Raw genomic sequence first — 115,343 nt, 5'->3', positions numbered from 1 at the left:
ATAGCCCAGGTCCAGACGCTGCACATGAGTGAACACCCGCTCGCGCAGAGTGAAGAGGATCTTCTGTGCAGTGATCCCGACGAGCCTGGTCGAGGTGAACGCCAGAATCGCCGAGGCGACCGCGGAGACCACGAAGAACGTGACCGCCCGGATGAGCGGACCCATGTCTCCGTCGATGGCGGCGGGCACGCCCTGATCGAGGGCATCGGCGATGAACACCGGCCCGATGACCATGAGGGCCGCGGTGAGGACGACGATGACGGCGAGGAAGATGATCATCGCCGAATGCGGCCTGACCAGCGACATCAGCAGGGCGCGGGCCTTCTTGGCAATGTCCGGCGGAAGCGACTCGATCTCGTCGTCGCGATCGAGACGGGGCATGCTCATGGTGTCCCTCCTTCCGTCGCCGAGGCGGCCGCCCCCGGATGCGTGTGCGCCGCGGTGTTCGCGCTCGCCCCCATGAGTTCGCGGTAGAGCTTCGAGGACTCGAGCAGCTGTTCGTGGGTGCCCAGCGCCGCGATCCGGCCCTCGTCGAGCACGGCCACCACATCGGCCAGCGCCGCAGTGGAGGGGCGGTGGGCGATGATGAGAGTCGTCGAATCCGGCAGGATCTCCCGCAGGGCCCGCTGCACCCGATCCTCGGTGTCGACGTCGACGGCCGAGAGCGGGTCGTCGAGGACGAGGATGCGCGGACGGCCGATGACAGCGCGAGCCAGGGCGAGGCGCTGACGCTGACCGCCGGACAGCGACAGACCCTGTTCGCCGACCTGCGTATCCAGTCCCTCGGGCAGGCGGGAGACGAAATCCTTCGCCGCCGCGATCTCGAGGGCCTCCCAGATCTCCGCCTCGCTCGCCCCCGGGGCGCCCATCTCGACGTTCTCGGCAACCGAGGTCGAGAACAGGATCGGATCCTCGAAGGACACGGACACGAGGTGGCGCAGCTCGTTGACCGGCATGTCCCGGATGTCGACCTCGTCGATGCTCACCGTGCCGGCGGAGACATCCTGGAGCCGGGGCACCAGCGATGCCAGCGTCGTCTTGCCCGAGCCCGTCGCCCCGACGAGGGCGAGGGTCTGACCGGGTTCGATGGTGAGATCGAGGCCCCGCAGGGTCAGCCGCTCCGTATCGGCGAAATGGAAATCGACATCGTCGAAGCGCAGCCTCCCGCGGTAGCGGCCGACTTCGGGGGCATCGTCGACCCCGCCGTCGGTGTCTGTGATGTCGTGGCGGATGTCGATGACCTCCCAATACCGACCGGCGGCGGTCAGCGCCATGAGCGCATCGGCGAGCAGGAAGCCGAGCATCTCGATGGGCATCCGCAGCACCATCGAGATCGTCACCGCCGCCACGACCGTGCCGATCGTCGTCCAGCCTTCGATGACGCCCCACGTGCCGATGGCGACGATCGCGGCCTGAGCCAGGGTCGGCAGCAGCAGTAGCACGCTCCACAGCCAGGAGTCGAGCTTCGCTTTGCGGACCTCCAGGGACTTCAGCCGGGTCGAGATCTCGGAGAAGCGTTCGGCGGCCCAGGGGGAGCGGCCGAAGGACTTGAGGATGCGGATGCCCTGGATGGACTCCTCGACGTCGGTGGTCAGTTCGCCCATGGTGTCCTGCGACCGACGGGAGGTCTCCCGATAGTGCTTCTCGAAGACGGCGACCGCGATGATCGCCGGCACCGCCATGAGGATCATGATCAGGCCGAACACCGGCTGCATGATCACGAGCATCACCGTGCCGACGGCGAGCACGATCGGTGTGGACAGGAGGAAGGGCAGCCCGAATGCGAAGAAGCGTCGCAGCTGGGACAGATCATTGACCGCGCGTGAGAGCAGCTGGCCGGACTCCCAGGAATCATGGATCGCCACCGAGGTGTACTGCAGACGGTCGAACAGACGCGAACGCCACGTCACCTCCCAGGCCGAGACGACGGGAGCGACGACCATGCGCCGGGCCCACATGCCGACCGCCTCGGCGATGCCGATGAGCAGCACCCCGAGGACCGGCAGCCACAGGGCGGACAGATCTCGGTGGGCGATGGGTCCGTCGACGATGTGGCCGGTGATCACCGGGACGATGAGCTGGATTCCGTTGGCCAGGAGAGTGAGCACGAGCACGAGGACGTACACGCCGATGCGGGAGCGGAGATCAGGCCAGAAACGGAGGAGGGGGCGCACGAGAATCCAGCCTAGTCGCAGACTGTGACCGATTCCACGATTCCGGCAAACGGACTTCCCGTTTCTCTGTGCGCTGAATGTCACCGCGTGCGCTGAATATCGCCGGCCGGCAGACGACCGGTGGGGAGGTGTCGACGCGGCGCCGCCTCGGTGAGTCTCGCATGACAACCATTTTAGGTCTCGGATGTTGGGACGAACGATGACGAGGTTTGACACCCTCGAGTGCTGCGGGGAACTATTGAGGTATGACTCACCTTCTTGTCGTCGTTATTCACCAGCGCGCGGATCTTCCGTAGCCTGTCCAGACGACACGTTCCGCGCGCCCCTACCGAATCCGGAGGGGCTTTTTTCATGCGGAGATGAGAAGGAAACCCAGGAAGGATAGGAATCGATGGCAGCCAAGCCCTCGACCGCGAAGGACACGGGCACTCAAGCCGCGTCCACGCCGGTCACAGCCACACCGTCCAGCATTCGCCGCAACACCGGCCCGGAGGTCCTGACCGGCGCGCAGGCGATCGTCCGCAGCCTCGAGAAGCTCGAGGTCGACACGGTATTCGGGCTTCCCGGCGGCACCATCCTTCCCACCTATGACCCGCTGTTCGAGACGGAGAAGATACGGCACATCCTCGTCCGCCATGAGCAGGGCGCCGGCCATGCGGCCGAAGGCTATGCGGCGGCATCGGGCAAGCTCGGCGTGTGCATCGCCACCTCGGGTCCCGGCGCGACGAACCTCATCACGGCGCTGGCCGATGCGAATATGGACTCCGTTCCGATGCTCGCGATCACCGGACAGCAGGCCTCGTCGCTGCTCGGCACCGACGCCTTCCAAGAGGCCGATATCGTCGGCATGACGATGCCGGTGACCAAGCACAGCTTCCTCGTCACCCGCGCCGAGGACATCCCCGGAGTGCTCGTCAACGCCTACCACATCGCGACCACCGGCCGTCCCGGACCCGTGCTCGTCGACATCACCAAGGATGCGCAGACCGGCACGGCTCCGTTCGTCTGGTCCGAGGAGCCGGTGCTGCCGGGATACCGCCCGATCCTCAAGCCGCACGCCAAGCAGATCCGCGAGGCCGCGCGCCTGATGTCCGAGGCCCAGCGCCCCGTGTTCTACATCGGCGGCGGCGTCATCCGCTCGGAGGCCGAGAAGGAGCTGTTGCGCCTGGCCGAGGCCACGAACATCCCCGTGGTCACCACGCTCATGGCGCGGGGAGCCTTCCCCGACTCGCATCAGCTGCACCTGGGCATGCCCGGAATGCACGGCAGCGTACCGGCGGTCACTGCCTTCCAGAAGGCCGATCTGCTCATCGCGATCGGTGCCCGCTTCGACGACCGCGTGACCGGCAAGCTCGACTCGTTCGCCCCGAACGCCCAGGTCATCCACGCCGATATCGACCCGGCCGAGATCGGCAAGAACCGCGAGGTCGATGTGGCCATCGTCGGCGATGCCCGCGAGGTGCTCTCCGAGATGCTCGCAGAGATGCGCAGCAAGTTCCCCAAGGCCCTGGAGCGTCAGCGCGAACCGTGGTGGCGCTTCCTCAACCGTCTCAAGCAGACCTATCCGCTCGGTTACGAGACACACGGCGAACTGTGCGATCCGCAGTACGTCATCTCCCGCATCTCCGCGCTCACCGGCCCCGAGGCGGTCTATGCGGCGGGAGTGGGACAGCACCAGATGTGGGCTGCTCAGTTCATCGAATTCGAGCGCCCCAAGTCCTGGCTCAACTCCGGCGGACTCGGCACCATGGGCTACTCCGTGCCCGCGGCCATGGGTGCGAAGGTCGGCCAGCCCGACCGTGTGGTGTGGGCGATCGACGGAGACGGCTGCTTCCAGATGACGAATCAGGAACTGGCCACCTGCGCGCTCAACAACATCCCGATCAAGGTCGCGATCATCAACAACTCGTCGCTGGGCATGGTCCGCCAGTGGCAGACCCTGTTCTACGACGGCCGCTACTCGAACACCGACCTCAACACCGGCCACGAGACGATCCGGATCCCCGACTTCGCCAAACTGGCCGAAGCCTACGGCTGTGAGGCGATTCGCGTGGATCGCAACGAGGACGTCGACGCCGCGATCGAGAAGGCGCTGTCGATCAACGACCGACCGGTCGTCCTCGACTTCACGGTCCCACCGGATGCGATGGTGTGGCCGATGGTCGCGGCAGGCGTGTCGAACGACGAGATCGAATACGCCCGCGGCATCCGTCCCGAATTCGATGGAGAGGGCGAAGAGGAAGCCGAGGCCGCCATCGCCGAGGCCGCAGCGAACGAAGACGGCACGGTGCGTTCCGTGGCTCAGATCGAAGGAGGCCTGGAATGAACAACAGCCGACACACACTCTCTGTCCTCGTCGAGAACAAGCCCGGCGTGCTCACCCGGTTCACCGGGCTCATCGCCCGCCGCGGCTTCAACATCCACAGCCTCGCCGTCGGCGTCACCGAGCACGAAGAGCTCTCGCGGATCACCGTGGTCGTCGACGTCAACGATGTTCCCCTGGAGCAGGTGACGAAGCAGCTGAACAAGCTCGTCAACGTCATCAAGATCGTCGAGCTCGAACCCGAGTCCTCGGTGCGTCGCGCGCACATCATCTACAAGGTCAAGGCAAATGCTGCGACACGGCCGCAGGTCGCCTCGGCGGTGGAGATGTTCCGAGCGAAGATCGTCGACGTCGGACCTGATTCCGTGAGCATCGAAGCCACCGGTGAGCTCGGCAAGGTCGAAGCGCTGCGCGAGGTCCTCGAACCCTTCGGGATCAAGGAGATCGTGCAGTCGGGAACCGTGGCCATCGGCCGCGGAGCGAAGTCGATCACCGACCGTGCCCTGCGCAGCTGACGAACACTGCGCAGCTGACGAAGAATACGGAACCGCGCGGTCACGACCGACCGCGCGGCCGCCTCGGCGAAGATTTTCGCGTTCCAACTTGTGGAACCCCCCGACATCTCAAAACGTGAGCAGTAATACCGAACTGTGAAACAATGGGGACATCACCCCGTAAGCATAAGGAGCTAGAACTATGGCAGCAGAACGCTATTACGACGACAATGCAGACCTGTCGATCATCCAGGGCAAGAAGGTCGCCGTCATCGGCTACGGCAGCCAGGGCCACGCCCACTCGCTGAGCCTGCGCGACTCCGGCGCTGAAGTCCGCATCGGCCTCAAGGAAGGCTCGCCCAGCCGCGACAAGGCCGCGGCCGAAGGCCTCGAGGTCGGAACCCCCGCCGAGGTGGCCGCATGGGCCGATGTCATCACCATCGCCGCACCCGACCAGGTTCAGGCCGAGATCTTCAACAACGAGATCAAGGATCAGCTGGCTCCCGGCAAGACCCTCGTGTTCATCCACGGCTTCAACATCCGCTACGACTACATCAAGGCTCCCGAGGGCGTCGACGTCATCATGGTCGCCCCGAAGGGACCGGGCCACGTGGTCCGTCGTGAGTTCGTCGACGGCCGCGGCGTGCCCGTGCTCGTCGCCGTCGAGGTCGACGCCTCCGGCAAGGCCTGGGACACCGTCCTGTCCTACGCCAAGGGCATCGGCGGCCTGCGCGCCGGCGGCATCAAGACCACCTTCACCGAGGAGACCGAGACCGACCTGTTCGGTGAGCAGACCGTGCTCTGCGGCGGTGTCTCGCACCTCGTCCAGTACGGTTTCGAGACCCTGACCGAGGCCGGCTACCAGCCCGAGATCGCCTACTTCGAGGTCCTCCACGAGCTCAAGCTCATCGTCGACCTCATGGTCGAAGGCGGCATCGCCAAGCAGCGTTGGTCCTGCTCCGACACCGCTGAGTACGGCGACTACGTCTCCGGCCCGCGGGTCATCACGTCCGAGGTGAAGGAGAACATGAAGGGCGTCCTCGACGACATCCAGAACGGAAAGTTCGCCGAGCGCTTCATGAACGACCAGAAGAACGGCGCACCGGAGTTCAAGGAGCTGCGCGCCAAGGAAGAGCAGCACCCGATCGAGTCCACCGGCCGCGAGCTGCGCAAGATGTTCGCATGGCTCAAGGACTCCGACGACGACTACACCGAGGGCACTGCCGCTCGCTGAGTCTGATCACTCGGTCCTGTACACAGGAGCCCCGGATGCCGCTCGGTGTCCGGGGCTCTTTCGCATTCACCTCGGCGATCCCATGGTGCCGTGCCGGCCGATTCCATCAGCGGTTGCGGAACTCGGGGGTCGCCCGACATCGATAGGGAAAATCCCCCGACGGCGGACCATGTGGACTACTGTGGATGTGTGACGAATTACAGATTCGAAGACTTCAAGCCGACCATCGACGCGTCCACCGGCGAACCGGATGAGCGCACGAAGGGCTATTTCGCCTCGACGAGCGTGGGCTTCCATGACCCTCGGTCGACCGATGCGGCCCTGCTCAACCGGGTCGAGCGGGCGATCGCCGATGGGCGCAATCTCACCGCCGTCTATGCCGATCAGGAGTTCGGGCACGGCCTCGACGCCTCGATCCCGGTGGCGACCTTCGCGTGGTTCGAGAAGCTCGTCAACGTCGGCGGGGGACGGCTGGTGCCCGGTCACCTCATCACCTGGATCACGGTGCGCCCGACCCATCGCCGGCGCGGTCTGCTGCGGTCGCTGATGACCACGGACCTCGCCGAGGCGAAGGCGAACGGCTACCCGTTCGCCGCACTGACCGCGACCGAAGGCGGAATCTACTCGCGCTTCGGCTTCGGTGTGGCCACCTGGCTGCGTTCGATCGAGGTCGACACCTCGCCCGGCTTCAAGATGGTGCGCGAACCCGATCGCCGCGTCGAGATGTGCCTGCCGAGCGAGCTGCGTGAACTGGCTCCGAAGATCTACGGCGAGTTCATGCGGACCTCACCCGGCGCCATGGAGCGTCAGCAGACCTACATCGAACGCGCCACGGGTGCACTCAACACCGAAACCGGCGAAGAGGATCGAGGCGTCCGCGCGGCCCTGCACTTCGACGAGCAGGGCGAGCCCGACGGCTATGTCTCCTACAAGTTCGCCGGCTGGTCGAAGACCCCGCCGACCGTCGACATCATCGACTTCGTGGCCGCCACCGATGCGGCCTACGCCTCGCTGTGGTCGTTCCTCGCCGCCATCGACCTGTCGACCCGAGTGACCTTCGGCGAGTCCGCCGAATACTCCCCGCTGCCGTGGCTGCTCACCGATTCCAGGCGTGTGAAGACCGTTGCGAGCGAGGACAACATCTGGATCCGCATCCTCGACGTCAAGGCCGCGCTCGAGGCCCGGCCCTGGTACGTGCCCGGGACACTGACGATCGACATCGACGATTCGCTCGACCTCGCCGGTGGACGCTTCACGATCACCTCGGACGGTGAGAACGCCGAGGTGACCCCCGCCTCCGATTCGACACCGGCTGACCTCGGGCTCGGCATCGCCGAGCTCGGGTCCCTCTACCTCGGCGGCGCCGATCCCGTCATCCTCGCCCGGGCGGGACGCATCGACGAGCAGACGCCGGGATCCGCTGTGCTGGCCAGCGCCATGTTCAGCCTGGGCCGGGCGCCGTATTCGCCGAACGGGTTCTGAGCGCGCCACGGATTCTGAGCGTGCAGCACTGTCTGTTGAGCGATTGTTCCCAGAATCTGAGACCTTGTGAAGGATTCCTGAAAGTCTCATAAGGTGGACGCGTCCCGGACGCAACAGGAGGAAATCAGTGCCCAAGCCCGTCGTGCTCATCGCCGAAGAACTGTCACCGGCCACCATCGAAGCTCTCGGAGGAGACTTCGAGATCCGTCACACCGAGGGCGCCGACCGATCCCAGCTCCTGCCCGCCATCGCGGACGCCGATGCGATCCTCGTCCGGTCGGCCACGCAGGTCGACGCCGAAGCCATCAACGCTGCGAACAACCTCAAGGTCATCGCCCGTGCCGGAGTCGGACTCGACAATGTCGATGTGCCCGCAGCCACCTCGGCGGGTGTCATGGTCGTCAACGCTCCCACGTCGAACATCATCTCCGCAGCCGAGCTGACGATGGCCCACATTCTGGGATCCGCGCGGTACTTCGGCGCCGGCAACACCTCGCTGAAGGCGGGGGAGTGGAACCGGAAGAAGTACACCGGCGTCGAACTCTACGAGAAGACTCTGGGTATCGTCGGCCTCGGCCGCATCGGCGGACTCGTCGCCGAGCGCGCGAAGGCCTTCGGCATGCGTCTGGTCGGCTACGACCCCTACATCACTCAGGCTCGTGCGGCTCAGATGGGCGTCGAGGTCCTCGACCTGCCCGGTCTGCTCGCCGTGTCCGACTTCGTCACCGTGCACATGCCCAAGACGCCGGAGACGGTCGGCATGATCAGCACCGAGGAGCTCAAAGCCGCCAAGCCCGGCGCCCGGTTCATCAACGTCGCCCGCGGCGGCATCATCGACGAGGCGGTCCTGGCCGAGGCCGTGGCCAAGGGTGAGGTCGGCGGCGCCGGAATCGACGTCTGGAACGTCGAGCCGCCGGAGCACTCGGCGCTCATGGATCTCGATGCCGTCAACGTCACCCCGCATCTGGGCGCCTCGACTCATGAGGCACAGGAGAAGGCCGGCGTCGCCGTGGCGAAGTCCGTGCGCAAGGCTCTGGCAGGGGAACTCGTCCCCGACGCGGTCAATGTCGCAGGCGGTGCCATCCACGAGGATGTGCGTCCGGGCATTCCCCTGGCCGAGCGTCTGGGCCGGGTCGTCAACGCGCTGGCCGACTCCTCGGTCACGCACTTCAAGGTCGAGGTCAACGGCGAGATCGCCGACAAGGACGTCTCCGTCCTCAAGCTCTCCGCGCTCAAGGGCCTGTTCAAGGACGTCGTGTCCGACCAGGTCTCCTATGTCAACGCTCCGCTGCTGGCCGAAGAGCGCGGAATCGGCGTCGAACTCGTCACGGATCCGTACTGCGAATCGTTCCGCAACATCACCCGCCTGACCGCGACGACGAGCACCGGGCAGCGCATCTCGGTGTCGGGCACCGTGACCGGTCCGAAGCTCGTGCAGAAGCTCACCGAGGTCGACGGCTACTCGCTGGAGATCGAGCTGACGGACAACCTGCTCATCTTCCGCTACGAGGATCGTCCGGGAATCATCGGTCAGCTGGGTCTGGCACTCGGCGCGAACAACGTCAACATTGCCGGAATGCAGGTCTCGCCCGCGTCGACGAGCAACGAGGCGCTGTCCGTCCTGGCCGTGGACTCGGTCGTCTCGGACGAGGTCGTCAAGGCTGTGGCCGGTGCCGTGAACGCCTCGGCCTTCACCGGCGTCTCACTCCAGGAGGACTGAGACCCTCACGCCGGACGACCCGTTCACCCCGCAAGCCAGAGAGCGAAGCGGGGTGAGCGGGTCCTCTGTGCTGTCAGGGTCCAGAACTCGTCGACGAGAACGGCGACGGCGATGCCGATGAAGGCGCCGGCGATCGTGTCGGTGAGCCAGTGGACCTGGAGCGCGGTCCGCGACCACATCATGGCGAGGATCCAGACGGCGGCGAGGAGGAATGACCAGCAGAAGCCCATCCTCGGTGCCTGAGCTTCTGCTGCCTGGGCGACTGATCCGCGCAGCTGATGGCGGCGGCAGGCGATGATCGCCAGGCTCATGGCCAGTGCGGCAGCGCCCATCGAATGTCCCGAAGGGTAGGAGAAGCCCAAGGAATCGTAGAGCTGATCGCCGGGGCGCAGGCGGGTGACGACGGCCTTGAGGATCTCCGAGGCGGCGATGCCGGCGAGCATCGTCGTGACGAGGACGATCGCCGAGCGCAGGCGTCTGCGCAGGATGAAGAAGCCCGTGAGCAGCGTGGTGCAGATGACCACACCGGTCCCGCCGCCGACCTCGGCGAGGACGACGGCGATCCAGTACGGCACCGAGCCCTCAGTGAGGCCGACGAGCTCCAGCCAGGCCTGATCGATCGGGGTGGGTCCGATGCGTTCGAGGTGCAGCCACAGTCCGAAGGCGATGATGAACAGGACGGCGGGCAGTGTTGCCCACAGCAGCCAGGACGGCTGTCGGCTCAAGCGTTCCAGAGGCCGTAGGTGTCAGCCAGGGACGCGATCTTCTTCGCACGGGCCAGGCGGGGCAGGTAGGAGCCGTCGGTGATCTCGGATCCGCCTTCGGCGGCTTCGAGCATCTGGCGGGCCCAATCGCGTTCGTCCTCGCTCGGGCTCATTGCCTCGTTGAGGGTGTTGACCTGGTCGACGGTGAGCACGAGCTTTCCGGTCATGCCCATCATGTGAGTGACCTCGGCATCGGCCCAGACCTTCTCATCATCGGCATCGGCGGCCGACGGTCCGTCGATGGGACCGGGCAGTCCGCCCATGCGGGAGGCGATCGTCAGGCGCGAACGGGCGTAGGCCAGGGCCATCGGATCGCCGGAGAAGCCCGTGTCCTTGCGGAAGTCGTTCGTGCCGAAGGCCAGGCGGAAGGTGCCGGGCGCCTCGGCGATCTTCGTGGCGTTCTCCACTCCACGCGCCGATTCGAGGAGTGCGATGACCGGCAGGCCCGCCTTCGCACGCATCGCGGTGTAGGAGACCTGCTCGGGCCGTTCGGTCTCCGGGAGCATGACTCCGCGCAGACCGGGCAACATGGCGATCGCGGCGAGGTCATCGTCCCAGAATTCGGATTCCATCTTGTTGATGCGCACCCAGGCCGACATTCCGTTCTTCAGTGCGCGCACGACATTGTCACGTGCCTCGAGCTTCTTGTCGTCGGCGACGGACGCTTCGAGGTCGAAGATGACGGAGTCCGCTTCCGACGTCTGCGCGGGAGTGAAGATCTCTTCCTTCGCAGCGTTGACGAGCAGCCAGGACCGGGAGAGTTTGGCGGGCAGAGCTGCGGCACGGGCGTTGCGGATGGTCTCGGTCAATGATCGACTTTCTCTCGGGGCAGTTTCGGCGTGGCCCCCACGGGGTTTGGGGTGCTGTATCCATCTTCGTCCCTGCGGCGCCGGATGTGTAGCCGGAATCAGGGTTTGAGACGTGAAATTGTTCATGACCGCACACGGATCGCGGGATCTGTCCCGGGAAGGGCAGGCGCGGCCCGTTGGGGCAGGGGGCCGCTTTCGGGTGGCTGACGTCGCTCAGCCTCCGTGCCGATGAGCGCCGGTGACGATGGTTCACATTGTAAGACGCCGCAGTTGCATCGTGAGATGGGCTCGTATTCTGTGGGCATGAAGTTCTCAATCGCAGTCATGCCCGGAGATGGAATCGGCAACGAGGTCGTCCCCGAAGGCCTCAAAGTCCTCCGCCGCGCCATCGAGGTGTCAGGCGAGCCCGTCGAGCTCGAGCTCACAGACTACAAGGTCGGCGCCCAGCGCTACCACGAGACCGGTGAGACGCTCACCGACGACGAGCTCGAGTCGCTGCGTGGACATGATGCCATCTTCTTCGGCGCCTGCGGGGATCCGTCCGTGCCCTCCGGAGTGCTCGAGCGCGGAGTGATCCTCAAGATGCGCTTCGGGCTGGGGCATGCAGTGAACCTGCGTCCCTCGAAGCTGTTCTCCGGAGTGACCAGCCCGCTGGCCGATCCCGGAAAGATCGACTTCGTCGTCGTCCGCGAGGGCACCGAGGGCTCGTACACCGGATCCGGCGGATCGGTGCGCACGGACACCCCGCAGGAGGTCGCGACCGAGGTCTCGGTCAACACCTGGTACGGCGTCGAGCGTGCGGTCCGCGACGCCTTCGCCCGGGCTCAGGCGCGGAACAAGAAGCTCACCTACGTGCACAAGCACAATGTCATGGTCCATGCTGGTCACCTGTGGCGTCGCGTGGTCGAGAAGGTCGGGCAGGAATTCCCCGAGGTGGCCGTCAACTACGAGCACACGGATGCGTGCACGATCTACATGGTCACGAATCCCGAGCGCTACGACGTCATCGTCACCGACAACCTCTTCGGGGACATCCTCACCGACCTCGCAGCCGCGGTCACCGGCGGAATCGGTCTGGCCGCCTCGGGGAACCTCAATGTCGAAGGGACGGCGCCGAGCCTGTTCGAACCGATCCACGGTTCGGCTCCGGACATCGCCGGCCAGCAGATCGCGGACCCGACCGCGTCGATCCTCTCGGGGGCGCTCATGGCCTCCCACCTGGGACTCGAGACCGTGGCCAAGGCGATCGAGACGGCCGTCGAAGCCGACCTCGCCGAGCGCGACGGAACGAAGCGGTCCACCTCCGAGGTGGGCGACGCGATTGCGGCACGCCTCGGCTGACCGGAAGCCGCGGTCGGCGTGGTCGACCGCCTCGGCGAGGGGCGGATGGGTGACGATGGGGTCACCTCTGCGAGGATGAACCCAACCGAGCGACACCCGATTTCAGGATTGACGACATCACCCCGGTGCGACGAGCGCCGGGGTGATGGACTACCCTGAAAGTGTCACTCATCACAAGTGAGAAAAGAGTTTTCATGACAGATTTCACCGTTCTTAAGAACCTCCAGCCGCAACCCGAGCTGGTGCGCGAGAACATCAAGAAGGATCCCGGCTTCGGCCAGTACTTCACCGACCATATGGCGCACATCCGTTACACGGTCGACGACGGTTGGCAGGGGCACGAGGTCCGGCCGTACGGGCCGCTGCTGCTCGACCCGGCAGCCGCTGTTCTCCACTACGCCCAGGAGATCTTCGAGGGGCTCAAGGCCTACCGTCATGCCGACGGTTCGGTATGGACGTTCCGACCCGAGCGCAACGCCGCGCGCATCAACCGCTCCGCCGAGCGTCTCGCGCTGCCGCAGCTGCCCGAAGAGGACTTCATCAACTCGCTCAAGCAGCTGGTCAGCCTCGACCAGGCCTGGGTTCCGACGCCGGAGTCGGACGCCGATGAGTCGAGCCTGTACCTGCGGCCGTTCATGATCGCCACGGAGCGGTTCCTCGGCGTGCGGGCCAGCCATGAAGTCGACTACTACGCCATCGCATCGCCGGCCGGTCCCTACTTCTCCGGCGGCATCAAGCCGGTGTCGATCTGGCTCTCGCCGAAGCTCAAGCGCGCCGGCGCGGGCGGCACCGGCTTCGCCAAGTGCGGCGGCAACTATGCATCGTCGCTGGTGGCGACCAACGAGGCGGCCGCAAAGGGCTGCCAGCAGGTGCTGTTCACCGACTCGGTCGAGAACAAGTACATCGACGAGCTCGGCGGCATGAACCTCATGCTCGTGACGAAGAGCGGCAAGCTGCTCACTCCGGCGCTGAGCGATTCGATCCTCGACGGCGTCACCCGTCGTTCGCTGCTCGAACTGGCACCGCAGCTCGGACTCGAGGCCGAAGAGCGTCAGATCTCCATCGAGGAGTGGCGTGAGGGTGCGGCCAGCGGCGAGATCGTCGAAGCATTCGCCTGCGGCACCGCTGCCGTCATCACGCCGATCAGCAAGCTCGTCAGCGAGGACTTCACCATCGACCATGGTGAAGAGGCCGGTGAGAAGACCATGGAGCTGCGCAGGACGCTGCTCGACATCCAGTACGGACGGGTCGAGGACACGAACAACTGGCTGGTGCGCCTGGCCTGATTCGATGGGCGTCGTTGGCCTGGCGGGCGTTGTCTGAACTGGACGTCAGTGTCTGATCTGGACGTCAGCCGGGCACGCTCTTGAGGCGGGCCGCTGCGAAGTGATTCGCGGCGGCCCGCCTTCTGCTTTCCGCGCGTCGTTCACCCGTTGTCCCTTGTTGCCCACCCGCTATCCATTGCGCCGGCGGACGTTTTACTCAGTTGTGCGTAAATTGCGGTACTGTGGCCTCGTGCACACGACCACCTCGGCGTCGATTCCGACAGCCTCCGAAGTCATCGCTCACCTGCCATGGAAGTGGCGCACCCAGGGTGCCATCTTCATCATCGGCGGGCTCGGTTTCATGTTCGACGCCTGGGACGTCGCTCTCAACGGATTCCTCATTCCGCTGCTCAGCGACTATTGGAGTCTCAGCCTCGGCCAGGCCGCATGGATTGCGACCGCCAATCTCATCGGCATGGCACTGGGTGCCTTCATCTGGGGCGGCATCGCCGATGTCATCGGGCGGAAGAAGGCGTTCACTCTCACTCTGCTCGTCTTCTCGATCTTCACGGTCGCCGGAGCATTCGCCCCCGCATATGGTTGGTTCATCCTCTTCCGCTTCCTCGCGGGATTCGGTCTGGGCGGATGCATCCCAGTCGACTACGCCTTGGTCGGGGAGTTCACGCCCAGCCGACATCGCGGACGCGTGCTCACCGCCATGGACGGTTGGTGGCCGATCGGCGCCTCTCTCTGTGCGTTCGTCTCCGCCTATCTGCTCGGTTTCGGGGACTGGCGGCTGATTATGCTCGTCATGATCGTTCCCGCCCTGCTCACCGTCGCCGTGCGTTTCGGGATTCCTGAATCACCTCTCTATCTCGCCTCGGTCGGCCGGTACGCCGAAGCCGACGCGATCATCAGACGACTGGTCGAGCGCACCGGCGCCGACGTCACCGAGTGGACCCATGAACCGGTCGGCGAGGCTGCCGCAACGCCGGCGGCCGGTGACGATGCAGCCCCGACAACGGCTGAGCCCGACGCGGATCGGAGCACGGCGAGCCCCGCCGCGTCGCAGACGACGCCGACCTCGGACGCGGGGCCCAGAGTCAGCGGGCAGCTGCGAGCGGCCAGCGGTCAGCTCGTGCAGCTGTGGCAGCACTCAGCCAAGACGACCCTCGTCGCCTGGTCGCTCTTCGTCTCCGTCCTCCTTGTCTACTACGCGGCACTGACATGGCTGCCCGGAATCCTGAAGAAGCAGGGGCTGGCCGATCAGGCGGCGTTCCTCGTCACCGGGTCGATGACCGCGGTCGGCATCCTCGGCGTGATCGTCTGCGCGCTCATCGTCGAACGATTCGGTCGCAAATGGGTGCTCGGAGTCTCGGCGATCGTGGCCGCGATCCTCCTGATCGGATCTGCCGTATTCATCGAAGCTTCCGGTGCCGAACTCACCTGGACGGCGAAAGCGGCCATCATCGGCTTCGGCTTCGTCATCCAGATCGCGATCCCGACCCTGTACACCTATGTCTCCGAGCTCTACCCGACCCGACTGCGCGGTTCTGGTTTCGGTTGGGCTTCTGCGGCGTCGCGTCTGGCCACGGGAATCGCCCCGATCGTGTTCGGCGCGTTCATGTGGCCGGTGCTCGGCCTGACCCTGACGTTCGTCCTCACCGGAGCTCTAGTCGTCGTCGCCGTGGTTCTGATGAGCTTCATGGCACGAGAGACGACCGGTGAAGAATTGAGCTGACTAGTGGTCTGACCAGGGCAGATACGTTCGGGAAATGTCGTGTCAGTGCCGACAGGTAGTGTCCTGGACATGGAGGCAAAGCAGGTTCCAGACGCACTCACCGAGATCCTTCGGTGGCGCGACAGCCTGTCCGAAATGCCTCCTGCCGCGACCGAGGAAGAAGCGATCGATCGCATCACGGCTCTTGAGGAACTGACCTCCGCATGCGCCGCCGCACAGGCCCGCGAAACCCTGACGTTCGATATGCACCGAAAGAATCGGGAGGCCGAAGACGGTGTCCCGAGCAAGAAGCAGGGACTCGGGGTCGGCGCGGAGATCGGCCTGGCCAGAAAGGTCTCCCGACACCGCGGCAACGCGCTGCTCAAATTCTCACGGACCCTGCTCCTGGACCTGCCCAATGTCTACTCGGCGATGAAGGGCGGAGACATCTCGGAGGAGAAGGCACGCACTGTCGCCAAGGAATCCGACTGGCTGCCGCGGGAGAAGAAGCACGAGCTCGACGAGCGGATGGCCGAACGCCTGGCCGAGGTGGGAGTCAGACGACTGGGCAACGAGGTGAGGGCCCTGGCACAGAAGCTCGACCAGCAGGCAGCGGTCGACCACCTCGAACGCTGTGTCGAAGAGCGCTCGGTCAGCGTGCGTCCGGCACCGGGAAACATGGCCTATCTGACTGCTCTGCTGCCGATGTCGCAGGCCGTTGCCGCATTCGCCAATCTCAAGAAGTCGGCCCAGACCGTGACCGCCACCGGCAAGGCCGACGGCCGTGGTCAGAATCAGATCGCTGCGGATCTTTTGGTCGAGCGACTGACCGGGCAGGCTGCCGCTGCGGCCGTGCCCACCGAAGTCCACCTCATCATGCAGGACAGCAGCCTGTTCGGGTCCGGAGAAGAATCGGCATGGTTCCCCGGGGTCGGCCCGATCCCGGCACAAGCCGCCAGGAACGTCGTTGCCGAGAACGAGGCCGCCACCTTCATCCGCAGGCTGTACACGCGGCCGGAAGACGGTCAGCTCGTGCGGATGGACTCCCGCCGCAGGGAATTCTCCGGGCTGCTTCGACGCATGGTCGTCTTCCGCGACGACGTCTGCCGTTCGCCCTGGTGCGAGGCACCCATCCAGCACGCCGATCATGCCGACGCGGCCGCTGCCGGTGGGGAAACGGACTGGGACAACTCTTCTGGACTGTGCGCCGCCTGCAACTATCTCAAGGAACTCAGCGGGTGGCGCCATCAGGCGACAGCCGAGGCCCTCGAGGTCATCACACCGACCGGTCACCACTACAGGACCCGAACCAAACCCCTCAGCGGTCCCGATCCCGGGTGCGCCTCTGGTCAGGACGACAGTCGTGGTGCGAGGCATGGCCCCGGCGAACAGGATCCTCCTGATCAGCAGCATGATCGGCAACGGCAGCAACGTCCCGGCCGACAGCATGGTCCCGAGCCGGGACGAGACACCGGGGAAGCAGCGGCAGAGAGGACGGCGACTCCGGTCGACGGGGCTCGCGCCGCGACTCCGGGTGACAGCGACTGTGCCGGAGCGCTGGGCGGCAGCGACCGTGCCGAAAAGCTGGATGACGAAGCCCGCGTTGTACCGCCGCGTGCCGATTCCGAATTTTCGGTGATGATCCCATGGCGATACGTTCGCCGGACCTCGCAGCCGGCAACCATCGATATCGGTGGGTCGAGTGTCGGAATCGACATCGTCGATGCCGACGAACGGCCGATGAGCCCCACCGAAGAACTTCTCCGCGCCGCAATCCTCGAACACAGACGCAGGTTGTGAGCCGAGTCTGCCGCGCTGTGAACCGAGTCTGCCGCGCTGTGAACCGAGTCTGCCGCGGCGACGGCAAGTGGTCACCGAAAGTTCAACTGCCCGCTCCATGACGAGACTATGGTGATAGTCATGAACGACCTCACCGGGCAGCCGTCGCCCGCCGGCCATTGCGCGCGGTCCGGCCACGCGGACGACCCCACGGTCGAAATCGTGTGGGGGATGCCGGCGGGGATGGGTCCACTGTGGCAGGGCGTGCCCTCGGGGCCGGGAATCCGCGGTGTCCTGCCACCCCGCAGCGAGGTCGAAGCGCTCTATGGGGCCGCTGCCGCCGAGCCGCCGCTGAACGAGGACCCGAGGTTTGCGGCACTGTTCGCCGATGTCTACGACGTCTCCGTCCGCAAGGGACAGGTCCTCATGACATTGACCCGGACCCAGCCCGACGGGCGGCTGAGCTCATTCGCCTACGGCCACCATTGGAGGTGGGAGGAGCAGAAGTATCCGTGGGCATTCGAACTGCAGAGCCGCCTCGGCGAGGCTTCGACCGAACTCGAGTCGACCTTCGCACTCAACCTGCTCGCCCGTGATCCGAAGCAGCGCGAACAAGGCCTGGGACGGCTCACCCTTCAAACGTGGATCGGAGAGGTCGGACACTGCGGCTGCTGGCTGCAGACCGACGATATCGACAGTCCGGCACGCCGCCTCTACGAAGAACTCGGCTTCGCAGAACTCGGACACGGCCCCGACGCCCCCAACGGGCAGCCCGGCCTGGTCATGTTCCGCAGCCCGCGGTGAGAACTGCACGTCAGACGAATTCCTCGTCCGCGGCACCACGTGGCTGTTTCAGCGGCGGTCACTAGGATGGGAGAATGCGCGAAGAAGACTCACCGACAGCGGCCCCGACGACGAGTGCCGAACTGCCCGACGACGAAAACCTCTGGCTCGAAGACATCTCCGGCGAGCAGCAGATCGCCTGGGTGAAGAACCAGAACGCGAAGACCCTCGCCCGATTCCACGACGACCTCTTCGATACCATCTCCGGCGAACTGCGCACCGCGCTGGACTCCGACGACCGCATTCCGATGGTCACCAAACGCGGCGACCACTTCTTCAACTTCTGGCGCGATAGGACCAACCCGAAAGGTCTGTGGCGACGCACCACATGGGAGAGCTACCGCACGGATGCACCCGACTGGGATGTGCTGCTCGACCTCGACGAACTGGCGGCACAGGAAGACACCGCCTGGGTCTGGTCAGGAGCGATGGTCCGGCGCAGCGACAATCGGCGCGCCCTCGTCCTCCTGTCCCCGGACGGAGGCGACTCCCACCGAGTCCGCGAATTCGACCTCGACGACCGCACCTTCGTCGACGGCGGCTTCGACATCCCCGCAGCCAAGACACGATTGGCCTGGCTCGATGATGACACCGTCCTCGTCGCCACCGAGACCGACGCCGACTCACTGACGACCTCGTCGTATCCTCGCCAAGCCAGAGCGCTCCGCCGCGGTCAGAGCCTCGACGAGGCCCCGATCGTCGCCGAAGTCCCACGCGACCATGTGGCGATCTTCGTCGGCAGCGACATCCGCCCCGACACCGCGGCCACCGACCGTGCCGTCATCGTCGACGCCATCGACTTCTTTAACTCGACGATGAGCTTCGTCGACCTCGCCGACATCACCGGCGCAGGCGGTTCGCTGTCGGTCGAACCGACGACTTGGGCCGACGCGCTCAACCGAGTCGACGTTCCCACCGACGTCGAGGTCGGCTTCGACCGCGACCTCGTGCTCTTCCGTCCGCAGTCGACATGGCAGTCCACCACCACCGAAGTGGCCGCCGGCGGCCTTGCCATCGCCGAAATCGATGCGGTCAAGGCAGGCGAGATCACTCCGCGCGTGATCTTCACCCCGGACGCCCGCACCTCGCTGCAGTCCTTCACCTTCACCCGCGACTACCTCGTCCTCGAACTGCTCGCCGACGTGCAGTCGACACTGACGGTCCTCGACCTGAACAACGATTTCGCCGAATCCACCCTGCCCGGGGTGCCGGCCAACCACATGGTCGGCCTCGGCGCGGTCGACAAATACGACCCGGCCACCGCCAACGACTTCTGGATGGTCAGCACCGGCTTCCTCACGCCCTCGACGCTGTCGTACGGAACTCTGGGCCCCTCGGACGAAGCTGCGGGAACGGACTCCGAAAAGTCCACCGCCGAGGTGATCAAATCGGCGCCGGCGATGTTCGATGCCGACGGGCTCAGCGTCGAGCAGCACTTCGCCACCAGCGCTGACGGAACGGCGATCCCGTACTTCCAGATCGGATCCGACGACCTCGTGCTCGACGGCGACAATCCCACACTGCTCGACGGCTACGGCGGATTCGAAGTCAGCCGCACACCCGGATATTCACCCGTGGTCGGCATCGGCTGGCTCAGCCGCAGCACCACCGGAGACACCATCCCGACAGGCCGCCGAGGCGTCTATGTCCTCGCCAACATCCGCGGCGGAGGCGAATACGGGCCTGAATGGCACACTGCCGCGATGCGAGAGAACCGCATGCGCTGCTATGAAGACCATTCGGCCGTGGCCCGCGATCTCATCGCCCGCGGAGTGACGAGCCCGAAGAGGCTCGCCTGTGCCGGCGGTTCGAACGGCGGATTGTTGGTCGGCAATATGCTCACCCAGTATCCCGAGCTGTTCGGCGCAGTCTCCTGTGGAGTTCCGCTGCTGGACATGGCCCGGTACACGAAGCTCAGCGCCGGCTATTCATGGAAGGCCGAGTACGGCGACCCGGACGTGGCCGAGGACTGGGCGTTCATCAGACACTTCTCGCCCTACCACCTCCTCGAAGACGGACGGGACTATCCGCCGGTGCTGTTCTGGACGGCGACGTCGGATGACCGGGTGGGACCGGTGCAGGCGCGGAAGATGGCCGCCCGGATGCAGGCGCAGGGTATCGAGAACGTGTGGTTCTTCGAAGACACTGAAGGCGGTCATTCCGCGGCTTCGGACAATGAGCAGACCGCGTTCACCCGGGCGCTGAGCTACCGGTTCATGTGGAACGCGCTGACAGGGGAGTAGGTTGGCAGATATGACGAACGAGACACAGCACTTCCACGGCGAATACAAGGTCATCGGCGGCAAACTCGTCGTCGCCGATGTCACCACCGACGGTAAGACGATTACCGAGGTGAAGATCTCCGGTGACTTCTTCCTCGAACCCGAGGAAGCCTACTTCGACCTTGCCCCGGCCCTCGTCGGCGCCAGCGTCACCGCCGACAATGCGGCCCTGCGCGGCCGCCTCGACGAGGCCCTGGCCGGATATGGTTCGGACCTGGCGATGCACGGCTTCTCCACCGCCGATATCGCCACGGTCGTGCGCCGCGCCCTCGGCTCGGCCGCGAACTTCACCGACTTCGACTGGCAGGTCATCCGCGGAGAGGTGCTGCCCACTCAGCTCAATGTGGCGCTCGACCAGGTGCTGCTCGAAGAAGTCGCGGCAGGTCGTCGGCAGCCGACCCTGCGGTTCTGGGAATGGGAGGACACCGCCACCGTCATCGGCGCCTTCCAGTCCTACGTCAACGAACTGCGCCCCGAAGGCGTGGACAAGTACGACGTGCAGGTCGTCCGTCGCATCTCCGGAGGCGGAGCAATGTTCATGGAAGGCGGCAACTGCATCACCTACTCGATGTTCGTCCCGCCTGCCCTCGTCGCCGGTCTCGACTACGAAGAGTCGTATGTGTTCCTCGACCAGTGGGTGCTCGCGGCGCTGAAGACTCTCGGTGTGGAGGCGTTCTACAAGCCGATCAACGACATCTCCTCGACCGGCGGCAAGATCGGCGGAGCCGCACAGAAGCGCAATCGCGACGGCACCCTGCTCCACCACGCGACGATGAGCTATGACATCGACGCCGACAAGATGGTCGAGGTGCTGCGCATCGGCGAAGCGAAGATCTCCGACAAAGGAGTGGCGAGTGCGAAGAAGCGCGTCGATCCGCTGCGGAGCCAGACCGGTGAGGCACGCAAGGACATCATCGATGTCATGGCCGACACCTTCGCCACACGCTATGGAGCCACCTACGGCACCTACACCGAGGATGAGCTGAAGCGGGCACAGGAACTCGTCGATGAGAAGTTCGGAACCGAGAAGTGGACGCACCGAGTGCCGTGACCGCGGGCTCCGGCCCGATCGCCGAGGCGGTCGAGCAGTTCCGCGGCACGATCGTCGCTCTCGGCGGCGGTGGGTTCTCGATGTCCGAGACGGGGGAATCGGGCATTGATGACGAGCTTCTGCTGATGGCGAGTCGGCGACGCACCGCATCTGACCTCCCGCATGTCTGCTTCGTCCCGACGGCATCCGGCGACAGCCGCGACTACATCGAACGGTTCGAAGCGGCATTCGAGGCGCGGGCACGAACCCATGTCCTCTCCCTGTTCGGGCAGGCTCCGTGGGACTACCAAGATCCGGAGATGCTGCTCGGCATGGATCTCATCTACGTCGGCGGCGGGTCGACGGCGAACCTGCTCAGCCTGTGGCGTCGGCACGGAGTCGACGGGGTCATGCGCCGGGCGGCTGACGGCGGCACGATCCTCGCCGGCATCAGCGCCGGAGCGAACTGCTGGTTCGAGGCATCGTCGACGGACTCGTTCGGTCCGCTGGCGCCGTTGGACGATGGGCTTGGATTTCTGCGGGGGAGCGCCTGCCCGCATCTCCACGGCGAACCCGGCCGGGAAGCCTCCTTTCGGAAATGGATCGCCGACGGCAGCCTGCCGGGCCCGGGAACCGCCATCGACGACCATGCTGCGGTCGTCTACGTCGATGGTGCGGCCACCTCGGTGATGGTGGAATCCGACGGCGCAGCCGCGTATTCAGTCGACGAATACGGCCGACTCCGGACCCTGAACGACCACGCACGGCCGCGGGCCGCCGAGGAATGAACGGCGAGCTCGCCGGCTGCCATCGCTGACTGACGAATCGAGAAGAGTTTCGAGACGGACGGGTGGCCATCCGGGCGGCGGCGGTCTGTAGGATTGGGAACCAATCACGTCCCCTGCACAAGGAGAGCCATGCGCCAGGTCGAACCGTCCGTTGAACTGCTCGCCAAGCCCAATATCGATTGGGAGGCGATGAGGACTTACCTCGATGAGGTGGGCGGAACCTCCTGGGCGGACCGGGTCGAAGATGCGGAATCTCCCGACGCCGAGGATCTCCTCGAGTTCTCCGGACGCATGTGCTACCGCTCGTGGGAGCCGGGCCTCAACCCGAACGTCTCCCGCGTGCGCACCGATTCCGCGCAGTACCTCGGCAATGTCGTGAAGTCTCAGCACGGATCCGTGCTCGAACACGCGAACTTCACCTTCGTCCTCCACAACGTCTCGCGCGTGCTCACCCACGAGCTCATCCGCCACCGCGCGGGGTCGGCGTTCTCGCAGGAATCGCTGCGATACGTCCGCCTCACCGACATCCCGTTCTGGTTCCCCGAGTGGGCACGCGAAGATCCCGAACTCATGGAACGCAGCCTTCAGGTCCTCGACACCCTCGAGGAGCACCAGAAGTGGATGGCCGAGCACTTCGAGCTCGACGAGGAGGGCACGAAGTTCTCGCACAAGAAGCACATGACCTCGTTCATGCGTCGTTTCGCCCCCGAGGGGCTGGCCACCGGCATCGTCTACACCGCGAACCTGCGCTCTCTGCGCCATGTCGTCGAGATGCGCACTGCGAAGGGCGCCGAAGAGGAGATCCGCCTGATCTTCAACAAGATCGGTGAGGTCATGCGCGAGGAGGCTCCGGCGGTCTTCGCCGACTACGAGGTCGTCGACGGAGAATGGATCCCCGGCACCCGCAAGGCCTGAGGCTCGCCACCACCAGCCACACCTGACGCCGACGTCAGACAGATTCCAGGAGGACATGCCATGGCAGATATCTACGCAGCTCAACTCAACCCCGGCAAGCTCTACGTCGTCAGCGACTGGGTGGCCGAGCAGGATTGGGCCGCCGAGCTCGATCTCGAGGCGAACCCGCTCGAGGCCGTCACCGCGTACCGCTTCGACGATCCCACCGGAGAGGTCGGCATCGAGGTGCACATCGTGCGCAGCGGCGATCAGCTGCTGCAGGTGCCGCTGACCTACCGCGGGGCACCGCTCGACGGCGCCGACGAAGCATTCGTGGCGAACATGGAGCATTCGGTGCTCGGCAAGCGGTGGGTCTACGCCGGCATGGGCGACCCGCTGTTCCGGCAGCGCCTCGACCACACCATCGCCACCGCATCGACCGCGGCGGCGCAGTACCGCGTCGACGCTGAGGGCAATCGGGGAGAGGAGATCACCGACGTGGCCCACGCCTTCGGGACGGGACCGCTGCCGGGCGCCGGCGACGTCGAGATCCTCTACCGCCTGTCGCCCGATTCGCCGGCGGAGAAGTCCGACGCCGGTCTGCTGCTCGGTCGCTGGGAGGGCCAGGACACGAACGTCGTCCTCGCCATCATGGTCTGAGGGCTCGCCTCTATGATCTGAGGGGCCCGGGCCGAGCGCCGTAGGGCCCAGCCAACTCACCGCGGGGGAGGAACGGAATTCATGAGCAGCGATTGCATCTTCTGCCAGATCGTCGCGGGTGACGCACCGAGTGCGCCGATCGCCGAGACCGAAGCGACGTTGGCGTTCATGGACATCCAGCCCGGGTCGGACGGGCATCTGCTCGTCGTGCCGAAACGGCACAGCACTGATCTGCGGGACATCCCGGGAGACGACCTGGCGGCGGTGGCGCTCGAGTCTCAGCGCATCGCCAAGCACGCCTATGCGGCGTGGGATGCGGACGGAGTCAATCTCATCAACTGCTGCGGTGCCGATGCCTGGCAGTCGGTCTTCCACTTCCACATGCATGTGATTCCGCGCTACCGGGACAAGAGCAAGGACCGCCTGCGGCTGCCGTTCGAACCCGGCGTCCGCGGGGATCAAGAGCTCATCGGCTCCCTGGCTGTGAGCATGCGGGAGTCGCTCGACGCGGAGTGAGCATTGCCGTGATCGCCGCCGGTGCGCTCGACCTCGTCGAGGAGACGCACAGTGCCCGGACCCCGGCCGTTCTCACCGCGCCAGGTCGATGATCGTCATTCCCGTCGAGGCGGCGGGGGAGCTCATCGCCTCCATCGCCGCCGGTGCCTCGTCGAGTCCGATGACAGTGGTGACGAGGTCCTGAGGGCGCAGCCGTCCCTGCACGACGAGGTCGACGAGCTCCGGGTACTCGGCCGCGGCCATTCCGTGCGAGCCGAGCACGCTGAGTTCGAGCGCGATCACGCGCGGCAGGTCGACGACCGGTTGGTCGGGCAGCAGACCGATCTGCACGTGCCGGCCCAAGGGTGGCAGAGCTCCGATCGCCGCCCGGATCGTGTCCTCCCGGCCCAGTGCGTCGACGGTCACGGCCGCCCCGTCGGGATCGGTCGACGCGAACTGCGCGACCACCTCGGCGCTCAGTTCCTCCGGACTGAGATCGCGAGCGTTGACGGTCCGTGCGGCACCGAACTCACGGGCGGACTCCAAGGCCGCATCGCTGACGTCGACGGCCACGACCCTCGCCCCGAGGGCACGGGCGATCATGATCGCAGACAGTCCCACTCCGCCGCAGCCGAACACGGCGACCGTCTCGTCCGCGGCAAGGCGAGCCCGCACGCGCAGACCATGGAAGGCCGTGGCGAATCGGCACCCGAGACCGACCACCGCCGCGGCCGGCAGATCCTCGGGTACGGCCACGAGGTTCGCATCGGCATTGTGGATGACGACTCGATCCGCCCACGACCCGAAATGCGTGAATCCCGGCTGCGTCTGATCGGGGCACACCTGTGCATTGCCCGAAATGCACCACCGGCAGCTTCCGCACCCGCACACAAAAGGAACGGTGACACGTTGGCCGGCGCGGAAATGCTCCATACCGACCCCCGCCGAGGCGACCCGACCCACCAGCTCATGCCCGGGTACGTGGGGGAGAGTGATCGTCGAATCGTGGCCGGCCCACGCGTGATGATCGCTGCGGCACACCCCGGTGGCTTCGACGTCGATGACGACGCCCGCATTGGGGGCCGTGGGCGCGGGAATGTCCGTGAGATTGGGACGGACAGAGAACTGATCGAAGACGATGGCACGCATACCGCCGATCATAGGCTCGCCGGTGCCGCGACCGCGAAGACGTCCACGAAACGGCGCGGCCGCAGCGACTGGTCAGCGCAGCAGGCTCGGCGCAGCCGCAGCGTCTAGCCAGCGCAGCCCCCAGGCGACTCAGCGCGGATGAACTCCGGCGACCGCCAGAGCATCGAGCAGCCGAGCCCGCAGCTGCTGAGCCCTGGCTGAAAACGCGCGTTGCCGCTCCATGTACTCGGCCTTGCCCGCGGCGGTCTCGATCGCGACGACCCCGTAGCCCCATCCGCGCAGGTCATAGGGGGAGGCCTCCATGTCCAGAGTGCGGATATCGAGAGCCAGATCGAAGCAGTCGACGACGAGGTCCGAATCAGCGACCGGTGAGATCTTCATCGCCCACTTGTACAGATCCATCCCCGCGTGCAGACACCCGGGCTGCTCGTTGCTGACCATGCCCTCACGGCTCGGCTGCAGGGTATTGAGCGGCCGGGCCGGTGCGGTGAAGAAGCGGAACGCATCATGATGCGAACACTGGATGCGATGGCCTTCGACCACGGCATCGGTCTCAGGTGGGCTGAGCCGCAGCGGCACCTGCTGATGACGACGCTGCTCCTCGCTGAGACAGTAGACCATCGCCCATTCGTGGATGCCGAAACACCCGAAATTCGCCTCCCGATTCAGCGTCGACGACAGCAGGGAGGCGATGAACTTCGCCCCATCCCCACGATCGGCCCGCCAGGACTCGAGGTCCACCTCGGCGAGATTCCGATCCTCGTCGATGAGGTACCAACGCCGGTCGAAATACCGGCGATCGGCCGCCTCGGCGAGTTCGACGCGCACCCCCGGTCCGGGATGCCACTTCTTCAGCTGCCCGACCTTGAACGGGTAATAGGTGAAGAGGAAATCCTCGACCGGATGGGACTCCTGCCGCATCCGCCTCTCGATATGGGCATCCGTGCGCTCGGCGATCCGATGTTCGTGCTCATCACGCAGCCCGCGCCAGATCTCGGCAGGAACGACACCGTCACCGAGGCGGCCCGCCGGTTCGTCGGTGCGCTCGGTCACCGCCGCGATCGGGGCCACCGCCGACGAGGCGGTCGCCGCCGCGATCGGGCTGGCAGTCATGGTCGTTGGCGCGGAAGTCACCGCACCATTGTCCCAGACGACGGTCGGGCTTGCATGCGCGTCGGGCCCGGCGATGAGTCGGTCAGCGGCCCGAGCGCTTCGTGCCCTTCGCCGCCGGAGCGTTCAGCGGGTCCTCCGGCCACGGGTGCTTCGGGTAGCGACCCCGGTTCTCGGCTCTGACATGGGCATACGCGTTCGCCCAGAACGATGCGAGATCGGTCGTCACGGCCAAGGGCCTGCGCGCCGGGGAGAGCAGATGCATGGTGACCGGCACCCTTCCGTCGCAGATGCGCGGCACTTCGGTCCAGCCGAAGCATTCCTGGAGCTTGACCGCGAGGATCGGGCTCGGGATCTCGGTGCGCTGGGATGCGGCCGCAGACTCGCCGTCCGCTCGGGATCCGTCGTCCGCACCGGAGACGGCCTCCGGCTCGATGAGATCGGGGTCCGGATACTCGAGGTGGATCGCAGACCCGCTGGGCACTGTGATGTGGGTCGGGGCCAACTCATCGAGCCGGGCCGCCTCGGGCCACGGCAGCAGACCGCGCAGCGCGGAGACAAGATCGACCCGTGCAGGGTCGGAGCCCTTCGCGATCCGGTCGAGCACATCCGGACACCACTGATCGAGCGTGGCAGACAGGTGCCCCCACCTCACCTCCGGCCAGGGATCCCCGACGACCGCGCGGAGCAGACCGAGCCTGGCCCGCAGGTTCTCGAACGCCTCGGACGGCCGCGCGACCTCGCGGGCTCCTCGTTCGCGCACCGATGCGGCGATGGCACGGCGGGCCAGTTCCGGGCCGGCCTGGATCGGGGTGGACGTCAGTTCGATCCCGCCGAGGCGGCTGCGCCGAACCGCGCGGACCCTCCCGGACTCGAATGTCGCGGTTTCCTCCGTGTGCAGCAATCCGGCGCCGGCGAGTTCCGCGGTGTCGACGTCGATGGGCACGGCAGATCGGATGATCGCCCGCGATCCGGCCAGACCCACCTCGGCGATGGCCAGCCACTGACTGCCCTGCAGTGAGGAGTCACGCGGCAGGCTCGCCGCCGTGCCCGAAGCCAGCAGATAGTCGGAATCCGAAGCGCTGCGCAGCCGTGCGATCTGCAGCGGATACGACAGCGCCGTGACGAGTCCGAGGTCCTCGGGTGTCAAGGATGTGCCGGAATTGCCGCCGCCGTCTCCCGTGTCGCCGCCATCGCAGTCCGAGGCGAATCCGCGGGCGATCGACGCGAACCGTCTGCGGTCCTGAGCGAATCGGGCATCTCGGCTGCGCCGCAGTTGACGCATCAGAGCGGAGAGATCGGCGCCGGCAGCCCGCTGAGCGGATTCGATGACGGCGACCGCTTCTGCCGCACGAACGGGATCGAGCAGCGCTGCCCCGTCGAGCAGACCGCGTGCCGCCCATACCGAGGCGGGAACCGCCGCGATCGTCCGCCCTACTTCAGTGACGCGGAGAGCCGAGACTTCAATTTCCGAAGCATCCGTGGCCACCTCCACTGCTCCCAACGCGACCAAGTTGTCGACCGCCTGCCGCTTGGGGCCGGCCGGCAGCGGATCAGGCAATAGGGCCTCGTCGCCGCCCCACGTGGCTAGGGCCAACACCGCGGAGGTGAGATCGGAGGTCGCGATTTCGGGTGGAGTGTGCTCGGGCAGGCTCGCCCAATCGGACTCTGACATGCAGCGATACGCAGCACCCGGTCCCTGCCGAGCGGCACGGCCGGAACGCTGCGTGCCCGAGGCCTTCGACTCGCGCATCGTCACCAGCCCGGACATGCGCCGCCGCGTATCCAAGCGCGGCCCCCGGGAGAGCCCGGAGTCGACGACGATGCGCACTCCGTCGATCGTCAGTGCCGATTCCGCCACTGATGTCGAGACGATGACCCGCCGGTTCCGACCCGTGCCGGACGAGCCCGGATCGACCGGACGCAGGATCGCATCCTGCTCCTTCGCCGGAGTTCGGCCCGTGAGAGTGTGCACCGCGACCACAGCGGAATCCGAACCACCACCTGCGCTCGCCTCCAGATCTGTGCCCGCCTCGGCCCCTGCGCTCGATCCCATACGACGCCGCACCCGGGAGGCCACCTCGTCGACCTCACGTGCCCCGGGAGCGAAGACGAGCACATCCCCGGCGGCGTTCTCCTCGAGCGCGCTCACCGTCACCGCCGCCAGATGATCAAGGAAATCCCAGGTCACACCCCTCGCATCGAGCGGCCGCTCCTTCGCCGGTGCCCACCGGACCTCCAAGGGATGAGTCTCGGCGGCCACCGACACCAGCGTCGCCGGTGCCTGCGGCCCGTCCCCGAGGCGCGCTGCCCACAGCCGCGCATCCAAGGTCGCAGACATGATGACCACAGCAAGGTCCTCACGCAGATCTGCCAACTCCCGGCACATCGCGAACGCGAGATCCGTATCCAACTGCCGCTCGTGCACCTCATCGAGGATCACTGCCGCGACGCCGGTCAGCTCCGGATCGCGCAGCAGCCGTGACAGGAGCACGCCCGTGGTGACGAATTCGATGCGCGTCGCAGTCGTTGTCCGCGACTCACCGCGGACGGTGAAACCCACCACCTCGCCGAGGCGGGTCCCCGTCAACGATGCGAGCCGCCTGGCCGCGGCGCGGGCAGCCATCCGCCGCGGTTGGGTGACGATGATGCGGCCCGGGAGTTCGGCACCAGCCGAACCTCCGGAGAACCGGGCCACGTGCTCGGCGATCATCGGCGGCACCACGGTCGTCTTACCGGTGCCGGGAGGAGCCTCCACGACCACTCGCGGGAAGGGGGCCGCCTCGGCGATGGCCAGGTCATCGATGAGCGCGGCGGCGGGCAATCCGGCCCCGATGCGGGCGAGATCGAAGGTGTGCGGGAGGTGCGGATCGGGCATGACACCAGTCTCTCAGCAGGGCGGTCGGGCCCGCACATGGGACGCCGCCTGAGGATCTGCGGGGACCCGATCACGGTTCGAGGTGCACCGACGCGCGGAAGGCACCAGGCACTGACTAGACTGGGGCACATGCGTATCGCCAGATTTGTCCATCAGGACGAGCCCAAATACGGAGTCGTCGAAGGTGAAGTCCCGCCGATCACCGACGGCAGCTGGGACACGTCGGGTCTCGAACTCGCCGTTCTCGACTCCGACCCGTTCTTCTCTCCGGCCCAATCGACAGGCGAGAGGCTGAAGATCGACGATGTGCGTCTGGTCAGCCCCATCCTGCCGCGTTCGAAGGTCATCGGCGTCGGCCGCAACTTCGCCGACCATGCCGCCGAACTCGGCAACGAGGTGCCGGTGTCCCCCCTGACCTTCTTCAAACCCAACACCGCCGTCATCGGCCCCGGCGACCCCATCCGCCTGCCCGCCATCAGCGAATACGTGAGCTACGAGGCCGAACTCGCCGTCATCATCGGCCGGGTGGCCAAAGGTGTGAAGGCCGAGAACGCCAACGACTGCGTCCTCGGCTATACCGCCGGAAACGATGTCACCCTGCGCGACATCCAGAAGGCCGACAAACAGTGGTCACGGGCGAAGGGCTTCGACACCTCGTGCCCGCTGGGTCCGTGGATCGAAACCGAACTCGACGTCGACGACCTGAACATCCGCTCCTGGGTCGACGGAGACATCAAGCAGGACGGGACCACCGCCGACTTCATCTTCGACATCCCGACCCTCATCGAGCACCTGTCCGAGACGATCACCCTGCTGCCCGGCGATGTCATCCTCACCGGAACCCCGGCCGGCGTCGGCCAGATCGTGTCCGGCAACCGCGTCGACATCGCCATCGACGGGCTCGGCGTCCTGTCGAACCCGGTCATGGACGCCTGAGAGCACCACACCAGCAACGCCACCGCGCACACCACAGACTCACACCCGAGAAGATCACGCAAAGGACAATCGTGAGCGTCACAGTTCGTTTCTGCCCATCACCCACCGGCACCCCGCACGTCGGCATGGTCCGCACGGCCCTGTTCAACTGGGCCTACGCCAAGCACACCGGCGGCAAGTTCGTCTTCCGCATCGAAGACACCGACGCGGCACGTGACTCCGAAGAGAGCTTCGGACAGGTCGTCGAAGCCCTCAAATGGCTGGGCCTGGACTGGGACGAAGGCATCGAGGTCGGCGGCGTCAACGGGCCCTACCGCCAGTCGCAGCGCGGCGAGATCTACGCCGACGTCATCGAGAAGCTCAAGGCCGGCGGCCACATCTACGAGTCGTATTCGACGAACGACGAAGTCGAAGCCCGTCACAAGGCAGCAGGCCGTGACCCGAAGCTCGGCTACGACGGCTACGACCGCGACCTCACCGACGAGCAGAAGGCCGCTTTCCGCGCCGAGGGCCGCGAACCGGTGTGGCGCGTGCGCATGCCCGATGAGGACATCACCTTCACCGACCTCGTCCGCGGCGACATCACCTTCAAGGCCGGCACCGTTCCCGACTTCGTCGTCGTCCGCGCTACGGGTAAGCCCCTGTACACCCTGGTCAACCCCGTCGACGACGCTCTCATGGGCATCACCCATGTGCTCCGCGGCGAGGACATCCTGTCCTCGACCCCGCGTCAGATCGCTCTCTACGAACACCTCAAAGCCATCGGCATCGCCGAGGCGACCCCCGAATTCGGCCACCTGCCCTACGTCATGGGTGAAGGCAACAAGAAGCTGTCGAAGCGCGACCCCGAATCGAACCTGTTCCTCCACCGCGAGAACGGGTTCATCCCCGAGGGACTCATCAACTACCTCGGACTGCTCGGCTGGTCCATCGGACCCGACCGCGACATCTTCAGCGTCAAGGAATTCACCGAAGCATTCGACATTCACGATGTCCTGCCCAACCCGGCCCGCTTCGACGTGAAGAAGGCCACCGCCATCAACGCCGACCACATCCGCCTCCTCGATCCGGATGACTTCCGTGACCGTCTGGTGCCCTACCTCCAGGCCGCCGAGGTGCTCCCGGCGTCCCCGACGGAGGCTCAGCTGGCCATCCTCGACAAGGCGGCTCCGCTCGTGCAGACCCGTATGAAGCTGCTCGGAGAAGCTCCCGACCTGCTCGCGTTCCTCTTCACCTCCGATGACGACCTCGTCATGGCCGAAGACGGATTGAAGACGCTCAAGGACACCGCCCCCGAGGTGCTCGCCGCCTCCATCGAGGTCCTCGAAGGGCTCGACGACTGGACGACAGCGAAGCTCGAAGAAGTGCTCTCAGCCAAGCTCGTCGACGAGATGGAGATCAAACCGCGCCTGGCCTACGGCCCGTTGCGTGTGGCCGTGTCCGGCCGCAAGGTCTCCCCGCCGCTGTTCGAGTCGATGGAGATCCTCGGCAAGGACTCCTCCATGACACGCCTCAAGGCGCTCGCGGCGCAGCTGTGACCATGGTCGAGCAGAAGATCTGGACCCGCGGAGGACTGCGCTTCCGTGACGTGACGGTCACCGTGCCCTTCGACCATTTCGGACGGGCGGGGGATGCCGCCTCGGCGGGGGAGTACTCCGCGTCAGCCGCCTCGGGAAAGGTGGATCTGCCGGACACGATCGACGTGTTCGCCCGGGTCATCGCCACCGAGGCGGACAGCCGGAAACCCTACCTCGTGTACCTGCAGGGCGGCCCCGGGGTGGAAGCCCCGCGCCCGGGCATCGCAGGCGGATCCGACGGCTGGGTGAAGCGGGCGCTCGAGGAGTTTCAGGTCGTCATGCTCGACCAGCGTGGCACCGGACGATCGAATCCGATCGGCTCTGTTGATGGGGCCATCACCGGACTGGAGACGGTGGGGGAGGACCCGGCCGCGATCGCCGAGGCGCTGTCGTTCTTCCGCGCCGATTCGATCGTCGAGGATGCGGAGATCCTGCGCGGTCACCTCGGGGCGGACACCTGGTCCCTGCTGGGGCAGTCCTTCGGCGGTTTCACGACTCTGCGCTATATCTCCGCGCATTCGAGTGCCCTTCACGAGGTGTATTTCACCGGCGGTCTGCCGGCGATCGGCCTTGATCCGGCGACCGTCTACGGTCGGACGTGGGAGGGGATGATCCGCAAGTCCGAGCAGCACTACGCAGCGTTCCCCGACGACCGTGAGAAGGTGCGCAGGCTCGTCGAGCTCGCATCCGTCGGGGATGGGCTCGCCCTGCCCGGGGGTGCGCGGGCGACGCCGGAGCGGATCCGTCTGCTCGGGCACTTCCTCGGCGCCTCGGATGGTCCGGAGAAGCTGCATTATCTGCTCGACCTCGACTTCTCTTCGGCAGCATTCCGGCATGACCTTGCCGCGTCTCTGCCGTTCTCGGGGCGCAATCCGCTCTATGCCGTCGTCCACGAATCCTGCTGGGCCGACGGCACGGTGACGAACTGGGCGGCCAGGCGGGCAATGCCCGATCCTGTCCGTGAGGACCCGACCCTGCTGGCCGGCGAACATGCCGGGCCGGAGTCGCTGCACGAGGATCCGGAGCTTGCTCCCTTCGCCGAGGTGGCCGACATCGTCGCCGCACGTCAGTGGCCTCGTCTCTACGATGTCGACGCTCTGCAGGCCGCCTCGGTGCGCGGTGCTGCGGCAGTCTACTTCGAGGATGCCTACGTGCCGGTGGAGTATTCGCTGGCCACGGCCGAGCACTTGTCCGGAGTGCAGCCGTGGGTGACGAACGAGTACGAACACAACGGTCTGCGCGCCGACGGATACCGAGTCCTCGACCGGCTCATCGGCCTAGCCCGGGGGTGAGGCCCGGGCCCGTCGGGGCAGGCAGACCGAGCCTGCGCGCGCGGGAATTCTGGGCCTGTCGGCAGGCCGGCCCCGATGCGCGTGGTGTGTTAAGAAGGTCACACCGAAAATGACCCTCTGAGATTTGTCCGGAGGCGGGGTGCTTGTGTAGAGTTATATCTCGTTGCTCAGGGAAATCTCCTCGGGGATGACCTTGAAAAGCATTGGGCTATGGTGTAATTGGCAGCACGAGTGATTCTGGTTCATTTAGTCTAGGTTCAAGTCCTGGTAGCCCAGCGGACACAGTCTGGATCAGTCCAGGAGTGTTGTTCTAGCCCCCGTCGTCTAGTGGCCTAGGACGCCGCCCTCTCAAGGCGGTAACGGCAGTTCGAATCTGCTCGGGGGTACGGTTGAGCCCCGCATCGATTTTCGGTGCGGGGCTCACTCTAATTCACAGGCGTTTTCCCGCGCCTGCATTGGGGACAACTGGGAACGGCACTGTCTGAGTCAGAAAGCACCTGTTTCGCACAGTGCTTTCTGACTCAGACAGTGCCGTAGTCGCCTCAGCGGCTGACTGAATCGGCGATGCGCTTCGTGTGCTCGGCCGTCTTGATGTTGGAGACGATGAGCTCGAGAACCAGACGGACGCCGATGACCCACAGCGCCGGAATGATCCAGCCGAAGATGATCGACAGGATCAGCGGCAGCACACTGAAGCTCGGTCCGCCGGTCATATATGCCGAGGCCGTACCTGCTGCGATTCCCGCGCTGATGCCGGCGATGATGGTCCCGAGGTAGGACAGGACCGCGACCACGATCGCGATGATGTAGATGAAGCCTGCCCACTTGACTGCGATGAAGTTGTCGAAGCGGATGTCGAACAGCGACTTGAAGAACCCGGTCTGCTGAGGCGCCGTCTGCGGAGCCTGACCATGCGCTGGCTGACCGTAGGCGGGCTGACCATAAGCCTGCTGCTGTGCCGCGTTCTGCGAGTGGGCGTCCTGCTGGTAGGGATCCTGCTGATAATAAGCGCCGGGCTGGGAATAACCGCCCTGCTGGTACTGCTGTCCCTGTGCCTGATAGGCATTGGGGTCGTAAGTTCCCTGCTGATAGGTGGGCTGGTCGGGCTGGAACTGTGCGTTCTGGCCGGGCTGCGATGCCGGCGCATCCTGGCTGGGCTGGAACTGAGCGTCCTGAGGATTCTGCGCCGACTGATCCGAGGCGGACTGGGCACTCTCCGACTGATCTCCCGCGCCGGGGTTCTGGCCGTCGAGGTTCTGCTCAGACGAGCTGCTGTTCGGGTCGTTCGGGTTCTGCGGTGTCGACATGGTGTCCCTCTCGAGAATGGAACGCACCCAGGGCAGGGCGCGCTCGCCTGATATCTGCCTGTCATCGCAACCTATCAGGATGCGCCGAATCGCGGCAGGGCGACTGTCATTCTGGGAGGAAAGTCGAAGCGCCGTCGGAGTCGGCAGAAGCACCGTCAGGAGCGGCCGAACCGCTGCCTGAGAGAGGCGAGCCCGCTTCGGATCGCTCGTCATCGCCTCCGCTCAGGGCGATGCTCCACTCGACGGCAAGCTCGTCACCGGGAGCGATGACGTCGAAGTCCTCTCCGGCCTCGCCGGCGGCGAACGCATTCGGAGGGCACGTCATCGGCTCGATCGCAATCGCCCGACGAGCCAGATCCTCATCAAGGCCGTCGCCAGTGCACACCTGCCAGGTGCGGAAACCGGGACCCATCCCGACGACGACCTCGCGCAGATCGGCACCCTTCAGCCGTGCTCGAGACCACCCGTCGTCCCCGCGCCGAGGTGAGCCGTACGCATCATCGAGGATCGTTGCCCCGATCAGGCGCAGCGCCCGGAAGTCCTTGCACACCATGCACGCGGAATCATCGGAGACGTGATCGGCCGGAACTGCGGTGCCGTCATCGAAAGGGCGCACGGCGGTGGGAATGAGCCGCTCATTGGTCTCGAACCACTGCGCAGCGGGAATGACGAGCTGAGCCTCGTCGACAAGGGCACCGTCAACGGGGTCGGTTGTACCCGATGGGGCTGTGCCCGGGGAGAGCCACGGATGAAATCCGAAACCGAACGGTGCGGGAGCCGACCCCGTGTTCAGGGCACGGGCACGCATGCGCAGCTCCGCCTCGGCGAGTTCGACATCCACCCGCAAGCCGAACGCGAACGGATACCCCTCCGTCGGCTCCAGCGAGTATTCGAGACTGACCGTCGACTCGGTGCGCTCGACCACGGACCACTCGACATCGGCGACGAGACCATGCAGAGCAGTATCCCGCTCGGGCTCGGTGATCGGCAGCCGGTGGCTGTCGCCGGCGAAGTCGAAACGGCCGGCATCGATCCGATTCGGCCAGGGCGCGAGCACGGCCCCGTCGAAGGCGCTCATCGGCACCACGACCGGCCGATCGCCGACGCAGAAGCGAACCAGGCTCGCACCGATGGGGGAGATGACCGCCGCTGACTCGCCACAGGCGAGTTCGATGGTGGCGGTCATGGGTCTCCAAAGGGGCTCGAGTGCGGGAGATGCGGTTGCAGATATTCTACGCCGACTGCGCCCAACCGAACCGCCAGATGTTAGCATTATGATCGAAAATGATAACTTTTGGGAGGTCTGATGCCGGCGTCGCATCAAATGGCGAACCTGTCCGACGGTCGTGAGATCCTGTTCTTCCAGGACCTCGACTCACCTGCACCGACGATCGCCGCTGACCCCCGGCCGCACGATTCGCGACCCGACAGCGGCACCCTGCGCTTCGACGTCCTCACCGGAGAATGGGTCGCCGTGGCCACTCACCGGCAGACCCGCACCCACCTGCCCGCCGCCGCCGAATGTCCGCTGTGCCCGTCGACGCCGGACCGTCCCACGGAGATCCCGGCCGGGGACTTCGACGTCGCCGTCTTCGAGAATCGCTTCCCGTCCCTCGGCCCCGACCTCGGTGATGTTCCGTCCCCTCAGAGCGTGGACACCGCTTTCGCCGAGGCGGCCGCCGCCTCCGCCGAAACCGTGACCTCTGCGCTGTCGGGACCGGGGTACGGACGCTGCGAAGTCGTCGTCTTCTCCTCGGAGCACACCGGCTCCTTCGCAGGACTCGGCACCGCACGTGCCCGCACCGTCATCGACGCCTGGGCCGACAGGACCGCCGAACTCTCTGCCCTGCCGGGCATCGAGCAGGTCTTCATGTTCGAGAACCGCGGGGAGGAGATCGGGGTGACGATGAATCATCCGCACGGACAGATCTATGCTTACCCCTATGTCACCCCGCACACCGCGATCACCTCGGCGCGGGCGCATGACCACCTGCGCCGGACCGGGCGACCGCTGCTCGGCGATGTGCTCGCTTTCGAACGCGAGGCAGGGGAGCGGATGATCCTCGAGACCGATCACTTCTCCGCCTTCGTGCCCTTCGCGGCCCGGTGGCCGATCGAAGTCCACGTCGTTCCGCACCGCCAGGTGGGAAGCGTCGACGAGCTCGACGAGACCGAACGCGACGACCTGGCGCGCGTCTATCCGGAGGTGCTGAGACGCATCGACGGACTCTACCCGAGCCCCACACCGTATATTGCGGCCTGGCACCAGGCACCGGTCAACAGTGCCGACCGCCTGGCCGAATGGCTCCACCTCGAGATCACGAGCCCGCGGAGGGCGGAGAACAAGCTGAAGTTCCTCGCCGGTTCGGAGACCGCGATGGGCGCCTTCGTCGGCGACGTCTCCGCCGAGGAGACCGCAGCCAGGCTGCGTGCGGTGACCCCGGAACCCCTCGCCGAGGCGGCCGTACCCGTGAGCGCGAACGCGAGCACGGCTGCGGCGTTCGACCCGGAAGGCGATCGTTCATGACCACAGAGACCCCCGAGGCCGTATCCGCGCCGACCCCCGACCACCTCGCCGAGGAGTTCGAAGCCCTGTTCGGGTACCGGCCGCTCGGATCCTTCCGTGCACCCGGTCGGGTGAACGTCATCGGCGAACACACCGATTACAACTTGGGCTTCGTCCTGCCCATCGCCATCGACCGGGCCGTGTACGTCGCCATCGGCCGGCAACCCGCCAACGTCGCTGATGGGCGAGACGTGGACGTGGCAGGGCGGCGCGCCGAGGTAATAGAGGACACGGGAACCGTGGAGCCGCCTCGGCGCGGGGAGAGCATCCGCATCGTCTCCGACCATCGCGATGACACCGGGCAGCGCCTGTCCGGCCAGTTCACGGCCGCTGACCTCGCGCCCGGTACCCTGCCAGGCTGGCTGAGCCACGCCGCGGGCGTCGTCGATGAGATCGCCAAAACGACCGGCACGATCGTCGGCGGTGTCGACCTCTATATCGAGTCCACCGTGCCCGTCGGCGCCGGACTGTCGTCATCTCACGCCCTCGAAGTCGCGGTGCTCATCGCCCTCGACGAGGTGTACGACCTCGGCCTCGACGACCGGGAGAAGGTCCTGCTGACACAGAGAGCAGAGAACGACTTCGTCGGTGCACCGACGGGAATCGTCGACCAGGCTGCTTCGATCATGACCGAGGCCGGGCATGCACTCTTCCTCGACTGCCGGGACCTCAGCGCCCGCCAGATTCCATTCGACCTCGACGCCGAGGGGCTGCGACTCCTCGTCATCGACTCGAAGGTCTCGCACTCGCACAGCGAAAGCGGGTACGGCGCCAGGCGGAGGACCTGCGAGGAATCCGCCGCGATCTTCGGCGTCGACAGCCTGCGGGAACTCCCCGACGACGTCGACCTGAGCGAACTGACCGAGGAGCAGCGCAAGCGCGTGCGACACGTCATCGCCGAAAACGCGCGAGTCCGATCCACCGTCGAACTGCTCGAGGACAACGAGCGATCAACCGGCGACGAACATGACGCGCGCATCCGTGCCCTCGGCGACCTGCTGGTGGCCTCCCACGAATCTCTGCAGCACGACTACGAGGTCTCGTGCGTCGAACTCGACGTGGCGGTGGCCGCCTCGATGGGAGCCGGAGCGCTTGGGGCGCGAATGATCGGCGGCGGCTTCGGCGGCTCGGGGATCGCGCTCATCCACGCAGATCAGGTCGACATGGTCGGCGACGCCGTCACCGCAGCATTCGCCGACCACGGCTTTAGGGAACCGGACATCTTCGCCGTCAGCGCGGGTCGCGGCGCTGCCCGTTTCGACTGAACCTGTTTCGACTGAGCCGCTGATTCGGCTGCGGCCGGGCATGCGCACAGCGTTGACCACCCGAACCTCCACGGTTCATGCTGGAACCTCAGATGAGGATGGACTCGGAGGGGCGGGGGAGCGGCATGGATATCTGCGACGTCAATGGGGTGAGCCTCGGCGTCGAGGAGTTCGGCGGGGCGGATGCGCCGCTGGTTCTCTGCCTCGGCGCTCCGACGATGCTGTCCTGGCCCGATGCTCTGTGCGTGCAGCTGGCTGCGCAGGGACGCCACGTCGTGCGCTGCGACCTCCGCGATGCCGGGACCTCGAGCCATGGTGACCTCGAATCACCGGACTACACTCTGCGAGACCTCGCCGCCGATGCCGCCGAACTCGCTCGAGCCTTCGACGGCCGACCCGCTCATCTGGCGGGAATCGGCATCAGTGGAATGGTCGCGCAGGTCGCGGCTCTCGACCATCCGGATGCGTTCTCGGCACTCACTCTCATCGGCACCCGACCGGTAGCACCCGGACCCGTCGACGATGACCTGCCGGATCATGATCAGGCCACCATGGGTTCGCTCTTCACCCGACCGCAGCCGGATTGGTCGGACGGCGACGAGGCGGCCGAGTTCATGGCCGAAGGAGCACGGATCCTCGGCGACGATCCCGCGGAGGCCCGCGACGTCGCGGCCCGCATCTGGGAACGGACGCAGGACTCGAATCCGGAGTCTCACCGGGCCGATCAGCTGGGGATGGTGTTCTCTCGCCTCGACTGCCGGCCACGCTGGCGAGAACGACTGCCACAGCTGCGGGTGCCGACGCTGGTCGTGCACGGTCGACGCGATCCTTTCTTTCCTGTCGGCAATGCAGAGGCGCTCGCCCGGGAAATTCCAGGTGCCCGACTCCTCGTCCTCGAGAACGGATCGAGGGCCGTGCCGGTCGCGGACATCCCCGAGGTTGTCGCGGCGATGTCGCGACTCTGAGCGCGATGGCAGGACTCTGACCCGACCCCGCGCGGGCATAGGGAATCAGCCGACCCCGCGCGGACTCAGGGGATCAGTTCGTGTCGGGGGCTGCCTCGGTGCCGGTGTCCGTACTTTCGTCGGGTGTCTCGACGATCCGGAGCGGACGCAGCCGCGCCCAGATGAGGAAGACGGCCGCGGCGATGACGAGACCGATCCCGGTCCACAGGTTTGCATCGACCCCGCCGGTGCGCTCGGCTTCGTCGGGAGTGAAGCCAACGATTCCGGCGATCGTGAGGATGATGCCGAAGATCGCCAACAGCGCACCGATGAAGTTGCGGACGTCGAAGGCGCCTGCGGTCTTGGTCTGTTGGTTGGAATTGCTCATGGGTCTCTGGCTCCTTTAGCCGAAGGTCACGTTGAGGATGATGACGAGCACCAGGGCGACACCCGCGACGGGCACGGGGCGCTTCCAGAACGGCGGCTTCGGTTCGCTGAGGTCCTCGAAGTCGGACTTCGGGGTCTCCGAGTAGACGAGTCCGCGCAGCTCCGCGGCGGGCTTCGGCGTGGTGAACAGGGTGACTATCACGGACAGGACGATGTCGACGACGAACGCCGTGCTGGCCGCGAGGAATGCGGCACCCTGGCCGGGCAGGTCGAGGACGCCGGTCTCGGCGAGGATGAATACGAACACGGCCGAGAGTGTGCCGCCGACGAGCCCGACCCAACCGGCGGTCGCCGACATCCGCTTCCAGAACATGCCGAGGATGAACGTGGCGAACAGCGGGGCGTTGAAGAAGCCGAACAGCGTCTGCAGGTAGTCCATGAGGTTGGAGAAGTTGCCCGCGATGAGAGCGGTGAAGATCGCGACGACACAGGCGCCGATCGTCGCCCACCGGCCGATCTTCAGGTAGTAGTCGTCGTCGCGGTCCTTGACCACGTACTGCTGCCACAGGTCGTAGCTGAAGACGGTGTTGAATGCGGAGATGTTCGCGGCCATGCCGGCCATGAACGCGGCGAGGAGGCCGGCGATCGCCACACCGAGGAGGCCGTTGGGCAGGACTTCGCGCATGAGCAGCAGGAGCGCATCGTTGTAGGTCACGCCCGTCTGTTCGAGCGCGGTCGCCTCGTCGATGTTGGCCGAGACCTCCTTGAACTGCGTCATCTGCGGAACGAGCACCGCGGCGATCATGCCGGGGATGACGACGATGAAGGGGATGAGCATCTTCGGGAAGGCGCCGATGATCGGGGTCAGGCGCGCGGCGTTGATCGACTTCGAAGCCATGGCGCGCTGGACCTCGACGAAGTTCGTCGTCCAGTAGCCGAAGGACAGCACGAAGCCGAGGCCGAAGACGATGCCGACGACCGAGAGCACGGGGTTCGAGAAGCCGGAGAGCTGCTCGCCCGGCCAGCTGCTCAGCTGTTCGGCGCCGAGCATTCCGTCATTGCTCACCTTGTCGACGAGTCCGTCCCAACCTCCGACGCGGTTGAGTCCGATGAGGGTCAGCGGCAGGAGAGCTGCGACGATGACGAAGAACTGCAGCACCTCGTTGTAGATCGCCGCACTCAGCCCGCCGAGGGTGATGTAGGACAGGACGATGGCGGCGGCGACGATGAGCGTGATCCACAGCGGCCAGCCGAGCAGGCGGTTGACGATCGTGCCGAGCAGGAACAGGTTGACGCCGGCGATGAGCAGCTGTGCGACGGCGAACGACAGCGCGTTGACGAGGTGGGCGCCCGTGCCGAAGCGTCTGCGCATGAACTCCGGAACCGACCGGACCTTCGAACCGTAGTAGAAGGGCATCATCACGACACCGAGGAACAGCATCGCCGGGACCGCACCGATCCAGAAGTAGTGCATCGTCGGCATGCCGTACTGGGCGCCCGTGGCGGACATGCCCATGATCTCCACGGCGCCGAGGTTGGCCGAGACGAACGCGAGAGCCGTGACCCATGCAGGGAGGCTCCGTCCGGAGAGGAGGAACTCGATGCTCGAGGAGATCCCGCGTTTGGCGAACCACCCGATGCCGAGGACGAAGATGAAGTAGATCGCTATCAGCAGATAGTCGATCCACTGTGCGTCCAAGCGGATTGCTTCCAAGGTTCCTCCATATGCGTCAGTGCACGGTTTCAAAATGCGTCAATGCATGGATGCGTGTGGTGTGTGACACCCGAGTGGACACTTTAGAGGATTGTGAGCCTGATCGCTAGTGATCGAACCTGAACAGTTTTGATCGTTTGGTCGGCAGGTCAGACGACCTCGACCTCGACGCCTGCCTTGCGCAGGGCCGTGAGTTCGGATTCCGAGCTCTTCGAGTCGGTGATGAGCTGCTGGATCTGTTCGGTCGGGACGGTGAGCACCGATGAGCGGAGCCCGACCTTCGTGTGATCGACGAGGGCGGTGACGCGTCCCGCCCCGGCGGCCATCGCTCGGTCCGTGTCGGCGACGGGGAACGCCGGAGTCGACAGGCCGAAGTCCGCGGCCAGACCGTTGCCGGAGAGGAAGACGGTATCGGCGCGCAGACCGAGCAGCTGTGACACCGTGGCGCCGCCGACGAAGGCCCGAATGGAATGGCGCAGCAGACCGCCGACGACGATGACCTCGTTGTCGGGGGAGGAGGCCATGGCCTCGGCGACGAGCAGGGAATTCGTCACCACGCGCAGACCTGAGCGCGTGACGAGCTCCTTGGCCAGCAGCTCGGTCGTCGTCCCGGGGCCGAGTGCGACGACATCGCCGTTGCGCACCTGCGCCGCAGCGGCGCGAGCGATCGCCGTCTTCTCGGCCAGCGCCTGCTCGAGCTTCTCCGCATAGCTCTACTCCCGCGCGCTCGATGCCAGCACGGCACCGCCGTGAGTGCGGACGAGCCTGCCCTCCTCGGCGAGCTGATCGAGGTCACGGCGGATGGTCACGGCCGAGGTGTCGAGCTTCTCCGACAGGGAGGTGATGGAGACGGCGCCGTCTCGCTCGATCGTGTTGACGATGATATTGCGTCTCTGAGCGGCGATCATGGGGCCATAGTACAGACAGCGGGCCCGGGAGAGGATTCTCCCGGGCCCGTAAGAGTGCGGCAGCGCTCAGCCGCGCACGAGTGCTTCGGTCAGCGCACGTGCGGCGTCGATGACCGACTTCGCATGCAGCCGACCGGGCTGGCGGGTGAGCCGGTCGACCGGTCCGGAGATCGAGACCGCGGCGACCACGCGGTTGCTCGGCCCGCGCACGGGAGCCGACACCGAGGCGACGCCGCGCTCACGTTCGGCGATCGACTGAGCCCATCCTCGGCGACGGACCCCGGAGAGCATGGTCGCGGAGAATCGGGCACCGCGCAGGCCCGTGTGCAGACGGTCCGGCTCCTCCCAGGCCAGCAGCACCTGAGCGGCCGAGCCGGCGCGCATCGACAGGGTCGCACCGATCGGCACGGAGTCGCGCAGACCCACGGGGCGCTCGGCCGCGGCCACGCACAGACGCAGATCGCCCTGGCGGCGGAAGAGCTGAGCGGACTCACCCGTCTGATCCCGCAGCTGGCCCAGAACGGGCCCGGCCGCGGCCAGCAGACGGTCCTCTCCGGCGGCCGAGGACAGCTCGGCCAGGCGCGGCCCGAGGACGAAGCGTCCCTGCAGGTCGCGGCCGACGATGCGGTGGAATTCAAGGGCAACAGCCAGGCGGTGGGCAGTGGGACGTGCCAGTCCGGTCAGCGTCACCAGCTCGGCGAGAGAGGCGGGGCCGGCCTCAAGTGCGGAGAGAACCATTGCGGCCTTGTCGATGACCCCGACGCCGCTACCATTGCTTGTCATAGGCACCATTGTGCGCGTCTCAGTGGGCGAGATGCAAGTTCGCATTGCGATACGGGCGAGTAGATTTCGAATACGCACTCACTCCAGTGCGCACTCAGCAGTTCATCGACGCGGTCGTACCTCGGCCCGTCAGGTCTACATCGGGTGCAGAGATCCCTGCACCGGCGGGAGGAACCATGCCACGCACATTGGCCGAGAAGGTCTGGGCCGATCACGTCGTCTCACGAGGTGTTGACGGTGCGCCGGACCTTATCTACATCGACCTCCACCTCGTCCACGAGGTGACCAGCCCGCAGGCCTTCGACGGACTCCGACTCGCCGGGCGCCCCGTGCGCCGCCCCGACCTCACCATCGCCACCGAGGACCACAACACCCCGACGTGGGACATCGACAAGCCGATCGCCGAACCCACCTCGGCCACGCAGATCAACACGCTGCGCAAGAACGCTGAGGAATTCGGCATCCGCCTGCACAGCCTCGGTGACGCCGACCAGGGCATCGTCCACGTCGTGGGGCCGCAGCTGGGCCTGACCCAGCCGGGCACCACCGTCGTCTGCGGCGACTCGCACACCTCCACCCACGGTGCCTTCGGGGCGCTCGCCTTCGGCATCGGCACCTCCGAGGTCGAGCACGTCCTCGCCACCCAGACGCTGAGCATCAAGCCCTTCAAGACGATGTCGATCACCGTCGACGGCGATCTGCCCGAGGGCTCGAGCGCGAAGGACATCATCCTCGCGATCATCGCGAAGATCGGCACCGGCGGGGGACAGGGCTACGTGCTCGAATACCGCGGTTCGGCCATCCGCCAGCTGTCGATGGAAGCCCGGATGACGATCTGCAACATGTCGATCGAAGCCGGCGCCCGCGCCGGAATGGTCGCCCCCGATGAGACGACCTTCGACTACGTCAAGGGCCGACCGCATGCCCCCGAGGGCGAAGACTGGGACGCGGCCGTCGAGTACTGGAAGACCCTCTACACCGACGAAGGCGCGGAATTCGACGCCGAGGTGGTCCTCAAGGCCGAAGACATCGAACCGTTCGTCACGTGGGGCACGAACCCCGGCCAGGGCCTGCCGCTGTCGGCTTCCGTGCCCAGTCCCGACGACTTCGCCGACGAGAACGACAAGGCAGCCGCGGCCAATGCGCTGGCCTATATGGGGCTGACCCCGGGCACGCCGCTGCGCGAGATCGAAGTCGACACCGTCTTCCTCGGCTCGTGCACGAACTCCCGGATCGAAGACCTCCGGGCCGCCGCCGAGGTGGTCCGCGGACGCAAGAAGGCCGACAACGTCCGCTTCATGGTCGTCCCCGGCTCCGCGAAGGTCCGCCTCCAGGCCGAAGACGAGGGCCTCGACGTCATCTTCAAGGACTTCGGCGGCGAATGGCGCTTCGCCGGCTGCTCGATGTGTCTGGGCATGAACCCCGACCAGCTGGCCGACGGCGAACGCTGCGCCTCGACCTCGAACCGCAACTTCGAAGGCCGCCAGGGCAAGGGCGGACGCACCCATCTCGTCTCCCCGCTCGTGGCCGCGGCCACCGCCGTGCGCGGCACCCTGTCCTCTCCGGGTGATGTCGCCGACCTGCCGCGGGACGCCGAACCCGTGGAATGGGCCGACGACCGCCTGTCCCTGACCCTGACACCCGTCTCGGCGAACGACTGAAGTAGGAGGAGACCGTCATGGAAGCGTTCACCACCCACACCGGCATCGGCGTTCCTCTGCGCCGATCCAATATCGACACCGACCAGATCATCCCCGCGAAGTTCCTCAAACGCGTCACTCGCACCGGATTCGAAGACGCCCTGTTCTACCGCTGGCGGACCAGTGACGACTTCGTCCTCAACGACCCGAACTTCGCGTCCGGCTCCGTCCTCGTCGCCGGCCCCGACTTCGGCACCGGATCCTCCCGCGAGCACGCCGTCTGGGCGCTCAAGGACTATGGCTTCCGCGTCGTCCTGTCCTCCCGTTTCGGCGACATCTTCCGGGGCAACTCCGGCAAGGAGGGCCTGCTGGCCGCTCAGCTGGAACAGGCCGATATCGAGCTCATCTGGAAGATCCTCGAGAATCATCCCGGCACCCCGATCACCGTGGATCTGAACGAGAAGACCGTGACATGCGACACCGTCACCGTGTCCTTCCAGATCGACGACTACACGCGCTGGCGCCTGCTCGAAGGCCACGATGACATCAGCCTCACCCTGGCCAAGGAAGACGAGATCGTCGCCTACGAATCCTCCCGCTTCGCCTTCAAGCCCACGACCCTGCCCGCCAAGGTCTGAGACTCGCCGAGGCGGGCCACCGCCGCCATCGGACCCCCACCGAGGCGGCCCGCCGTCACGGTCGGGCGCGACCTCGGGGCCGGCTTAGGCGAATCGGTGGGACACCGTCGGCTGGGTTAGTCTAGGACGGTGCCCGCCGCAATCAGCGAGCACCGTCTCCGGGTGGGAGCCCGCCCGGATCCGATCATCGGAATCAGGGAGGAACATGCTCGAAGTACGTGGGGGAAACCCGCTGGACGGCACCGTCCGCGTCCGCGGCGCCAAGAACCTGGTGCCCAAGGCGATGGTGGCCTCTCTGCTCGGCGAGACCCCATCCGTGCTGCGCGGCGTGCCCCAGATCCGCGACGTCGAGATCGTCACCGGACTCCTCGAACTCCACGGAGTCCGCGTCACCTCGGGGCCCGACGGCGACCAGCCCGACGGTGAACTCCACCTCGACCCGGCCGAAGTGGCCCAGGGCTCGATCGTCGACATCGACGCCCACGCCGGTTCCTCACGCATCCCGATCCTCTTCTGCGGACCTCTCCTGCACAGCCTCGGTCAGGCGTTCATCCCCGACCTCGGCGGCTGCCATATCGGCGACCGCCCCATCAACTTCCATCTCGATGTGCTCCGCAAGTTCGGAGCCGTGGTCGACAAGACCCCCGGCGGCATCATGCTCAAGGCACACAGCCGCCTGCAGGGAACGAAGGTCGAACTGCCCTACCCCTCCGTCGGAGCCACCGAACAGGTGCTGCTGACCGCGGTGCGCGCCGAAGGCGTGACCGAGCTGCGGGGTGCGGCCATCGAACCCGAGATCATGGATCTCATCGCGCTGCTGCAGAAGATGGGCGCGATCATCACCGTCGACACCGAGCGTGTGGTGCGCATCGAAGGCGTCGACACCCTCCGTGGGTTCACCCACCGCGCCCTGCCCGACCGCAACGAGACCGCGTCCTGGGCCTCGGCGGCACTCGCCACCGGCGGAGACATCTTCGTCGCAGGCGCCAGCCAGCCGGAGCTCATCACCTTCCTCAACGTCTTCCGCAAGATCGGCGGCGAATTCGAGGTGCAGGAGAACGGCATCCGCTTCCGCCATCCCGGCGGCAAACTCCGATCCTTCGCGCTGGAGACCGACGTCCACCCCAGCTTCATGACCGACTGGCAGCAGCCGCTGGTCGTCGCGATGACTCAGGCCGAGGGGCTGTCGATCATCCATGAGACCGTGTACGAGAACCGGTTCGGCTTCACCGACGCCCTGCGTGATATGGGTGCGCAGATCCAGCTCTACCGCGAATGCCTCGGCGGCACCCCCTGCCGCTTCGGGAGGCGGAACTACCAGCACTCGGCCGTGATCTCGGGGCCCACCGACCTCAGGGGCACCCGCATCGACGTCCCCGATCTGCGCGGCGGCTTCAGCCACCTCATCGCCGCTCTGGCCGCCCGGGGCGCGAGCGAAGTCCACGGCATCGAACTCATCAACCGCGGCTACGAGAACTTCCTCGACAAGCTCATCGGACTCGGCGCCGAGGTGTCCGCATGAGGGCTGAACCCTCGCCCCGGGCCGCCCACGAGCCGAAGCCCCTCGTCGCGTTCGACCCCGCCTCGGTGCGCTCGCAGAACCGGGCGGGCACCGTCGCCGCCACGGCGGCCTTCGGGCTCATGCGCACGGCCACGAGGATGAGCGTGCGGGGGACCGAGCACCTGCCGCCGGCCGGGACGGGCATCATCGTCGCCGCCTACCATGCCAACCATCTCGACCCGATCCTCGTGGGACTGGCGCTCAAGCGCCACGGACGGATGCCGCACTTCCTCGCGAAGTCGACACTGTTCACAGGTGCCCTGGGCGTCATCCTCAAGCGCATCGGGCAGATCCCGGTGCTGCGTGCCTCGGCGCAGGCCGGGGACTCCCTGGCATATGCTAAACAGGCCCTGGCCAACGGTCAGACCGTCGTCATCTATCCCGAGGGCACCTTGACGAAGGACCCGCAGCTGTGGCCGCAGCACTTCAAGACCGGCACCGCTCGGCTGGCGCTCGAGACCGGAGCGCCGATCGTCCCCGTCGCCCATTGGGGACTGGACACGGTCTACCCGCGTGGGCAGAAGAAGGTCCGCTTCCGTCCCTTCAGCCACGACTCGGTCGTCGCCTTCGGTCCCGCCATCGACTATTCGGATCTGTGGGATCGCCGGCATGAGAAGAAGACGATGGGAGACCTCTCCCAACGAGTGAAGAACACCGTGGCGGCGATGGTGGCCGAACTGTCCGAACGCGAACTGCCGCAGCGTTTCACAGCTAAGGAGTCTGGCGAATGAGCGTCGACAAGATCACCGTCCTCGGAGCCGGATCGTGGGGAACCACCTACGCCGCGGTCATCGCCGACGCCGGTTTCCCCGTCACCCTGTGGGCTCGCCGCCCCGAGGTCGCCGCGGAGATCAACTCCATGCACACCAATGAGCGCTATCTGGGCGAACGGGTTCTGCCCGAGGGGCTGAGCGCGACCGCTGACGACATCGCCGCCGTCACCGATGCCGAGGTCATCGTCCTCGCCGTTCCCGCCCAGACCCTGCGGGAGAACCTCACCCGCTGGAAGCCGCACCTGCGTGAGGGTGTGAAGCTCGTGAGCCTGATGAAGGGCATCGAGGTCGACACCGGAAAGCGCATGTCCGAGGTCATCGCCGAGGTCGCCGAGGTCGCCGAATCCCAGATCGCCGTCGTCTCGGGTCCGAACCTCGCCCGTGAGATCGCCGACCGGCAGCCCACCGCCACCGTCGTCGCCTCGTCCGACATCACCACCGCCGAGGTGGTCGCGGAGATCAGCGCGAACGCGTACTTCCGGCCGTATACGAACACCGATGTCGTCGGCGTCGAGATCGGCGGTGCGATCAAGAACATCATCGCCCTGTCCGTGGGCATCGCCGACGGGCAGAAGCTCGGCGACAACTCGAAGGCCTCGATCATCACCCGCGGTCTCGCCGAAACCTCTCGCCTGGCTGCGGCCATGGGCGCCGAGGCGCACACTCTGTCCGGGCTCGCCGGACTCGGCGACCTCGTGGCCACCTGCGCCTCTCCCCTGTCACGCAACCGCACCTTCGGGCGCCACCTCGGTGAGGGGATGAGCCTCGAGGACGTCATCGCCCACACCTCACAGACAGCCGAGGGTGTGAAATCCGCCCCCGCCGTCCTCGCCCTGGGCCGACGCAACGGCGTCGACCTGCCCATCACCGAGGCGGTCTGCGCAGTGCTGAACGGACAGCTGCAGGTTGACGAACTCGCCGGATTGCTGTTGTCTCGGAAACGTAAGCACGAAGGACCGCCAGCCTGAGGCGAAGCCCGTCTCAGGCCGATCGCTGGACAATTAGGAGCACCCATGAGCGCCAACTCACCGTTCTTCAACCTTCCCGAACTTCCGACCTTCACGCTGACCAGCACCGACATCGACGACGGTGGAGTGCTCAGCGGCCCCCAGCTCTCCGGCGCCATGGGCGTGCCCGGCGGTGAGGACGTCTCCCCGCAGCTGTCGTGGTCCGGTTTCCCGGCAGAGACCAAGGCCTTCGCCGTGACCTGCTATGACCCCGACGCTCCGACGGGGTCGGGCTTCTGGCACTGGGTCGTCACGGACCTCGACGCCTCGGTGACGAGCCTGGAGGCCAATGCCGGCGATCCGGCCGCCGACCTCCTGCCCGGCGGAGCCGTGACCCTGCGCAACGATGCCGGCGAACCCCGCTTCGTCGGTGCCGCCCCGCCGCAGGGCCACGGACCGCACCGTTACTTCTTCATCGTCACCGCTCTGGCCGAACCGCTGGGCATCGACGAATCCGCGTCACCTGCCTTCGCCGGCTTCAACATGTTCTTCAAGGGCATCGGCCGCGCGTGGCTGGAATGCACGTTCGAGGTCAAGTGAGCTAGAGTCTTTCAGTCCGCGCACACCTGACCCGCTGTGCGCACCCCGTGCCCGGTCCCAGTGCGCGGGAGTACCAGTTCAAAGGAAACTCATGGCAGACAACGATCACCGGCCCCGTGTCGCAGTCCTCTTCGGAGGCCGTTCGAGTGAGCACTCCGTCAGCTGCGTCACCGCGGCCGGAGTGATCGGTGCCATCGACTCCCAGGCCTTCGACGTCCTGCCGATCGGCATCACGAAGACCGGCGTGTGGCGGGTCGTCGACGACTGGGCGAGCATGCGCTTCGATCCCGACGCCATGCCCGAAGTCACGGACAACGGCACCGAGGTGATCCCTCCGGTCTCCGCCGACGGGGCGCCTCTGCTGCACCGGGATGCCGAGGGCACCTGCACCGAACTGGGTGCGGTCGACGTGTTCTTCCCGCTCCTGCACGGACGCTTCGGTGAGGACGGAACCCTGCAGGGACTGTTCGAACTCAGCGACACCGCATTCGTCGGCTCCGGAGTGTTCTCCTCCGCCGCGAGCATGGACAAACACTTCACGAAGTCGCTCATGGCTCAGGCCGGAATCCCGACCTGCCCGTGGGAACTCGTGACCGAGACGATGTGGGCCGCAGACCGCGCCGAGGCCGAGAACCGAGTGGCCGGGCTCGGCCTGCCCGTCTTCGTCAAACCCGCCCGCGCCGGATCGTCCATGGGAGTCAGCCGGGTCGCCGAAGCCGCCGACCTCGAAGCCGCCCTGCTCGGTGCGTTCGAACACGACTCCAAGGTCATCGTCGAACCCGAGGTCAGCGGCCGTGAGGTCGAATGCGCCGTGCTCGGTTCCCTCCATGACACGGACCTGCGCGTGTCCGCACCGGGCGAGATCCGCGTGAGCGGAGATCATTCCTTCTACGACTTCGACGCCAAGTACCTCGACCTCGCCGCCGCCGAGGTCACCTGTCCGGCCGACCTCGACGAGACGGTGACGGCCCGGGTTCAGGATCTGGCCGCCTCGGTGTTCCGCCTCTTCGACTGCACCGGACTCGCCCGCGTCGACACGTTCGTCACGGACACCGGAGACGTCGTCATCAACGAACTCAACACCCTGCCCGGGTTCACCCCCACCTCGGCGTACCCGTTCATGTGGGCGCAGTCGGGACTCGACTACTCCGAACTCATCGGCGAACTCATCTCGATCGCCCTGATCGACCACTCCCGCGCGAAGTGAGACGGGGCGCCATATGCGGCGCAATCGCGTCCGCGGCGGGCGGGCTCTAGTCGGTGATGTCCTCCGCGCCGACGCATTCGTGCTCCGGCGGGATCTTCGACAGTGTCGGTGAGATCGCGGCGAGCACATCGTTGCCGGACTCGGCCTTGCGGTTGACGAGCACCTCGACCGCCGGTGTGCGACCGTAGCTGGTGAACCTCCACGTCGAATCGTCGTCGTCCACCGGTTTCGAGATCCAGTCGACCCCGGACACGCTCACGCACTGATCGGTCGTCGGGCCGGGAGGAGTGACTCCGCAGCGCAGCACCGCGACATTGGGATCTCCCCACGCCTTCGTGCCCTGCGAGGAGGTCGTGCGAGCCTTCTCACCCGAGATCTCATCGGGCAGGGTGAGCATGATGTCGGCACACTTCGGATTCGCCGCGTCCTCGGCGGGTTCGACGATGACGGTCCGCGAACACCCGGTGACTGCCAGACCGGTGAGCACCGTGGCCAGCGCGACGACGGTGAGAGAACGGCGACGGTGCGCGGGCCGGGCGCTGCGGCGCGTCGAAGCAGAGCGAGATCTCATAGGACTACCGTATCGCCCGATAACCTGGAGCCATGACCCGACTGTCCGAACTTGGCGAATCACACATCATCTCCCGCGTGCTCACCCGCAATCCCAGCAGCGCACAGGTGATCGTCGGACCCGGAGACGATGCGGCCGTGACCGCACCGGATGGTCAGCTCGTCTCGACGGCGGACATGCTCGTGGAGAACGAGGACTTCACCCGTGTGTGGTTGGACTGGGGGCAGCTCGGAGTCAAGGCAGCGGCCCAGAACCTCGCCGACGTCTGCGCCATGGGCGCGACCCCGCACGGACTGCTCGTGTCCCTGGCCGTTCCCGATGACACGGACATCGCCTGCCTCGAAGCCCTGTACGCCGGTCTCATCGACGAAGCGGCACGAGCGGGGACGGCTTTGGACTGCACCGTGCCGATCATCGGCGGGGACCTGTCCTCGTCGCGCCTCATCGTCATCGCCATCACCGCGCTCGGGACGGTGGAGAAGGGCCACGAGATCCTGCGCTCCGGTGCCCGGCCCGGAGACGCGCTCTTTCTGGCCGGGACCGTTGGGCGAGCGGCCGCCGGCCTCGACCTGCTCTTCGCCGGAGCGCGACGCGACACCGTCGGACCTGAGCTGCGATCACTCATCGAGACCCAACTGGCGCCACGGCCCGACTACGGAGCACTGGCCACGATCGGAGCCTCGGCGATGATCGACGTCTCCGACGGACTCAGCCTCGACCTCGCCCGGGTGGCGACCGCCTCGGGGGTGGGAATCGACCTCGAGTCGGCCCTGCTCCGCGAGCTCATCGACCCGCTGCTGCCGGCGGCCGAATTCGTGCTCGAGGCCCGAACGGCGAGTGGGACAGGCGATGCGAACGGTACGACCGGTACGGCCACGACGGCGGAGGACCTGGCACTGTCCTGGGTCCTCGACGGGGGAGAAGACCACGGCTTCGCCGCGTCGGCGCCGTCGCGTCAGGACCCTGGAGTAGGCTGGCGGAGAATCGGAGCGATCCGCACCGGAGACGATGTCAGCCTCGACGGCACCCCCGTGCCGGCGAGCGGTTTCAGCCATTTCGGGAAGTGACATGAGCAACGCCATCAGCCTCAACGGTCGTCTGGCCGCGCGCTGGGCCCGCCGCGCGGTCGACCGGTTGCGCAAGGAGCGCACCGAGATCGACGAGCTCAACGTCTTCCCCGTCCCCGACGGCGATACGGGTACGAACATGTACCACACTCTGCGGGCCGCCTACCTCGCCGTCGAAGAGCTCACCGGCCCCGTCACCCTCCCACAGGTCGTCGCCGCACTCGCCGCCGGAGCCGGACGCGGCGCCCGCGGCAACTCCGGACTCATCCTCGCCGTCGCCCTGCAGGGAGTCGCCGATGCCCTGGCCGGAGTCACCGTCGCCACCGCCGACGCCATGGCCACCGCCCTCGAGACCGCCTCCGACCGGGCCCGGGCCGCCGTCGCCCGCCCCGTCGACGGCACCATGCTCACCGTGCTCGACGCCATGGCCACCGAGGCACGCGAGCACGCCGACGACGGAGCCGAGCTGATCGACGTCATCGCGGCCGTGCGGGAACGCTCCCGGTCTGCCCTGCGGGAGACCACCGGACAGCTCACCGTGCTGCGCGAGGCCGAGGTCGTCGACGCCGGATCGACGGGAATCGTCGAACTCTTCGACCTCCTCTACGCCACCGTCACCGGTCGGACACCGCAGGATTCGATGCTCGCCGAGGTGGCCCGCCCACCGAAGATCATCCACGAAGCCACCGCGGATGAACTCGAGATCGTCGCCATCCTCGCTGATACCCCCACGGACTCGCTCGCCGAGGATCTCGACCGCCTCGGCGGGACCTCGATCGTCATCAACGCGGCCAAGGTCCACGTCCACGTCGCCGACGAGACGACCGCCGCGACCGTCATCGACCGCCTCGGCGAATATGGGATCGCCCGGCTCGATATGGAAGACCTGCGGATGCACGAGCAGGAAGGGGAGACGAAGCTCATCGCCCTGGTCAAGGGCACGGGGCTGCTCATGCACACTGCGCTCAACGGGGCCACGGCGCTGACTCCGGAGGTGGGGGACCTGTTCGAGACGATGTCCGAACTCATCGCCGCCGAGGACCGGGAGGTCATCGTCATCCCCAGCTCCACCTCGGCGCTGAAGTCCCTGACCGGGCTGGGCGCGCATGTCGTGCGCTCCCGCAACGTCGGCACCCTGCTCTCGGCCCTGGCCGTCTACGATCCCTTCGCTCCGGCGGGGGAGATCTTCGCGGATATGACCGAAGCCGCCGCGGGCACCAGAGTGGGCACGATCTATTCGGCCGATCAGCTCGCCTCCGACCCGCCGACCGGGATGCTGCCGGCCGTTGCCGAGGACGAAGGATCGACTGCGGTCGGCGTTCCGGGTGCTGGCGCGGGTGGGGGCACGGCTGTGGCGGCTCATCCGGCGCAGTTCTACCGGGTGTTCATCGAAGGCCGCGCGAAGACCCAGAGCACGGAGCTGCGGACCTTGGTCGAGAAGCTCGCCGATCGGCTGCTCGGGGCCGGTGGAGAGCTGCTCACCGTCGTTTACGGACCCGACTGCGCACCCGAGGTGCTCGACCATCTGCGGGACTGGATCCAGAAGTCACATGAGACCGTCCACTTCCAGGACATCGATGCCAGAGACTCCGGGGTGCTCGTGATCATGGGGGTCGAATGAGGACCCGGCTCGAAGACAACTTCCGGCCGGCCGATCGGAAGAACCTGGCCCAGCGCGGGGTGCATTCGGTCACCGACCTCTTCCGCTTCTTCCCTCGGCGCTACCTCGTGCCGGGGGAGCACACGGAGCTCGGAGATCTGCCGCTCGGTGAGACTGCGATCATCCAGGCCGAAGTCATCAAGGTCGACACGCGGCGGATGAAGCAGCGGAAAGGCACGATCACCGAAGTCATCGTCCATGACGGAACACAGTCGATGAAGATTGCGTTCTTCAACCAGCACTGGTTGGGGAAGGCGCTGAAGCCGGGACTGACCGTTGTCTTCGGCGGCAAGGTGGAATCGTTCCGCGGGCAGCTGACCCTGGCGTCTCCCGTGTGGCTCAACCGCACCGAGGATGATCATGAGTGGACTCCCGAGGACCTCAACTCGCCGTTCCCGATCTACCCGGCCGTGAAGAAGATCGCGCAGTCCCGGCTGTGGAGTTCGATCAAGACCCTGCTCACCGTCGCCGGTCCCGAGGAGTTCGAGGATCCGCTGCCGAAAGGACTGCGGGACGCTCACGAGCTGCCGGATCTGCGCACAGCTCTCGAGGACATGCATCGGCCGCGGACGATCGAGGACGTCGAGCGGGCCCGGCTGCGGTGGAAGTGGGAAGAAGCTCTCGCCCTGCAGACCGAATTCGCCGCCCGCAAGGCGAAGCTGGCTGACGAGAAGGCGACACCGCTGCTGACCCAAGGCGCGAAGAGCCGCCGCTTCGATGCAGACCTGCCCTTCACTCTCACCGCATCCCAGGTCAGGGTCGGTGAGGAGATCTCTGAGGACATGGCTGCGGACCGGCCGATGCACCGGCTCCTCCACGGTGATGTCGGTTCCGGTAAGACGCTTGTGGCGCTGCGGGCCATGCTCACCGCCGTCGACTCGGGTGCCCAGGCCGCCATGCTCGCCCCCACCGAGGTGCTCGCCACTCAGCATTTCCATTCGATTCAGACCTTCCTCGACGAGCAGATGGCGCTGTCTCCGCTGCTGTCCGATGATGATCAGGTGACAGTGGCGCTGATGACCGGGTCGATGCCGGCGAAAGAGCGTCGCGAACTCGCCCTCGACCTCGTCGCCGGCAACATCGACATCGTCGTCGGCACGCATGCGCTGCTGTCGGAGTCGACGATGTTCTCCGACCTCGGCCTCATCGTCGTCGACGAACAGCACCGGTTCGGTGTCGAGCAGCGGGAAGCGCTGCGGGCCAAGGGCGGGGACACGACGCCGCACACTCTCGTGATGTCGGCGACGCCGATCCCGCGCACCGTGGCGATGACGGTCTTCGCCGACCTCGATATCTCGACCTTGAAGGAGATGCCCGCCGGGCCGAAGGACATCGCCACTCATGTGGTGCCGATCGTCGACCAGCCTGCCTGGTACGTCCGGGTGCGTCAGCTCATGCGGCAGACCGCCGAGGCTGGGAAGGGAGTCTTCGTCGTCTTCCCGCGAATCGAACCGACGGACATCGAAGATCCGGAGTCCGGGGACGTCGTCGGACAGAAGCAGGGCATCGAAGACATCTCACGGAAGCTGTCTGAGACCCCGGAACTGGCTGGTCTGACGTTCGGTCTGCTGCACGGTCGGATGTCGACGGCGGAGAAGGACCGGGTGCTTGCGGACTTCGTCGGAGGCGATATCGACATCCTCGTCTCGACGACGGTCATCGAGGTCGGCGTCGACGTGGCGCGGGCGACGATGATGGTCATCATCGAAGCCGAGAACTTCGGTGTCGCACAGCTGCACCAGCTGCGCGGACGCGTCGGCCGTGACGGCAGCTCCGCCATGTGCTTCCTGCTCACCGAGATGAGTGCTGAGGACGAGAGCTATGGGCGACTGCAGGCGGTGGCCGACACGCTCGACGGATTCGCCCTGGCCGAATACGACCTCGACTCCCGGGGCGAAGGCGATGTGCTCAGCGGCTCCCAATGGGGCGGATCCTCGCTGCGGCACCTTTCGATCCTCCGCGACTCCGAGATCGTGGCCGAAGCGAAGACGATCGCCGAACAGATCGTCGCCGTCGACCCCACCCTCGAGGCGGTGCCTGCGCTCAAGGCCTTCATCAGGCGCGTCCTGCCCGAGGACGACGCGCACTTCATCGAGGCAGGCTGAGGAGGCAGACATGAGAATCATCGCCGGAGCACACAAGGGCGCCAGACTCACCTCCCCGTCGGGGGCGAACACCCGACCGACGTCCGACCGGGTCAAGGAGTCCCTGTTCTCCATGCTCGACGGCTACGGGGTGGTGCCGGCCGCGAACGTCCTCGACCTCTTCGCCGGTTCCGGCGGGCTGGGCTTCGAAGCGATGTCGAGGGGTGCCGCACAGGTCGACTTCGTCGATTCCTCGCTCGCTTCGATCCGCTCGCTGCAGGCCAATGCCGACAAGCTCGGACTCGACCACTCCGCGACAGTCCACGCCGGGGACGTGCTCCAGTTCCTCGCCGGACTGCCCGGACCGGAGAATCCGGAGTCGCGGGTCTTCGACCTCGTGTTCATGGACCCGCCGTACCCGTTGGGGGAGGACGCTGTCACGCAGATCCTCAGGCGTCTGCGCACACACCTGGACATGGAGTCCATCGTCGTCGTCGAACGTGCTGCGCGCTCGCCGGAGCCGACGATGCCCGACGGGCTCGAAGTCTTCCGCGCGAAGACGTTCGGCGAGACCGCGATCCATTTCGTCCAGCTCGCCGGAGAGGCGGACGACGCGGCAGCTGCGGCGGACTAGAGCACGCTGGGGATCAGAGCACGCTCGAGAGGAACTTGCGGGTGCGTTCGTGCTGCGGGTTGTTGAAGATCTGATCCGGCGGACCCTCTTCGAGCACCTGACCGCCGTCGAACATCATCACCCGGTGTGAGACGTCGCGGGCGAACTGCATCTCGTGGGTGACCAGCAGCATCGTGATATCCGTGGTCTCGGCGATATCGCGCAGCACTTCGAGCACGTCGCCGACGAGTTCCGGATCGAGCGCCGAGGTGACCTCGTCGAGGAGGAGGATCTCCGGGTTCATCGCCAGGGCCCGGGCGATCGCCACACGCTGCTGCTGACCGCCGGAGAGGCGAGTCGGGTGCGCCCCGGCTTTGTCGGCGAGGCCCACGCGTTCGAGCAGCTCCTTGGCTTCCTTGGTCGCGTCGGCCTTGGACTTGCCGAGCACGTGCACGGGGGCTTCGATGATGTTCTCGAGCACGGTCATGTTCGGGAACAGGTTGAACTGCTGGAAGACCATGCCGATGCGCGTGGTCATCTCGCGGGTGCGCTTCTTCGGCAGCTCGACCCGCTTGCCGTCGCGCTCTTCGAACGTCAGCGGCTGACCGTCGACGAAGATGTAGCCGCCGGTGAGCTCTTCGAGGGTCATCACCAGCCGCAGGATCGTCGTCTTGCCCGATCCGCTGGGTCCGATGAGGGTGACGCGCTCGCCGGGAGCCACCGTGAAGTTGAGGTTCTTGAGCACCGTGGTCGGCCCGAAGCTCTTCTCCACGTCAGTGAACTCGATCGCCGGTGTGCCGGTGTCGGTTGGTGTGGCTGGGGTGTTCTCAGTAGGTGGCAAGACGTCGATCCAATCTCTGAATGAGCAGTGAGGTCGGGTAGCTGGCGGCGAGGAAGATGATGCCGGCCAGCGTGAAGGCTTCCGTATAGGCGAAGGTCGAACCGCCGAATTCCTTCGCGGCCGTGACGAGCTCGACGACGGAGATCGCGAACAGGAACGGTGTGTCCTTGAACATCGCGACCGCGTAGTTGCCCAACGACGGGATCGTCGCCCGCAGCGCCTGCGGGAGCACGATCGCGGTGAACGTGCGCACCGGCGGCAGCGACAGGGCGGTGGCCGCTTCGAACTGTCCCGGCGGTACGGCATCGATCCCGGCTCGGTAGCTTTCGGACATGTAGGTCGAATAGTGGATGCCGATGACGATGAAGCCGACGACGAGAGCCGGGATGTCGACGAGACCCGGAATGTCCGAGAACCCGAAGTAGACGAACAGCAGCTGGACGACCAGCGGGGTGTTGCGGATGAACGCGACGATGAGACGGACGAGCCAGTTGATCCACCGCGGCAGTCCGCGGATGGCGACGGCGAGGATGAGTCCGAGGATCGCGGCGATGACGGTGCCGACGACGGTGGCGATGAGCGTGTTGACGAACCCACGCAGCAGGATCGGCAGTGCTTCGGCGGCGAATTCCCAGTTCCAGATCACAGGGTGCCTCCCTTCGCACGTGCGGCATCGGACCGGGCCGCACGCCGGGCGTCGCGGCGATCGGTCCGTGAGTTCGAGCGCCTGCGACCCAGCGCAGCTGTGGCCCTGCGTTCGAGGAAGTTCATGAATTCCTGGAGCAGCCAGGCCAGCACGAAGTAGATGAGGAGACCGATCGAGAAGGCGAACATCGTGTCACCGGTCGACTGGCGCAGCTGGCCGACCTTATCGGTGAGGTCGGAGAGAGTGATGAAGGAGACGACCGCCGTGCCCTTGAGAAGTTGGATGAGCAAGGTCGCGATCGAAGGGATCATGAGCGCCCAGGCCTGCGGGAAGATCACACGGATCATCCGGCGGGTGGGGGAGAGGCTGAGCGCGATCGCGGCCTCCCACTGCCCGGGGGCCACGGTCTTGATCGAGGACCGGACCACCTCGGCGGAATAGGCTCCGTAGTTGAGCGCCAGCGCGCCGATGCCACAGGCCATGGGGTCGAGGTCGGCGCCGAGGAGCGGCAGCACGTAGAACAGCCAGAACAGCTGGACGAGCAATGAGGTGCCGCGGAAGAATTCGACGATGATGCGCGCCGGGATGCGCAGCCAGGCACTCGGCGAGGTCATCGTCAGACCCAGGATGAGGGCGATGAGCACGGCCCCGATGCTGCCGAGAACCGTGAGGATGATGGTTGTCTGAACTCCCTCCCACAGCTGTGGGAGGAAGTTCAGCAACGTCGAGATGTTGTCGTTCATAGTGCTGGAGTTGGCGCCGACTCAGGAGTCAGCGGTGGGAAGTTCGCCCTTGCACAGCTGATCGGTCGTGATCGAACCGTCGGGGCGCTCCTCGGCCGTGAAGCCGTAGTCGCCGACGGCGTCGAGGTAGGCGTCCTCGTCGGAGATGATCTTGTCCAGACCCTTGTTCCACTCGTCGCGGAGTTCCTCGTCATCGGTGCGGAAGACCGTGGCACCGGCACCGACCTGCGGGACACCGTCGATCTCCTGGACGAAGGATTCGCTGACTTCGACACCGGCATCGGCGTTGTTCTTCGCCATCCAGTTGAGCGAGATGGCGGTCAGCGCAAAGACGTCGGCGCGACCGGTGGTCACGGCGTCCATACCGTCCTGCGGGGTGCCGACCTGCTGGGTCTCGATGCCGAGGTCTTTCGCATAGTCGGATTCGATGGCACCGGTCATGGTGGCGAGCTTGACGCCCTTGTCCTTGACGTCATCGAGGTTCTTCATGCCGTCGAGCTTGCCCTCCTTGGTCATGAGGGCAGTCGTGTACATGAACTCGGGATCGCCGAAGGCGGCCTGCTCGCAGCGGTCGGGCAGGATCGACATGCCGGCGGAGATCGCGTCGAAGCGATCGGCATTGAGGCCGGGGATGAGAGATCCGAATTCGGTGTTGACGCCTTCGACGTCGTCGACGCCGAGCTCCTTGAACACGGCCTTGGCCAGGGAGACGGAAGCTCCCTGGAGCTCACCGCCCTCTTCGAAGCTGTACGGGGCCTCACCGGCGAAGCCGACGGTGATCTTTCCGTCGTCGATGGCCTTCTGGAGAGTCGACTTGTCCGAGTCGCTTCCGCCGCAGGCACCCAGTGTGAGCGTCAGCGCGAGGATCGAAGTCGCGGCGGCCAGTCCTTTGAGTTTCATATGCTGTTCCTTCCTTGAACGTCGACACATCGAGGTGACGTGCGTCTCTTGGACAGTATTCAATACTCATGTTGTCCGAATGTCACACTGTCTGACAACGTTATATGATCGTGACCGTGACGAATCCTCCTACTTCCGAGCTGCCGGTGCTGCGCAAAGTGGTCCGGGCGTCGACGATCGACCTCATCGTCGACCAGATCCGCAACGCCATCTACTCCGGGTCACTCGAGCCCGGTCAGTCGATCAGCGAAGTGCGCACGGCCGAGCTGCTCGGGGTGTCGCGGCCGTCCCTGCGGGAGGCCCTGCAGCGTCTCATCAGCGAAGGCGTGATGACGCATGCTCCCGGACGAGGTGTGCATGTGAGGCGGATGCGCACCGCCGATATCGACGACATCTACGCCGTGCGCGAGGCGATCGAGTCGCAGGCGGTCAAGCTCGTCGTCAGGCAGGGTCGGTCCACGTCACGGATCGGCACGGCGCTGCGAGAGCTCGAGCACGCCATCGAGGACAACGTCGCGCGTACGATCGGCGACGCCGACCTCAACTTCCACTATGCGATCGTCGCGTCCTCCGGATCGGCGCGGCTGACCGACCTCATGAAGGTCTCGATGGTCCACACCCGACTGCTGTCGCTGTCCGAGAAGCGCGGCTACGAGGTTCGGTGCGATCTCATCGACAGCCACCGCAAGCTCGCCGAGGCGGTCGCCGCCGGTGACGAGCCCCGTTCCCTGGCCATCGTCGCGCGGATCATGGCCGAGGCCGCCTCCCGACTGCACGGATCCGATGACGGTTTCGACGCCCAAGTCGTCAGGGGCCACGACGATGAGACGCCCGCCGGCGACCAGTGGCTGCAGCTGCGTGAGCGGCCGAACGATACGATGAGGGCATGAAGGTCGTCTGCCCCGGTTCCTATGACCCGATCACCATGGGTCATCTCGATATCATCGCTCGCAGCTCTCGGATGTTCGAAGAGGTCGTCGTGGCGGTCGTCCACAATCCCTCGAAGTCCGGTCGCTTCGACCCGGCCGTCCGCGCGGACCTCATCCGTCGATCCCTGACCGAGGACGAACGCACTCGGGGCGCACAGAACATCACGATCGACCTCGTCTCCGGGGGCCTCCTCGTCGACTACTGCACGAGAATCGGCGCCCCCGCCGTCGTCAAGGGCCTGCGCTCGGGCACCGACTTCGCCTACGAACTGCCGATGGCGCTGATGAACAAGCATCTGTCCGAACTCGAGACGATCTTCGTCCCCGGTGATCCGAAGTTCGAACACGTCTCCTCCTCACTCATCAAGGAAGTCCACGGAGGCGGCGGGGACATCGAAGGCCTCGTCCCCACCTCTGTGCTCGACGCCCTGCGGGGAGACAACCCCGGCGACGGCGCTCGCTGAGGGATGGGCGCGGCGACTCCAGCCAACCGGGCGTGGTTTCCCGGTCTCGTCATCCATACCGTGCTCGCGCACGCCACCTACAACGGCGTCCGCGTCCTCATCTCCTACCGCACCCTCGAACTCGGCGGAACGGGGTTCGTCCTCGGCCTGATGACGGCCGTGTACTCCCTCGTCCCTCTGCTCACCGCTCTCCTCATCGGCCGCCTCGTCGACCGCGGGTACGCCACCGCGGTGCTGTGGACGGGCACCGTGCTGTCCGTCCTGCCCGTCGCGCTCGCGGCCATGGCACCCAACCTCGGTGTGCTGCTGGTCGCCACGATGAGCCTCGGCGTCGGACAGCTGCTGACCACGGTCGCCTCCCAAGCACTCATCCCGCAGAGCTTCCCGGCGGCCCAGATGACATCGAAGTTCGGCCACCTCACCCTCGGCGTCTCGATCGGGCAGACCATCGGACTGCCTCTGGCGGGAATGGTCGCCGATGCCACCTCGGGGGACACCGCGATCACGAACGCCCTGTGGTTCATGACCGCGGTCTCCGCGCTCACCCTCATCGCCGCCGTGATCGTCATGCTCCGCGGCAGGACTCCGCACGTCTCCCGAGCCGAGGCGGCCGAAGGGACGCAGACGCCGTGGGCGCTCCTGTCGATCAGGGGGATGAAACCGGCGATCTTCGCGTCCATGGCCACGCTCGCCGCCGTCGACCTGATGACCGCCTACCTGCCGCTCATCGGGCAGCAGAACGGACTGTCCGTGACCACGGTGACCTGGCTGCTCGCCCTGCGCACCCTGGCCTCGGTGGTCTCACGGCTCTTCATCGGAAGCCTCACGGCCAGGTGGCGGGACCTGTCTCTGCTGTGGACCGCCTCGGCGATGGCCGGCATCAGCGTCGTCCTCATCCCCGTGTTCAGCCAACCGTGGATGCTCGGGCTGCTGCTCGCGGTCGCGGGATTCTGCTTCGGACTCACCCAGCCGCTGACCATGTCGTGGGTGTCCGCGCTGGCCGATGCGAAGAATCGGGCCGCGGTGCTCTCGATCCGCCTGGCGGGCAACCGACTCAGCCAGGTCGCGATCCCCTCGGCCGCCTCGGCGCTGACGATCGTCGCCGGCTCCGGGGTCGTGTTCACGATGTCCGGAGCGCTGCTCCTCATCGCCGGGGCAGTGACCTGGCGCAATCATCACGAACGATGGTGACGAGGAACACCTGCACGGCCGATGAGCACCGATTGGTAATGACCGCTGACAATGATTAGAATGGTGAGTCGCGTGTGAACGCAGGAGCGACATCCTCAAACGCGCCAGGAGGACAGGGCATGAAGAACAGATCTGAATTCGTCTATGATCTCAGATCCATGGGACTGCTCGGTCATCCGGGTGAGTGGGAACGGGTGAACACCACCTTGTCGGCTCCAGCGGATCTCAAGATCGAAGTGATCGGGGTTGGTCAAGGTTCACCACTGACGCTCGAGCTGATGTTCGAGAGTGTGTCGGAGGGGATCTACGTGTCGGGCACAGTCTCGGCGACGGCCCGCGGCGAAGACGCGAGGACGCTCGAACCCATCGAGCTGCCTATAGATGTGGACATCCAGGAGATGTACGTCTATGAGCAGGCCGAAGGGGACGAGGACTCCTACGTCATCGACCGGGATCAGCTCGACCTCGAGCCCGCGATCAGAGACGCCGTCGTGATGGCTCTGCCGTTCAATCCCTCGCGGGATGAGAGCGAGGAGTTCAGCTACACCCTGGGGGAGGACCTCGAGGTGGACGAGGACGAATCCGAATCGCCGTTCGCATCATTGAAGAATCTGTTGGAAGAGAAGAAAGAGAGCTAGACGTGGCTGTTCCGAAGCGTAAATTGTCGCGCAGCAACACCCGCCACCGTCGTTCGCAGTGGAAGGCCAAGGCTCCGAACCTGGTCAAGACTGTGGAGAACGGTCGCGTTGTGTACTCGCGCCCCCACCAGGCCAAGGTCGTCGAAGACGCAGCCGGCACCCCGCTGTACCTCGAGTACAAGGGCCGCAAGGTCGCTGACGTCTGAGACTGTGGACACAGACACCACAGCAGCACTGAAGAAGAGTCTCGGGATCGATATTGATCCCGAGACTTTTCGTCTCGCGCTCACGCACCGCTCCTTCGCCTTCGAGGCCGGTGGCATCCCCACCAACGAGCGCCTCGAGTTCCTCGGCGACTCCGTTCTCGGCCTCGTCGCCACCGAGTCGCTGTTCTACGACAACCCGGACCTGCCCGAAGGCCAGCTGGCCAAAATGCGTTCGGCCGTCGTCAACACGCGCGCCCTCGCCTCGATCGCCCGCCGCCACGGCATCGGCGAGCACATTCTGCTGGGCAAGGGTGAGGAGCTGACCGGAGGCCGGAACAAGGACTCGATCCTCGCCGACACGGTCGAAGCGCTCATCGGCGCGACCTTCGTCTCCCGCGGACGCGAAGAGGCCTTCGCCTTCGTCCACCGCCTCATCGACGGCATGCTCGACGACGCGGTCAACCTCGGCGCGGGGATGGATTTCAAGACCACCCTGCAGGAAGCGGCCGCCGACCTCGACCTCGGTGCCGTGAGCTACGAGATCACCTCGGCCGGGCCCGACCATGCGATGGTGTTCACCGCCACCGCGATGCTCGGGGCGAACAACTGGGGCGCCGGCGACGGTTCGTCGAAGAAGGCCGCCGAAGCTGCGGCCGCCGAGGTGGCTGTCAAAGCCATCCGCACCATCTACCCGGACTACCGGCGCTGAGCCTCACCGTGGTCTCTTTGTGCGCTCACGGGCGCATGCCTGATCGAATCGAGGGTTACTGATGCCTGAGCTTCCCGAAGTCGAAAGTGTCCGTCGCGGCGTCGACGAATGGACGGCCGGGACCACGATCACCGGCGCCGAGGTGGCCGACCCCCGAATCCTGGGCACGACGTCCCAGCGGCGCATCGATCCGTCCGCGGTCTCCGGGTTCGCTTCGGCTGTGACCGGGGCACACATCCTCAAGGCCGAACGGCGCGGGAAGTTCATGTGGCTGAGCCTGGGGGAGGCGACTGCGCCTTCCTCGGAGACGGCGGGCCGGGACTCGGGGGCCTGCTCGCCGCTGACGCCCGAGCTCGGCATCCTCGTGCATCTGGGCATGAGCGGACAGCTGCGCATCCATTCGCCCGGCGAGGAGCTCCACCGGCACACGCGTGCGGTCCTGCGCCTCGACAGCGACCGCGAACTGCGCTTCGTCGACCAACGGATCTTCGGCCATATGGGCGTCCAACCCCTCGTCCACGGGTACGGGCGACTCGTCCCCGCCTCGGCGATCCATATCGCCCCCGATCCGCTCGAACCCGCGTTCGATCCGGAACGGGTCGTGGCGGAGCTTGCGAAGAAGCGCACGGCGATCAAGGCCGCGCTGCTCGACCAGACGCTGGTCAGCGGAATCGGAAACATCTACGCCGATGAGGCGCTGTTCCGGGCGGGAGTCCACCCCCTGGCAGTGCCGGCGCGGACACGGAAGAACCGCCTGACCGCGGTCATCGAATCCGCGACGACAGTGATGAGCGACGCCCTGGCCGTGGGCGGGACGAGCTTCGATGCTCTCTACGTCAACGTCAACGGCGAATCCGGCTACTTCGATCGCGCCCTGCTCGTCTACGGGCGCGGGGGACAGGAATGCGTGCGCTGCGGGACCGAGATCGTCAAGATCACCGTCGGCGGACGCGGAACCCACTACTGCCCCGTGTGCCAGAAGGTCCCGCGGTACCGGTAGGCGGGATGCCCCTCACCGCTGCTCGTATTTCCTCGCGTTCGTCGCGCTTCCTCCTGTCAGCACTCCATCAGTCACCGGCAGCGGCTGTCTGCACCGGTGCAGCGCGCTGACATGACGCTCCGGGTGCGCGATGCCTGCGATCAGCGGCCGGGGAGATCGGACTGCTGGGACATTCGTGCCAGATAAGCCTTGTGGCCGTCGATGAGGGCTCTCTGCGCCTCGCCGTGGTCGGGCGGGGTGAGCATGTTCGCGGGGTTCGTCGGAGACAACCACAGCGAGTCGACCTCGACGATCCGACCGTTCCTGAGACGCGCGGCCGCCGCCAGCCGCGGGCGTGAACCCGGGGCGGGGATGAGAATGCGGTCGAGATCCCGCCAGGCGATCCGATGAGGTCTGCCGGTGAAGCCGCACCAGATGAACTCCTCAGGAGTGATCTCCAACCGGGCGCGTGAACCCATGTGGAAGTTCACCCACGCGCCGATGAGCAGTATGACCGGGCCGAAGAGGAAGATGAGGGCCACGGGGTCGCCGACGACGGCGATGACGATGAGGGTGATGAACGCGAGTATCGCCATGACGACCAGCATCCATCCGACGAACTTCGAGATGTTCCCCTCGCGTCTGATAACCGTATTCATCCGATCAGGTTCTGCCTCTCCGAAGGCCCCGTCGGTGACGACGGGGCCTTTTATGCTCCCCCGGCTGGGCTCGAACCAGCGACCCTTCGATTAACAGTCGAATGCTCTGCCAACTGAGCTACGGAGGAAAACGGCGCAGTCGCCTGCGCACGAGGAGAAACTCTACCAAAAGATTCGGGATCTCGCCGCCGCCTGCAGATATGCTGGTGCCCAATATGCATCTCAAAAGCCTGACACTGCGGGGATTCAAGTCCTTCGCCTCGGCGACGACCCTTCGATTCGAGCCGGGGATCACCTGCGTCGTCGGCCCCAACGGCTCGGGCAAGTCCAACGTCGTCGACGCCCTGTCCTGGGTGATGGGCGAGCAGGGTGCGAAGAATCTGCGCGGCGGAAAGATGGACGACGTCATCTTCGCCGGAACCTCGAAACGTCAGGCTCTGGGCCGCGCCGAGGTGACTCTGACCATCGACAACACCGACGGAGCCATCCCCGTCGACTACACCGAGGTGACCATCTCGCGGACCCTGTTCCGCACCGGCGGATCCGAATACGCCGTCAACGGTGCCCCGGCGAGGCTGCTCGACATCCAAGAGCTGCTCAACGACTCCGGCCTGGGCAAGGAGATGCACGTCATCGTCGGTCAGGGCCGCCTCGACGCGATCCTCCATGCCGACCCGCTGGAGCGCCGCAGCTTCATCGAAGAGGCCGCCGGGGTGCTCAAGCACCGACGTCGTAAGGACAAAGCGGTCCGCAAACTCACCGGACTGCAGACGAACCTCGACCGGCTCACCGATCTGCGCACCGAACTCAACCGGCAGTTAGGGCCCTTGGGACGGCAGGCCGAAGCCGCAGCGAAGGCCGCGACCGTGCAGGCGACGCTGCGTGACGCCACCGCCAGACTGCTCGCTGACGATGCTGTGCGGATGCAGTCTTCCCTGGCCTCGACGAGCGAGGGCGAAGACCACAGCGACCGCATCGCCGAACTCGACCATCGACGCACTCGCACCGAGGCGCGCCTGGCGGAGATCGAAGCTCGGCTGTCCGAACTCGACTCCGAACTCGACGTCCAACGCACCGCGGAATCGCGGACACAGACGCAGATCGTGCGCGCCCAGGGACTGAGCCGCCGGGCCGAGGACAAACGCTCCCACCTGCTGTCGGAAGTCACTAGCTTGGGGCAGAGGGAAGCGAAGTCACCCGAAGAGCTGCGCGCCCAAGCCGAACGCAACCGCTCCGAACTCACAGAGGCCGAAGAGGCCGTGGCCGAGAAGACGAACGCACTCGAGGCCAGCCAGCAGCGGAAAGAAGAGCTCACCCAGGCTCTGCGCACCGCCGAAGACGAGGTCAGGGCCGCACAGATCGCCATCACCGAAGCGGTGAAGAACCGGTCGGCGCTGCAGTCGAAGCAGACGCAGGCGGCCGAGCGGATCACCGACCTCAAGTCCCGGATCGAAGCCAACCGCGCAGAGATCGACACCGTCACCGCCCGCATCGCCGAACGTGAGAGGGAACTCGAAGCGGCCGAGACCGGTGTCGAGGACGTCGAGGCCGGTGAGACCGAACTCGACTCCGCCTACGAGGCGGCGCAGGAGAGCCTTGAGGAGTTGGAGACCGAACGCAGCGGCCTGCAGGAGCAGCGGGCGCAGGTCGCGTCCGAACTGTCCTCGGCGAAGGCCCGTGCGGAAGCTCTGGCCCTGGGCACCGCACTGGAAGCCGACCTTGACGACATCGTCAACGCCGAACTGCCGGGGGTGCGCACCGCCGTGACCGAACGGCTGAGCGTCGACCACGGCTTCGAAATGGCCGCGGCCGCCGCGCTGTCGACCACGGTCTCCGGTGTCATCGTCGATGACAGCGACGTGGCGCTGGCAGTGCTCGACCACCTCGGCGAGGACACGAACGTGTCACTGACGATCCCCGCCGGGGTCGAATCAGCGACCGGGAAGGGCGGAGGGAGTGCCCTCGAGGCGCTGCCGGAGCTGCCCGCGCTGCCTGCGGTGGAAGGCCTGCGATGGCTCTCCGATGTCGTCGACAGCGACGTCCCCGAACTGCGTGCTCTGCTGGCCCGGGCGCTGCACGGTGTCGTCTGCGTCCCCGATGCGCGCACCGGAATCGAACTGACCGCGGCCCGGCCCGAACTCACCGCTGTCACCGTCCACGGTGAAGTGCTCACCGCGACCCGCATCAGCCGGGCCCGCACCGCCTCAGGCACACGGCTGGCCTCACAGACCGCGCTCGAGGACACCCATTCCCTCATCGCCGAACTCGACGACCGGGCGAGGAAGCTCGACGCCTCCTTGAGGGAACTCGAACCGCGCCTGACCGCAGCACGTGATGAATCAGCCGCAGCCCTCGACGCTCTTCACTCCTCGGATGCGAAGATCATGGCCGCCGCCGAGGAGGTCTCGCGCATCACCGGTGATATCGGTGTGGCCCGCACTCGCCTGCAGCGCGCGCAGGACAACGCCACCGAACTCGAATCCCGCCTGGCAGCCGCAGAACGCGACTCCCAATCGGCCGCGGCGGCACTGGCGTCCGCGGCCGAGGTCGACGAAGTCGTCGACACCGCGGCCCGGGACGAGCTCAGCGCCCAGGTCGCCCAGGCCGCCGACGACCTCGTCGAAGCCCGTATCAGCCACCGATCGGCCGCCGACCGGGCCCGGTTCCTCAGCGACCGGGTCGACTCCCTCCTGCGAGCGGCGAAGGCCGAAGAGGCGGCGCGGGAGCAGACGCAGCGCGCGATCGCGAAGAAGAAGCGCGCGGCCGCCTCGGTGCAGCTCATCGCCGAGACGGCGGCCGACGCCGCGGAGCTGGCCACCTCCACGGTGGCCGAACTCGGTGAGGCGATCCAGGTCCTCGTCGACGAACGCGGCGGTCTGCGCGAAGAGAAGGGCCGCCTCGGCGAGGAAGTGGGGTCGACGCGAACCCAGCTGCAGAAGCTCAAGGACGCCGCCGCCGAGGCGGAACTGGCGAAGGAGCGATTCAGGCTGAAGCTCGAGGAGATCGCACACCGGTCGGAAGAGGAGACGGGGTTGGGCATCGACCGTCTCATCGACGAATTCGGGCCGCATCTGCCCGTCCCGTCATTCGATGAGGACGTCGAGGATCGTCCGTATGTGCGCGCCGAGGTGGAGAAGCGGCAGAAGCAGGCGGCGTCGCAGCTCAAACGCATCGGCACGGTCAATCCGCTTGCGCTCGAGGAGTACGAGGCGCTGAAGGAACGGCATCAGTTCCTCGAGAAGCAGATCGCGGACATCGAATCCTCGCGCAAGGACCTCATGCAGCTCGTCGAGGAGGTCGACCGGCACGTCGAACGCGTCTTCGCCGACGCCTATGCGGATACGGCGCGGGAGTTCGAGGACATCTTCTCCCGCCTCTTCCCCGGTGGTGAGGGCGCACTGAGCCTGACCGATCCGAACGATATGCTCACCACCGGCGTCGACGTCCACGCCCGCCCGGCCGGCAAGAAGGTCAAACGCCTGTCTCTGCTCTCCGGCGGCGAGCGGTCGCTGGTCGCCGTGGCCATGCTGGTAGCGATCTTCAAGGCCCGGCCGAGTCCGTTCTACGTCATGGACGAGGTCGAAGCGGCCCTCGACGATCTCAACCTCTCGCGCCTGCTCACGGTGTTCAAGGAGCTCCAGGACTCCTCGCAGCTCATCGTCATCACCCACCAGAAGCGGACCATGGAGATCGCCGATGCCCTCTACGGAGTGACGATGCACGGCGATGGGGTGTCGAAGGTCATATCGCAGCGGATTCCGTGAACCACGGCACCCGGTCTGCCCGCCGCGCCCGAGGTGACGGGCCCGCGGTGAGGACACAAGGCCGTTTGACGGTGACGTCCAGGACAGTCCCAGCGAATTTTGCAACTGCCGTATGGCGGGCGAGCACAATTGTCGTCGCCGGGGACTATAGACTTGGGCCGAGACACAGGTAATCGAAGAACGTGAGGAGCGAGACGTCCATGGCCGAGGCTGCTGTGCTGCGAGGTGGCTCGAGGGCATGAATTCGGTACTCGTCGTCATCGTCGGACTGGCGATCTCCTTCGCTCTGGCACTCGTCGTCGTCCTCCTCGTGGCTCTGCCCGGCCTGCGCGCCGAAGGACGCCTGCGATACTCCTCCGACGTGCAGCGCTTCCGCCTGCCGCCCGAGTGGACCGGCTACGACGACGAAGTCCACGAATTCTTCGGCCACGATGACGGCACCTCGCACCTGGCGACCAGGGAACAGGCGGCGGTGACCGCGATCCGCGATCACTCCTATGTGCTCCGGCCACAGCCCAGGCGCCATGCGGCCCCCTCGCTCATCACGGTGCGCCCGCGCACCCGCCACTGGAAGATCCCCGAGTCGGGAACCGGGTGGAAGACCACCGCCGGGCTGCTCTTCGGCAGCCGGGGGTCCTGACCTTCGCACCCACGGTCTCGAGCGGTCGAGACCCACGACAACGACGACCGCGCCGACTGATTCCGGCGCGCTCAACGACACACAGACACCACCGGAAGAATCCGGGAACTCGAGTGCCGACGGCTCGGACGGCGGCGCTCAAAGGAGGACGGAAGAACCATGGATCAGCCGATCATCTTGCTCATCGTCGCGGCGATCGTGTTCGCTCTCGTCGTCGCGCTGGGCATCTCGCTGCGCGTCAACGCCCGGAAGAAAGGGCCGGATGAGCGGCGCGGCATCGATGCGGAGGTCACCGGTGAACTGAGCATCGATGACGTCGCCGAGGCGGTCGAGAAGGACAGAGCCGAAACGCGCGGATCCGAGGTTCCCACCGAACCGGCCAGCCGCCTCGTCCGACTGCGGCAGCGCCTGGCGAAGTCGAACTCCGGGCTCGGCCGCGGGCTGCTCAACCTCCTCTCACGCGACAACCTCGATGAGTCCGCCTGGGAGGAGATCGAGGACACGCTCATCCTCGCCGATGTCGGCGTCGAACCGACGACCGAACTCGTCGACCGCCTGCGCGAGCGCGTCAAGGTGCTCGGCACCCGGGACCCCGAAGAGGTCCGCGGACTGCTGCGCGAAGAGCTCATCACGCTCGTCGACCCGACGATGGACCGGTCGCTGGCCGATGCCGGCACGGGCGACGACCCCTCCGTCATCCTCGTGGTCGGGGTCAACGGCGCGGGGAAGACGACGACGGTGGGCAAGATCGCCCGTGTGCTCGTCGCCGAGGACAAGTCCGTGCTGCTCGGAGCCGCGGACACCTTCCGTGCCGCCGCAGCCGAACAGCTGGCCACATGGGGCGAACGCGTCGGCGTCGAAACCGTCCGCAAGGACGAAGGGGCCGACCCCGCCTCGGTGGCATACTCAGCCGTCGAGAAGGGGCAGGCCGACGGCACCGACGTCGTCCTCATCGACACCGCCGGGCGGCTGCAGAACAAACGCGGACTCATGGATGAGCTCGGCAAGGTCAAGCGGGTGGCCACCCGCCCGCTGGGGGAGGGCCACGAGATCGACGAAGTGCTGCTCGTCCTCGACGCGACCACCGGACAGAACGGCATGCAGCAGGCGAAGGTCTTCGCCGAGGCGGTCGACATCACCGGAATCGTGCTCACCAAGCTCGACGGGACCGCGAAGGGCGGAATCGTCGTCGCCGTGCAGCGCGAACTCGGAGTGCCGGTCAAGCTCATCGGGCTCGGCGAAGGTGCGGACGACCTCGCTCCATTCACCGCGGAAGGGTTCGTCGACGCCCTGCTCGACTGAGGGCTGATTGAACGCTCAGCAGTCCCGACGGCATTGTCGCGCAACTGATCCCGCACATTCTTCGAGCCTGGTCTCACCCGCATATTCGCAGGGTGAGACCAGGCTTGTCACATTCCGGAAACATTGACGACTCACCACTGTGACATGCGTCATGCAGACTGTGTCTGCCCGGTTCGTTTCGGAACCGGCCGAGACACGAAAGAGACGAAAGAGACGACATGGAACTCGATGCAGTGAATGTATGGATGATGGTCGCCGCGGGGTTGGTGCTGCTCATGACCCCCGGGGTGGCGTTCTTCTACGGAGGAATGACGCGGATCACCTCGGCGATCAATATGATGATGATGGTCTTCTCCGCGATGGCCGTCGGTGGACTCGTCTGGGTCCTCTTCGGCTACGGACTGAGCTCCGGTGACTCGATCGCCGGAATCGTCGGCAACCCGCTGTCCGAACTCGGACTCACCGGCTCGGTCGCGAACGACCCGGCCTCGCTGATCTCCATCGGCTACGGTTCGACGTTCGCGATGATCGCGATCGCCCTCATCGCCGGCGCGGTCGCCGACCGGGCGAAGTTCTCCACCTGGCTGGTCTTCTCCGCCGCGTGGGTGACCCTCGTGTACTGCCCCCTGGCGTTCATGGTCTGGGGAGACGGACTGCTCAGCGAATCCGGCGCGATCGGCAGTCTGTTCGGGCCGGCCATCGACTTCGCCGGAGGCACGGTCGTCCACATCAATGCCGGCATCTCCGCCCTGGTGCTCGTCGTCGTCATGGGTCGTCGCGCCCGCTTCTCGACCCCGCACAAGCCGCACAACATCCCGATCACCGTGCTCGGGGCTGCGCTGCTGTGGTTCGGCTGGTTCGGGTTCAACGGCGGTGCCGCCACCACCATCGAACAGGGCGGACTCATCTGGATCAACACGCTGGCAGCACCTGCCGCTGGCATGATCACCTGGATCATGATCGAACGCCTGCGCGCCTCGCGACCGAGCAGCATCGGCAGCGTCTCGGGAGCTATCGCCGGCCTCGTCGCGATCACCCCGGCGTGTGCGAACGTCGATCCCTATGCGGCCATCCTCATCGGAATCGCGGCAGGCGCCGGTGCGATCTTCGCCGTCGAAGCGAAGAACCGTCTGCGCTATGACGATGCGCTCGATGTCGTGGCCGTCCACCTCGTCGCCGGAATCATCGGCACCGTGATGATCGGGTTCTTCGCCTTCCCGAACGAAGACGGACCGGCCGGCCTCTTCTACGGAGGCGGACTCGAACTCCTCGTTGCACAGGTGCTCGCCTGTCTCGTGGCCATCGTCTTCGCGGGTCTCGTCACGCTGGCCATCTCGCTGGTGCTGCGTTCGACGATGGGGCTGCGGATCGACCCGCGGGAGGAACTCGAGGGAATCGACACCTTCGAACACGCCGAGCAGGCCTACTCGTTCCGGTGACCCCAACAGACGCCCGTCCAGGCGGCCGGTGGGTCTCGCCGGCCGCGTGAACGGGGGAGAGTGCGACGTCGTGCTCATTGATCGCCTCGGCAGGGTGGAAGCAGACCACCTCGCCGAGGCGATCGGCCGTTCCGCTTGCAGGTGAAGCATTTGTGCCGCCTCGGCGTTCGGCAATTGACGAATACTGGAAGGCCAGCGCCACCTCGGCGAGGGTTCACGGGGCATTGTCAGCACTCTTGGTTTCAGCCCGGCACGGGTGACTTGCTAGTCTAGAGAGTCGACCAAACCATCGTGAAGAAGGCTTGTACGTGTTTAACTCTCTGTCCGACAGGCTCACCGCGACTTTCAAGAATCTGCGCGGGAAGGGCCGGCTGTCCGAAGCCGACGTCGATGCCACCATCCGTGAGATCAGACGTGCCCTGCTCGACGCCGACGTCGCACTGCCTGTCGTGCGTGCCTTCACCGGCCGGATCCGCGAACGCGCCCTGTCCGAGGAGGTCTCGGCAGCGCTCAACCCCGGCCAGCAGGTCGTCAAGATCGTCAACGACGAACTCGTCGGCATCCTCGGCGGGCAGACCCGTCGCCTCAACTTCGCCAAGCGTCCGCCGACGGTCATCATGCTCGCCGGCCTCCAGGGTGCCGGTAAGACCACCCTGGCCGGCAAACTCGCCCACTGGCTGAAGTCCGAGGGCCACCGTCCCATGCTCGTCGCCGCCGACCTGCAGCGGCCCAACGCCGTCAACCAGCTCCAGATCGTCGGCGAACGTGCCGGTGCCGTGGTCTATGCCCCGGAGCCGGGCAACGGCGTGGGCGATCCGATCCAGGTCGCCACCGACTCGATCGAGGTCGCGAAGTCCAAACTCCACGACGTCGTCATCGTCGATACGGCCGGCCGCCTCGGCATCGACGAGGAGCTCATGGCCCAGGCCGCGGACATCCGCAGCGCGGTCAACCCCGACGAAGTCCTCTTCGTCATCGACGCGATGATCGGTCAGGACGCGGTGAAGACCGCCGAGGCGTTCCTCGACGGCGTCGACTTCACCGGCGTCGTGCTCTCGAAGCTCGACGGTGACTCACGCGGTGGTGCCGCGCTGTCCGTCGCCGAGGTGACCGGAAAGCCGATCATGTTCGCCTCGACCGGCGAATCGATGAAGGACTTCGAGCAGTTCCATCCGGACCGAATGGCCGACCGGATCCTCGACATGGGCGACATCATGACGCTCATCGAGCAGGCCGAGAAGAACTTCGACGAAAAAGAGACCGAGAAGCTCAAGAAGAAGGTCGAGTCCGGCGAGGACTTCGACCTCAACGACTTCCTCACGCAGATGGCGGGCCTGAAGAAGATGGGCTCGATGAAGAAGATGCTGGGCATGATGCCCGGCATGAGCCAGTACAAGGATCAGCTGGCGAACTTCGACGAGCGTGAGGTCGACCGGGTCGAAGCGATTGTGAGATCGATGACACCGCAGGAGCGCACCAACCCGAAGATCCTCAACGGCTCCCGTCGTGCCCGCATCGCCAAGGGCGCCGGCACCACGGTCACCGCGGTCAACCAGCTCATGGAGCGCTTCACGCAGGCGCAGAAGATGATGCGGTCGATGACCCGTGGCGGCGGCGGAATGCCCGGAATGCCCGGTGGCGGCGGTATGCCGCAGATGCCCGGAATGGGCGGAATGCCTGGTGCCGCGGGTGGAAAGAAGAAGAAACCCGCGGGGAAGAAGAAGGGCCGCAAGGGCGGTCAGTCGGGCAACCCGGCCAAGCGTGCGCAGGAGGCGCAGGCGCTGGCCGATAAGAAGGCGGGCAAGACCCAGGATCCGGTCGGTTCGGCCTTCGGCGGTGTCGACCTCGGCGCCGATGAGGAATTCGACCCGGCGAACCTGCCCAAGGGCTTCGGGGGAATCTTCCCAGGTGGCAAGAAGTAGAGGCTTCTGGCACAATTGACTCTTGTACTTTTGCTCTCGGTCCGGGCCCTCTCATCCGCGCCGAAGTGATAGTCCGAGCCGCGGCTTCCAGCAGATCAACCCCACGATTCTTCTGGTACAGCTGTGCACACAGAACACAAAAGGAGACACCACTAAAGTGGCAGTCAAAATTCGTCTGACCCGCATGGGCAAGATCCGTGCACCCTTCTACCGCGTCGTCGTCGCTGATTCGAAGACTCGTCGTGACGGTAAGGCCATCGAGCAGATCGGCATCTACCACCCGACCCGTGAGCCTTCGGTCATCGAGATCGATTCCGAGCGCGCACAGTACTGGCTGTCGGTCGGCGCACAGCCGAGCGACCAGGTCAAGGCTCTGCTCAAGCTCACCGGTGACTGGCAGAAGTTCAAGGGCGAAGGTGAAGCGGTCAACACCGTGAAGCCGCAGCCGGAGAAGGAAGCCTACGTGGCCTCCAACGCCGAATCGGTGATCAAGGAAGCCATCACGCAGAAGGGCGGCAAGTCCGCTGACGCTGCCGAGGCTCCGGCCGAGGAAGCAGCCGAAGCCGCACCTGAGGCCGCTGAAGAAAGCGCTGAAGCCTGAGATGTTGCCTGATTCGCTCGAGCATCTGGTCCGCGGAATCGTCGATCATCCCGACGACGTCTCCGTTCGTTCGCGTTCGTCGCAGCGCGGCACGACCCTCGAGGTCCGGGTTCACCCCGACGACCTCGGCCGGGTCATCGGCCGTGCAGGCAGGACCGCCAAGGCCCTGCGCACCGTGATGAACTCGCTGGCCGGCCGTGAGTCGGTGCGAGTGGACCTCATCGAGGCGTAATTCCGACATCCGAGAGGGGATGCAGTGCAGATGCGCTGCATCCCCTCTCGTGCATTCATCCGCCGGTCGCCGACTACACTGGTGCCAGAGCATGGCGGTCCGTCGGCTGACCGCAAGAGAAGTCATCCGGACGCATGATCGGCCGGACAGGCAGTGACAGCACACTTCGAGGAGCAGTATGGACACGGTGATCGCCCGGCTGGGCAAGCCGCACGGAATCAAAGGCGAATTCACCGTCGAGGTGCGCACCGACCGACCCGAGGAACGGCTCAACCCCGGTGAGACCTTCGCCACCGATCCCGATATCGGAGTGCTGACGCTGAAGTCGGCGAGGTGGCACCGCGACCGCCTGCTCCTGGCCTTCGACGAGGTCCCCGATCGCAATCGTGCCGAGGAGATCCGCAATACCCTCATCCTCGCCGAGGCGGACGACGACGAGGACGAAGCCGATGCCTGGTACCTCGACGACCTCATCGGACTCCAGGTCTATGAGAACGACGCCCTCGTCGGCGAGATCGTCGACGTCACCAACGGCACCGCCCAGGACCTGCTCCATATGAAGCACGCGGACGGACACGTTGTGCTCATTCCCTTCGTCACCGAGATCGTGCCCGACGTCGACATCGACTCCGGCCGCGTCAGCGTCACCCCGCCCGCCGGCCTCTTCGACGCCGAATGAGCGAACCGTCCCCGATGACCGACAGCGACACCCCCGCCGAAGCGACTGGATCCGACCCTGTGACCCAGGGTGGGGCCTCCGCCGAGGCGGTCGGACCGCAGATGTCGATCGACGTCGTCTCGATCTTCCCCGAGTATCTTGCCGGTCTGCAGCTCTCGCTCATCGGCAAGGCCGTCGACCGCGGTCAGCTGAGCCTGGACGTCCACGACCTGCGGGACTTCACCTTCGACCGGCACAACACCGTCGATGACTCGCCCTACGGTGGGGGAGCGGGCATGGTCATGAAGGCCGAACCCTGGGCCCTGGCTCTCGAGCACATCCTGGCAGGTCGCAGCAGTGCGGAGGGCGAAGGCCCGGAAAGTGCTCAGAGTGCGGGTCCTGCAGCCGGAGGTAAGCCGACGCTCATCGTGCCCAGCCCTGCCGGGCAGGTGTTCGATCAGCGCATCGCCGAGGACCTCGCCGCCCGCGACCACCTCGTCTTCGCCTGCGGACGCTACGAAGGCATCGACCAGCGCGTCATCGATTGGGCGGGCGAGCACTTCGATCTGCTGCCCATGAGCATCGGCGACTACGTGCTCAACGGCGGCGAAGTCGCCTCGATGGTGATGATCGAAGCCGTCAGCCGCCTCATCCCCGGCGTCATCGGCAACCCCAAGTCGCTGACCGAGGAGAGCCACGAAGACGGACTGCTCGAATACCCGATCTACACGAAGCCGGCGAACTGGCGCGGACGTGACGTGCCCGAGATCCTGCTCAGCGGCAACCATGCCGCGATCGCCCGGTGGCGACGTGACCGACGTCTCGAACGCACCGCAGAAGTCAGACCGGATCTGCTCGAGAGACTCGATGACCTGAGCAAGGACGACCTCGCGGCGCTTCAGCGGTTTGAGTCTGAGCGCTCAACCGTGACAGAATAGAGCGTCGCGTTTGTTGGCACTCACCTGCTTCAGGGGGATGAGTGCCCAAGGTGGCTCGCCGCAGAGATTCGGCGGGTCGACGGGGAGAGATCCCGACAGACGATCCAGCTACCGGTTCACCGGTCCGATATGCGTGTCCTCGACCTGAAGCAGAGGCCACAGGAGAAACCACAATGCAGAAGCTCGATGTTGTAGATGCAGCCTCGCTGAAGTCTGACGTTCCCGAATTCCGCCCGGGCGACACCCTCAACGTTCACGTCAAGGTGATCGAAGGTTCGCGCTCGCGTATCCAGGTCTTCAAGGGAATCGTCATCCGTCGCCAGGGCGACGGCGTTCGCGAGACCTTCACCGTTCGTAAGATCAGCTTCGGCGTCGGTGTGGAGCGTACCTTCCCGGTGCACTCGCCCAACGTCGACAAGATCGAGGTCCTCACCCGCGGTGCAGTGCGCCGTGCGAAGCTGTACTACCTGCGCGAACTGCGCGGCAAGGCTGCTCGCATCCGCGAAAAGGCCTGATTTGCCCGGCACTGTGGGCGATGATCACACGGTGCCGATCAGACATGAAGACGCGACCTTCGGGTCGCGTCTTCTGTCTTCGGCACGGTTCTGGAAGACGATTGCGGCGATTGTCGTCGTCATCATCGTCCTCGGCGGATCGATCCGCGGATTCGTCATCCAGCGCTTCACCATTCCGAGTGCTTCGATGGAGCCGACGCTCAAGGTCGACGACTCGATCACGGTGTGGCGTCCGGACGCGCTGCGCGGAGACCTCCAACGCGGAGACATCGTCGTCTTCGACGGTCGCGGATCGTTCGTCGACGATGCGCTGCCCACCCCTCTGCAGAAGATCGGCTCCTGGGTCGGCCTCGGCCCCCGGGACGTCTACTACGTCAAGCGCGTCATCGCCGTCGGCGGTGACAGCCTCGAATGCTGCGACGCGAAGGGGCGTCTGCTGCTCAACGGCAAACCACTGCGCGAAGACTATGCCCCCACTCCCGCCTCGGCGGTGGAATTCTCCGTCGAAGTCCCCGACGGCACCATGTGGGTGATGGGCGACAATCGCAATGAATCCGCCGATTCCCGGTCGCTGCTGGGACGGCCCGGTGGGGGATTCATCCCCACCGATCGGGTCATCGGCCCCGTGATCGGGCACGGCTCCTCGATCGACTGAGCGCCGCCTCGGTGAGGGCGGGTCCAAAGTGCAAATGCAGTGATTTCGATCGGTGCGTATGATTTTCGAACCCGCGGGAGCTGACACGCGGTGCTCATGCTCCCGTCCCGACCTCTCACACGCGAGGTCGGGGGCCCGCCTCGGTGAGGGGATTTCGGCGTCATCTGAGCCTTGCGCGGACGGCTGAGCGTTCACACTCAACTGCACTGCGGCTGGGAGTGAGGCTCCGGTCGTGCTGATACGCTCGGTTCAGTCCACAGCCGCAGTGCTGGTCCGAACCGCCGCAGTCCTGGTCCGATGTGAAAGCGAACGAATGACAAGCGAATCCGAAGCGTCCCCGCCACCCGCCTCGAAACGGTTCGCGCGCGGGCTGCTGGAGACCCTGGCGATCATCGTCATCGCCCTGCTCATCTCGACGGCGCTGAAGACGTGGGTCGTCCGCGCGTTCTACATCCCGTCGGAATCGATGATGACCACCCTCCAGGTCGATGACCGGGTCCTCGTCAACCAGCTGGCGCACCGCTTCGGACCCGCCGACCGCGGCGACATCATCGTCTTCGACGACCCCGACCATTGGCTCTCGGCGGCCGAGACCGCCGAGTACACTCCCAACCCGGTCCTCGAATTCATCGGCTTGGCCCCCTCGGACGCGGGCAATCAGCTGATCAAACGCGTCATCGGCGTCGGCGGTGACACGATCAAGTGCTGCGACGCCGAAGGACGCCTGCTGGTCAACGGCGAACCGATCGACGAAACCTACCTCGATGCGGGCACCGCCCCCTCGGAGGTCGAATTCGAAGTCACCGTGCCCGAGGGCCACTACTGGGTGATGGGCGACAACCGCAGCAACTCCGCCGATTCCCGCTACCACATGGACACCGACCCCTATGTGGCCGAAGACGACGTGGTCGGCACCGTGTTCCTCATCAACTGGCCGTTCAAACACTTCAGCTGGGTCTCGACCCCCGACGAGGTCTTCGCGGACGTGCCGGACACCGCCGAGGGAATCACCGGGAACTGATGGCCGCACGTGGACTGACCGACCTCAGCGTCGAACGCGGACTGCTCAGCGAGGGATTCGATTTCGTCATCGGCGTCGACGAGGTGGGCCGCGGCGCTCTGGCCGGGCCCGTCGGTGTCGGTGTCGCCCTGTTCGATCTGCGCGCCCTCACCGCCGCCGAGGTACCCGCCGGCATCCATGACTCGAAGCAGCTGAGCGCGCAGTCGAGGCAGGAGGCCACCGAGCGAGTGCGATCGTGGGCGACCGCCGCGGCGGTGGGGTCGACGACTCCTGCCGAACTCGACGAGGTGGGGATGACGATGGCCCTCAACCTCGCCGGACGCCGCGCCATGATCTCGATGCTCAGCGATTGGGCGGACCCGCGTTCCGAGGGTCATTGTTCGATCGGTTCCGAACAGAACGGTTCGGGCGGTTCCGAACAGAACGGTTCGGGCGGCGTCGATGTCGATGGCAGAGCCGCCTCGGTGGGCGAATTCCCCGACCGGACGATGGTGCTCCTCGACGGCCGCCACGATTGGCTCTCGGCCCCACTCACCCTCGATTGCCTGGGGATATTCGGAGACTGCGCCGACCTCGAACTGCCGCCGGTGCGCACCGTGATCAAGGGCGACGGCTCGGTACCGGCGATCGCGGCGGCAAGCATTGTGGCGAAAGTGGCACGCGACGAGACGATGATCGCCCTCGCCGAGGCTCATCCGCACTATGGTTGGGAATCGAACGTGGGATACGGGACGGTGAAGCACCGACAGGGCATCGCCGAACTCGGCCCCAGCATCCACCACCGGAGAAGCTTCCGCCTGAGCGCGGACTCAAGAGCGAAGGAGGGCCTGTCATGAGTGCCGATGATCTTGACGACTACGAAGCGCAACTCGAGCTCGCGCTGTACAAGGAATACCGGGACGTCGTCGGTCTCTTCGCCTATGTCGTCGAGACCGAGCGTCGGTTCTACCTCGCCAACCATGTCGACCTCAAGGCCCACAACGACGCCGGCGACGTGTACTTCGAACTCACCCTGCGCGACGCCTGGGTGTGGGACAGCTACCGGTCGGCCCGGTTCATCAAGACCGTGCACGTGCTGACGTTCAAGGACGTCAACATCGAGGAGATCGCGAAGTCCGATCTCGAACCGCCGACGGCGATCCGCGGCTGAGGCGGCCTCCTCGCATCATCGTCGGCAGCTGGGCTCGACCACTCGCGCGCCGATCGCTGTGGACGCGGCTCTGACTTGACCGTCGTGGGCCTGTGGATGGTCGGGCACCGTCCACAGGCTCTTCTTCTGCACTTCCGCAGAGCCATGGCGTCGTGGTCATCTGACGGACATGGGACGGATACGAACACCCGGTCGGACACGAGCGTCGAAGAGCACCCGGACCGTGAAGGGCCGGCGTAAGCAGGCGCTCGGCAGCAGGGGAGAGGACCTCGCGGTCGCGTTCTTGGAGGACGCCGGTCTGGTCGTTCTCGAACGCAACTTCCGGTGCGCACGAGGAGAGCTCGACATCATCGCCCGCGACGGTGACACTGCGGTCTTCGTCGAGGTCAAGACACGGCGCACCGCACTGCTGGGATCACCGCTGGAAGCCGTGACCCGAACCAAGCTCGCCCGCATCCGCACACTGGCAGGGATCTGGCTGAGCGGGCAGGACGAATATTTTCCGGCCACGCGCATCGATGCGCTCGGAATCATCATGGAACCGCGCGTCCAGTACTTCCACTGCCCGAACATCCAGGTCGACTCATGAGTGAGGAGACCCCGGGACAGGAGGAACCGTCGGTCGAGCAGGCCGAGCCGGACGAACCGCGCGAGCCGGCAGAACCGCGCGATCCGGACGAGCGGGCCGTAGCCGACGATGTCGGACCCGCCGCCTCGGCGCACATCATCGGACGGGCCTCCGCCGTGGCACTGTGGGGGCTGACCGGGAAGATCGTGTCGATCGAAGCCGGCGTCAGCGCCGGACTGCCCGGAATCGACATCGTCGGACTGCCGGATGCCTCGGTGAGCGAATCGCGCAAACGACTTCGGGCAGCCCTGGCCTACCTCGGAGAACCCGTCGCCACAGAACACCTGACAATCAATCTCACCCCTGGAACAGTGCCGAAGATCGGCACCGGATTCGACCTCGGCATCGCCGTCGCCGTGCTCAGAGCACTGTCCCTGATCACCACCGAGGACACCGGCAGCGTCATCCACTGCGGTGAGATCGGACTCGACGGCAGAATCCGTCCCGTCACCGGGGTGCTCCCGTCCCTGCACACAGCGCTGCAGGCCGGTTTCGACCGGTTCGTCGTCCCCATCGGCAATGCCGACGAGGCACGGCTCATCGGACGCGCCAGAGTCCTCCCGGTCGCCTCTCTGGCCGAGGTGGTCAATGCCTATGGCGGATCGATGGCCGTACCTGCACTGCCGGCGGTCCTCGACATGGACCGACCCGTCCCCGTGGCCCCGGAACTCCACGATCTCTGCGAAGTCCAAGGACAGGCCGAAGGGCGATTCGGCCTCGAGGTCGCCGCCGCGGGCGGCCACAACCTGCTCATGCGCGGCACACCCGGAGCGGGCAAGACCCTGCTCGCCCAGTGCCTGCCCGGAATCCTGCCGCCGCTGAGCGACGATGAAGCCGTCGAGGTCGCCGCCGTCCGCTCGCTGCGCGGGGAACTCGACGGCAGCGACGGACTCGACCACCGGCCCCCGTTCGAAGCACCCCACCACCGCAGCACCGCCTCGGCGCTCATCGGCGGACGCCGACCCGGAACGGTCGGAGTGCTCAGCCGCGCCCACCGCGGGGTGCTGTTCATGGACGAAGCTCCCGAATTCTCCCGCGACGTCCTCGAAGCCCTGCGGCAGCCGATGGAATCCCGTCGCGTCCACATCCACCGGGCGTGGGGATCGATGGTGCTTCCGGCGTCATTCCAGCTCATCATGGCCGCGAACCCCTGCCCCTGCGGGGTCGGGATGGCCGGGGTCGGTGCGGACTGTCGATGCACACCGTTGGACAAACGCCGCTATCGCAATCGGCTGTCGGGGCCGCTGCTCGACCGAGTCGACCTGCAGCTCGAACTCTTTCCCGTCTCCCCGGCTGACCTCCGCCTCGGCGGGGATCAGGAGACGAGCGCCACAGTGGCGGCCCGCGTGCTGGACGCGCGGAACCGGCAGGCCGAACGCTTCGCCGACTGCGACTGGAGGCTCAACGCCGAAGCGCCCGGAGCCTGGCTTCGTGACCACTTCGCACTCACACCGGCAGACCTGTCCGACCTCGATCGGGCGCTCGACACAGGCCGGATCACCATGCGCGGCTACGACAGGGTGCTGCGCGTCGCCACCACTCTGGCCGATCTGGCCGGGAAACCCGGGCCCGATCCCGACACGATGAGAACGGCGCTCGCCCTGAGGACACAGGAGTCATGACCGTGAACACTGATGAGGACGTCCGCGCAGCCATCGCCTCACTGCTGCGCATCGGCGAGCCCGGCGACGGTCTGCTCAAACGGCTCGTCGACGGGATCGGCCCGGTCGCCGCCCGAGGGATCATCATGGCCGTCGGCCGCGGTGAGACCACGGCTCACGAAGCCGTCCACGGTCTGACAGTCACCGGCACCGAGGCAGCCGAACACGGGCAGATGGCCGAGGCCATCGACCGGTGGGCGGTGCGAGCCGGGGATGCCGAGACGAGAGGGAACGATCTGGACAGCATCGCGAGAATCGGCGGCCGACTGGTCATTCCCGATGATGACGAGTGGCCCCGAATGCTCGACGACCTCGGTCCCGCAGCACCCTTGGGTCTGTGGGTGCGGGGAGCTGCCTCCCTGAGCACCGTCCTGACTCGAGCCGTTGCCGTGGTCGGTGCCAGAGCAGCCAGCAGCTACGGAACCAAATGTGCCTCTGACCTTGCGTGGGATCTTGCCGCTCGCGGAATCACCGTCGTGTCCGGCGGTGCGTTCGGCATCGACGCAGCCGCCCACCGTGCCGCCATCGCCAGGGAAGCGCCGACGGTGGCATTCATGGCCGGGGGAGTCGACCGCTTCTATCCGGCGGCGAACGCCGACCTGTTCGAACAGATCCTCGCCACCGGCGCCATCGTGTCCGAGACCGCACCGGGAATGACGCCGATGCGCCACCGATTCCTGCTGCGCAACCGACTCATCGCCGGCTCGTCGCAGGTCAGCGTCATCGTCGAAGCCGGTTGGCGCAGCGGAGCACTCAACACCGCGCGGCATGCCCTCGAACTCTCCCGGCAGGTCGCGGCCTTCCCCGGATCTGTGTATTCGGCGTCGTCGACCGGGGCCCACAAGCTCGTGCGCGAGCACGAAGCAGAACTCGTCACCTGCAGCGACGATGTCATTGCACTCATGGACGACGAGACTCCCGCGCTCTTCGACGAGACTCCGTCGCTCTTCGACGCGACCGGGGCGGGTGCCGCCGCAGAGAACGGAGATCGTCCGCCGGCTCCCGACCCCCGTGAAGCGCTTGATGAGCGGGAGAGGATCTGCCTGAATGTGCTGACCGTATCGAAACCGCTCGATGTCGGGACCATCGCCTCGCGGGCAGGACTGACGATCGCAGATGCGCTCAATTCGCTGACCACTCTCGACCTGGCCGGACTGGCCGAACGCCGCGACACCGGGTGGGTGAAACTGCGCACGTCCCGCGGCTGAGCCCGACCATCCACGTATCCTGGGAACGTGAGCACATCATCGACCGTCGCCGAGGTGGTGACAGGCTATGCCGACCACCTGCGGTCTCGTGACGTCTCCGAGCACACCGCACGTGCCTACGTCGCCGACGTCTCCGACTTCCTCGACCACGCCGTGCACTCGACGAAGCTCCGGCGCGGGACCGAGGGAGGACGCGCGTCGACGACGTCCGGCGCACGCATCGATCTCGCCTCCGTCGAACTCGATGACCTGCGTTCCTGGCTCATCACCCTCGACGATGCCGGTGCCGCGAAATCGACAGTGGCTCGCAAGATCGCCGCCGTTCGCTCCTTCTTCGCCTACGGCGTGAGCAACCTGGGACTGTCGAACAACCCGGCCGCACGTCTGCGGACTCCGAAGAAGGACTCCCGGCTGCCCACGGTGCTCAAACCGCAGCAGGCCGCCGACCTCATCTCCGCTGCCGACGGCCAGCGAACCGGCGACACCGGCGCGGGACGAAGGCCAGCGGACGCCGCACAGGGCGGCACGGACACGAGCGATTCGGCGGCTGGCGGCGCCACGACGGGCGACACCGCACAGGGCGACGCGGACACGAGCGACCCGTACGACGCGGCCAAACGCATCCGCGATGCCGCGATCCTCGAAATGCTCTACGCCACCGCGATCCGCGTCTCCGAACTGACCGGACTCGACCGCAGCGACATCGACGACCGCGCATCGATGATCACCGTGCTCGGCAAAGGCAACAAAGAACGTCGCGTCCCGTTCGGCGCCCCGGCACGCAGAGCCCTCGACGACTGGCTCGCCACCCGTGAACTGTTCGCCGGTCCCCACAGCGGCGACGCACTGTTCCTCGGCGTCCGTGGGGGACGCATCGGTGCGCGACAGGTGCGCGAACTCGTTCACCGCTACGGCTCCGACGACCCCAGTGCTCCCGACATCGGACCGCACGGTCTGCGGCATTCGGCGGCCACGCACATGCTCGACCGCGGGGCCGACCTGCGACAGATCCAAGAGCTGCTCGGCCACTCCACGATGAGCAGCACGCAGATCTACACCCAGGTATCCATGCAACGTCTGCAGGACACCTACCGGCGAGCACACCCGCGGGCCTGAGACCCACCGCGCTCGGCCGGCAGAGTCATAGCGGAAGCGTCGGTCCGACTGCGGCGTGCTACTTCCGAAATTCCCAGTGCCAGGGCTCGGGCAGCGATCCCGTCTGCCGTGCCCAGCCGGGATGGATCCACCCGAACTTCGGCGCATTCGCCCGCATCCACTGATGCTGTGCGGTGCCGAAGGAATTGATCCCGCCGCCGAGGTCGACCGCCAGTGCCCACCCATGGTTTGACGTTCCCGGAGTCGCCGCCATCCGCCCCTTCCGTCGTTTGAGGACCACCTGCGTGGCGTAGTCCCGGTAGGCGTCGGTGACCGAGATCGGGGCACCGAACCGAGCCTCGAACGCTGTCGAGAGCCGATCGAAAGCCGCTTGAGCATCGCAGCGCAGCATCTGTCCGGGAGCCGACTCCAACGCACACATCGCCGAGGCGGGAATCCGCCCATTGCGGTGACCACCCCACGCTCCGGCACCGGAGGCGGTCGAACCCCCACCTCCTCTCGGTTCTTTCGCAGGCTTCCGCGACAGCGGCAGCAGCGCCGACTTCTCCTGACCGAAGAACTTGCCCGGATCGACGTACCTCTTCTCGCTCGCGGCCGGCCATGCTCCGATATGCAAGCACGAACGCTGACAGTGGCCACCGCTGCCCACCGTGCCGATCTGCTCACCAGCTTTGAAATCTTCACCCTTGACCAACGACGATTCGGCCGGTTGGAACGTGAGAACGTGATCGGAATCGGTGAGAATGCTGACGGTCGCAGTCCCCGCGACCGTGCCGGCGAAGCGGATCGTCCCTCCCGTCGGTGCCCGCAGCGGCTCGCCGACGACAGCGAGCACGTCGATTCCGCGATGGCCGGTCAGCCACGGCTGATCCGGAGGGTCGAAGGCTGTGATGATCTCCATCGCCGGCACCGGTGTGAGCCAATTGGTCGGTGCACTCCTGTGCGGATCGTTGTGCGCAGAAATCGAGGCGGGTCCTGTGGCGGCGCTCGCCACCGGGGGAGTGCCCGTGAGCACAAGAGCCGCTGCGACGATTACGGCAAGAAGCAGTGACTGCGGTGAGCCGAGGCTTGAGCGTCTCGCCCGGAGGCGGAACAGCTGGCGGAGGCGGTCGAGCGCGATGTGAGGCATGGGAGCATGCAACCCCGTCGTGCACGGTCGTGTCACCCGCGAGGATCACCCCTGTGGACGGACCTTGTCCATCCACAAGGCGCCGACGTTCGAGTCGCACGCCAGTCCACAGGAAGCGGTGGTCGAGTGCACCGAGACCACTGTGATCCGGCTCCTCACGACGATCGGGACCGTGCGCTCCGGCGCTCGACTCGCCGAGCGATCCACACCCGTCGACGCACGAGTCGATGCGATGATCCGGATCGGTGGGCCGCCTCGGCGGGGGATCGATCGTGATTGGAAATGACTTGCCCAAACGGGATAGACTGAGACCAGCAGAAGCGTGTCTTCTGACTACGCGTATCCGAATTCTTCTCCTTCCCGTGGTGCAGGCAACCGTCAGGTGTGCCTGTGGGGCGGACGAACCGGGTACCAGGAATCAACCGAAAATGTCATCGACGCATCCTGTCGATCGAATCGACGTGGACCATTAAAGGTTCGCTGTGAGAACGATCGACGCGCGCGTGACGTAAAAGCACCCCGAGGGTGCACAGAAAGGAGGGCGTCGGCATGGCCGTCGTCACCATCCGCCAGCTGCTCGACAGCGGCGTACACTTTGGACACCAGACCCGTCGTTGGAACCCGAAGATGAAGCGCTTCATCTTCACCGAACGCAACGGCATCTACATCATCGACCTGCAGAAGTCGCTGGGCTACATCGACAACGCCTTCGAGTTCGTCAAGGAGACCGTGGCCCACGGCGGCTCGATCCTCTTCGTCGGCACCAAGAAGCAGGCCCAGGAATCCATCGCTGAGCAGGCTCAGCGCGTGGGCCAGCCCTACGTCAACCAGCGTTGGCTCGGCGGTATGCTCACGAACTTCCAGACCATCTCGATGCGTCTGCGCCGGCTGAAGGAACTCGAAGAGATCGACTTCGACGACGTTGCAGGTTCCTCGCACACCAAGAAGGAACTGCTCATCCTGCGTCGCGAGAAGGACAAGCTCGAGAAGACCCTCGGCGGCATCCGCGACATGCAGCGCACCCCGTCGGCCGTCTGGATCGTCGACACCAAGAAGGAACACCTCGCGGTCGACGAAGCCAAGAAGCTGGGCATCCCGGTCATCGGCATCCTCGACACCAACTGCGACCCGGACGACGTCAACTACCCGATCCCGGGCAACGACGACGCCATCCGCTCGGTCTCGCTGCTGACCCGCGTGGTCGCCGACGCCGTGGCCGAGGGCCTCATCGCCCGCCACTCCTCGGACGACGCCAGCGGAGAGAAGAACGTCTCCGCCGTCGAGCCCATGCCCGAATGGGAGCGCGAGCTCCTCGAAGGCAAGACCGAAGAGAAGCCCGCCGAGGCTGCCGCTCCGGCTGCCGACGCCGCTGAGGCTGCTCCCGTGGCTGACGCCGAGAACGCTGAAGCTGCTCCTGCCGCTGAAGCTGCCGACTCCACCGAGTCGACCGAGTCCTGATTTCGTTTAACTCCACCATCCTGAGGAGAAAGAATGGCAAACTACACTGCCGCTGATATCAAGGCACTGCGCGAGAAGACCGGCGCCGGAATGATGGACGTCAAGAAGGCTCTCGACGAGGCCGACGGCGACCAGACGAAGGCCATGGAGGCCCTGCGCATCAAGGGCCTCAAGGGCGCCACCAAGCGCGAAGGCCGCTCGACCTCCGACGGTCTGGTCGCGACCTCCGTCGAAGGCGGAGTCGGCACCATGATCGAGCTCAACTCGGAGACCGACTTCGTGGCGAAGTCCGAACCGTTCGTCAAGCTCTCCGAAGAGGTCCTCGAACTGGCCGTGGCGAACAAGGCCGATTCGGCCGAAGCGCTGCTGGCCGCCGAGACCGACGGCAAGCCCGTCTCCCAGTTCATCACCGAATCCGGTGCCTCGCTGGGCGAGAAGGTCGAACTGCGTCGCGTGGGCCGCGTCGAAGGCTCCAAGATCGCCTCCTACCTGCACCGCACCAACAAGGACCTGCCCCCGCAGGTCGGCGTGCTGCTGGCATTCGAGGGTGACGACGAGACCGTGGCACACGATGTCGCCGTGCACATCGCCGCCATGGCTCCGAAGTACTTCTCCCGCGAAGACGTTCCCGCCGATCTCGTCGAGAACGAGCGTCGCATCGCCGAAGACACCGCGAAGAACGAAGGCAAGCCCGAACAGGCTCTGCCGAAGATCATCGAGGGTCGCGTCAACGGCTTCTTCAAGGAGAACTGCCTGCTCGACCAGGGATTCGCCAAGGATCCCAAGCAGTCCGTGGCCAAGGTGCTCGAGGCTGCCGGCGTCAAGGCCACCGGCTTCCTGCGCTTCCGCGTCGGAGCCTGATGCGCCACTGACCGTGAAGCAGACTGATCTCTGCTTCCCAGGTTCATCGAGTGAGTGAGAACTCACCGGCGAAGCGGGGTCGGACCAATCGGTCCGACCCCGTTTTTCGCTAGACTGACCCAGACGCCCGAACACAGGCACCCGAAGACAGACGCCCGCACACAGTGACGATCCCACCGGGTACAGACCTGCCCGCACGGAAGAAGGACTCCATGACAAGCACCCCTGTTCACGAATCCAGCTATGCCAGCCGAGCCCTCCGGACGCACCGCCGCCGCGTTCTGCTCAAGCTCTCCGGCGAGGTCTTCGGCGGCGGCAAGATCGGCGTCGATCCCGACGTCGTGGCCGCAGTTGCCCGCGAGGTCGCACCCACCACCGAGGATGTCGAGGTCAGCATCGTCGTCGGCGGCGGCAACTTCTTCCGCGGAGCCGAACTCTCACAGCGCGGCATGGACCGCACCCGCGCCGACTACATGGGCATGCTCGGCACCGTGATGAACTGTCTGGCCCTGCAGGACTTCCTCGAACAGGCGGGCGTCGACACCCGCGTGCAGACCGCGATCCCGATGTCGCAGGTCGCCGAATCCTATATTCCCCGCCGCGCCATGCGGCACATGGAGAAGAACCGCGTCGTCATCTTCGGCGCCGGCGCCGGACTCCCGTACTTCTCCACCGACACCGTCGCCGCTCAGCGTGCACTCGAGGTGCACGCCGATGAGGTCCTCATCGCCAAGAACGGTGTCGACGGCGTCTACACGGCCGACCCCAAGGTCGACCCGAACGCCGAGAAGATCGCCGAGATCAGCTACCAGGACGCCCTGCAGCGCGGTCTCAAGGTCGTCGACGCGACCGCCTTCAGCCTGTGCATGGACAACAAGCTGCCGATGCACGTCTTCGGGATGGAAGGCGAGGCCAACCTGCGCAAAGCCATCATCGGTGAGAAGATCGGCACGGTCGTCCACTGACGCACGCCCCGATCGAGGCGGCAGGCCGACTGGCATCAACGCAGGTGAGAACATTCCTGTGATCGTGCGGTGCGGCATTTTTCAGTGTTGACCCATAGAATGAACCCAAAGCTTTAAGAGATGGAAAGAGGCAACCGTGATTGAAGAGACACTGGCCGAAGCCAGAGAGAAGATGGACAAGGCCGTCGAATTCACGCAGGAGGACTTCGCGTCGATCCGCACCGGCCGCGCCAATCCCGCACTGTTCGCCGATATCGAGATCGACTACTACGGTGCACCGACGCCGCTGCAGCAGCTCGCCTCGTTCCAGACGCCCGAGGCTCGCACGATCCTCGTGACCCCCTACGACAAGGGCACGCTGACCGATATCGAGACCGCACTGCGCAACTCCGACATCGGCGCGAACCCTGCCAACGACGGCAACGTCATCCGCGTCGTCCTCCCGGACCTCACCGAGGAACGCCGCAAGGAGTACGTCAAGATCGTCAAGGGCAAGGCCGAAGACGGCAAGGTCTCCATCCGCAACATCCGCCGTCACGCCAAGGAGGCGCTCGAACGCATCAAGAAGGACGGCGAGGCCGGAGAGGACGAGGTCACTCGCAGCATCTCCGAGCTCGACGATCTGACGAAGAGCAAGGTGGACAACGTCGACAAGCTGCTTGCGCAGAAGGAAGCTGAGCTGCTCGAGGTCTGATGATCGCCGTGACTGGGTCCGACAGCCCCGCGACTGATCCGGCTCCCCCCGGGGAGCCGGATCAGTCAGGCGAGGCCGCGCGGGTTGAGACCCCTTTCCCCAAACGTCGAGACCTGCGCAATTCGGACAAGCCGTATTCGCCCGACGATCCGGAGTCGAATCCCACCGCCGAGGCGGCTGCCGCCGAAGCCGAACCGGAAGCGAAGGACTACGGCCGGGCCGGACGGAACCTGCCGGCCGCGATCGGCATGGGACTGCTCATCGGCGGCGTGGTTCTCGCGTCCCTGATCTTCCTGCCGATCTCCTTCCTCTTCATCGTCCTCGTCGGCATCGTCGCCGCCATGTGGGAGCTGGCGAACGCGCTGTCACGGTCCGGCTCCCTGGTCTCGCGCGTACCCACCATGGTGTCGGCCGCCTGCATGGTCGTCGCCACCTTCATCGGCGGCCGTGAAGCACTCTGGGTCACCTTCGCCGCCAGCGCCGGAGCAGTCATGCTCTTCACGATGGTCGAGCGCCGGAAGAATGCAGTCAAAGACGTCTCGCTCTCCCTCTTCGCTCTCACCTACGTCGGCCTCATGGCCTGCTTCATCGTCTACATCCTCACCCAGCCGGACGGCAACTTCTACGTCATCATCTTCCTCGCCTCCGTCGTCGCCTCCGACACCGGCGGCTACGTCTTCGGCGTGCTGTGGGGCAGACACCCCATCGCCCCGCGGATCTCTCCGAAGAAGTCCTGGGAGGGCTACCTCGGCTCCACGGTCTTCGCCGCAGCGGTCGCGACGGTCCTGGCGATCACGGTCGTCGGCGCTCCGTTCTGGACCGGGCTGGTCATCGGCGCGGTGATTCCCGCGTTCGCCACCCTCGGCGACTTCAGCGAATCGATGATCAAGCGCGACCTCGAACTCAAGGACATGGGCACCCTGCTGCCCGGCCACGGCGGTGTGATGGACCGCCTCGACTCGATCCTGCCGACAGCCCCCGTCGCGCTCGTCCTCTTCTCGGTCCTGCCCGGCTACCTCTGAGCTGATCGCCGAGGCGGCTGATCGTGCAAGCGTCCTCCGGCCCGCTGGGTTCGGCCCCTCCCGACATGGCGGCTGATCGACACCGCGCGAACCGAGCGTTCCGAGCCGACCGCCCGACGTGGCGGCTCGCACACGACAGGCGCGCGGCGAACATGAGACAATGGCCGTGTGAGTTCTCAAGCAGGCAGAAGGCAGACCAGGCCCGTCGTCGAACATGCCGACGGCACGACATCGAAGACCCCGATGCGCGATGGCCGTCCCCTTCTCAACTTCAAGTCCGCACGGGTCAAGCAGCCGCCTCAGCATCTGGCCGATATGACGATGGATGAACGCATCGCCGCGGTCACAGAGATGGGGCTGCCCGCCTTCCGGGCCAAGCAGATCTCCACCCACTACTTCAGCCACTACGTCACCGACACCGAGGCGATGACGGACCTGCCCAAGGACAAGCGGGCAGAGATCCAGGAACGGTTCTTCCCGCACCTGCTCACCGAGGTGCGCCGCCTGCGCACCGAGAACGGCGACACCATCAAATTCCTGTGGCGGCTCTTCGACGGCGCTCTCGTCGAATCCGTGCTCATGCGCTACCGCAACCGTGTCACCCTGTGCGTGTCCAGCCAGTGCGGCTGCGGAATGAACTGCCCGTTCTGCGCCACCGGCCAGCAGGGCCTGACCAGGAACATGTCCACGGCCGAGATCGTCGAGCAGGTCGTACGGGCCAACCAGGTCATCGCCGCCGGTGAGCTCTCCGAGGCTCCGACGTCGGATATGCCCGGTGCCGGCGAGACCGCGCTCGGTGCGGAAGCCGACGATGACGATGCGGCGGGGGAGTCCGCGTTCGACCCGGAGGCGACGGCCGCCTCGGCGAAGGGACCCGAACGGGTCTCGAACATCGTGTTCATGGGCATGGGCGAACCCCTGGCCAACTACAAGCGCGTGATGAACGCGGTTCGCCGGTTCGTCGGACCGAGCCCCGAAGGGCTGGGCATGTCGGCCAGGCGGATCACGATCTCCACGGTCGGGCTCGTGCCCGGCATCAACAAACTCGCCGCCGAGGACATCCCCGTCACCTTCGCACTCAGCCTGCACGCCCCCGATGACGAGCTGCGCGATGAGATGATCCCGGTCAACACACGGTGGAAGGCCGACGAGGCCATCGACGCCGCCTATAACTACTACCAGGTGACCGGACGCCGGGTGAGCATCGAATACGCGCTCATCAAGGACATGAACGATCACGCCTGGCGTGCCGAACTGCTGGCGAAGAAACTCAACGCCCGCGGACGCGGCTGGGTCCACGTCAACCCGATCCCGCTCAACCCGACCCCGGGGTCGGTGTGGACTGCCTCCGAACCGGACGTCGCCGACGAATTCGTCCACCGCCTCATCGATCAGGGCATTCCGACGACGATCCGCGATACCCGCGGCTCCGATATCGACGGCGCCTGCGGACAGCTCGCCGCAGCCGACTGATCGATGCTCGGATCGGCACCCGCCGACCGCGGCCACGCAATTTCTGCGGCTTCCATCTATCATGGTGGAAACACCACAGCCACTCGCTTCTGGAGGAGACATGGCGGACACGACTTTCCCTCGAATGTCCGGATGGAAGAACGGATACGACCCCAAGCAGGTCGACAGCTTCTTCAAACGTGCACGTGAGTCCTTCGAACGGCCGACGCCGCAACCCGGCGACCTCGACTCCCGGGCGGTGCGCACGGTCGGCTTCGACCTCGTCCGCAAGGGCTATCACGTCGCCGTCGTCGATGCCGCGCTCGATCGTCTCGAAGACGCATTCGCCAAGCAGGCCCGCGACCGCCTCATCGCGCAGTCCGGTCAGGACGCCTGGGTCTCCGAACTCACCCGTGTGGCCGCGTCCCTGCGGGGACGCCTGGTCCGTGAGCCCGGGGAGCGCTTCGACAACCCGCCTCCCGGAGTCATCGGCTACGACATCACCCAGGTCGACGACATGTGCGACAAGGTCAATTCGTACTTCACGCAGGGCGTGGCGATGAGCGTCGACCAGGTCCGCCGCGTGCTGTTCAAGACCGCGAAAGGCAAGAAGGCGTACAACGAGGACCAGGTCGATGCGTTCATCGACCGTGTCGTCGAAGTGATGGCCTCCGTTGACTGATTTCCACTACTTCGCGGTTCCGACCGCGACCGATCCCGGCACGCTCAACCCGGTGTACGAACTCCTCGACTTCCCGATCGCCATGGGCCGGGCCGAGGACGTCGTGCTGACCGGTCCGGCACCGGAGAAACCGCTGGTCGACGGTCGTGAAGTCACCGATCCCCGCCTGATCAAGGCCCTGTCCGTTCCGGTCGAGCTCGACCGCGCCGAGGTGCTCGACCGCAGTTCGAAGCTCGCCGGAGTGCTGCGCGCCATGGGTGTCGTTCCCGAATCCGGAGCCCGGTTCACCTTCGCCGAGGATGTCCCGCCGCTGGCGCGGGCGCTCGGTGTTCTTGCCGCCGCCCGGATCGGGCTCGTCGTGGATCTGCGGGCAGGGGCTGCGTCTGACTCTGCTTCAGACCTGGTGGTTCTCCACGCCATCGAAGACACACCGATCGAACCGGGGCGTGCCTCCGTGCGGGTCACCCGGTCGCGCTTCGAAGGCGTCGGAGTCACGATCGGGTCTGAAACCGCGAACCTCGACCAGGCGATGCGCGACTCCCGCGTCGAATTCGCCGCCGTGGTGCCGCTCGACCCGCAGCGCACGCTGGTGCTCACCGACGACGGTGATCTTGAGGCGAGTTCGAGCCTCGACTGGTACCGCACCGAGGTCCTCTCTGCTTCCTGAGCCCCGGACGTCTGGGGGCTTCGACACCGATGATGGTGTCGACGATCCGGCCTCTGCGGACCCGCGGCCTGCGGACCCGCGGCCTGCTGATCTGCGTTCGGCTGAGACGGTGGCTGCCCTGCGCGCGGCCGGCTGTGTCTTCGCCGAAGACGAAGCGGCGATCCTCCTCGAGACAGCGACCGCGTCTGCTGTCGACTCGCCCACGGTCGACGGGCCCGCTGTCGACGGGTCTGCTGGCGACGGGTCTGCTGGCGCTCATGCTGCGCCGAGACTCGGTGAGCTGGTGGCTCGTCGCGTTGCCGGCGAACCCCTCGAGCAGATCGTCGGTTGGGTCGATTTTGCGGGCTTGCGATTGAACGTTGAGCCCGGAGTGTTCGTGCCGCGGCAGCGGACCGCTCTGCTCGCGACGCACGCGGTGTCCGCGGTTCAGCGGATGGTGGACTCACGAGGGAACAGGCCGGAGACCAACTCACGAAAGAACGGGGCAGAAGCAGAAGCCGGCGTCGCGGCAATGCGACCTGTTGTGCTCGAAGCGTTCTGCGGGGTCGGACCGGTCGCCTCGGCGGTGGCCGCGTCGGTGCCGGGGGTCGATATTCACCTCGGTGATGCGCAGGCGGAGGCTGTGGGTTGTGCGGTGGGGAATGCCGAAAGCTGTGTTCACACGGGGGAGTTCGGCCGGGCAGGCGAATCAGTGCCGGCACTGGAGGCCGGCACCACCGTGACGGGGCATGTCCTCGACTGCCTGCACGGACTGCCCGACTCACTGCACCAGTTGATCTCGGTGATCGCGGCGGTCCCGCCCTACGTTCCTGAAACTGCGGCCGATTTTCTGCCCCATGAGGCCCTCGACTTCGAGCCGAGCACCGCTCTGTTCGGCGGACACGACGGACTCGACCTCGTGCGCCGACTCATCACGGAGTCACTCGACTGGCTGGGCCCGGACGGTGTGCTGCTCATCGAGCTCGGGCGAGGTCAGGTCGCAGAGGCCACCGGGTTCGCCACCGAGCGGGGGCTGGCAGCCCGGAGCCACCTCGGCGAGGATGACCACACGGCCGTCCTCGAACTGCGCCGGGGCCACTGGAACTGACAACGGCCGGCTGCGTACCGACTGGCTCAAAGTGTCCGTGCAGTGCATTAGGGCCGGGCGCGGGCACTTTGAGCCAGTCGGTGGGTGGGTGCAGCCGGTACCCCGGCCCGCCCCTGGAGCTGCGGCTCAGTTCGCGAAGGCGTTGATCCCGGTCATCGTCCGACCCAGGGTCAGCTGATGCACCTCATGGGTGCCTTCGTAGGTGAGCACGGTCTCGAGGTTGACCGCGTGACGCAACGGCGGGTATTCGCTTGTGATGCCCGACCCGCCGAACAGGGCGCGCAGGTCACGGCAGACATTCATCGCGGTATCGACATTGACCATCTTGCCCAGGCTGATCTGCTCTGGACGGACACCCTTCTCTGAGTCCTTGAGCTTGCCCAGATGCGCGGCGAGCAGAGTGATCTGCGAATACTGGCCGAAAGCCTTCGCCAACTTCTGCTGCGTGATCTGGAACGAGGCCAGCGGACGATCGAACTGCACACGGGTCCCGGTGTACTCCAGCGCCGAGAGCAGGGCATCACGGGCCGCGCCGGTGACACCGAAGACGATTCCGTAGCGAGCCTCGGACAGGCAGGACAGGGGTCCCTTGAGTCCCTTGGCCTTCGGCAGCATCGCGTCCTCGGGCAGACGGACGTTGTCGAGGACGATCTCACCCGTGATGGATGCGCGCAGCGAGATCTTGCGGTGGATCTCCGGGGTCTGCACACCCTCGGTGTTCGAGGGGACGACGAAGCCGCGGACGACGTTCTTACCCAAGCCATCGACCTCCTCGGTCTTGGCCCACACGACCATGACGTCGGAGACCGGGGAGTTCGTGATCCACATCTTCGCGCCGTTGAGGATCCAGTCGGATCCGTCCTTCTTCGCGGTCGTCTTCATCCCCGACGGGTCGGAGCCGACATCGGGTTCGGTCAGACCGAAGCAGCCGATGGCCTTGCCGGCGGCCATCTTCGGCAGCCATTCTTCCTTCTGCGCCTCCGATCCCCAATGGTGGATGGCGAACATGGCCAGCGATCCCTGCACGGACACGAGCGACCGCAGACCGGAGTCGACGGCTTCGAGCTCCCGGCAGGCCAGTCCGTACTGAGTCGCCGTCGAACCGCCGCAGCCGTAGCCGTCGAGGTGCATGCCGAGCAGACCGAGCTCGCCGAGTCCTTCGGCCAGTTCGCGAGCGGGGATGGTGGCGTCGAGGAAGTAGTCGCCGATCTTCTCCCGGACGTTCTCGTCCAGCCACTTCTTCACGATCGATGCGAATTCGAGGTCATCGGGTTCGAAGACCGAATCCAGTCCAAGAATGTCGTCAGGGCTCAGCGTTGTGCTCATATCCATCTCTTTCGCCATTGATTCTTCTCACTCACTGTTTCACCGGAGCGCGGTGGACAACCGACGCATCCGAACCACAAGATCTCCGCGGCTCCCTGGGCGGAGATCGAAGCGACACACACGAACGTGTCGAGTCATTTCCCAGAGAACTTTGGCATCATCGGTTGGCGTGAGTAAACGTGGTTTCATTGTAGTCGGCTCAACCGGTTCGGTCGGCACCCAGGCCCTTGACGTCCTTGCCGAACACCGCGACGAGCACGCGATCGTCGGCTTGGCCGCCGGTTCCCAGCTCGACCTTCTGCTCGAGCAGGCCCTCGATTTCCACGTTCCCGTCATCGGGCTCACCACTCCTCCTGCCGGCGGCGAGACCGAGGTGCGTGCGCGACTGACCGAGTTGGCTGCCGAGCGGGGGATCACCGATCCCGTCGACGCCATCCACCTCGGTGACGACGCCGCCGAGGCGGTCGCACGTTTGGCCGCGGACATGGTCCTCAACGCGATCACCGGTGCCGCCGGTCTCGGCGCGACCCTGGCCGCCCTCGAACGCGGCACGGATGTGGCCCTGGCGAACAAGGAATCCCTCATCATCGGCGGGTCCATCGTCCTCGACGCCGCTCGTGCCTCCGGGGCGCGGCTGGTGCCGGTCGACAGTGAGCATTCCGCCATCGCCCAGGCGCTGCGCGCCGGCACGCACGGTGAAGTCAGCAAACTCATCATCACCGCTTCGGGCGGACCGTTCCGCGGAATGACCCGCGATGCCCTGCGTCGGGTCACCCCCGCCCAGGCGCTCAACCACCCCACATGGTCGATGGGGGCGATGATCACCATCAACTCGGCGACCCTGGTCAACAAGGGCCTCGAAGTCATCGAAGCCCACCTGCTCTTCGACATCGACTTCGACCACATCGAAGTCGTCGTCCATCCGCAGTCGCAGATCCATTCGATGGTCGAGTTCACCGATGCCTCGACGATCGCGCAGATCTCCCCACCGGATATGCGCCTGCCGATCTCCTATGCTCTGGGCACCCAGGACGACGGAACGACGAAGCGACTGACCTCGGGAGCCGTCCCGCACAATTGGGGTCAGCCCATGCACTGGTCGTTCGAACCGGTCAACCATCTCACCTTTCCCGCGCTCGGCCTGGCCATCGACGCCGGTAAGAAGGGGCGCAGCTACCCCGCGGTGCTCAACGCCGCCAATGAGGAACTCGTCGCAGCGTTCATCGCCGGTGACATCGCCTTCACCGGAATCGATAAAGGTCTGGCCCGAGCCCTGGCCGCCCACGAACCTGCGGCCGAACACACGGTGGAGACCGTGCTGGCCGCCGACGGGTGGGCCAGGGACTTCGCTCGCGCCGACGTCGCCGAACAGAACGGGGGCCGCCGATGACCGTTGTGCTCTACATCGTCGGGATCATCCTGTTCCTCATCGGCATCTCGATCTCGATTGCGCTGCACGAACTCGGCCACCTCACTCCGGCGAAGAAGTTCGGAGTCAAAGTCACGCACTATATGGTCGGCTTCGGACCGACCCTGTTTTCCTTCCGCCGCGGTGAGACCGAATACGGCATCAAAGCCTTCCCCCTCGGCGGGTTCATCGCGATGCCGGGAATGTACCCGCCGGAAGAGGCCACGAAGTCCCGCCATGAGACAGCCGCCGCTGGACGGAAAGGCGGTGCCGCCGGCATCGTCGTCGACGGCGGGGTCGACGGCGGGGTCGACGGAACGGCGGGCCGCCTCGGCGAACCGGACGGGGCGCCGGACTCAACGGACAACGAAACGTCGGGCCGGCTCGGCGGAGGGACGGAAGACGGCGACGCCGCACCGCTGCGTCGGGACCGGAAGAAACGGAAGGGGCGGCTGTTCGAAGATACGATGGCCGATGCCCGGGAGTTCTCGAATCAGGAGATCGAGCCGGGGGAGGAGCGCCGGACGTTCTATGCGCTCAGCGTGCCCAAACGGCTCGTCGTCATGTTCTCGGGTCCCTTGGTCAACCTCGTCCTGGGCATCCTCATCATGGCGATCTCGCTGCTGGGCATCGGTGTGATCACTCTGACGACGACCGTCCAGACCGTCGTCGAATGTGCGGTGCCCGCCTCCGAGGCGCAGCAGCGTCCTGCCTCGGAACAGAACACCTGCCGTGACGACGATCAGCTCACTCCCGCGTGGGAAGCCGGGATCAAACCGGGGGACGAGATCACCGCGATCGCCGGCGTCGAGACGAAGGACTGGGATCAGCTGTCCTCGGTCATCAAGGACCATGCCGGCGAACGCGTCGACGTCGACTTCATCCGCGACGGTCAGGCCCAGACGGTGACGGTGCCGATCATCGCCACCGAACGGCCGAAGGTCGACGACGCGGGCAAGGCCGTGCTCAACCCGGACGGGACCCCGCAGACCGAGACACAGGGATTCTTCGGCGTCGGACCGGTGCAGGAACGTCAGTCACTGCCGCTCGATGAGTTCCCCGGCGCCGTGTGGGACCAGGTCTCAGGAGTCTTCCACGCGATCCTGACGCTGCCGGTCAAACTCGTCGACATCGGCGAGGTGGCCGTCGGCACGAAGGACCGCGATGCCGAGGGACTCGTCGGCATGGTCGGCGTCGGCCGCATCGCCGGCGAGATCGTGTCGACCGACCAGATCGACGTCGTCGACAAGGCGCAGATGGGGCTGGGCATGCTCGGCTCACTCAACATCTTCCTCTTCGCGTTCAACATGATCCCGCTGCTGCCCCTCGACGGCGGACACATCGCCGTGGGCCTCTACGAAGGTGCGCGCCGCCGCATCAACCGGTGGCGCGGACGCGGGCTGGTCGGCCCCTTCGACACCGCGAAGCTGCTGCCGCTGACATACGTGTGCATCGGACTGATGCTGTGCATGACGGCGCTGCTCGTCTACGTCGACCTCGTCAAACCCATCACCCTCGACGCGATCTTCAACTCCGGCGGGTAGGCCGGGCCGGGCCGGCGCGGGCTGTCGAACTCAGGAACTGAGGGTGATCGCCTGGACCTCGCCGAGGTGATTGAGCCCGACCGTGATCGTGGACTTCGCCTCGGCTGTGCCCGGCACCGTGACCACTCCGCGCAGTGGGGAGACCATCTCGAGGTCCGCCTCGGCGAAGGGACGGTCGAGCTGCTTCTCCGCCCGCCACCGGGCGAAGCTCTCCCGCCGCTCGTCACGGGGTTCGTCGAGGTCCACGTTCACCCCGAAGATCTCCTCGGCGACGGTGTCGTCGAAGTCATTGACGAGGTTGGCCGCGGTCATCACGGTGTCGATCTGGGCTCGGCCCGCAGAGTAGCAGGGCACCGGCGCCGAGGTGGTCCGCCGTTCCAGCCGTATGCCCTGTTGCCCCGTGGCCGCCGCCCACCCGAGGTCGAGCGCATCTTGGACCACACGCTGCGCCGGATAGTACGTGGTGTTGCCGAGGACGACGAGGCTCAGCCCCAGGTCGGGGAACCAGCGCATATGTGAGCCGTACCCGGGGTAGCCGCCGGAATGGCAGACGACTCGGCCGAAGCGCGTGTCCAGTCGAGTCTCGAGCCCGTGCCCGTAGCTGAGCGACTCCGCGTGATGGTCGCTCGTCTGGATCTCCATGGTCCGTCGTGGCTGCTGGTCGTCGGTCAGTATCCGTGACAGGGACCCGGGAGCGTAGGAGTCAATGCGTTCGAGGGCGTCGAGATGCGCGCCCATCCATGTGCCGATGTCGTTCACGGTGGAGATGATCCCGCCGATGGGGGAGAAGACCCCGGGCCCGGTGAGTTCGGCCGAGTGGAGGCCACCGCCCAGATCGACTCGGTGACCGGGCGCCAGGTCCGGGAAGTCGGTGTGGTCGAAACCCGTGCGCGTCAGCGTCAGGGGTCCGACGATCTCCGCGGCCACGAGTTCGGTGAACGGTCTGCCCGTGACCGCCTCGGCGACCATGCCGAGAAGCGCATAGCCGAGGTTCGAATACTCATAGCCGGTGTCGGCTGGGGCGCAGGCGATGGCGCCGCGGTGCAGCCAGTCGGTGAGCTCGGCCGGAGTCATCGCCTCCATCCTGTCGGCCCACGGGTCGTCCTTGGTGAAACCGGTGCTCATCGTCAGGGCCTGCCGGCAGGTGCGGTCGGCAATGGCCGTACCGGCCATTTCGGGGAGCAGGGCAGAGAAGGGAGCGTCGAGGTCGAGCGCGTCGGCGGCGAGGACCCCGATGGCCGCGGCGGTGAAGGACTTCGTCATCGAAGCGATCCGGTACGGAACGTCGGCGTTGACGGTTCGGGCAGGGTCGCCTCGGCGAAAGACTCCCCATGCCAGGGATCCACCCTGGTCGTCGAGCTGCTGTGCTGCGGCATCGAGAGCCGCAGACATCGCCTCGACATCGGGTTCGACGAATCCGGGTGTGCTCACAGGGCTGCTCCTTCGTGCCGATGGCAGGTCACCTTCACACTACCGTCAGCCGGTGACACGAAGGCGATTGCCGATTGCGCCCTGCGGACGGACAGCCCTGTGTCTGTGCGAGGTCCTACAATGGTGATGGTTCGCACAATCCGGGTCCCGCATCGGCGCCGGCTCGGACATTGTGGCTGGTCACCAGCCTGACTGAAGGGATCCTTCGTGACATCGGTCAATCTCGGAATGCCCGCGCCACCGCCTCCCGTGCTCGCTCCGCGGAGGAAGACGAGGCAGATCAACGTCGGAAAAGTGGGGGTGGGGTCCGAATCCCCGGTGAGCGTGCAGTCGATGACGACGACGCAGACGACGGACATCAACGGCACCCTGCAGCAGATCGCCGAACTCACCGCCGCCGGCTGCGATATCGTGCGCGTGGCCTGCCCGACCGCCGACGACGCCGCAGCCCTGCCGATCATCGCCGGCAAATCCCAGATCCCCGTCATCGCCGACATCCACTTCCAACCCAAATACGTCTTCGCCGCCATCGACGCCGGCTGTGCGGGAGTGCGCGTCAACCCCGGCAACATCCGCAAGTTCGACGACCAAGTCAAGGAGATCTCGAAGGCCGCCGCCGAGGCGGGTGTGTCCATCCGCATCGGCGTCAACGCCGGCTCCCTCGACAAACGGCTGATGGACAGATACGGCAAGGCCACGCCCGAAGCGCTCGTGGAATCCGCCTTGTGGGAGGCGTCCCTGTTCGAAGAACACGGATTCTATGACTTCAAGATCTCCGTCAAACACCACGACCCTGTGATCATGGTCCGCGCCTACGAACTGCTCGCCGAGCGCGGCGATTGGCCGTTGCACCTCGGCGTCACCGAGGCGGGGCCGGCCTTCCAGGGCACGATCAAATCCGCCACCGCCTTCGGTCACCTGCTGGCCGAGGGGATCGGGGACACCATCCGCGTCTCCCTGTCGGCTCCTCCGGCCGAGGAGGTCAAGGTCGGCAACCAGATCCTCGAATCCCTCAACCTGCGGCCCCGGAAGCTCGAGATCGTCTCCTGTCCGTCCTGTGGGCGTGCGCAGGTCGACGTGTACACGCTCGCCGAACGCGTCACCGCCGGACTCGAAGGCATGGAGGTGCCGCTGCGGGTGGCCGTCATGGGCTGCGTGGTCAACGGCCCCGGTGAGGCCCGAGACGCCGACCTCGGTGTGGCCAGCGGCAACGGCAAAGGGCAGATCTTCGTCAAGGGTGAGGTCATCCGAACCGTGCCCGAATCCGAGATCGTCGAGACCCTCATCCACGAGGCCAACCGCATCGCCGAGGAGGCCGCGGGGCAGCCATCCGGTGCTGCGTCGGGGCCGCCTGAAGTCACCGTCGGGTAGGTGCGATACCTTGTGAGGACGAACAGATACATGGTCCACTCATCGGCCCATGCTGACGGCTGAGAAAGAGTTCAGGGGCACATGGCGCTGAGGATCGCACGACTGGAACATCAGCACACCCGGTGGCTGACGGACCTGCTTGCGCGCATTCCCTGTGAGAACGTCTACCTCATCTCCCTGCTCGAAGTCACAGGTACCGCCCGTCTGGGCTCTCCTGCCGGCACACTGTACGGAATCTTCGACGGTGACCGGCCCGTCGCCGCCTACTGGGTGGGCGGCAACATCATCCCGGTCGCGGCGACTCCGGCGACGAACGAAGTGCTTGCCCGCAAGCTCAATGCCGACGGTCGTGTGTCCTGCTCGCTCATCGGCAACCGGTCGGTCATCCTCGACCTCCAGCAGCGACTCAATTGGGGGCGTCCGCGGGGAGTGCGCGAACGGCAGCCTCTGCTGGCCATCAGTTCCGACCCGCAGGTCACCCCCGACGAGCATGTGCATCGGGTGACCCTCGACGACCTGGGTGCGGTGTTTCCCGCCAGTGTGGACATGTTCACCAAAGAGGTCGGATTCTCACCGATCGAGGACGGCACCGCCGGGTACCTGTCGCGAGTGCGCGGGATCATCCGCGGCAAGAACTGCTATGCCCGGATCTCTGCGAGCCTGCCCCAAGGAGGCGCGGTGCCGAGGTGGCCGGCGAGGGAGCAGGACGAACAGGTGCTGTTCAAGGCCGATATCGGCATCCGCGCTCGCCGCATCGTCCAGGTCCAAGGGGTATGGGTCCATCCCGCAGCGCGCAATCAGGGGCTCGGGGCTGCGGGCATGGCCGCGGTCGTCCAGCGCACCCGCGACAAAGGCCATTCCACGGTGAGCCTGTATGCCAATGACTACAACGAGACGGCGCTGCGCATGTACGCCCGCGTCGGCTTCGAACAGGTCGGCACCTTCGCCACCGTCATGTACTGAGCGCTCGGACGTTCAGGTATTGGAAGATCTCACCGACCGCTCGAGTTGCCGTCGCTGTATCACGTTATGCGGTGAGCGGTCGGCGGCAACGTGAGCTCTCGGCGGGCAGGGGGCGTTCTGCGGTGAGCGGTCGGCGGCAACGTGAGCTCTCGGCGAATCAGTCGCGGCGGTTGCGCGACCGGGGCTTGGCCAGATCGCCGAGGAACTTCTCCATCTCCCGGCGGTCCTTCTTCGTCGGACGCCCCAGCCCTTTGTCGCGTCGGGGCACGAAGCCGCGCAGCGCGGGATCGGGCGGGGGAGTGAGGTCCTCATAGCACTGTACGGCCACACTGGCCTGCATCCGGGTGGGGATGAACCCGGTGATCCTCCAGATGAACTCGGACCCGGCCTTGCGCACCCGCACCTCTTGGCCGATCGTCACTTTCTGCGCGGCCTTGACCCGCTGACCGTCGACCTGCACATGCCCGCCACGACACGCCTGAGTGGCGAGGTTGCGGGTCTTGAACATCCGCGTCGTCCACAGCCACACGTCGACGCGCATGTGCTTGGCCGCATCCCGGTTGATCTCGGTCATCAGCGATGACCGTCCGGAGAATTCGGGCCGGCAGGGCGGGTATCGGCAGTGTGCGTGCCCGATGAGTGCACGCCCGCATCGGCCCCATCGGGCGCCTGGATCCGGGTGTCGGCGCGCAGCGCCAGAGCCGAACGCCGGGTGAATGTCTGCGCCGGACGACCTCGTCCCTGGCTGACGGCCTCCCCGGTGGGATCGAGCAGAGGCAGCATGGTGCGACGGAACGTATCGGCCTGCAGGCTCTCCCCGGCGACGATCTCATGGAGTTCGCGCAGCTGCCGCAGCGAGAACTCCTGCTCCAGCAGCCCGAAGGGATCCGGGGTGCGCTCGTGAAAGGCCCGCAGGCGGTGCACGGCCACGCGCACGATCTCCTGATGTTCGGCACTGAGCTCACCGACATCGTGGACGGGCACGAGCTTCCGGCTGTGGACGGGGGAGTCCGGGTGATCGGAATCCGACTCCGCAGACTCAGGGTCGGCAGCCTCGGGGAGGGCTGCCTCGGTGGGGGACGTCTGGGCTCCCTCGGTCGCAGCATCCGGCACGGCCGCCTCGGTGGGATCGCCCTCCTCGGCGAGTCCGACATCGGAGGCGGAGAGTACGTCGAGATGGGCCACGGAGATCACCCAGCCGCGATCATCACGGTCGGGCTGGTCGAACACGTGCAACTGGACGGGGGCGCGGTCGACCAACCGGGCCTTCTCGCGCAGACAGCGGGCGACCGCCTCGGCGAGGCGTTCCTGCGGACGCAGGATCGACCCGGGCAGCTGCCACACTCCGTCCCCGGGATGGGTCATGAGAACATGCAGGCCACGGCCGGGCACGGGGCAGAGGACCGCGGTGTCGACCGCGACCGAGGGCCGCGGGAACTGCGTGAGTTGGCTGGGATCAGGCATGCTCTTCGTATCGTTCGGACTCGTCTTCTCAGCGGGGACCGGGCGGGGGACAGGATGGCCCCGCCCGATGCCGGGCTTCGGTGCTGCAGTCCCCAGTCTAATTCTCTTCCCGCAGGTGACGAATCCGCACCCGCTCGGATTCCCTCCGGCTCGCCCGCGTGCGATAGTGTTCGATCTGAGTCTTGACAAGTTGAGGAGATTTACCCATGGCCCTGCGCATGTCGTCCCTGTTCGTGCGAACCCAGAAGGAGGACCCGGTCGGCGCCGAGGTGGCCAGCCACAAACTGCTGCACCGTGCCGGATACATCCGCAGGTCGGCACCGGGAATCTACACGTGGCTGCCGTTGGGCCTGGCCGTGCTGGGCAAGATCGAGGCCATCGTGCGCGAAGAGATGGCGCTCGCCGGCTCCCAGGAGGTCCACTTCCCGGGTCTTCTGCCCGCCGATCCGTACAAGAAGTCCGGCCGTTGGGAGGCCTTCGGACCTGACCTCTTCCATCTCAAGGACCGCCGCGAGAATGACTACATCCTCGCCCCCACCCATGAGGAGGTCTTCACCCTCCTGGTCAAGGATCTGTACTCCTCTTACAAAGACCTGCCGCTGTCGATCTACCAGATCCAGACGAAATACCGCGACGAGGCTCGCCCTCGGGCAGGACTGCTGCGCGGGCGCGAGTTCATCATGAAGGACGCCTACTCCTTCGACATCGACGACGCCGGACTCGACGCCTCCTACGAGGCCATGCGGGTGGCCTATCTGCGGGCCTTCGCCCGCCTCGGCCTGCCGTGCCTGCCGGTCAAGGCGACCCCGGGTGCCATGGGCGGCTCCGGAACAGAAGAATTCATCTACCCCTCCGAGGTTGGCGAGGACACGTTCGTGAAGTCGCCCGGCGGATATGCCGCGAACGTCGAGGCCGTGACCTCGATCGTGCCCGAGGCGATTCCCTACTCGCAGTCGCCGGCCGCCCATGTCGAAGACACCCCGGACACCCCGACGATCGAGACCCTCGTGGCCGCGGCGAACGCCTCGCACCCGCGCTCCGATCGCGAATGGACGGCCGCAGACACGCTGAAGAACGTCGTCTGCGCCGTCACCCACCCCGACGGCACCCGCGAGATCATCGTCATCGGCCTGCCCGGTGACCGCGAAGTCGACCTCGACCGGGCCGCCGGCACCGGAATGCTCGGCGACGGTGAGGTCGACCTCGAAGCCGCGACGCCTGAGGATCTCGCCGCCCACCCGGAGCTCGTCAAGGGCTACATCGGACCCGGCAACTCCCTCGATGCCCCGGTGCTCGGCATCGAATCGCCCTCGAAGATCCGCTACCTCCTCGACCCTCGCGTCGTCGATGGCACCCGCTGGATCACCGGCGCCAATGAGCCCGGCCGTCACGTCTTCGACCTCGTCGCCGGACGCGACTTCACCGCCGACGGCACCATCGAAGCCGCCCAGGTCGTCCTCGGCGATCCGGCACCGGACGGCTCCGGTCCGCTGGAACTGGCCCGGGGTGTCGAGATCGGTCAGATCTTCAAGCTCGGCCGCAAGTACTCCGAATCCCTCGACCTCAAGGTGCTCGACCAGAACGGCAAGGCGACCACCGTGACCATGGGTTCCTACGGCCTCGGCGTCACCCGTGTCATGGCCTGCATCGCCGAGGAGTACCATTCCGAGGACGGACTCCTGTGGCCGCAGCATCTGGCCCCGGCCGATGTGCACATCATCGTCGCCGGCAAGGGCGAGGAGATCGCCGCAGCCGCCGAGAAGATGACGACCGAACTCGAAGCCGACGGTGTCAGCGTCCTGCTCGATGACCGCAACAAGGTCTCGCCCGGGTTCAAGTTCGCCGATGCCGAGCTCATCGGCATCCCCACCGTCATCGTCGCCGGCCGCGGACTGGCCGACGGCGTCGTCGAGGTGCGTGACCGTCTGGCCGGGGAGAAGTCCGATCAGCCCGTCGCCGAGGTGGTCCCCGCCACCGTGGCACGGGTGCGTGAGGCGTACGCGAAGGCCGCAGCCGCAGCCGATGCGGCGGTCAGCGCCGACCGGAACGCCTGAGCCGCCTCGGTGTTCGACGCCCTCGCCGGAGGCATCGACGTCACCTGGACGATAGTCCTGTGGCTGCTCGCCGCGGGAGTCCTGGCCGGCTGGATCGATGCCGTCGTCGGCGGGGGCGGACTGATCCAGCTGCCCGCGCTGCTGCTCGTGCCGGGGATGAGCCCCGTCCAAGCGGTTGCGACGAACAAGGTCGGGTCGATTGCGGGCACGACCGCCTCGGCGATCACCTATCTGCGCACGATCACCCCGGACCGGTCGGCGACGATCCCGGCCGCGGCCTCGGCGTTCTTAGGCGCCGTGCTCGGGGCGAAGCTCGCGACCTTGGTGCCGGCTGAGGCGTTCACCCCGATCATCCTGGTCGCGCTCATCGGGGTCGGGATCTTCACGGTGCTCAACCCGAGCCTCGGGGCCGACGCCACCCTGCGGTTCGGGGAAACGTCGAAACGCCACCACGCGCTGTCGTGGCTGATCGGGTTCGTCATCGGCATCTACGACGGGGTGCTCGGACCGGGCACGGGATCGTTCCTCGTCATCGCCTTCGTCTCGATCATCGGATTCTCGTTTCTGCAGGCCTCGGCGACGGCGAAGGTCATCAACTGGGCAACGAACTTCGGAGCGCTCGTCTACTTCATCCCCGACGGTCAGGTCGTCTGGCTGCTGGGCGTGGTCGTGGCCATCGGCAACGTCACCGGTGGAATCTTCGGTGCCCGCACCGCGCTGGCGAGGGGCTCCGGGTTCGTCCGTGTCATCTTCGTCATCGTCGTCTCCGTGCTGATCCTCAAGCTCGGCTTCGACGTCATCGCCACCCTCATCCACTGATTACTACCTGACGGGGGCCCAGCAACCTCGCGCGAGGTTGCTGGGCCCCCGTCAGGTAGCAAGTGGGGTCAGCCGATGGGTTTGAGGGCGTGAGCGTTGACTCCGGCGACATCGGCGCCGGACAGGGCGCGGGCCACCCACAGGGAACGAGCCGCATCGGCCAGGCTCGAATTCGACCCACCGGAGGCTGCGCGCAGGTACCAGAACATGTTCGTGATCTCACGAGCCACGGTCGCGCCCATCCCGTACTGCGGATCGACCCCGGCACACAGCGCCAGGTCCGTGGCGAAGCCGCGCAGCCACGCCGCCTGCGCCTGCGGATGGTCCGAGGGGATCTCGGCCAGACGGTTCCACAGGATCGGGGCCAAGGTGTACGCGGTCGGACCGGCCAAGGGCTGCGGATCGATGGCCTTCCATGTCGAAATGCCCGTCGGGTCGGGGTTGCCGGCGAGAATGTTGTAGTAGTGCAGATCGGCATGGATGAGCCAGTTCTCATCCGACGAGGCCAGGGTCTGCATCCAGCTGCGGGCGAACGACAACAGCAGGGAATCGTGCGGACCCGCCTCCGACCACCCGGTCAGCAGCGCGGCATCGGCATCGAACGAGTTCAGCCACCCGGCCACGACATCCTGGACGCGCAGGAACTCCGAGGTCGCCGGAATCTCCAGGGACCGTTGCAGGGCACCCCAGATCGGTGGCACATCGGCCAGGGGCAGCACGGAGAGATTGTCCTTCGTGCGCAGCCGCTCCTGCAGAGTGACCCGGAAGCTGCGATCATCCCGAATGACCCGCACGGCCCCGTGCCCGTTCCACATCTTCAACGCGCGCAGCACCTGCGCATGCGCTGCCGTGTGCGCCGAGGTGGGAGCCGCGAACCGCAGCACCCCCTGATAGTTCTCCTGCGTGAGCACCGGAATCACCAAGGACTCGCAGCCGGCCCATGGGGCGCCGGGCACATCGTCGAAGCGCAGCTTCCACCGGTCGAGGAGCTCATTGGCCATATAGTCGAGCGCCGCAACCCACGAATCGGTGCGGTATTCGCCGATGATCTCGCGCGTCGCACGGTAGAGAACCGGTGGAACCTTCACTTCTGCACCTCCGCCTGCCCGGGTTCGTCATAGGTGAATCGCAGCGGCTGCGGGTCGGCGAAGACCGATCGGGTCCGGGCCGATTCCCACAGCCGCAGAATCGCCGAGGCGTCCGCCTCCAACCAGGGCAGAAGTGCCGACGCGATGCCGTCCTCGAGGGAGAGCGCGAGGTCCTTCGCGGAGTCCGCGTCCGTCGGGGTGGGGTCGAGCTTCCACGCCGAGGCGGCCGGATCGGCCGTGTGCTCACCGAGGCGTTCGAGCATCTCCCCGGACAGAGCACCCAGGGATTCGAGCCGAGCCAGCGCAGCCGTGCGTTCGCGTGACTTCGAGCCGAAGTTCACGGCGAGCCGCTCATAGCCGTACGCGGCCGCCCGGGACTGGTTGAGGATCGCGTTGTACATGTCTGCCTGCCCCGCGGTCTCCTCGCTTCCGGAGTCATTCGCTCCGGCATCCGCGTCGGCCTTGCCGGCGGCGCTGGGCGACGCCGTCGACTCAGCGCCGCGGTCCGAGCCGTCGAGCTCCTCACGCCCGGCACGGATGAGTTCGGCGGCGGTGGTGATGATCTCCGGCTTCTTCGCCCCGGCCACCAGGGCCAGCCCTGTGGCCACATCGGCCAGGACGGGAATGAGACCCGATCCCAGGGACGCCGAGGCCTCGAAGACGGCGCGGGAGGCCACCTCGGCGGCTTCGACGAAGGTCCGTTCATCCTCGGTCGGGGGTGCCTCGGTGGCGAACTCTGTCGGCGGATTCCACACCGGTCCGACCGCCGCAGCGAAAGCGGCGAGGTCCTCACCAGCGGTTTCGGGATCCCCTGTGCCGGGGGAGGCGGAGTCGAGGATGCGGGCCAGACGGTTGCGCAGCTGCTGGGTCGCATCCAGCGTGGGGATCTCCGGGTCCTGATCGAGTCGCAGACCGCAGGCGGTGAGCAGACCCACGCTCAGCCCGCCGACGCCGGCAGTCAACAGGCCGCGGCGACTGACGGGAAAACGCATACGGCAATCCTATCGGATGCCTCGTCACGGGCGGGGGAGACCCGATCGACACCCGAACCGGGACGAAGGCTTAACCTCGACGGCGGCTGTCGCTTAGGGTGGGTGAGAACACGGCGGTCGCACACGTGCACGGTACGCCGGCCCCCTCGCCCCGCCTCGGCGACGGGGACGCACAAGGATATGGAGGAGACATGGACGAAGACGTCGAGCGGATCAAGGGCCTGCTCGCCCCGCCCCTGCAGGAGGCGGGATTCCACCTCGAGACCGTCAAGGCGGTCGCGGCCGGTCCGCGGCGCACGCTCACCGTCGTCGTCGACCTCGACGAATCGAGCACCGATCCGATGTCGATGGAGAAGATCGCCGAATCGACGAAGATCGTCGGCGACGCCCTCGACGAGGTCGAGATCTTCCGGGACAAGCCCTACCAGCTCGAGGTCACGAGCCCTGGCGCCACCCGGAAGCTCGAGACCCCACGCCACTTCCGACGCGTCATCGGCCGGCGTCTGGAGATCACGACGAAGAAGGACACCTTCAAGCTCGACCTCGCCGAGGTGGGGGAGAGCTCGATCACGGGCACGGACCCCCAGCGCAAGGAATCGAAGACGGTCGACCTCGGTGAGATCCGCAAGGCTCAGGTGGAACTGAAGTTCCGCTGAGGCGAACCTCACGCTCGGACGGCAGTGAGATGGCCCCAGCACGGACAGAGTGCGGGCGCGGACTGGGATAGACTGTTACGCCTGCATAAGTGAACACAGACAATTCAATGCTCGGTTGAGCGAGAGAGGATTTAGACATGGACATCGACCTCAATGTTCTGCGCGTGATCGAACGAGAGCGTGAGATTCCACTGGAAACCCTCATCGAACTCATCGAACAGGCGCTCTTCCTCGCCTACCAGAAGACCGAAGGAGCCTGGCCCGACGCCCGCGCCGAACTCGACAAGTCCACCGGCGAGGTGCGCATCCTGGCCGTGGAGTTCGACAACGACGACAACCCGATCGGCGAATTCGACGACACCCCCACCGGCTTCGGCCGCATCGCCGCCCAGACCGCCCGACAGGTCATCCACCAGCGGTTGCGCGATGTCGAGGACGAGACCCTGCTCGGCACGTTCAAGGGACGCGAGGGCGAGATCGTCTCGGGCATCATCCAGCAGGGCCGGGACCCGCAGATGATTCAGGTCGACATCGGCGACGTCGAGGCGGTGCTGCCGCCGCACGAACAGGTCCCCGGCGAGACCTACGCCCACGGCACCAGACTGCGCGTCTACATCGCCGATGTGCACAAGGGCACGAAGGGCACCTCGGTCACCGTCTCCCGCACCCATCCGAACCTCGTGCGCCGACTCTTCGCCCATGAGGCCCCGGAGATCGCCGACGGCACCGTCGAGATCGTGTCTCTGGCCCGCGAGGCCGGCCACCGGACGAAACTCGCCGTGCGCGCCACGAAGCCGGGAGTCAACGCGAAGGGATCGTGCATCGGCGAGCTCGGCTCACGTGTGCGGGCGGTGATGAACGAACTCGGCCAGGAGAAGATCGACATCGTCGACTACTCCGACGACCCGGCGAAGTTCATCGCCCACGCGCTGTCCCCGGCCAAGGCCAAGAGCGTCGAGATCCTCGACGCCGCCGCGCAGGAATCCCGTGCCGTCGTCCCCATCGACCAGCTGTCCCTGGCCATCGGCAAGGAAGGGCAGAACGCCCGCCTGGCGGCCAAGCTCACCGGGTGGAAGATCGACATCGTCGCAGGCGAGTAGCCTGTCGCAGTGATTCGCACCACTGGCCCCCTTGGCGCGAGCGGGGGTGCTGGTGCTGTAGAATCATTCATTGTGAATGTTGGTGATGGACCCGTAAGGACGTGCATCGCCTGTAGGCAGAGGGCCGGTCGGGACGAGCTGACACGCTTCGTGTTCCGCCCCGACCAGCATCCCGCCGTCGTCCATGACGTGTCAGCGACACTGCCGGGACGTGGTGCGTGGGTGCATCCCGATGAGAAGTGCCTGAACAGGGCCCTGACCACTGCCGCCTTCGCTCGATCCTTTCGAACGAAGATCACCGCCTCGGACCTCCCGAGGCCGGACACCGAACCCAAAGAGAACGGGTAGCCGAATGGATGACAAGTTGTGAGTGTCGCACGATGACACCCAGACGGAATTCGAGAGAGCAGTGAAATGAGTACTGCTCGTCATTGATGAGGTTCTTTCCTGACCGGGAAAGAACCCGGACAGGAGAACTGTGGCAAAGCCCCGTGTCCATGAGCTCGCGAAAGAGCTCGGCACAACAAGTAAGAACGTCCTCGAAAAGCTCCAGGACATGGGCGAATTCGTTCGCTCCGCCTCTTCGACGCTCGAAGCGCCCGTCGTGCGCCGCGTGAAGGAGGCATTCGCCGATTCCGCTTCCGCCGACGGTGGGAAGTCGACCGGCGCGAAGAAGGCCGCCAAGCCGGCCGCGAAGCCCGGAGCCCCGAAGCCCGGTGCGAAGCCCGCACCCAAGCCCGCCGCGAAGTCGGCTGCGAAACCGGGTGCTGCCAAGCCCGGTGCTGCCAAGCCCGCCGGAGCGGCGACGTCGGCCCCCGCCGAGGATGCCGCCCCCGCTGCGAAGTCCGCGCCGAAGTCCGCGCCGAAGCCCGGCGCCAAGCCGGCCGCACCGAAGGCCGATCCGACCGAGGCTCCCGCAGCCAAGCCGGCTGCCTCCTCGACGCCGAAGCCCGGTGCCCCGAAGCCGTCTGCCGCGCCCAAGCCCGGCTCCCCGAAGCCCGGAGCACCCAAGCCGGGTGCGGCGAAGCCCGGCGGTCGCGGTGCCGGACGTCCCGGAAACAACCCCTTCGCCTCCTCGCAGGGAATGCCGAAGCCCGGCCGCGGACCCAAGCCCGGCGGTCGCTCCGGCGGTCAGGGTGGCCAGGGCGGTCAGGGAGGCCAGGGCGGACGCCCCGGCAACAACCCGTTCGCGCCCTCGCAGGGAATGCCGAAGCCCGGTCAGAAGCAGCGCTCCGGCGGTGACGAGACCTCCGGCGGCTCGCGTCCGGCACCTCGCCCGGGCGCACCTCGCCCGAACCCGTCGATGCTGAAGAACTCGGCACTGAACAAGCCCGCTCCCGGCCGCGGTCGCGGCGGCGGACGCGGAAATGCCCCCGGCGGTGCACCCGGTGCACCGGGCGGCGGTCCCGGCGGACCGCGTCGCGGACCCGGCGGCGGTCCCGGTGGTCGCGGTTCAGGTCGCGGTCGCGGAAGCACACAGGGTGCATTCGGCCGCGGCGGCGGTCCCCGTCAGAAGGGACGCAAGTCGAAGCGGGCGAAGCGCGCAGAGCTCGAGCAGATGCAGGCTCCGTCGGTCGGCGGCGTCACCGTTCCGCGCGGAGACGGCAACACTCCGCTTCGTCTGCGTCGCGGCTCCTCGCTGGCTGACTTCGCCGAGAAGATCAACACCGATCCGACGAACCTCGTGACCGTGCTCTTCCACCTCGGTGAGATGGCCACGATCACGCAGTCCCTCGACGAGGCGACCTTCGAGGTCCTCGGCGAAGAGCTCGGCTACAAGATCGAGATCGTCTCGCCCGAAGACGAAGACCGTGAGCTGCTGGAGACCTTCGACATCGACCTCGATGCCGAAGCCGCAGAAGAGGACGACGAGGACCTGCAGGCACGTCCGCCGGTCGTCACCGTCATGGGTCACGTCGACCACGGTAAGACCAAGCTGCTCGACGCGATCCGCTCGGCCAATGTCGCTTCTCGCGAAGCCGGCGGAATCACCCAGCACATCGGTGCCTACCAGGCCGAGGTCGAGCACGAGGGAGAAGATCGCAAGATCACCTTCCTCGACACCCCGGGTCACGAGGCGTTCACCGCCATGCGTGCCCGTGGTGCGAAGTCGACGGACCTCGCGATCCTCGTGGTCGCCGCCGACGACGGCGTCATGCCGCAGACGATCGAAGCTCTCAACCACGCTCAGGCGGCCGATGTGCCGATCGTCGTGGCCGTGAACAAGATCGACAAGGAAGGCGCCAACCCCGCCAAGGTCATGCAGCAGCTGACCGAATATAACCTCGTGGCCGAAGAATACGGCGGCGAGACCATGTTCGTGCCGATCTCCGCGCTCAAGCGCGAGGGCATCGACCAGCTGCTCGAATCCGTTCTGCTGACCACCGATGCGGCCCTTGACCTGCGGGCGAACCCCGACAAGTCCGCTCGCGGCATCGCGATCGAAGCCAAGCTCGACAAGGGCCGCGGTGCGGTTGCCACCGTCCTCGTCGAGTCCGGCACCCTGCGTCAGGGCGATGCCATTGTCTGCGGCACCGCCTACGGACGTGTGCGTGCGATGTTCGACGAGAACGGAAACGTCGTCGAGGAGGCCGGACCCTCCCGCCCCGTGCAGGTGCTCGGTCTGTCGTCCGTCCCGCGTGCCGGTGACTCGTTCATCTCCACCGATGACGACCGCACAGCCCGTCAGATCGCTGAGAAGCGTGACGCCATCGAGCGCAACGCCGCTCAGGCCCGCGGTCGCAAGCGCATCAGCCTCGAGGACTTCACGAAGGCTCTGGCTGAGGGCAAGGTCGACATGCTCAATCTCATCCTCAAGGGTGACGTCTCCGGTGCTGTCGAAGCGCTCGAGGATTCGCTGCTCAAGATCGATGTGGGCGACGACGTCGACCTGCGGATCATCCACCGCGGCGTCGGTGCGATCACGGAGAACGACATCAACCTGGCCACGGTCGACAATGCGATCGTCCTCGGCTTCAACGTCCGTCCGGAAGCGAAGGCTCGCGACCTGGCAGACCGCGAAGGCGTCGACGTCCGCTACTACTCGGTCATCTACCAGGCGATCGACGACATCGAGTCCTCGCTCAAGGGTATGCTCAAGCCCGAGTACGAAGAGGTCCAGACCGGTACGGCGGAGATCCGCGAGGTCTTCCGTTCCTCGAAGTTCGGCAACATCGCCGGTTCGATCGTCCGCGACGGCCTCATCAAGCGGAACTCGACCGCTCGCGTCACCCGCGACGGAATCGTCATCGGCGACAACGTCCACATCGAATCGCTGCGTCGGTTCAAGGACGATGCGACCGAGGTCCGCGAGGGCTACGAGTGCGGTATCGGACTCGGCAAGTTCAACGACCTGCGCGTCGGCGACATCATCGAGACCTTCGAGATGCAGGAGAAGCCGCGCGACTGATCGGTCGCGGAGCGAGTCGCACCCGGTGGCTCGTCAGCGCAGCAGCGCTGACGAGGACAAGGATGGGACTCATACCGTGAATTGAAGGCTCCGGTCGGCCCCCGGATGGGGGACCGGCCGGAGCCGGTTCGATTCCACCGCTAATATAGGGCCGGAAGAGTTGTTCCGGCCCCGAACAGAAGGACACGCACCATGGCAGACTCGACACGGGCCCGCAAGATCGCCGACCAGATCAAGGTCATCGTCGCCAGCACCATCGAGCGCAAGCTCAAGGACCCCCGCCTCGGCTTCGTCACCGTCACCGATGTGCGCGTGACCGGCGATCTGCAGCACGCCACCATCTTCTACACCGTCTACGGCGACGACCAGGACCTCGTCGGCACCGGTCATGCCCTCGAATCGGCCAAGGGCTTCATCCGCTCCGAAGTGGGCAAGGGACTGACGATCCGTCTGACTCCGAGCCTCGAATTCATCGCCGATGCCGTCCCCGAGGCGGCCGCCCGTCTCGACGGACTGCTCGCGCAGGCTGCCGCCGACGACGCCCGCGTGGCCGGGCTGGCCAAGAACGCGCAGCATGCAGGTGAATCCGACCCGTACAAGAAGACCGACGACGCCGACGAAGACTGATGGCCGCATCCGACCGGCCAGATCATCGCTCCTGGTCATCGGCGGAGAACGGCAGAACGGCGGCTGAGGGGCGGATTTGAGCTTCGTCACGTCGCGAAAAAAGTTCTCGTAACAGTTTTGTTATCTTTCCGAGATGTCGTAGACTTCTTGCGGTAACGAAATGATTACGACTCTGTTAAGGGAATTCTGCATTGGGTAAGCACTCCTCACCGAAGCCGTCGTTCGCGAAGCAGCTGATCCGGGACCTGACTCCCGGCAAGCGCCCCGCCGGACGACGCGCAGCGAATGCGCCGTCCTCGGCGACTTCCGTGCTGGCGACCGTCAAGCAGCGTCCAGTCGTCGCCGCGATCGCCGTTCCTGCAGCCGCGACCGCCGCCGTCGTCGGTTCGACCGTTGTCATGGGGCCGCCCGAGTCCGGCAACGTCACCACCGAAGCCGCCTCGAC

Annotated in this window: 106 protein-coding genes and 3 tRNA genes (2 of these 109 cut by a window edge); 81 read left to right on the top strand and 28 right to left on the bottom strand. The window is 66.1% G+C overall.

Annotated features, from left to right (window positions below; all coding sequences use genetic code 11):
• Positions 1 to 387 carry the beginning of an ABC transporter ATP-binding protein gene (locus CXR29_RS11970; protein ID WP_127364629.1) on the bottom strand. Its footprint begins 1,467 nt before the window's first position, so only the first 387 of its 1,854 coding nucleotides appear in the window; the start codon lies at positions 385 to 387; the stop codon falls past the left edge of the window.
• On the bottom strand, positions 384 to 2,174 hold the full coding sequence (locus CXR29_RS11965; protein ID WP_240811918.1) for an ABC transporter ATP-binding protein: 1,791 nt from the start codon (positions 2,172 to 2,174) through the stop codon (positions 384 to 386). Before CXR29_RS11965 ends, CXR29_RS11970 begins: the two co-directional genes overlap by 4 nt.
• 391 nt (positions 2,175 to 2,565) lie before the next feature.
• Here CXR29_RS11965 and CXR29_RS11960 point away from each other — a divergent pair, with 391 nt between their 5' ends.
• From CXR29_RS11960 to serA, 5 genes are all read left to right on the top strand, one after another.
• Positions 2,566 to 4,500 (top strand): acetolactate synthase large subunit, encoded by a 1,935-nt coding sequence (locus CXR29_RS11960; protein WP_101553624.1) that lies wholly within the window; start codon positions 2,566 to 2,568, stop codon positions 4,498 to 4,500.
• Positions 4,497 to 5,012, top strand: a complete 516-nt coding sequence (gene ilvN, locus CXR29_RS11955) for an acetolactate synthase small subunit (RefSeq protein ID WP_025779412.1) — start codon at positions 4,497 to 4,499, stop codon at positions 5,010 to 5,012. The genes CXR29_RS11960 and ilvN overlap by 4 nt, the downstream gene beginning before the upstream one ends.
• Positions 5,013 to 5,193: 181 nt before the next feature.
• Positions 5,194 to 6,225 (top strand): ketol-acid reductoisomerase, encoded by a 1,032-nt coding sequence (gene ilvC, locus CXR29_RS11950; RefSeq protein ID WP_101553625.1) that lies wholly within the window; start codon positions 5,194 to 5,196, stop codon positions 6,223 to 6,225.
• Positions 6,226 to 6,414: 189 nt separating this feature from the next.
• Entirely contained in the window at positions 6,415 to 7,707 is a 1,293-nt protein-coding gene (locus tag CXR29_RS11945; RefSeq protein WP_025779415.1) for a GNAT family N-acetyltransferase, read from the top strand.
• 127 nt (positions 7,708 to 7,834) lie between these two features.
• The gene (gene serA, locus CXR29_RS11940) at positions 7,835 to 9,427 is read left to right on the top strand and encodes a phosphoglycerate dehydrogenase (protein ID WP_127364628.1); all 1,593 of its coding nucleotides are present in this window, start codon (positions 7,835 to 7,837) and stop codon (positions 9,425 to 9,427) included.
• A 23-nt stretch (positions 9,428 to 9,450) separates the two neighbouring features.
• Here the strand turns inward: serA and CXR29_RS11935 are convergent, their stop codons facing one another.
• Positions 9,451 to 10,152 carry a phosphatase PAP2 family protein gene (locus CXR29_RS11935; RefSeq protein WP_101595062.1) on the bottom strand — a complete coding sequence of 234 codons (702 nt, stop codon included), beginning with the start codon at positions 10,150 to 10,152 and terminating at the stop codon, positions 9,451 to 9,453.
• Complete coding sequence (locus CXR29_RS11930) at positions 10,149 to 11,000, bottom strand: HpcH/HpaI aldolase/citrate lyase family protein (protein ID WP_101553628.1); 852 nt, start codon at positions 10,998 to 11,000, stop codon at positions 10,149 to 10,151. Before CXR29_RS11930 ends, CXR29_RS11935 begins: the two co-directional genes overlap by 4 nt.
• A gap of 303 nt (positions 11,001 to 11,303) precedes the next feature.
• On the opposite strand from CXR29_RS11930, the gene CXR29_RS11925 reads away from it, so the two are divergent.
• From CXR29_RS11925 to CXR29_RS11875, 11 genes are all read left to right on the top strand, one after another.
• Positions 11,304 to 12,341: a 3-isopropylmalate dehydrogenase gene (locus CXR29_RS11925; RefSeq protein WP_127364627.1), complete on the top strand. Its 1,038-nt coding sequence runs from the start codon at positions 11,304 to 11,306 to the stop codon at positions 12,339 to 12,341.
• A gap of 194 nt (positions 12,342 to 12,535) precedes the next feature.
• A complete protein-coding gene (locus CXR29_RS11920; RefSeq protein WP_101553630.1) occupies positions 12,536 to 13,627 on the top strand; it encodes a branched-chain amino acid aminotransferase in 1,092 nt (363 codons plus the stop codon).
• 229 nt (positions 13,628 to 13,856) lie between these two features.
• A complete protein-coding gene (locus CXR29_RS11915) occupies positions 13,857 to 15,347 on the top strand; it encodes an MFS transporter (RefSeq protein WP_127364626.1) in 1,491 nt (496 codons plus the stop codon).
• A gap of 69 nt (positions 15,348 to 15,416) precedes the next feature.
• The gene (locus tag CXR29_RS11910) at positions 15,417 to 17,126 is read left to right on the top strand and encodes a DUF222 domain-containing protein (protein WP_127364625.1); all 1,710 of its coding nucleotides are present in this window, start codon (positions 15,417 to 15,419) and stop codon (positions 17,124 to 17,126) included.
• A 120-nt stretch (positions 17,127 to 17,246) separates the two neighbouring features.
• Positions 17,247 to 17,909, top strand: coding sequence for a GNAT family N-acetyltransferase (locus tag CXR29_RS11905; RefSeq protein WP_127364624.1), 663 nt, complete (start codon positions 17,247 to 17,249; stop codon positions 17,907 to 17,909).
• A gap of 74 nt (positions 17,910 to 17,983) precedes the next feature.
• The gene (locus CXR29_RS11900; RefSeq protein ID WP_127364623.1) at positions 17,984 to 20,191 is read left to right on the top strand and encodes a prolyl oligopeptidase family serine peptidase; all 2,208 of its coding nucleotides are present in this window, start codon (positions 17,984 to 17,986) and stop codon (positions 20,189 to 20,191) included.
• 10 nt (positions 20,192 to 20,201) lie between these two features.
• Entirely contained in the window at positions 20,202 to 21,281 is a 1,080-nt protein-coding gene (locus CXR29_RS11895) for a lipoate-protein ligase small subunit (RefSeq protein ID WP_127364622.1), read from the top strand.
• Positions 21,260 to 22,048: a Type 1 glutamine amidotransferase-like domain-containing protein gene (locus CXR29_RS11890; RefSeq protein ID WP_241241433.1), complete on the top strand. Its 789-nt coding sequence runs from the start codon at positions 21,260 to 21,262 to the stop codon at positions 22,046 to 22,048. Before CXR29_RS11895 ends, CXR29_RS11890 begins: the two co-directional genes overlap by 22 nt.
• Positions 22,049 to 22,177: 129 nt before the next feature.
• Positions 22,178 to 22,963, top strand: coding sequence for an FAD-dependent thymidylate synthase (gene thyX / locus CXR29_RS11885; protein ID WP_025779438.1), 786 nt, complete (start codon positions 22,178 to 22,180; stop codon positions 22,961 to 22,963).
• Between the two features lie 60 nt (positions 22,964 to 23,023).
• Positions 23,024 to 23,602 carry a maltokinase N-terminal cap-like domain-containing protein gene (locus CXR29_RS11880; protein WP_127364621.1) on the top strand — a complete coding sequence of 193 codons (579 nt, stop codon included), beginning with the start codon at positions 23,024 to 23,026 and terminating at the stop codon, positions 23,600 to 23,602.
• Positions 23,603 to 23,683: 81 nt separating this feature from the next.
• The gene (locus CXR29_RS11875; protein ID WP_127364620.1) at positions 23,684 to 24,118 is read left to right on the top strand and encodes an HIT family protein; all 435 of its coding nucleotides are present in this window, start codon (positions 23,684 to 23,686) and stop codon (positions 24,116 to 24,118) included.
• Positions 24,119 to 24,190: 72 nt separating this feature from the next.
• Here the strand turns inward: CXR29_RS11875 and CXR29_RS11870 are convergent, their stop codons facing one another.
• The 3 genes from CXR29_RS11870 to hrpB form a co-directional block, all read right to left on the bottom strand.
• Positions 24,191 to 25,246 carry a zinc-binding dehydrogenase gene (locus tag CXR29_RS11870; protein WP_127364619.1) on the bottom strand — a complete coding sequence of 352 codons (1,056 nt, stop codon included), beginning with the start codon at positions 25,244 to 25,246 and terminating at the stop codon, positions 24,191 to 24,193.
• 129 nt (positions 25,247 to 25,375) lie between these two features.
• Positions 25,376 to 26,380, bottom strand: coding sequence for a 3-methyladenine DNA glycosylase (locus tag CXR29_RS11865; RefSeq protein ID WP_241241432.1), 1,005 nt, complete (start codon positions 26,378 to 26,380; stop codon positions 25,376 to 25,378).
• 61 nt (positions 26,381 to 26,441) lie between these two features.
• Positions 26,442 to 29,234, bottom strand: coding sequence for an ATP-dependent helicase HrpB (gene hrpB, locus CXR29_RS11860; protein WP_127364618.1), 2,793 nt, complete (start codon positions 29,232 to 29,234; stop codon positions 26,442 to 26,444).
• A gap of 129 nt (positions 29,235 to 29,363) precedes the next feature.
• Between hrpB and CXR29_RS11855 the strand changes: the two genes are divergently transcribed.
• The 5 genes from CXR29_RS11855 (at position 29,364) to CXR29_RS11835 (ending at position 33,425) form a co-directional block, all read left to right on the top strand.
• Entirely contained in the window at positions 29,364 to 30,170 is an 807-nt protein-coding gene (locus CXR29_RS11855) for a fumarylacetoacetate hydrolase family protein (protein WP_101553638.1), read from the top strand.
• Positions 30,171 to 30,241: 71 nt separating this feature from the next.
• Positions 30,242 to 31,708, top strand: a complete 1,467-nt coding sequence (gltX, locus tag CXR29_RS11850) for a glutamate--tRNA ligase (protein ID WP_127364617.1) — start codon at positions 30,242 to 30,244, stop codon at positions 31,706 to 31,708.
• A 2-nt stretch (positions 31,709 to 31,710) separates the two neighbouring features.
• Positions 31,711 to 33,039, top strand: coding sequence for an alpha/beta fold hydrolase (locus CXR29_RS11845; protein WP_127364616.1), 1,329 nt, complete (start codon positions 31,711 to 31,713; stop codon positions 33,037 to 33,039).
• Between the two features lie 204 nt (positions 33,040 to 33,243).
• A tRNA-Gln gene (locus CXR29_RS11840) sits at positions 33,244 to 33,315 on the top strand.
• 37 nt (positions 33,316 to 33,352) lie between these two features.
• Positions 33,353 to 33,425: transfer RNA gene (locus CXR29_RS11835), tRNA-Glu, on the top strand.
• A gap of 156 nt (positions 33,426 to 33,581) precedes the next feature.
• Here the strand turns inward: CXR29_RS11835 and CXR29_RS11830 are convergent.
• Together CXR29_RS11830 and CXR29_RS11825 are read right to left on the bottom strand one after the other, a co-directional pair.
• Positions 33,582 to 34,346, bottom strand: a complete 765-nt coding sequence (locus CXR29_RS11830; RefSeq protein ID WP_127364615.1) for a DUF4282 domain-containing protein — start codon at positions 34,344 to 34,346, stop codon at positions 33,582 to 33,584.
• Positions 34,347 to 34,452: 106 nt separating this feature from the next.
• Entirely contained in the window at positions 34,453 to 35,532 is a 1,080-nt protein-coding gene (locus CXR29_RS11825) for an aldose 1-epimerase family protein (RefSeq protein WP_127364614.1), read from the bottom strand.
• Positions 35,533 to 35,670: 138 nt separating this feature from the next.
• On the opposite strand from CXR29_RS11825, the gene galT reads away from it, so the two are divergent.
• From galT to CXR29_RS11810, 3 genes are all read left to right on the top strand, one after another.
• On the top strand, positions 35,671 to 36,873 hold the full coding sequence (gene galT, locus CXR29_RS11820) for a galactose-1-phosphate uridylyltransferase (protein ID WP_241241431.1): 1,203 nt from the start codon (positions 35,671 to 35,673) through the stop codon (positions 36,871 to 36,873).
• Positions 36,870 to 38,177, top strand: coding sequence for a galactokinase (galK, locus tag CXR29_RS11815; protein ID WP_127364612.1), 1,308 nt, complete (start codon positions 36,870 to 36,872; stop codon positions 38,175 to 38,177). Before galT ends, galK begins: the two co-directional genes overlap by 4 nt.
• A 125-nt stretch (positions 38,178 to 38,302) precedes the next feature.
• A complete protein-coding gene (locus tag CXR29_RS11810; protein WP_127364611.1) occupies positions 38,303 to 39,142 on the top strand; it encodes an alpha/beta fold hydrolase in 840 nt (279 codons plus the stop codon).
• A 73-nt stretch (positions 39,143 to 39,215) separates the two neighbouring features.
• Here the strand turns inward: CXR29_RS11810 and CXR29_RS11805 are convergent, their stop codons facing one another.
• The 5 genes from CXR29_RS11805 to CXR29_RS11785 all read right to left on the bottom strand — a co-directional run bounded on the left by CXR29_RS11805 (position 39,216) and on the right by CXR29_RS11785 (position 42,913).
• Positions 39,216 to 39,509 (bottom strand): hypothetical protein, encoded by a 294-nt coding sequence (locus tag CXR29_RS11805; RefSeq protein ID WP_127364610.1) that lies wholly within the window; start codon positions 39,507 to 39,509, stop codon positions 39,216 to 39,218.
• Between the two features lie 15 nt (positions 39,510 to 39,524).
• A complete protein-coding gene (locus CXR29_RS11800) occupies positions 39,525 to 41,222 on the bottom strand; it encodes a sodium:solute symporter family protein (protein ID WP_127364609.1) in 1,698 nt (565 codons plus the stop codon).
• A 149-nt stretch (positions 41,223 to 41,371) separates the two neighbouring features.
• Positions 41,372 to 41,908, bottom strand: a complete 537-nt coding sequence (locus tag CXR29_RS11795; RefSeq protein ID WP_127364608.1) for a DeoR/GlpR family DNA-binding transcription regulator — start codon at positions 41,906 to 41,908, stop codon at positions 41,372 to 41,374.
• 27 nt (positions 41,909 to 41,935) lie between these two features.
• Positions 41,936 to 42,130: a DeoR family transcriptional regulator gene (locus CXR29_RS11790; protein WP_127364607.1), complete on the bottom strand. Its 195-nt coding sequence runs from the start codon at positions 42,128 to 42,130 to the stop codon at positions 41,936 to 41,938.
• 66 nt (positions 42,131 to 42,196) lie between these two features.
• Positions 42,197 to 42,913, bottom strand: coding sequence for an IclR family transcriptional regulator (locus CXR29_RS11785; protein WP_025777351.1), 717 nt, complete (start codon positions 42,911 to 42,913; stop codon positions 42,197 to 42,199).
• A 176-nt stretch (positions 42,914 to 43,089) separates the two neighbouring features.
• Between CXR29_RS11785 and leuC the strand changes: the two genes are divergently transcribed.
• From leuC to CXR29_RS11750, 7 genes are all read left to right on the top strand, one after another.
• Complete coding sequence (gene leuC, locus CXR29_RS11780; protein WP_127364606.1) at positions 43,090 to 44,574, top strand: 3-isopropylmalate dehydratase large subunit; 1,485 nt, start codon at positions 43,090 to 43,092, stop codon at positions 44,572 to 44,574.
• 17 nt (positions 44,575 to 44,591) lie between these two features.
• Positions 44,592 to 45,191 (top strand): 3-isopropylmalate dehydratase small subunit, encoded by a 600-nt coding sequence (gene leuD, locus CXR29_RS11775; protein WP_025777349.1) that lies wholly within the window; start codon positions 44,592 to 44,594, stop codon positions 45,189 to 45,191.
• Between the two features lie 205 nt (positions 45,192 to 45,396).
• Entirely contained in the window at positions 45,397 to 46,713 is a 1,317-nt protein-coding gene (gene murA / locus CXR29_RS11770) for a UDP-N-acetylglucosamine 1-carboxyvinyltransferase (protein WP_101553649.1), read from the top strand.
• On the top strand, positions 46,710 to 47,483 hold the full coding sequence (locus CXR29_RS11765) for a lysophospholipid acyltransferase family protein (protein WP_127364605.1): 774 nt from the start codon (positions 46,710 to 46,712) through the stop codon (positions 47,481 to 47,483). Before murA ends, CXR29_RS11765 begins: the two co-directional genes overlap by 4 nt.
• Entirely contained in the window at positions 47,480 to 48,493 is a 1,014-nt protein-coding gene (locus CXR29_RS11760; protein ID WP_127364604.1) for an NAD(P)H-dependent glycerol-3-phosphate dehydrogenase, read from the top strand. Before CXR29_RS11765 ends, CXR29_RS11760 begins: the two co-directional genes overlap by 4 nt.
• A 45-nt stretch (positions 48,494 to 48,538) precedes the next feature.
• On the top strand, positions 48,539 to 49,072 hold the full coding sequence (locus CXR29_RS11755) for a YbhB/YbcL family Raf kinase inhibitor-like protein (protein ID WP_025777345.1): 534 nt from the start codon (positions 48,539 to 48,541) through the stop codon (positions 49,070 to 49,072).
• A 91-nt stretch (positions 49,073 to 49,163) separates the two neighbouring features.
• Positions 49,164 to 50,279: a D-alanine--D-alanine ligase family protein gene (locus CXR29_RS11750; protein ID WP_127364603.1), complete on the top strand. Its 1,116-nt coding sequence runs from the start codon at positions 49,164 to 49,166 to the stop codon at positions 50,277 to 50,279.
• Positions 50,280 to 50,325: 46 nt separating this feature from the next.
• On the opposite strand, the gene CXR29_RS11745 is transcribed toward CXR29_RS11750, so the two are convergent.
• Positions 50,326 to 50,850: a DUF3515 domain-containing protein gene (locus CXR29_RS11745; protein ID WP_127364602.1), complete on the bottom strand. Its 525-nt coding sequence runs from the start codon at positions 50,848 to 50,850 to the stop codon at positions 50,326 to 50,328.
• Between the two features lie 32 nt (positions 50,851 to 50,882).
• Between CXR29_RS11745 and thiL the strand changes: the two genes are divergently transcribed.
• The 4 genes from thiL to rsmD are packed head-to-tail and all read left to right on the top strand — an operon-like array spanning position 50,883 to position 56,295.
• Entirely contained in the window at positions 50,883 to 51,917 is a 1,035-nt protein-coding gene (gene thiL / locus CXR29_RS11740) for a thiamine-phosphate kinase (RefSeq protein WP_127364601.1), read from the top strand.
• Between the two features lies 1 nt (position 51,918).
• Complete coding sequence (locus CXR29_RS11735) at positions 51,919 to 53,538, top strand: DAK2 domain-containing protein (RefSeq protein ID WP_127364600.1); 1,620 nt, start codon at positions 51,919 to 51,921, stop codon at positions 53,536 to 53,538.
• Entirely contained in the window at positions 53,535 to 55,682 is a 2,148-nt protein-coding gene (locus CXR29_RS11730; protein WP_127364599.1) for an ATP-dependent DNA helicase RecG, read from the top strand. Before CXR29_RS11735 ends, CXR29_RS11730 begins: the two co-directional genes overlap by 4 nt.
• Before the next feature lie 10 nt (positions 55,683 to 55,692).
• Positions 55,693 to 56,295, top strand: a complete 603-nt coding sequence (rsmD, locus tag CXR29_RS11725) for a 16S rRNA (guanine(966)-N(2))-methyltransferase RsmD (protein ID WP_127364598.1) — start codon at positions 55,693 to 55,695, stop codon at positions 56,293 to 56,295.
• A 13-nt stretch (positions 56,296 to 56,308) separates the two neighbouring features.
• Here rsmD and ehuA read toward each other — a convergent pair whose 3' ends face one another.
• Genes ehuA through ehuB form a run of 4 tightly spaced genes read right to left on the bottom strand, consistent with a single transcriptional unit; the run spans position 56,309 to position 59,404 of the window.
• Complete coding sequence (gene ehuA, locus CXR29_RS11720; protein WP_051505038.1) at positions 56,309 to 57,115, bottom strand: ectoine/hydroxyectoine ABC transporter ATP-binding protein EhuA; 807 nt, start codon at positions 57,113 to 57,115, stop codon at positions 56,309 to 56,311.
• The gene (ehuD, locus tag CXR29_RS11715) at positions 57,102 to 57,761 is read right to left on the bottom strand and encodes an ectoine/hydroxyectoine ABC transporter permease subunit EhuD (RefSeq protein ID WP_025777337.1); all 660 of its coding nucleotides are present in this window, start codon (positions 57,759 to 57,761) and stop codon (positions 57,102 to 57,104) included. The genes ehuA and ehuD overlap by 14 nt, the downstream gene beginning before the upstream one ends.
• Complete coding sequence (gene ehuC, locus CXR29_RS11710; RefSeq protein ID WP_101553656.1) at positions 57,758 to 58,504, bottom strand: ectoine/hydroxyectoine ABC transporter permease subunit EhuC; 747 nt, start codon at positions 58,502 to 58,504, stop codon at positions 57,758 to 57,760. Before ehuC ends, ehuD begins: the two co-directional genes overlap by 4 nt.
• Before the next feature lie 21 nt (positions 58,505 to 58,525).
• Complete coding sequence (ehuB, locus tag CXR29_RS11705; RefSeq protein WP_101553657.1) at positions 58,526 to 59,404, bottom strand: ectoine/hydroxyectoine ABC transporter substrate-binding protein EhuB; 879 nt, start codon at positions 59,402 to 59,404, stop codon at positions 58,526 to 58,528.
• Positions 59,405 to 59,520: 116 nt separating this feature from the next.
• On the opposite strand from ehuB, the gene CXR29_RS11700 reads away from it, so the two are divergent.
• The 7 genes from CXR29_RS11700 (at position 59,521) to mutM (ending at position 64,541) form a co-directional block, all read left to right on the top strand.
• A complete protein-coding gene (locus tag CXR29_RS11700) occupies positions 59,521 to 60,294 on the top strand; it encodes a GntR family transcriptional regulator (RefSeq protein WP_101595160.1) in 774 nt (257 codons plus the stop codon).
• Positions 60,291 to 60,797 (top strand): pantetheine-phosphate adenylyltransferase, encoded by a 507-nt coding sequence (coaD, locus tag CXR29_RS11695; RefSeq protein ID WP_127364597.1) that lies wholly within the window; start codon positions 60,291 to 60,293, stop codon positions 60,795 to 60,797. The genes CXR29_RS11700 and coaD overlap by 4 nt, the downstream gene beginning before the upstream one ends.
• A gap of 3 nt (positions 60,798 to 60,800) precedes the next feature.
• Positions 60,801 to 61,988 (top strand): MFS transporter, encoded by a 1,188-nt coding sequence (locus CXR29_RS11690; protein WP_101595121.1) that lies wholly within the window; start codon positions 60,801 to 60,803, stop codon positions 61,986 to 61,988.
• 74 nt (positions 61,989 to 62,062) lie between these two features.
• Complete coding sequence (locus CXR29_RS11685; protein ID WP_231488408.1) at positions 62,063 to 62,626, top strand: YceD family protein; 564 nt, start codon at positions 62,063 to 62,065, stop codon at positions 62,624 to 62,626.
• A 2-nt stretch (positions 62,627 to 62,628) separates the two neighbouring features.
• On the top strand, positions 62,629 to 62,832 hold the full coding sequence (gene rpmF, locus CXR29_RS11680; RefSeq protein ID WP_025777330.1) for a 50S ribosomal protein L32: 204 nt from the start codon (positions 62,629 to 62,631) through the stop codon (positions 62,830 to 62,832).
• Between the two features lie 4 nt (positions 62,833 to 62,836).
• Complete coding sequence (gene rnc, locus CXR29_RS11675; protein ID WP_025777329.1) at positions 62,837 to 63,541, top strand: ribonuclease III; 705 nt, start codon at positions 62,837 to 62,839, stop codon at positions 63,539 to 63,541.
• A 61-nt stretch (positions 63,542 to 63,602) separates the two neighbouring features.
• Positions 63,603 to 64,541 (top strand): bifunctional DNA-formamidopyrimidine glycosylase/DNA-(apurinic or apyrimidinic site) lyase, encoded by a 939-nt coding sequence (gene mutM / locus CXR29_RS11670; RefSeq protein WP_101553660.1) that lies wholly within the window; start codon positions 63,603 to 63,605, stop codon positions 64,539 to 64,541.
• A 140-nt stretch (positions 64,542 to 64,681) separates the two neighbouring features.
• On the opposite strand, the gene CXR29_RS11665 is transcribed toward mutM, so the two are convergent.
• Positions 64,682 to 65,179, bottom strand: coding sequence for a hypothetical protein (locus tag CXR29_RS11665; protein ID WP_101553661.1), 498 nt, complete (start codon positions 65,177 to 65,179; stop codon positions 64,682 to 64,684).
• Positions 65,180 to 65,234: 55 nt separating this feature from the next.
• Positions 65,235 to 65,307, bottom strand: a tRNA-Asn gene (locus CXR29_RS11660).
• Positions 65,308 to 65,394: 87 nt separating this feature from the next.
• On the opposite strand from CXR29_RS11660, the gene smc reads away from it, so the two are divergent.
• From smc to CXR29_RS11570, 18 genes are all read left to right on the top strand, one after another.
• The gene (smc, locus tag CXR29_RS11655) at positions 65,395 to 68,943 is read left to right on the top strand and encodes a chromosome segregation protein SMC (protein WP_164742813.1); all 3,549 of its coding nucleotides are present in this window, start codon (positions 65,395 to 65,397) and stop codon (positions 68,941 to 68,943) included.
• Positions 68,944 to 69,181: 238 nt separating this feature from the next.
• Complete coding sequence (locus CXR29_RS11650; RefSeq protein WP_025777325.1) at positions 69,182 to 69,583, top strand: hypothetical protein; 402 nt, start codon at positions 69,182 to 69,184, stop codon at positions 69,581 to 69,583.
• A gap of 159 nt (positions 69,584 to 69,742) precedes the next feature.
• On the top strand, positions 69,743 to 70,885 hold the full coding sequence (gene ftsY / locus CXR29_RS11645) for a signal recognition particle-docking protein FtsY (RefSeq protein ID WP_101553663.1): 1,143 nt from the start codon (positions 69,743 to 69,745) through the stop codon (positions 70,883 to 70,885).
• Positions 70,886 to 71,103: 218 nt separating this feature from the next.
• On the top strand, positions 71,104 to 72,324 hold the full coding sequence (locus CXR29_RS11640; RefSeq protein ID WP_025777323.1) for an ammonium transporter: 1,221 nt from the start codon (positions 71,104 to 71,106) through the stop codon (positions 72,322 to 72,324).
• A gap of 308 nt (positions 72,325 to 72,632) precedes the next feature.
• The gene (gene ffh, locus CXR29_RS11635; protein ID WP_101553791.1) at positions 72,633 to 74,246 is read left to right on the top strand and encodes a signal recognition particle protein; all 1,614 of its coding nucleotides are present in this window, start codon (positions 72,633 to 72,635) and stop codon (positions 74,244 to 74,246) included.
• 157 nt (positions 74,247 to 74,403) lie between these two features.
• Positions 74,404 to 74,847, top strand: coding sequence for a 30S ribosomal protein S16 (gene rpsP, locus CXR29_RS11630; RefSeq protein ID WP_101595125.1), 444 nt, complete (start codon positions 74,404 to 74,406; stop codon positions 74,845 to 74,847).
• A 1-nt stretch (position 74,848) separates the two neighbouring features.
• A complete protein-coding gene (locus tag CXR29_RS11625) occupies positions 74,849 to 75,079 on the top strand; it encodes an RNA-binding protein (protein ID WP_025777320.1) in 231 nt (76 codons plus the stop codon).
• A 178-nt stretch (positions 75,080 to 75,257) separates the two neighbouring features.
• Positions 75,258 to 75,758: a ribosome maturation factor RimM gene (gene rimM / locus CXR29_RS11620; protein ID WP_101553664.1), complete on the top strand. Its 501-nt coding sequence runs from the start codon at positions 75,258 to 75,260 to the stop codon at positions 75,756 to 75,758.
• Between the two features lie 101 nt (positions 75,759 to 75,859).
• On the top strand, positions 75,860 to 76,675 hold the full coding sequence (trmD, locus tag CXR29_RS11615; protein ID WP_101553792.1) for a tRNA (guanosine(37)-N1)-methyltransferase TrmD: 816 nt from the start codon (positions 75,860 to 75,862) through the stop codon (positions 76,673 to 76,675).
• Between the two features lie 173 nt (positions 76,676 to 76,848).
• A complete protein-coding gene (rplS, locus tag CXR29_RS11610) occupies positions 76,849 to 77,190 on the top strand; it encodes a 50S ribosomal protein L19 (protein WP_025777317.1) in 342 nt (113 codons plus the stop codon).
• A 31-nt stretch (positions 77,191 to 77,221) separates the two neighbouring features.
• Complete coding sequence (gene lepB, locus CXR29_RS11605) at positions 77,222 to 77,845, top strand: signal peptidase I (RefSeq protein ID WP_127364595.1); 624 nt, start codon at positions 77,222 to 77,224, stop codon at positions 77,843 to 77,845.
• 313 nt (positions 77,846 to 78,158) lie between these two features.
• Entirely contained in the window at positions 78,159 to 78,866 is a 708-nt protein-coding gene (gene lepB / locus CXR29_RS11600; protein WP_101553666.1) for a signal peptidase I, read from the top strand.
• A complete protein-coding gene (locus CXR29_RS11595) occupies positions 78,866 to 79,702 on the top strand; it encodes a ribonuclease HII (protein WP_127364594.1) in 837 nt (278 codons plus the stop codon). Before lepB (CXR29_RS11600) ends, CXR29_RS11595 begins: the two co-directional genes overlap by 1 nt.
• Positions 79,699 to 80,016: a DUF2469 domain-containing protein gene (locus CXR29_RS11590; RefSeq protein WP_025777313.1), complete on the top strand. Its 318-nt coding sequence runs from the start codon at positions 79,699 to 79,701 to the stop codon at positions 80,014 to 80,016. Before CXR29_RS11595 ends, CXR29_RS11590 begins: the two co-directional genes overlap by 4 nt.
• Before the next feature lie 169 nt (positions 80,017 to 80,185).
• Complete coding sequence (locus tag CXR29_RS11585; protein ID WP_101553668.1) at positions 80,186 to 80,605, top strand: YraN family protein; 420 nt, start codon at positions 80,186 to 80,188, stop codon at positions 80,603 to 80,605.
• The gene (locus CXR29_RS11580; protein WP_101553669.1) at positions 80,602 to 82,266 is read left to right on the top strand and encodes a YifB family Mg chelatase-like AAA ATPase; all 1,665 of its coding nucleotides are present in this window, start codon (positions 80,602 to 80,604) and stop codon (positions 82,264 to 82,266) included. The genes CXR29_RS11585 and CXR29_RS11580 overlap by 4 nt, the downstream gene beginning before the upstream one ends.
• The gene (gene dprA, locus CXR29_RS11575; RefSeq protein WP_101553670.1) at positions 82,263 to 83,513 is read left to right on the top strand and encodes a DNA-processing protein DprA; all 1,251 of its coding nucleotides are present in this window, start codon (positions 82,263 to 82,265) and stop codon (positions 83,511 to 83,513) included. The genes CXR29_RS11580 and dprA overlap by 4 nt, the downstream gene beginning before the upstream one ends.
• Positions 83,514 to 83,540: 27 nt before the next feature.
• Positions 83,541 to 84,629, top strand: coding sequence for a tyrosine recombinase XerC (locus CXR29_RS11570; protein ID WP_101553671.1), 1,089 nt, complete (start codon positions 83,541 to 83,543; stop codon positions 84,627 to 84,629).
• Between the two features lie 58 nt (positions 84,630 to 84,687).
• Here the strand turns inward: CXR29_RS11570 and CXR29_RS11565 are convergent, their stop codons facing one another.
• Positions 84,688 to 85,758, bottom strand: a complete 1,071-nt coding sequence (locus tag CXR29_RS11565) for a D-alanyl-D-alanine carboxypeptidase family protein (protein ID WP_101553672.1) — start codon at positions 85,756 to 85,758, stop codon at positions 84,688 to 84,690.
• Positions 85,759 to 86,307: 549 nt separating this feature from the next.
• On the opposite strand from CXR29_RS11565, the gene rpsB reads away from it, so the two are divergent.
• The 9 genes from rpsB (at position 86,308) to CXR29_RS11520 (ending at position 94,646) form a co-directional block, all read left to right on the top strand.
• Positions 86,308 to 87,216, top strand: a complete 909-nt coding sequence (gene rpsB, locus CXR29_RS11560; protein ID WP_101553674.1) for a 30S ribosomal protein S2 — start codon at positions 86,308 to 86,310, stop codon at positions 87,214 to 87,216.
• A gap of 33 nt (positions 87,217 to 87,249) precedes the next feature.
• Complete coding sequence (tsf, locus tag CXR29_RS11555) at positions 87,250 to 88,077, top strand: translation elongation factor Ts (RefSeq protein WP_101553675.1); 828 nt, start codon at positions 87,250 to 87,252, stop codon at positions 88,075 to 88,077.
• 212 nt (positions 88,078 to 88,289) lie between these two features.
• The gene (gene pyrH, locus CXR29_RS11550) at positions 88,290 to 89,042 is read left to right on the top strand and encodes a UMP kinase (RefSeq protein ID WP_025777304.1); all 753 of its coding nucleotides are present in this window, start codon (positions 88,290 to 88,292) and stop codon (positions 89,040 to 89,042) included.
• A gap of 136 nt (positions 89,043 to 89,178) precedes the next feature.
• Positions 89,179 to 89,736: a ribosome recycling factor gene (gene frr / locus CXR29_RS11545; protein WP_025777303.1), complete on the top strand. Its 558-nt coding sequence runs from the start codon at positions 89,179 to 89,181 to the stop codon at positions 89,734 to 89,736.
• The gene (locus CXR29_RS11540) at positions 89,736 to 90,758 is read left to right on the top strand and encodes a phosphatidate cytidylyltransferase (protein WP_127364593.1); all 1,023 of its coding nucleotides are present in this window, start codon (positions 89,736 to 89,738) and stop codon (positions 90,756 to 90,758) included. The genes frr and CXR29_RS11540 overlap by 1 nt, the downstream gene beginning before the upstream one ends.
• A gap of 243 nt (positions 90,759 to 91,001) precedes the next feature.
• Entirely contained in the window at positions 91,002 to 92,231 is a 1,230-nt protein-coding gene (gene rlmN / locus CXR29_RS11535; protein WP_025777301.1) for a 23S rRNA (adenine(2503)-C(2))-methyltransferase RlmN, read from the top strand.
• Between the two features lie 100 nt (positions 92,232 to 92,331).
• Positions 92,332 to 92,892, top strand: a complete 561-nt coding sequence (locus tag CXR29_RS11530) for a DivIVA domain-containing protein (protein WP_025777300.1) — start codon at positions 92,332 to 92,334, stop codon at positions 92,890 to 92,892.
• Positions 92,885 to 93,559, top strand: a complete 675-nt coding sequence (locus CXR29_RS11525; RefSeq protein WP_101553677.1) for a hypothetical protein — start codon at positions 92,885 to 92,887, stop codon at positions 93,557 to 93,559. The genes CXR29_RS11530 and CXR29_RS11525 overlap by 8 nt, the downstream gene beginning before the upstream one ends.
• Positions 93,560 to 93,668: 109 nt before the next feature.
• Positions 93,669 to 94,646: a N5-glutamine methyltransferase family protein gene (locus CXR29_RS11520; RefSeq protein WP_206516208.1), complete on the top strand. Its 978-nt coding sequence runs from the start codon at positions 93,669 to 93,671 to the stop codon at positions 94,644 to 94,646.
• A gap of 126 nt (positions 94,647 to 94,772) precedes the next feature.
• Here the strand turns inward: CXR29_RS11520 and CXR29_RS11515 are convergent, their stop codons facing one another.
• On the bottom strand, positions 94,773 to 95,972 hold the full coding sequence (locus tag CXR29_RS11515) for an acyl-CoA dehydrogenase family protein (protein ID WP_025777297.1): 1,200 nt from the start codon (positions 95,970 to 95,972) through the stop codon (positions 94,773 to 94,775).
• Between the two features lie 169 nt (positions 95,973 to 96,141).
• Here CXR29_RS11515 and dxr point away from each other — a divergent pair, with 169 nt between their 5' ends.
• Positions 96,142 to 97,362, top strand: coding sequence for a 1-deoxy-D-xylulose-5-phosphate reductoisomerase (dxr, locus tag CXR29_RS11510; protein ID WP_127364592.1), 1,221 nt, complete (start codon positions 96,142 to 96,144; stop codon positions 97,360 to 97,362).
• A complete protein-coding gene (locus CXR29_RS11505) occupies positions 97,359 to 98,924 on the top strand; it encodes a M50 family metallopeptidase (RefSeq protein WP_127364591.1) in 1,566 nt (521 codons plus the stop codon). Before dxr ends, CXR29_RS11505 begins: the two co-directional genes overlap by 4 nt.
• Positions 98,925 to 98,954: 30 nt before the next feature.
• Here CXR29_RS11505 and CXR29_RS11500 read toward each other — a convergent pair whose 3' ends face one another.
• Positions 98,955 to 100,355, bottom strand: a complete 1,401-nt coding sequence (locus tag CXR29_RS11500) for a serine hydrolase domain-containing protein (protein ID WP_127364590.1) — start codon at positions 100,353 to 100,355, stop codon at positions 98,955 to 98,957.
• Between the two features lie 207 nt (positions 100,356 to 100,562).
• Here CXR29_RS11500 and ispG point away from each other — a divergent pair, with 207 nt between their 5' ends.
• Both ispG and CXR29_RS11490 read left to right on the top strand, forming a co-directional pair.
• Positions 100,563 to 101,726, top strand: a complete 1,164-nt coding sequence (gene ispG / locus CXR29_RS11495; protein ID WP_127364589.1) for a flavodoxin-dependent (E)-4-hydroxy-3-methylbut-2-enyl-diphosphate synthase — start codon at positions 100,563 to 100,565, stop codon at positions 101,724 to 101,726.
• A gap of 81 nt (positions 101,727 to 101,807) precedes the next feature.
• The gene (locus CXR29_RS11490) at positions 101,808 to 102,689 is read left to right on the top strand and encodes a GNAT family N-acetyltransferase (RefSeq protein ID WP_127364588.1); all 882 of its coding nucleotides are present in this window, start codon (positions 101,808 to 101,810) and stop codon (positions 102,687 to 102,689) included.
• Between the two features lie 157 nt (positions 102,690 to 102,846).
• Here the strand turns inward: CXR29_RS11490 and CXR29_RS11485 are convergent, their stop codons facing one another.
• Together CXR29_RS11485 and CXR29_RS11480 are read right to left on the bottom strand one after the other, a co-directional pair.
• Positions 102,847 to 103,263 carry an RNA-binding S4 domain-containing protein gene (locus CXR29_RS11485; protein ID WP_025777291.1) on the bottom strand — a complete coding sequence of 139 codons (417 nt, stop codon included), beginning with the start codon at positions 103,261 to 103,263 and terminating at the stop codon, positions 102,847 to 102,849.
• The gene (locus CXR29_RS11480) at positions 103,263 to 104,153 is read right to left on the bottom strand and encodes an NUDIX hydrolase (RefSeq protein ID WP_240811922.1); all 891 of its coding nucleotides are present in this window, start codon (positions 104,151 to 104,153) and stop codon (positions 103,263 to 103,265) included. The genes CXR29_RS11485 and CXR29_RS11480 overlap by 1 nt, the downstream gene beginning before the upstream one ends.
• A gap of 206 nt (positions 104,154 to 104,359) precedes the next feature.
• Between CXR29_RS11480 and CXR29_RS11475 the strand changes: the two genes are divergently transcribed.
• Positions 104,360 to 106,207: a proline--tRNA ligase gene (locus tag CXR29_RS11475; RefSeq protein WP_101553683.1), complete on the top strand. Its 1,848-nt coding sequence runs from the start codon at positions 104,360 to 104,362 to the stop codon at positions 106,205 to 106,207.
• 9 nt (positions 106,208 to 106,216) lie between these two features.
• Complete coding sequence (locus CXR29_RS11470; RefSeq protein ID WP_101553684.1) at positions 106,217 to 107,026, top strand: TSUP family transporter; 810 nt, start codon at positions 106,217 to 106,219, stop codon at positions 107,024 to 107,026.
• Between the two features lie 68 nt (positions 107,027 to 107,094).
• Here CXR29_RS11470 and CXR29_RS11465 read toward each other — a convergent pair whose 3' ends face one another.
• Positions 107,095 to 108,114, bottom strand: a complete 1,020-nt coding sequence (locus tag CXR29_RS11465; protein ID WP_127364587.1) for an aminoglycoside phosphotransferase family protein — start codon at positions 108,112 to 108,114, stop codon at positions 107,095 to 107,097.
• Positions 108,111 to 109,106, bottom strand: a complete 996-nt coding sequence (locus tag CXR29_RS11460; protein ID WP_101553686.1) for a hypothetical protein — start codon at positions 109,104 to 109,106, stop codon at positions 108,111 to 108,113. The genes CXR29_RS11465 and CXR29_RS11460 overlap by 4 nt, the downstream gene beginning before the upstream one ends.
• Before the next feature lie 191 nt (positions 109,107 to 109,297).
• Here CXR29_RS11460 and CXR29_RS11455 point away from each other — a divergent pair, with 191 nt between their 5' ends.
• The 6 genes from CXR29_RS11455 to CXR29_RS11430 form a co-directional block, all read left to right on the top strand.
• Entirely contained in the window at positions 109,298 to 109,762 is a 465-nt protein-coding gene (locus tag CXR29_RS11455) for a ribosome maturation factor RimP (protein WP_101553687.1), read from the top strand.
• 137 nt (positions 109,763 to 109,899) lie between these two features.
• On the top strand, positions 109,900 to 110,862 hold the full coding sequence (gene nusA / locus CXR29_RS11450; protein ID WP_101553688.1) for a transcription termination factor NusA: 963 nt from the start codon (positions 109,900 to 109,902) through the stop codon (positions 110,860 to 110,862).
• Positions 110,863 to 110,871: 9 nt separating this feature from the next.
• Positions 110,872 to 111,210 (top strand): YlxR family protein, encoded by a 339-nt coding sequence (locus tag CXR29_RS11445; protein ID WP_338142526.1) that lies wholly within the window; start codon positions 110,872 to 110,874, stop codon positions 111,208 to 111,210.
• Between the two features lie 130 nt (positions 111,211 to 111,340).
• Complete coding sequence (infB, locus tag CXR29_RS11440; RefSeq protein ID WP_101553689.1) at positions 111,341 to 114,271, top strand: translation initiation factor IF-2; 2,931 nt, start codon at positions 111,341 to 111,343, stop codon at positions 114,269 to 114,271.
• 192 nt (positions 114,272 to 114,463) lie between these two features.
• Positions 114,464 to 114,898, top strand: coding sequence for a 30S ribosome-binding factor RbfA (gene rbfA, locus CXR29_RS11435; protein ID WP_025777281.1), 435 nt, complete (start codon positions 114,464 to 114,466; stop codon positions 114,896 to 114,898).
• A 191-nt stretch (positions 114,899 to 115,089) separates the two neighbouring features.
• Positions 115,090 to 115,343 carry the 5' portion of a VldE C-terminal domain-containing protein gene (locus tag CXR29_RS11430; protein WP_127364586.1) on the top strand. The gene runs 661 nt beyond the window's last position, so the window shows 254 of its 915 coding nt (coding positions 1-254); the start codon lies at positions 115,090 to 115,092; its stop codon lies off the right edge, out of view.

This window comes from Brevibacterium linens (genome assembly GCF_003999335.1).
Taxonomy (GTDB): domain Bacteria; phylum Actinomycetota; class Actinomycetes; order Actinomycetales; family Brevibacteriaceae; genus Brevibacterium; species Brevibacterium linens.
Note: the sequence above shows the minus strand (reverse complement) of the source record. Positions and strands in the feature narration are given on the sequence as shown.

Excerpts from the sequence above, each read along its gene's own strand:
- ehuC (WP_101553656.1), bottom strand. The coding sequence starts at position 58,504 with ATGAACGACAACATCTCGACGTTGCTGAACTTCCTCCCACAGCTGTGG.
- CXR29_RS11490 (WP_127364588.1), top strand. The coding sequence starts at position 101,808 with ATGGCGCTGAGGATCGCACGACTGGAACATCAGCACACCCGGTGGCTG.
- rimM (WP_101553664.1), top strand. The coding sequence starts at position 75,258 with ATGGACACGGTGATCGCCCGGCTGGGCAAGCCGCACGGAATCAAAGGC.
- CXR29_RS11650 (WP_025777325.1), top strand. The coding sequence starts at position 69,182 with ATGAATTCGGTACTCGTCGTCATCGTCGGACTGGCGATCTCCTTCGCT.
- CXR29_RS11730 (WP_127364599.1), top strand. The coding sequence starts at position 53,535 with ATGAGGACCCGGCTCGAAGACAACTTCCGGCCGGCCGATCGGAAGAAC.
- CXR29_RS11540 (WP_127364593.1), top strand. The coding sequence starts at position 89,736 with ATGATCGCCGTGACTGGGTCCGACAGCCCCGCGACTGATCCGGCTCCC.
- CXR29_RS11790 (WP_127364607.1), bottom strand. The coding sequence starts at position 42,130 with ATGATCGCCGCTCAGAGACGCAATATCATCGTCAACACGATCGAGCGA.
- tsf (WP_101553675.1), top strand. The coding sequence starts at position 87,250 with ATGGCAAACTACACTGCCGCTGATATCAAGGCACTGCGCGAGAAGACC.
- CXR29_RS11785 (WP_025777351.1), bottom strand. The coding sequence starts at position 42,913 with ATGACAAGCAATGGTAGCGGCGTCGGGGTCATCGACAAGGCCGCAATG.
- nusA (WP_101553688.1), top strand. The coding sequence starts at position 109,900 with ATGGACATCGACCTCAATGTTCTGCGCGTGATCGAACGAGAGCGTGAG.
- coaD (WP_127364597.1), top strand. The coding sequence starts at position 60,291 with ATGAAGGTCGTCTGCCCCGGTTCCTATGACCCGATCACCATGGGTCAT.
- CXR29_RS11455 (WP_101553687.1), top strand. The coding sequence starts at position 109,298 with ATGGACGAAGACGTCGAGCGGATCAAGGGCCTGCTCGCCCCGCCCCTG.
- ftsY (WP_101553663.1), top strand. The coding sequence starts at position 69,743 with ATGGATCAGCCGATCATCTTGCTCATCGTCGCGGCGATCGTGTTCGCT.
- rsmD (WP_127364598.1), top strand. The coding sequence starts at position 55,693 with ATGAGAATCATCGCCGGAGCACACAAGGGCGCCAGACTCACCTCCCCG.
- CXR29_RS11900 (WP_127364623.1), top strand. The coding sequence starts at position 17,984 with ATGCGCGAAGAAGACTCACCGACAGCGGCCCCGACGACGAGTGCCGAA.
- ilvN (WP_025779412.1), top strand. The coding sequence starts at position 4,497 with ATGAACAACAGCCGACACACACTCTCTGTCCTCGTCGAGAACAAGCCC.
- ehuB (WP_101553657.1), bottom strand. The coding sequence starts at position 59,404 with ATGAAACTCAAAGGACTGGCCGCCGCGACTTCGATCCTCGCGCTGACG.
- CXR29_RS11895 (WP_127364622.1), top strand. The coding sequence starts at position 20,202 with ATGACGAACGAGACACAGCACTTCCACGGCGAATACAAGGTCATCGGC.
- CXR29_RS11475 (WP_101553683.1), top strand. The coding sequence starts at position 104,360 with ATGGCCCTGCGCATGTCGTCCCTGTTCGTGCGAACCCAGAAGGAGGAC.
- rpsB (WP_101553674.1), top strand. The coding sequence starts at position 86,308 with ATGGCCGTCGTCACCATCCGCCAGCTGCTCGACAGCGGCGTACACTTT.
- thiL (WP_127364601.1), top strand. The coding sequence starts at position 50,883 with ATGACCCGACTGTCCGAACTTGGCGAATCACACATCATCTCCCGCGTG.
- CXR29_RS11830 (WP_127364615.1), bottom strand. The coding sequence starts at position 34,346 with ATGTCGACACCGCAGAACCCGAACGACCCGAACAGCAGCTCGTCTGAG.
- CXR29_RS11580 (WP_101553669.1), top strand. The coding sequence starts at position 80,602 with ATGAGTGAGGAGACCCCGGGACAGGAGGAACCGTCGGTCGAGCAGGCC.
- rlmN (WP_025777301.1), top strand. The coding sequence starts at position 91,002 with ATGCGCGATGGCCGTCCCCTTCTCAACTTCAAGTCCGCACGGGTCAAG.
- CXR29_RS11595 (WP_127364594.1), top strand. The coding sequence starts at position 78,866 with ATGGCCGCACGTGGACTGACCGACCTCAGCGTCGAACGCGGACTGCTC.
- CXR29_RS11805 (WP_127364610.1), bottom strand. The coding sequence starts at position 39,509 with ATGAGCAATTCCAACCAACAGACCAAGACCGCAGGCGCCTTCGACGTC.
- CXR29_RS11855 (WP_101553638.1), top strand. The coding sequence starts at position 29,364 with ATGCGTATCGCCAGATTTGTCCATCAGGACGAGCCCAAATACGGAGTC.
- CXR29_RS11640 (WP_025777323.1), top strand. The coding sequence starts at position 71,104 with ATGGAACTCGATGCAGTGAATGTATGGATGATGGTCGCCGCGGGGTTG.
- pyrH (WP_025777304.1), top strand. The coding sequence starts at position 88,290 with ATGACAAGCACCCCTGTTCACGAATCCAGCTATGCCAGCCGAGCCCTC.
- leuD (WP_025777349.1), top strand. The coding sequence starts at position 44,592 with ATGGAAGCGTTCACCACCCACACCGGCATCGGCGTTCCTCTGCGCCGA.
- CXR29_RS11960 (WP_101553624.1), top strand. The coding sequence starts at position 2,566 with ATGGCAGCCAAGCCCTCGACCGCGAAGGACACGGGCACTCAAGCCGCG.
- CXR29_RS11480 (WP_240811922.1), bottom strand. The coding sequence starts at position 104,153 with ATGCCTGATCCCAGCCAACTCACGCAGTTCCCGCGGCCCTCGGTCGCG.
- CXR29_RS11825 (WP_127364614.1), bottom strand. The coding sequence starts at position 35,532 with ATGACCGCCACCATCGAACTCGCCTGTGGCGAGTCAGCGGCGGTCATC.
- CXR29_RS11690 (WP_101595121.1), top strand. The coding sequence starts at position 60,801 with ATGGGCGCGGCGACTCCAGCCAACCGGGCGTGGTTTCCCGGTCTCGTC.
- CXR29_RS11905 (WP_127364624.1), top strand. The coding sequence starts at position 17,247 with ATGAACGACCTCACCGGGCAGCCGTCGCCCGCCGGCCATTGCGCGCGG.
- CXR29_RS11485 (WP_025777291.1), bottom strand. The coding sequence starts at position 103,263 with ATGACCGAGATCAACCGGGATGCGGCCAAGCACATGCGCGTCGACGTG.
- galT (WP_241241431.1), top strand. The coding sequence starts at position 35,671 with ATGGCGAACCTGTCCGACGGTCGTGAGATCCTGTTCTTCCAGGACCTC.
- CXR29_RS11590 (WP_025777313.1), top strand. The coding sequence starts at position 79,699 with ATGAGTGCCGATGATCTTGACGACTACGAAGCGCAACTCGAGCTCGCG.
- smc (WP_164742813.1), top strand. The coding sequence starts at position 65,395 with ATGCATCTCAAAAGCCTGACACTGCGGGGATTCAAGTCCTTCGCCTCG.
- CXR29_RS11870 (WP_127364619.1), bottom strand. The coding sequence starts at position 25,246 with ATGCGTGCCATCGTCTTCGATCAGTTCTCTGTCCGTCCCAATCTCACG.
- CXR29_RS11920 (WP_101553630.1), top strand. The coding sequence starts at position 12,536 with ATGACAGATTTCACCGTTCTTAAGAACCTCCAGCCGCAACCCGAGCTG.
- CXR29_RS11845 (WP_127364616.1), top strand. The coding sequence starts at position 31,711 with ATGGTCGAGCAGAAGATCTGGACCCGCGGAGGACTGCGCTTCCGTGAC.
- mutM (WP_101553660.1), top strand. The coding sequence starts at position 63,603 with ATGCCTGAGCTTCCCGAAGTCGAAAGTGTCCGTCGCGGCGTCGACGAA.
- trmD (WP_101553792.1), top strand. The coding sequence starts at position 75,860 with ATGTCGATCGACGTCGTCTCGATCTTCCCCGAGTATCTTGCCGGTCTG.
- dprA (WP_101553670.1), top strand. The coding sequence starts at position 82,263 with ATGACCGTGAACACTGATGAGGACGTCCGCGCAGCCATCGCCTCACTG.
- CXR29_RS11880 (WP_127364621.1), top strand. The coding sequence starts at position 23,024 with ATGGCAGATATCTACGCAGCTCAACTCAACCCCGGCAAGCTCTACGTC.
- CXR29_RS11735 (WP_127364600.1), top strand. The coding sequence starts at position 51,919 with ATGAGCAACGCCATCAGCCTCAACGGTCGTCTGGCCGCGCGCTGGGCC.
- galK (WP_127364612.1), top strand. The coding sequence starts at position 36,870 with ATGACCACAGAGACCCCCGAGGCCGTATCCGCGCCGACCCCCGACCAC.
- CXR29_RS11745 (WP_127364602.1), bottom strand. The coding sequence starts at position 50,850 with ATGAGATCTCGCTCTGCTTCGACGCGCCGCAGCGCCCGGCCCGCGCAC.
- CXR29_RS11760 (WP_127364604.1), top strand. The coding sequence starts at position 47,480 with ATGAGCGTCGACAAGATCACCGTCCTCGGAGCCGGATCGTGGGGAACC.
- CXR29_RS11875 (WP_127364620.1), top strand. The coding sequence starts at position 23,684 with ATGAGCAGCGATTGCATCTTCTGCCAGATCGTCGCGGGTGACGCACCG.
- CXR29_RS11765 (WP_127364605.1), top strand. The coding sequence starts at position 46,710 with ATGAGGGCTGAACCCTCGCCCCGGGCCGCCCACGAGCCGAAGCCCCTC.
- CXR29_RS11910 (WP_127364625.1), top strand. The coding sequence starts at position 15,417 with ATGGAGGCAAAGCAGGTTCCAGACGCACTCACCGAGATCCTTCGGTGG.
- murA (WP_101553649.1), top strand. The coding sequence starts at position 45,397 with ATGCTCGAAGTACGTGGGGGAAACCCGCTGGACGGCACCGTCCGCGTC.
- rbfA (WP_025777281.1), top strand. The coding sequence starts at position 114,464 with ATGGCAGACTCGACACGGGCCCGCAAGATCGCCGACCAGATCAAGGTC.
- leuC (WP_127364606.1), top strand. The coding sequence starts at position 43,090 with ATGCCACGCACATTGGCCGAGAAGGTCTGGGCCGATCACGTCGTCTCA.
- CXR29_RS11665 (WP_101553661.1), bottom strand. The coding sequence starts at position 65,179 with ATGAATACGGTTATCAGACGCGAGGGGAACATCTCGAAGTTCGTCGGA.
- CXR29_RS11625 (WP_025777320.1), top strand. The coding sequence starts at position 74,849 with ATGTTGCCTGATTCGCTCGAGCATCTGGTCCGCGGAATCGTCGATCAT.
- hrpB (WP_127364618.1), bottom strand. The coding sequence starts at position 29,234 with ATGCCCGATCCGCACCTCCCGCACACCTTCGATCTCGCCCGCATCGGG.
- lepB (WP_101553666.1), top strand. The coding sequence starts at position 78,159 with ATGACAAGCGAATCCGAAGCGTCCCCGCCACCCGCCTCGAAACGGTTC.
- rplS (WP_025777317.1), top strand. The coding sequence starts at position 76,849 with ATGCAGAAGCTCGATGTTGTAGATGCAGCCTCGCTGAAGTCTGACGTT.
- thyX (WP_025779438.1), top strand. The coding sequence starts at position 22,178 with ATGCGCCAGGTCGAACCGTCCGTTGAACTGCTCGCCAAGCCCAATATC.
- CXR29_RS11755 (WP_025777345.1), top strand. The coding sequence starts at position 48,539 with ATGAGCGCCAACTCACCGTTCTTCAACCTTCCCGAACTTCCGACCTTC.
- ilvC (WP_101553625.1), top strand. The coding sequence starts at position 5,194 with ATGGCAGCAGAACGCTATTACGACGACAATGCAGACCTGTCGATCATC.
- CXR29_RS11750 (WP_127364603.1), top strand. The coding sequence starts at position 49,164 with ATGGCAGACAACGATCACCGGCCCCGTGTCGCAGTCCTCTTCGGAGGC.
- CXR29_RS11585 (WP_101553668.1), top strand. The coding sequence starts at position 80,186 with ATGGGACGGATACGAACACCCGGTCGGACACGAGCGTCGAAGAGCACC.
- CXR29_RS11925 (WP_127364627.1), top strand. The coding sequence starts at position 11,304 with ATGAAGTTCTCAATCGCAGTCATGCCCGGAGATGGAATCGGCAACGAG.
- CXR29_RS11515 (WP_025777297.1), bottom strand. The coding sequence starts at position 95,972 with ATGAGCACAACGCTGAGCCCTGACGACATTCTTGGACTGGATTCGGTC.
- CXR29_RS11565 (WP_101553672.1), bottom strand. The coding sequence starts at position 85,758 with ATGCCTCACATCGCGCTCGACCGCCTCCGCCAGCTGTTCCGCCTCCGG.
- CXR29_RS11530 (WP_025777300.1), top strand. The coding sequence starts at position 92,332 with ATGGCGGACACGACTTTCCCTCGAATGTCCGGATGGAAGAACGGATAC.
- CXR29_RS11460 (WP_101553686.1), bottom strand. The coding sequence starts at position 109,106 with ATGCGTTTTCCCGTCAGTCGCCGCGGCCTGTTGACTGCCGGCGTCGGC.
- CXR29_RS11810 (WP_127364611.1), top strand. The coding sequence starts at position 38,303 with ATGGATATCTGCGACGTCAATGGGGTGAGCCTCGGCGTCGAGGAGTTC.
- CXR29_RS11505 (WP_127364591.1), top strand. The coding sequence starts at position 97,359 with ATGACCGTTGTGCTCTACATCGTCGGGATCATCCTGTTCCTCATCGGC.